This window comes from Polynucleobacter sp. UK-Kesae-W10 (assembly GCF_018881575.1).
Classification (GTDB): domain Bacteria; phylum Pseudomonadota; class Gammaproteobacteria; order Burkholderiales; family Burkholderiaceae; genus Polynucleobacter.
Window position 1 is genome coordinate 900,604 of record NZ_JACVQB010000001.1, and the last position, 115,343, is coordinate 1,015,946.

106 protein-coding genes, 1 tRNA gene and 1 pseudogene (2 of these 108 only partly in view) are annotated in these 115,343 nt (G+C 47.6%); 79 read left to right on the plus strand and 29 right to left on the minus strand.

Features of this window, described 5'->3' with window-relative positions:
* From dnaX to ICN24_RS04795, 13 genes and pseudogenes are all read left to right on the plus strand, one after another.
* A protein-coding gene (gene dnaX, locus ICN24_RS04735) for a DNA polymerase III subunit gamma/tau (protein ID WP_216221720.1) crosses the window boundary here: on the plus strand, positions 1 to 50 show its end. 1,636 nt of this gene lie to the left of the window's left edge; the window shows 50 of its 1,686 coding nt (coding positions 1,637-1,686); its start codon lies beyond the left edge, outside the window; it ends in the stop codon at positions 48 to 50.
* A gap of 45 nt (positions 51 to 95) precedes the next feature.
* Positions 96 to 419, plus strand: a complete 324-nt coding sequence (locus tag ICN24_RS04740; protein WP_216221721.1) for a YbaB/EbfC family nucleoid-associated protein — start codon at positions 96 to 98, stop codon at positions 417 to 419.
* Between the two features lie 29 nt (positions 420 to 448).
* Positions 449 to 1,063 carry a recombination mediator RecR gene (recR, locus tag ICN24_RS04745; protein WP_216221722.1) on the plus strand — a complete coding sequence of 205 codons (615 nt, stop codon included), beginning with the start codon at positions 449 to 451 and terminating at the stop codon, positions 1,061 to 1,063.
* A gap of 212 nt (positions 1,064 to 1,275) precedes the next feature.
* On the plus strand, positions 1,276 to 2,679 hold the full coding sequence (locus tag ICN24_RS04750; RefSeq protein ID WP_216221723.1) for a carbohydrate porin: 1,404 nt from the start codon (positions 1,276 to 1,278) through the stop codon (positions 2,677 to 2,679).
* A gap of 185 nt (positions 2,680 to 2,864) precedes the next feature.
* Positions 2,865 to 4,382: a TolC family protein gene (locus ICN24_RS04755; RefSeq protein ID WP_216221724.1), complete on the plus strand. Its 1,518-nt coding sequence runs from the start codon at positions 2,865 to 2,867 to the stop codon at positions 4,380 to 4,382.
* 9 nt (positions 4,383 to 4,391) lie between these two features.
* Positions 4,392 to 5,651, plus strand: coding sequence for an efflux RND transporter periplasmic adaptor subunit (locus ICN24_RS04760; protein ID WP_216221725.1), 1,260 nt, complete (start codon positions 4,392 to 4,394; stop codon positions 5,649 to 5,651).
* Positions 5,652 to 8,729 (plus strand): efflux RND transporter permease subunit, encoded by a 3,078-nt coding sequence (locus ICN24_RS04765; RefSeq protein ID WP_216221726.1) that lies wholly within the window; start codon positions 5,652 to 5,654, stop codon positions 8,727 to 8,729. It abuts the gene before it with no gap.
* Between the two features lie 2 nt (positions 8,730 to 8,731).
* Positions 8,732 to 9,517, plus strand: a complete 786-nt coding sequence (gene surE, locus ICN24_RS04770) for a 5'/3'-nucleotidase SurE (RefSeq protein ID WP_216221728.1) — start codon at positions 8,732 to 8,734, stop codon at positions 9,515 to 9,517.
* Positions 9,518 to 9,546: 29 nt separating this feature from the next.
* Positions 9,547 to 10,170, plus strand: a pseudogene (locus ICN24_RS04775) (protein-L-isoaspartate(D-aspartate) O-methyltransferase); the annotation flags it as partial.
* Positions 10,167 to 10,970, plus strand: a complete 804-nt coding sequence (locus ICN24_RS04780; protein WP_216221731.1) for a peptidoglycan DD-metalloendopeptidase family protein — start codon at positions 10,167 to 10,169, stop codon at positions 10,968 to 10,970. The pseudogene ICN24_RS04775 and the gene ICN24_RS04780, both read left to right, overlap by 4 nt.
* A gap of 22 nt (positions 10,971 to 10,992) precedes the next feature.
* Positions 10,993 to 11,814: a 3'-5' exonuclease gene (locus tag ICN24_RS04785; protein WP_216221733.1), complete on the plus strand. Its 822-nt coding sequence runs from the start codon at positions 10,993 to 10,995 to the stop codon at positions 11,812 to 11,814.
* Positions 11,807 to 13,237 (plus strand): 23S rRNA (uracil(1939)-C(5))-methyltransferase RlmD, encoded by a 1,431-nt coding sequence (gene rlmD, locus ICN24_RS04790; RefSeq protein ID WP_216222241.1) that lies wholly within the window; start codon positions 11,807 to 11,809, stop codon positions 13,235 to 13,237. The genes ICN24_RS04785 and rlmD overlap by 8 nt, the downstream gene beginning before the upstream one ends.
* Positions 13,238 to 13,301: 64 nt before the next feature.
* Complete coding sequence (locus ICN24_RS04795; protein WP_216221734.1) at positions 13,302 to 13,856, plus strand: outer membrane protein; 555 nt, start codon at positions 13,302 to 13,304, stop codon at positions 13,854 to 13,856.
* 359 nt (positions 13,857 to 14,215) lie between these two features.
* Here the strand turns inward: ICN24_RS04795 and ICN24_RS04800 are convergent, their stop codons facing one another.
* Positions 14,216 to 14,917, minus strand: a complete 702-nt coding sequence (locus ICN24_RS04800) for a Bax inhibitor-1 family protein (RefSeq protein WP_216221736.1) — start codon at positions 14,915 to 14,917, stop codon at positions 14,216 to 14,218.
* 279 nt (positions 14,918 to 15,196) lie between these two features.
* Between ICN24_RS04800 and ndk the strand changes: the two genes are divergently transcribed.
* The 15 genes from ndk (at position 15,197) to ICN24_RS04875 (ending at position 32,224) form a co-directional block, all read left to right on the plus strand.
* The gene (ndk, locus tag ICN24_RS04805) at positions 15,197 to 15,622 is read left to right on the plus strand and encodes a nucleoside-diphosphate kinase (protein WP_215297858.1); all 426 of its coding nucleotides are present in this window, start codon (positions 15,197 to 15,199) and stop codon (positions 15,620 to 15,622) included.
* Between the two features lie 31 nt (positions 15,623 to 15,653).
* Positions 15,654 to 16,874 (plus strand): 23S rRNA (adenine(2503)-C(2))-methyltransferase RlmN, encoded by a 1,221-nt coding sequence (gene rlmN, locus ICN24_RS04810; RefSeq protein WP_216221737.1) that lies wholly within the window; start codon positions 15,654 to 15,656, stop codon positions 16,872 to 16,874.
* A gap of 10 nt (positions 16,875 to 16,884) precedes the next feature.
* The gene (gene ispG, locus ICN24_RS04815) at positions 16,885 to 18,159 is read left to right on the plus strand and encodes a flavodoxin-dependent (E)-4-hydroxy-3-methylbut-2-enyl-diphosphate synthase (RefSeq protein WP_216221739.1); all 1,275 of its coding nucleotides are present in this window, start codon (positions 16,885 to 16,887) and stop codon (positions 18,157 to 18,159) included.
* Between the two features lie 23 nt (positions 18,160 to 18,182).
* The gene (gene hisS / locus ICN24_RS04820; protein WP_216221741.1) at positions 18,183 to 19,511 is read left to right on the plus strand and encodes a histidine--tRNA ligase; all 1,329 of its coding nucleotides are present in this window, start codon (positions 18,183 to 18,185) and stop codon (positions 19,509 to 19,511) included.
* Between the two features lie 47 nt (positions 19,512 to 19,558).
* Positions 19,559 to 20,218 (plus strand): tetratricopeptide repeat protein, encoded by a 660-nt coding sequence (locus tag ICN24_RS04825; protein ID WP_216221742.1) that lies wholly within the window; start codon positions 19,559 to 19,561, stop codon positions 20,216 to 20,218.
* Positions 20,218 to 21,372: an outer membrane protein assembly factor BamB gene (bamB, locus tag ICN24_RS04830; protein WP_216859913.1), complete on the plus strand. Its 1,155-nt coding sequence runs from the start codon at positions 20,218 to 20,220 to the stop codon at positions 21,370 to 21,372. The genes ICN24_RS04825 and bamB overlap by 1 nt, the downstream gene beginning before the upstream one ends.
* Entirely contained in the window at positions 21,369 to 22,733 is a 1,365-nt protein-coding gene (der, locus tag ICN24_RS04835) for a ribosome biogenesis GTPase Der (protein WP_216221746.1), read from the plus strand. The genes bamB and der overlap by 4 nt, the downstream gene beginning before the upstream one ends.
* Before the next feature lie 188 nt (positions 22,734 to 22,921).
* Positions 22,922 to 23,164 (plus strand): RNA chaperone Hfq, encoded by a 243-nt coding sequence (hfq, locus tag ICN24_RS04840; RefSeq protein ID WP_114638413.1) that lies wholly within the window; start codon positions 22,922 to 22,924, stop codon positions 23,162 to 23,164.
* Positions 23,157 to 24,398, plus strand: a complete 1,242-nt coding sequence (gene hflX / locus ICN24_RS04845) for a GTPase HflX (protein WP_255532592.1) — start codon at positions 23,157 to 23,159, stop codon at positions 24,396 to 24,398. Before hfq ends, hflX begins: the two co-directional genes overlap by 8 nt.
* Positions 24,388 to 25,917: an FtsH protease activity modulator HflK gene (hflK, locus tag ICN24_RS04850; RefSeq protein WP_216221748.1), complete on the plus strand. Its 1,530-nt coding sequence runs from the start codon at positions 24,388 to 24,390 to the stop codon at positions 25,915 to 25,917. Before hflX ends, hflK begins: the two co-directional genes overlap by 11 nt.
* On the plus strand, positions 25,917 to 26,786 hold the full coding sequence (gene hflC, locus ICN24_RS04855) for a protease modulator HflC (protein WP_216221749.1): 870 nt from the start codon (positions 25,917 to 25,919) through the stop codon (positions 26,784 to 26,786). The genes hflK and hflC overlap by 1 nt, the downstream gene beginning before the upstream one ends.
* Positions 26,787 to 26,806: 20 nt before the next feature.
* Positions 26,807 to 27,967, plus strand: a complete 1,161-nt coding sequence (locus tag ICN24_RS04860; protein ID WP_216221750.1) for an ATP phosphoribosyltransferase regulatory subunit — start codon at positions 26,807 to 26,809, stop codon at positions 27,965 to 27,967.
* Positions 27,968 to 28,026: 59 nt separating this feature from the next.
* The gene (locus tag ICN24_RS04865) at positions 28,027 to 29,367 is read left to right on the plus strand and encodes an adenylosuccinate synthase (RefSeq protein WP_216221751.1); all 1,341 of its coding nucleotides are present in this window, start codon (positions 28,027 to 28,029) and stop codon (positions 29,365 to 29,367) included.
* 77 nt (positions 29,368 to 29,444) lie between these two features.
* A complete protein-coding gene (locus ICN24_RS04870; protein ID WP_216221752.1) occupies positions 29,445 to 31,661 on the plus strand; it encodes a malate synthase G in 2,217 nt (738 codons plus the stop codon).
* A 68-nt stretch (positions 31,662 to 31,729) separates the two neighbouring features.
* Positions 31,730 to 32,224 (plus strand): hypothetical protein, encoded by a 495-nt coding sequence (locus ICN24_RS04875; protein WP_216221754.1) that lies wholly within the window; start codon positions 31,730 to 31,732, stop codon positions 32,222 to 32,224.
* On the opposite strand, the gene ICN24_RS04880 is transcribed toward ICN24_RS04875, so the two are convergent.
* Positions 32,211 to 32,735 (minus strand): hypothetical protein, encoded by a 525-nt coding sequence (locus ICN24_RS04880; RefSeq protein ID WP_216221756.1) that lies wholly within the window; start codon positions 32,733 to 32,735, stop codon positions 32,211 to 32,213. The genes ICN24_RS04875 and ICN24_RS04880 overlap by 14 nt on opposite strands.
* 70 nt (positions 32,736 to 32,805) lie before the next feature.
* Here ICN24_RS04880 and ICN24_RS04885 point away from each other — a divergent pair, with 70 nt between their 5' ends.
* Genes ICN24_RS04885 through ICN24_RS04895 form a run of 3 tightly spaced genes read left to right on the plus strand, consistent with a single transcriptional unit; the run spans position 32,806 to position 35,254 of the window.
* Entirely contained in the window at positions 32,806 to 34,038 is a 1,233-nt protein-coding gene (locus tag ICN24_RS04885; RefSeq protein WP_216221758.1) for an MFS transporter, read from the plus strand.
* 10 nt (positions 34,039 to 34,048) lie between these two features.
* Positions 34,049 to 34,732: a dienelactone hydrolase family protein gene (locus ICN24_RS04890; protein ID WP_216221760.1), complete on the plus strand. Its 684-nt coding sequence runs from the start codon at positions 34,049 to 34,051 to the stop codon at positions 34,730 to 34,732.
* A gap of 24 nt (positions 34,733 to 34,756) precedes the next feature.
* Complete coding sequence (locus tag ICN24_RS04895; RefSeq protein ID WP_216221762.1) at positions 34,757 to 35,254, plus strand: hypothetical protein; 498 nt, start codon at positions 34,757 to 34,759, stop codon at positions 35,252 to 35,254.
* Between the two features lie 11 nt (positions 35,255 to 35,265).
* Here ICN24_RS04895 and ICN24_RS04900 read toward each other — a convergent pair whose 3' ends face one another.
* Both ICN24_RS04900 and ICN24_RS04905 read right to left on the minus strand, forming a co-directional pair.
* Positions 35,266 to 36,579, minus strand: coding sequence for an APC family permease (locus ICN24_RS04900; RefSeq protein WP_216221764.1), 1,314 nt, complete (start codon positions 36,577 to 36,579; stop codon positions 35,266 to 35,268).
* Between the two features lie 68 nt (positions 36,580 to 36,647).
* A tRNA-Leu gene (locus tag ICN24_RS04905) sits at positions 36,648 to 36,734 on the minus strand.
* A gap of 158 nt (positions 36,735 to 36,892) precedes the next feature.
* Between ICN24_RS04905 and rnr the strand changes: the two genes are divergently transcribed.
* The 3 genes from rnr to ICN24_RS04920 are packed head-to-tail and all read left to right on the plus strand — an operon-like array spanning position 36,893 to position 40,290.
* Entirely contained in the window at positions 36,893 to 39,277 is a 2,385-nt protein-coding gene (gene rnr, locus ICN24_RS04910; protein ID WP_216221766.1) for a ribonuclease R, read from the plus strand.
* 35 nt (positions 39,278 to 39,312) lie between these two features.
* A complete protein-coding gene (gene rlmB, locus ICN24_RS04915; RefSeq protein ID WP_216221767.1) occupies positions 39,313 to 40,068 on the plus strand; it encodes a 23S rRNA (guanosine(2251)-2'-O)-methyltransferase RlmB in 756 nt (251 codons plus the stop codon).
* A gap of 36 nt (positions 40,069 to 40,104) precedes the next feature.
* Complete coding sequence (locus ICN24_RS04920) at positions 40,105 to 40,290, plus strand: DUF2892 domain-containing protein (RefSeq protein ID WP_216221769.1); 186 nt, start codon at positions 40,105 to 40,107, stop codon at positions 40,288 to 40,290.
* A gap of 51 nt (positions 40,291 to 40,341) precedes the next feature.
* On the opposite strand, the gene tal is transcribed toward ICN24_RS04920, so the two are convergent.
* Positions 40,342 to 41,319, minus strand: a complete 978-nt coding sequence (gene tal, locus ICN24_RS04925; protein WP_216221771.1) for a transaldolase — start codon at positions 41,317 to 41,319, stop codon at positions 40,342 to 40,344.
* 93 nt (positions 41,320 to 41,412) lie between these two features.
* Here tal and rpiA point away from each other — a divergent pair, with 93 nt between their 5' ends.
* Entirely contained in the window at positions 41,413 to 42,123 is a 711-nt protein-coding gene (gene rpiA, locus ICN24_RS04930; protein WP_216221772.1) for a ribose-5-phosphate isomerase RpiA, read from the plus strand.
* A gap of 267 nt (positions 42,124 to 42,390) precedes the next feature.
* Here rpiA and ICN24_RS04935 read toward each other — a convergent pair whose 3' ends face one another.
* Together ICN24_RS04935 and argA are read right to left on the minus strand one after the other, a co-directional pair.
* Positions 42,391 to 42,663 carry an oxidative damage protection protein gene (locus tag ICN24_RS04935; protein WP_216221774.1) on the minus strand — a complete coding sequence of 91 codons (273 nt, stop codon included), beginning with the start codon at positions 42,661 to 42,663 and terminating at the stop codon, positions 42,391 to 42,393.
* A 32-nt stretch (positions 42,664 to 42,695) separates the two neighbouring features.
* Entirely contained in the window at positions 42,696 to 44,060 is a 1,365-nt protein-coding gene (gene argA, locus ICN24_RS04940) for an amino-acid N-acetyltransferase (protein ID WP_216221775.1), read from the minus strand.
* 65 nt (positions 44,061 to 44,125) lie between these two features.
* On the opposite strand from argA, the gene hrpA reads away from it, so the two are divergent.
* The 11 genes from hrpA to ICN24_RS04995 all read left to right on the plus strand — a co-directional run bounded on the left by hrpA (position 44,126) and on the right by ICN24_RS04995 (position 58,428).
* The gene (hrpA, locus tag ICN24_RS04945) at positions 44,126 to 48,124 is read left to right on the plus strand and encodes an ATP-dependent RNA helicase HrpA (protein WP_216221777.1); all 3,999 of its coding nucleotides are present in this window, start codon (positions 44,126 to 44,128) and stop codon (positions 48,122 to 48,124) included.
* 58 nt (positions 48,125 to 48,182) lie between these two features.
* Positions 48,183 to 49,217, plus strand: a complete 1,035-nt coding sequence (locus tag ICN24_RS04950) for a cytochrome D1 domain-containing protein (protein WP_216221779.1) — start codon at positions 48,183 to 48,185, stop codon at positions 49,215 to 49,217.
* A gap of 4 nt (positions 49,218 to 49,221) precedes the next feature.
* The gene (locus ICN24_RS04955; RefSeq protein ID WP_216221781.1) at positions 49,222 to 50,010 is read left to right on the plus strand and encodes a polysaccharide deacetylase family protein; all 789 of its coding nucleotides are present in this window, start codon (positions 49,222 to 49,224) and stop codon (positions 50,008 to 50,010) included.
* Positions 50,011 to 50,013: 3 nt separating this feature from the next.
* A complete protein-coding gene (locus ICN24_RS04960) occupies positions 50,014 to 50,985 on the plus strand; it encodes a sterol desaturase family protein (protein ID WP_216221783.1) in 972 nt (323 codons plus the stop codon).
* 30 nt (positions 50,986 to 51,015) lie between these two features.
* Complete coding sequence (locus ICN24_RS04965) at positions 51,016 to 51,885, plus strand: EI24 domain-containing protein (protein WP_216221784.1); 870 nt, start codon at positions 51,016 to 51,018, stop codon at positions 51,883 to 51,885.
* On the plus strand, positions 51,878 to 52,741 hold the full coding sequence (locus tag ICN24_RS04970) for a molybdopterin-binding protein (RefSeq protein ID WP_255532567.1): 864 nt from the start codon (positions 51,878 to 51,880) through the stop codon (positions 52,739 to 52,741). The genes ICN24_RS04965 and ICN24_RS04970 overlap by 8 nt, the downstream gene beginning before the upstream one ends.
* A 206-nt stretch (positions 52,742 to 52,947) precedes the next feature.
* Positions 52,948 to 54,363, plus strand: a complete 1,416-nt coding sequence (glnA, locus tag ICN24_RS04975; RefSeq protein WP_216221786.1) for a type I glutamate--ammonia ligase — start codon at positions 52,948 to 52,950, stop codon at positions 54,361 to 54,363.
* A gap of 26 nt (positions 54,364 to 54,389) precedes the next feature.
* On the plus strand, positions 54,390 to 55,511 hold the full coding sequence (gene glnL / locus ICN24_RS04980) for a nitrogen regulation protein NR(II) (RefSeq protein WP_370623112.1): 1,122 nt from the start codon (positions 54,390 to 54,392) through the stop codon (positions 55,509 to 55,511).
* Positions 55,508 to 56,959: a nitrogen regulation protein NR(I) gene (gene ntrC / locus ICN24_RS04985; RefSeq protein ID WP_216221790.1), complete on the plus strand. Its 1,452-nt coding sequence runs from the start codon at positions 55,508 to 55,510 to the stop codon at positions 56,957 to 56,959. The genes glnL and ntrC overlap by 4 nt, the downstream gene beginning before the upstream one ends.
* Positions 56,952 to 57,800, plus strand: coding sequence for an exodeoxyribonuclease III (xth, locus tag ICN24_RS04990; protein WP_216221791.1), 849 nt, complete (start codon positions 56,952 to 56,954; stop codon positions 57,798 to 57,800). Before ntrC ends, xth begins: the two co-directional genes overlap by 8 nt.
* A 22-nt stretch (positions 57,801 to 57,822) precedes the next feature.
* Positions 57,823 to 58,428, plus strand: coding sequence for a glutathione S-transferase (locus ICN24_RS04995; RefSeq protein WP_255532568.1), 606 nt, complete (start codon positions 57,823 to 57,825; stop codon positions 58,426 to 58,428).
* A 23-nt stretch (positions 58,429 to 58,451) separates the two neighbouring features.
* Here the strand turns inward: ICN24_RS04995 and ICN24_RS05000 are convergent, their stop codons facing one another.
* The gene (locus tag ICN24_RS05000; RefSeq protein WP_216221795.1) at positions 58,452 to 58,784 is read right to left on the minus strand and encodes a hypothetical protein; all 333 of its coding nucleotides are present in this window, start codon (positions 58,782 to 58,784) and stop codon (positions 58,452 to 58,454) included.
* A gap of 158 nt (positions 58,785 to 58,942) precedes the next feature.
* On the opposite strand from ICN24_RS05000, the gene ICN24_RS05005 reads away from it, so the two are divergent.
* Together ICN24_RS05005 and ICN24_RS05010 are read left to right on the plus strand one after the other, a co-directional pair.
* On the plus strand, positions 58,943 to 59,194 hold the full coding sequence (locus ICN24_RS05005) for a hypothetical protein (RefSeq protein ID WP_216221797.1): 252 nt from the start codon (positions 58,943 to 58,945) through the stop codon (positions 59,192 to 59,194).
* Between the two features lie 5 nt (positions 59,195 to 59,199).
* Positions 59,200 to 61,029 carry an autotransporter outer membrane beta-barrel domain-containing protein gene (locus ICN24_RS05010; RefSeq protein ID WP_216221799.1) on the plus strand — a complete coding sequence of 610 codons (1,830 nt, stop codon included), beginning with the start codon at positions 59,200 to 59,202 and terminating at the stop codon, positions 61,027 to 61,029.
* Between the two features lie 80 nt (positions 61,030 to 61,109).
* On the opposite strand, the gene ICN24_RS05015 is transcribed toward ICN24_RS05010, so the two are convergent.
* From ICN24_RS05015 to ICN24_RS05030, 4 genes are read right to left on the minus strand one after another with little or no spacing between them, the layout of a single operon-like run.
* Positions 61,110 to 63,236: a M3 family metallopeptidase gene (locus ICN24_RS05015; protein ID WP_216221801.1), complete on the minus strand. Its 2,127-nt coding sequence runs from the start codon at positions 63,234 to 63,236 to the stop codon at positions 61,110 to 61,112.
* A gap of 18 nt (positions 63,237 to 63,254) precedes the next feature.
* On the minus strand, positions 63,255 to 64,109 hold the full coding sequence (gene folD / locus ICN24_RS05020) for a bifunctional methylenetetrahydrofolate dehydrogenase/methenyltetrahydrofolate cyclohydrolase FolD (RefSeq protein WP_216221803.1): 855 nt from the start codon (positions 64,107 to 64,109) through the stop codon (positions 63,255 to 63,257).
* A gap of 12 nt (positions 64,110 to 64,121) precedes the next feature.
* Complete coding sequence (locus ICN24_RS05025; protein ID WP_216221804.1) at positions 64,122 to 64,769, minus strand: response regulator transcription factor; 648 nt, start codon at positions 64,767 to 64,769, stop codon at positions 64,122 to 64,124.
* Between the two features lie 36 nt (positions 64,770 to 64,805).
* Positions 64,806 to 67,331: a PAS domain-containing sensor histidine kinase gene (locus ICN24_RS05030; protein WP_255532569.1), complete on the minus strand. Its 2,526-nt coding sequence runs from the start codon at positions 67,329 to 67,331 to the stop codon at positions 64,806 to 64,808.
* 228 nt (positions 67,332 to 67,559) lie between these two features.
* On the opposite strand from ICN24_RS05030, the gene aceE reads away from it, so the two are divergent.
* The 3 genes from aceE to lpdA are packed head-to-tail and all read left to right on the plus strand — an operon-like array spanning position 67,560 to position 73,663.
* Entirely contained in the window at positions 67,560 to 70,256 is a 2,697-nt protein-coding gene (gene aceE / locus ICN24_RS05035; RefSeq protein ID WP_216221806.1) for a pyruvate dehydrogenase (acetyl-transferring), homodimeric type, read from the plus strand.
* Between the two features lie 14 nt (positions 70,257 to 70,270).
* Positions 70,271 to 71,872 (plus strand): dihydrolipoyllysine-residue acetyltransferase, encoded by a 1,602-nt coding sequence (gene aceF / locus ICN24_RS05040; protein WP_216221807.1) that lies wholly within the window; start codon positions 70,271 to 70,273, stop codon positions 71,870 to 71,872.
* Between the two features lie 9 nt (positions 71,873 to 71,881).
* Positions 71,882 to 73,663: a dihydrolipoyl dehydrogenase gene (gene lpdA / locus ICN24_RS05045; RefSeq protein ID WP_216221808.1), complete on the plus strand. Its 1,782-nt coding sequence runs from the start codon at positions 71,882 to 71,884 to the stop codon at positions 73,661 to 73,663.
* A gap of 114 nt (positions 73,664 to 73,777) precedes the next feature.
* Here the strand turns inward: lpdA and ICN24_RS05050 are convergent, their stop codons facing one another.
* The gene (locus tag ICN24_RS05050; RefSeq protein WP_216221809.1) at positions 73,778 to 74,332 is read right to left on the minus strand and encodes a phasin family protein; all 555 of its coding nucleotides are present in this window, start codon (positions 74,330 to 74,332) and stop codon (positions 73,778 to 73,780) included.
* 156 nt (positions 74,333 to 74,488) lie between these two features.
* Here ICN24_RS05050 and ICN24_RS05055 point away from each other — a divergent pair, with 156 nt between their 5' ends.
* Together ICN24_RS05055 and ICN24_RS05060 are read left to right on the plus strand one after the other, a co-directional pair.
* A complete protein-coding gene (locus tag ICN24_RS05055) occupies positions 74,489 to 75,439 on the plus strand; it encodes a DMT family transporter (protein ID WP_255532570.1) in 951 nt (316 codons plus the stop codon).
* Between the two features lie 107 nt (positions 75,440 to 75,546).
* A complete protein-coding gene (locus ICN24_RS05060; RefSeq protein ID WP_216221810.1) occupies positions 75,547 to 76,548 on the plus strand; it encodes a serine hydrolase in 1,002 nt (333 codons plus the stop codon).
* Between the two features lie 13 nt (positions 76,549 to 76,561).
* On the opposite strand, the gene ICN24_RS05065 is transcribed toward ICN24_RS05060, so the two are convergent.
* The 13 genes from ICN24_RS05065 to ICN24_RS05125 form a co-directional block, all read right to left on the minus strand.
* The gene (locus ICN24_RS05065; RefSeq protein ID WP_216221811.1) at positions 76,562 to 77,386 is read right to left on the minus strand and encodes an IclR family transcriptional regulator; all 825 of its coding nucleotides are present in this window, start codon (positions 77,384 to 77,386) and stop codon (positions 76,562 to 76,564) included.
* A 114-nt stretch (positions 77,387 to 77,500) separates the two neighbouring features.
* On the minus strand, positions 77,501 to 78,529 hold the full coding sequence (locus tag ICN24_RS05070) for a quinone-dependent dihydroorotate dehydrogenase (RefSeq protein WP_216221812.1): 1,029 nt from the start codon (positions 78,527 to 78,529) through the stop codon (positions 77,501 to 77,503).
* Between the two features lie 9 nt (positions 78,530 to 78,538).
* On the minus strand, positions 78,539 to 79,285 hold the full coding sequence (locus ICN24_RS05075; RefSeq protein WP_216221813.1) for an arginyltransferase: 747 nt from the start codon (positions 79,283 to 79,285) through the stop codon (positions 78,539 to 78,541).
* Positions 79,282 to 80,019: a leucyl/phenylalanyl-tRNA--protein transferase gene (aat, locus tag ICN24_RS05080; RefSeq protein WP_216221814.1), complete on the minus strand. Its 738-nt coding sequence runs from the start codon at positions 80,017 to 80,019 to the stop codon at positions 79,282 to 79,284. Before aat ends, ICN24_RS05075 begins: the two co-directional genes overlap by 4 nt.
* Positions 80,020 to 80,028: 9 nt before the next feature.
* On the minus strand, positions 80,029 to 80,583 hold the full coding sequence (locus tag ICN24_RS05085; protein ID WP_216221815.1) for an NUDIX hydrolase: 555 nt from the start codon (positions 80,581 to 80,583) through the stop codon (positions 80,029 to 80,031).
* On the minus strand, positions 80,580 to 82,418 hold the full coding sequence (locus tag ICN24_RS05090) for a chorismate-binding protein (protein ID WP_216221816.1): 1,839 nt from the start codon (positions 82,416 to 82,418) through the stop codon (positions 80,580 to 80,582). Before ICN24_RS05090 ends, ICN24_RS05085 begins: the two co-directional genes overlap by 4 nt.
* A gap of 54 nt (positions 82,419 to 82,472) precedes the next feature.
* Positions 82,473 to 83,048 (minus strand): peptidylprolyl isomerase, encoded by a 576-nt coding sequence (locus tag ICN24_RS05095; RefSeq protein WP_216221818.1) that lies wholly within the window; start codon positions 83,046 to 83,048, stop codon positions 82,473 to 82,475.
* A gap of 74 nt (positions 83,049 to 83,122) precedes the next feature.
* A complete protein-coding gene (locus tag ICN24_RS05100) occupies positions 83,123 to 83,752 on the minus strand; it encodes a 2-hydroxychromene-2-carboxylate isomerase (protein ID WP_216221820.1) in 630 nt (209 codons plus the stop codon).
* Between the two features lie 5 nt (positions 83,753 to 83,757).
* A complete protein-coding gene (locus tag ICN24_RS05105; protein ID WP_216221822.1) occupies positions 83,758 to 85,071 on the minus strand; it encodes a replication-associated recombination protein A in 1,314 nt (437 codons plus the stop codon).
* A gap of 4 nt (positions 85,072 to 85,075) precedes the next feature.
* The gene (locus ICN24_RS05110) at positions 85,076 to 85,564 is read right to left on the minus strand and encodes a DUF3429 domain-containing protein (RefSeq protein ID WP_370623102.1); all 489 of its coding nucleotides are present in this window, start codon (positions 85,562 to 85,564) and stop codon (positions 85,076 to 85,078) included.
* Between the two features lie 33 nt (positions 85,565 to 85,597).
* Positions 85,598 to 86,452: a 3-hydroxybutyryl-CoA dehydrogenase gene (locus ICN24_RS05115; protein WP_216221823.1), complete on the minus strand. Its 855-nt coding sequence runs from the start codon at positions 86,450 to 86,452 to the stop codon at positions 85,598 to 85,600.
* Position 86,453: 1 nt separating this feature from the next.
* The gene (locus ICN24_RS05120) at positions 86,454 to 87,161 is read right to left on the minus strand and encodes a glutathione binding-like protein (RefSeq protein ID WP_216222247.1); all 708 of its coding nucleotides are present in this window, start codon (positions 87,159 to 87,161) and stop codon (positions 86,454 to 86,456) included.
* A gap of 39 nt (positions 87,162 to 87,200) precedes the next feature.
* Entirely contained in the window at positions 87,201 to 88,406 is a 1,206-nt protein-coding gene (locus ICN24_RS05125; RefSeq protein ID WP_216221824.1) for a pyridoxal phosphate-dependent aminotransferase, read from the minus strand.
* An 89-nt stretch (positions 88,407 to 88,495) separates the two neighbouring features.
* Here ICN24_RS05125 and yaaA point away from each other — a divergent pair, with 89 nt between their 5' ends.
* Positions 88,496 to 89,272, plus strand: coding sequence for a peroxide stress protein YaaA (gene yaaA / locus ICN24_RS05130; protein ID WP_216221825.1), 777 nt, complete (start codon positions 88,496 to 88,498; stop codon positions 89,270 to 89,272).
* Positions 89,272 to 90,483 carry a DUF2863 family protein gene (locus ICN24_RS05135; protein ID WP_216221826.1) on the plus strand — a complete coding sequence of 404 codons (1,212 nt, stop codon included), beginning with the start codon at positions 89,272 to 89,274 and terminating at the stop codon, positions 90,481 to 90,483. The genes yaaA and ICN24_RS05135 overlap by 1 nt, the downstream gene beginning before the upstream one ends.
* Positions 90,484 to 90,541: 58 nt before the next feature.
* On the opposite strand, the gene ICN24_RS05140 is transcribed toward ICN24_RS05135, so the two are convergent.
* Positions 90,542 to 90,916 (minus strand): hypothetical protein, encoded by a 375-nt coding sequence (locus tag ICN24_RS05140; protein WP_216221827.1) that lies wholly within the window; start codon positions 90,914 to 90,916, stop codon positions 90,542 to 90,544.
* 22 nt (positions 90,917 to 90,938) lie between these two features.
* A complete protein-coding gene (locus ICN24_RS05145) occupies positions 90,939 to 91,928 on the minus strand; it encodes a malate dehydrogenase (RefSeq protein WP_216221829.1) in 990 nt (329 codons plus the stop codon).
* Between the two features lie 152 nt (positions 91,929 to 92,080).
* Between ICN24_RS05145 and ICN24_RS05150 the strand changes: the two genes are divergently transcribed.
* The 24 genes from ICN24_RS05150 to ICN24_RS05265 all read left to right on the plus strand — a co-directional run bounded on the left by ICN24_RS05150 (position 92,081) and on the right by ICN24_RS05265 (position 114,565).
* A complete protein-coding gene (locus ICN24_RS05150) occupies positions 92,081 to 92,824 on the plus strand; it encodes a GntR family transcriptional regulator (RefSeq protein ID WP_370623103.1) in 744 nt (247 codons plus the stop codon).
* Positions 92,825 to 92,955: 131 nt separating this feature from the next.
* Positions 92,956 to 93,375 carry a succinate dehydrogenase, cytochrome b556 subunit gene (sdhC, locus tag ICN24_RS05155; RefSeq protein WP_216221832.1) on the plus strand — a complete coding sequence of 140 codons (420 nt, stop codon included), beginning with the start codon at positions 92,956 to 92,958 and terminating at the stop codon, positions 93,373 to 93,375.
* Positions 93,376 to 93,399: 24 nt separating this feature from the next.
* Positions 93,400 to 93,765: a succinate dehydrogenase, hydrophobic membrane anchor protein gene (gene sdhD / locus ICN24_RS05160; protein WP_071465564.1), complete on the plus strand. Its 366-nt coding sequence runs from the start codon at positions 93,400 to 93,402 to the stop codon at positions 93,763 to 93,765.
* A gap of 4 nt (positions 93,766 to 93,769) precedes the next feature.
* Complete coding sequence (sdhA, locus tag ICN24_RS05165) at positions 93,770 to 95,548, plus strand: succinate dehydrogenase flavoprotein subunit (protein ID WP_216221834.1); 1,779 nt, start codon at positions 93,770 to 93,772, stop codon at positions 95,546 to 95,548.
* A 16-nt stretch (positions 95,549 to 95,564) separates the two neighbouring features.
* Positions 95,565 to 96,269 (plus strand): succinate dehydrogenase iron-sulfur subunit, encoded by a 705-nt coding sequence (locus ICN24_RS05170; RefSeq protein WP_076023369.1) that lies wholly within the window; start codon positions 95,565 to 95,567, stop codon positions 96,267 to 96,269.
* Positions 96,266 to 96,535 (plus strand): succinate dehydrogenase assembly factor 2, encoded by a 270-nt coding sequence (locus ICN24_RS05175; RefSeq protein ID WP_216221836.1) that lies wholly within the window; start codon positions 96,266 to 96,268, stop codon positions 96,533 to 96,535. The genes ICN24_RS05170 and ICN24_RS05175 overlap by 4 nt, the downstream gene beginning before the upstream one ends.
* Before the next feature lie 88 nt (positions 96,536 to 96,623).
* A complete protein-coding gene (gene gltA, locus ICN24_RS05180; protein WP_216221837.1) occupies positions 96,624 to 97,937 on the plus strand; it encodes a citrate synthase in 1,314 nt (437 codons plus the stop codon).
* Positions 97,938 to 97,954: 17 nt separating this feature from the next.
* The gene (gene leuC, locus ICN24_RS05185) at positions 97,955 to 99,364 is read left to right on the plus strand and encodes a 3-isopropylmalate dehydratase large subunit (protein ID WP_216221839.1); all 1,410 of its coding nucleotides are present in this window, start codon (positions 97,955 to 97,957) and stop codon (positions 99,362 to 99,364) included.
* 11 nt (positions 99,365 to 99,375) lie between these two features.
* Positions 99,376 to 99,585 carry a hypothetical protein gene (locus ICN24_RS05190; RefSeq protein WP_216221841.1) on the plus strand — a complete coding sequence of 70 codons (210 nt, stop codon included), beginning with the start codon at positions 99,376 to 99,378 and terminating at the stop codon, positions 99,583 to 99,585.
* Between the two features lie 34 nt (positions 99,586 to 99,619).
* Positions 99,620 to 100,267: a 3-isopropylmalate dehydratase small subunit gene (leuD, locus tag ICN24_RS05195; RefSeq protein ID WP_216221842.1), complete on the plus strand. Its 648-nt coding sequence runs from the start codon at positions 99,620 to 99,622 to the stop codon at positions 100,265 to 100,267.
* Between the two features lie 23 nt (positions 100,268 to 100,290).
* On the plus strand, positions 100,291 to 101,361 hold the full coding sequence (leuB, locus tag ICN24_RS05200) for a 3-isopropylmalate dehydrogenase (RefSeq protein ID WP_216221843.1): 1,071 nt from the start codon (positions 100,291 to 100,293) through the stop codon (positions 101,359 to 101,361).
* A gap of 30 nt (positions 101,362 to 101,391) precedes the next feature.
* A complete protein-coding gene (asd, locus tag ICN24_RS05205; protein ID WP_216221846.1) occupies positions 101,392 to 102,549 on the plus strand; it encodes an aspartate-semialdehyde dehydrogenase in 1,158 nt (385 codons plus the stop codon).
* Between the two features lie 8 nt (positions 102,550 to 102,557).
* Entirely contained in the window at positions 102,558 to 103,931 is a 1,374-nt protein-coding gene (locus ICN24_RS05210; protein ID WP_216221848.1) for a FimV/HubP family polar landmark protein, read from the plus strand.
* Positions 103,932 to 103,940: 9 nt separating this feature from the next.
* A complete protein-coding gene (gene truA, locus ICN24_RS05215; protein WP_216221850.1) occupies positions 103,941 to 104,771 on the plus strand; it encodes a tRNA pseudouridine(38-40) synthase TruA in 831 nt (276 codons plus the stop codon).
* Between the two features lie 26 nt (positions 104,772 to 104,797).
* Entirely contained in the window at positions 104,798 to 105,475 is a 678-nt protein-coding gene (locus tag ICN24_RS05220; RefSeq protein WP_216221852.1) for a phosphoribosylanthranilate isomerase, read from the plus strand.
* A 30-nt stretch (positions 105,476 to 105,505) separates the two neighbouring features.
* Entirely contained in the window at positions 105,506 to 106,699 is a 1,194-nt protein-coding gene (gene trpB / locus ICN24_RS05225) for a tryptophan synthase subunit beta (RefSeq protein WP_216221854.1), read from the plus strand.
* A gap of 15 nt (positions 106,700 to 106,714) precedes the next feature.
* Positions 106,715 to 107,512 carry a tryptophan synthase subunit alpha gene (gene trpA, locus ICN24_RS05230; RefSeq protein ID WP_216221856.1) on the plus strand — a complete coding sequence of 266 codons (798 nt, stop codon included), beginning with the start codon at positions 106,715 to 106,717 and terminating at the stop codon, positions 107,510 to 107,512.
* Positions 107,513 to 107,517: 5 nt separating this feature from the next.
* Positions 107,518 to 108,405: an acetyl-CoA carboxylase, carboxyltransferase subunit beta gene (accD, locus tag ICN24_RS05235; protein WP_216221858.1), complete on the plus strand. Its 888-nt coding sequence runs from the start codon at positions 107,518 to 107,520 to the stop codon at positions 108,403 to 108,405.
* Positions 108,406 to 108,408: 3 nt separating this feature from the next.
* Positions 108,409 to 109,734: a bifunctional tetrahydrofolate synthase/dihydrofolate synthase gene (folC, locus tag ICN24_RS05240; RefSeq protein WP_216221860.1), complete on the plus strand. Its 1,326-nt coding sequence runs from the start codon at positions 108,409 to 108,411 to the stop codon at positions 109,732 to 109,734.
* Between the two features lie 3 nt (positions 109,735 to 109,737).
* A complete protein-coding gene (locus tag ICN24_RS05245) occupies positions 109,738 to 110,541 on the plus strand; it encodes an SPOR domain-containing protein (protein ID WP_216221862.1) in 804 nt (267 codons plus the stop codon).
* Positions 110,541 to 111,107, plus strand: coding sequence for a CvpA family protein (locus tag ICN24_RS05250; protein ID WP_216221864.1), 567 nt, complete (start codon positions 110,541 to 110,543; stop codon positions 111,105 to 111,107). Before ICN24_RS05245 ends, ICN24_RS05250 begins: the two co-directional genes overlap by 1 nt.
* A gap of 4 nt (positions 111,108 to 111,111) precedes the next feature.
* The gene (purF, locus tag ICN24_RS05255; RefSeq protein WP_216221867.1) at positions 111,112 to 112,650 is read left to right on the plus strand and encodes an amidophosphoribosyltransferase; all 1,539 of its coding nucleotides are present in this window, start codon (positions 111,112 to 111,114) and stop codon (positions 112,648 to 112,650) included.
* A gap of 60 nt (positions 112,651 to 112,710) precedes the next feature.
* Positions 112,711 to 113,919, plus strand: a complete 1,209-nt coding sequence (locus ICN24_RS05260; RefSeq protein WP_216221868.1) for an O-succinylhomoserine sulfhydrylase — start codon at positions 112,711 to 112,713, stop codon at positions 113,917 to 113,919.
* Positions 113,920 to 113,941: 22 nt separating this feature from the next.
* Positions 113,942 to 114,565 carry a bifunctional 2-polyprenyl-6-hydroxyphenol methylase/3-demethylubiquinol 3-O-methyltransferase UbiG gene (locus tag ICN24_RS05265; protein ID WP_216221869.1) on the plus strand — a complete coding sequence of 208 codons (624 nt, stop codon included), beginning with the start codon at positions 113,942 to 113,944 and terminating at the stop codon, positions 114,563 to 114,565.
* Here the strand turns inward: ICN24_RS05265 and ICN24_RS05270 are convergent.
* Positions 114,558 to 115,343, minus strand: the 3' portion of a protein-coding gene (locus ICN24_RS05270; RefSeq protein WP_216221870.1) for an ABC transporter ATP-binding protein. Its footprint extends 321 nt past the window's final position; only the last 786 of its 1,107 coding nucleotides appear in the window; its start codon lies off the right edge, out of view; the stop codon is at positions 114,558 to 114,560. The genes ICN24_RS05265 and ICN24_RS05270 overlap by 8 nt on opposite strands.

Here is a 115,343-nt window from a genome sequence, read left to right on the forward strand (position 1 = left end):
AAAAAGAGTTTGGGGCCAAAGTAGTTGGCGGCTCCGTGAAGCCTCTCTAATTGTATGCAAGTTAAATAGTTCTTCGTTATTAAGGAAAAGAAGCGATGATGAAAGGTGGACTTGCTGGCCTCATGAAACAGGCTCAGCAGATGCAAGAGAAAATGAAATTGGCGCAAGAGCAATTGGCTGCGCTAGAGGTTACAGGTCAAGCTGCTGGCGGCTTGGTGAAGGTAACCGTCTCTGGTAAATACGAACTCAAGCGCGTACAAATTGATCCAGGCGCGATGGATGATCGCGAGATGTTAGAAGACCTGATCGTGACTGCCTATACCGAAGCTTTTAAACAAGTGGAAGCAGCTAGCGGTCAATTGATGTCTGGCGCTACTGCTGGTATGCCAATGCCTCCGGGCTTCAAGCTGCCTTTCTGATTCCTATTCTTACCGAACCGCTGAACTAAATGGCACGTCACGAAGCCCCACAAGATGCGCTTGGTCGTTTGATCGAGGCGTTGCGTGTATTGCCTGGAGTGGGTCCGAAGTCTGCTCAGCGGATGGCATTCTATTTGTTGCAACATGATCGTAATGGCGCAGCGGTCTTGGCGCAGTCTTTGGGGGAGGCGGTAGAGACTGTTGGCCATTGCGTGCGCTGCAATACCTTTTCAGAAACACAGATTTGCAGCACCTGTTCTGATGATCGTCGCGATCCTTCCTTGCTCTGTATTGTGGAGACGCCAGCAGATCAAGTCATGGTTGAGCAAACCTTGAGCTTTAAAGGCAATTACTTTGTATTGATGGGCCGTATCTCACCACTCGATGGCATGGGCCCTAATGAGATTCACTTTGACCGTTTGCTGACTCGTATTGAGAGTCCCGATACTGGCGTACCTATTCGGGAGGTGGTACTAGCCACCAACTTCACCAGCGAAGGTGAGGCAACAGCCCACTATATTGGCGAGGTACTCAAAGCTAAAGGCATTAAGGTCACACGTATTGCGCGTGGTATTCCCGTTGGCGGTGAGCTGGAGTATGTCGATGCCGGCACGCTTGCACGCGCTTTAATGGATCGTCGCTAATTAACTTCAGTTGTTTTTGAGGTACAGGCACGTGTCGAATCAGCGTCCCTTTGTCATCCATGCGACATAAATACTAGGTAAATTGCTCTCTTTTGGGGATAATTTGGTCTACGCCACCCCCTAGGCTTCAATCCTAGGCTGTGAGTCGCTGAATTTTTCCATCAATCAGCTACCTTTTGCTATTAGCCAGGTAGCCCAATCAGAAATCGTGAATGACCCGCAAGCTTTTGCTCATTCTCCTGTTAAGTTTGTCCACTGCTTCTGCCTTTGCGCAGAGGGCAGGCTCGGGTGCCGACCAAATCGAGAGTTTTGCTGCTCCGATTGAAGGTCTGCCAACTGAGGGTGAGATCTTGGGTTTGCCAGTAAATATTCACGGTCAAACCACTTACATCAATCAGCGTTATAACAATTTCACTTCCTCTTATGCAGGTCAAAATAGTTTGAATGCACAGAGGTCGATGAGTTATACCTGGACTGGCACTTTATTTTTTGGTGCACGTCTTGCGCCCAATACCGATATTTATTTCAACCCAGAAGTAGTTTCTGGCGTGCCATTTTCTGGTTTAGTTGGTTTAGGCGGCTTTACTAACGGTGAAGCAACTAAAGCCGCAGGTGCGCAAGCTAAATTTTATTCTGCACGCGCCTTTGTGCGTCAGACCATCAATCAAGAAGGCGAAAAAGTTGTTCTTGAAAATGAAGCCAATCAAATTACTCAAACAGTGAGCAGTAATCGTGTAGTTGTTACTGCTGGTCAGTTTTCTACTTTGGATATTTTTGACGATAGCCGTTACGCAAAAGACCCTCGTATTCAGTTCATGAACTGGGGCAATATGACCTATCTGGCATATGACTATGCTGCCGATGCACGCGGCTACAGTACTGGCCTGGCGGGGGAGTGGTACCTGAGTAATTGGGTGCTAAGGGCTTCACGCATGCTAGCACCAAAGACGCCGAATGGCTTAGACCTTAATTGGCAAGTATTTAACGCTTACGGCGATCAGTTTGAGATAGAGCGCCAACATGCTATTGGCGACTTACCGGGTAAGGTGAGCATCTTGGCCTATCGCAACAAAATGATTTTGGCGCGTTTTCAGGATGCAACCAATTACGTGATTGCTAATAATGCTCAAGGAACGCAAGCTATCAATAATGTGCGTACGAACTATCAATACAAAACTGGTATTGGCATCAATGGTGAGCAGGCTTTGACTAAAGACCTTGGTATTTATGGCCGCGCCTTTACTTCAGATGGTCACACAGAAACCATGTCATTCACAGAAGCAGATAACTCTGTATCTGTTGGTATGAGTTTGAATGGCACTGGCTGGAAACGTGCGAGCGATACGATCGGTATTTCGATGATGCAAAACGGTTTATCAAGCTATCGCAAAAATTATTTGCAAAGTGGGGGCGTTTCGTATTTCATTGGTGACTATGCTGGTCCTGGCCAGGCAATTTCCTATCGTCCAGAGAGGATCGGGGAGGTCTATTACAACGCCATGGTCGTGAAGAATGTCCTTCTCGGAGTGAACTTTCAGCACATTAATAATCCGGCCTATAACTCAGCCCGCGGGCCAGTAAATATCGCCTCTTTTAGGATTCATGCTGAGTTTTAGGGCTTTGGCGCCCAGAGGCGACAATTATTATCTTTAGAATCAATGAGATAGCAATTGTCAATAATTCGACATTTACGTTTTCTACCCTATAATCCCTTAAACCCCCTGAAACGGGCGATCTATTGATCAAAACTGGCATCAGGGGCTATAAAAACAGCATTTCATTGATTTAGAGGCAGCCGCTTTTGTTCCTTCTCGGCATACGCAAAATTAGCGCAGTACTGACAGTCAAAAGAGTCGCTGTTGCTCTCTACGCCCCTTTATTTTCTGCTGTAGTGTTTGCTCAATCGTCTGATGTGCCACCAGCGAGCGTTACTGTTCAGGGTGGCGACGTCTCTTTATCTGCGCCGCCTTCCATTGGCGCACAACTCAGCTCTCAAGAAAAACCTTCCAAGGCGGCTGAATTATTTGCGCCGGTAACGAAGGCAAATACGCCAAAAAATTATGTGAAGAGTGCGCCATCTGGTCCGGTTGAAATGGATCTACGTCAACTATGGAGTGAGTTAAAGGCAAATAATCCGCAGCTGGCTTCTCTGCGTGAGTCATATTTATCTGCCAAAGCTACAGTGCCTCAGATTGCTGCTCCGGCAAACCCACAGGTTGGCTTAGTGTGGTCCGGTATGCCAGTGAATTCTCCTTTTGCTCTGGGTGGTGCTAATGCACCGTCGCAGCAATATCCAGGTGGAATCAGTAGTAATAACTCGGTATCGATTGCGCAACCCTTTCAGTTTCCCGGTAAGAAAAGTTTGGCAGCCGATATTGCCGATACCAATGCAGAGACATTGCTGGCACAAACAGAGTCTACGTATCTACAGTTAGGTGCACAGCTTTCTACGCTGTACTACAGTGCGCTGGCCTCGCAAAAGCAATTGCAAGTCTTAAAAGAGTCTGTCATTCGTTTGGAAATGATTAAGAACGTGGCAAAGGCGCGCTACTCGAATAATGCAGCGGCGTATGTGGAGTATCTCAATGCGCAGGTGGCTCAAAGCGCTGCCGAAGCTGATCAATTTAATTTAGAGCGTCAGTTAGAGGTTGCGATTAAAAATATCAACACTCTCGTAGGTCGCCACTCCAGAGAGAAGCTGATTTTGAAGGGTGATGTACGCCGCTCAATGAACTCTGTTCCGACATTGGTTGAGCTGGAGGATTATGCGGAGTCTAGTCACCCAAGCTTGAAGGGCTCTGCACTGCAGTTAGATGCTGCACGCAAGGGTGTCACTTTGGCCAAGAAAGCGTACTTACCAGATTTTCAGGTGATTGGCTCTTCATACACTCCACGTGGACCATTTTCTGCAAACAACGGCGCATTGTTTTATCAATTTGAATTAGATCTCATTATTCCTTTGTATTTCTTCACCAAGGAGAAATACGGAGTAGAGCAAGCGCAGCGCAATCAGGCTGCTGCCGAAGCGAGTGATATTTCTAACCGCCAACAAGTGGTCTTGGCGGTGAATTCTGCTTACGCCAGCTATCAGCAAGCCAAAACTGCAGCAACTTTCTTGAAAGATCGCCAAGTGCCACAAGCGGATGCGGCCTATAAAGTAGGCTTAGTTCAATACTCTAACAATGGTCAGGGCTTCAATGATTTATTAACTGCCCAAACGCAGTTACGTAACTTGGAGGTGCAATTGGCTTTGGCAGAAGCAAATCTCCTACAAGCTCAAGCAGTATTGTTGGTGACTGCTGGTAAAGAACCTTTCTAAGGAGTTGTTTTGAAGGACAAGTTAAAAACCATCCTACAGCGAGCTTCTGCAGAAGTTCAGAAGTTAAAAGAGAAGTTTGCTGCCCGTATTGCAGCCAATACGAACGAGATTCATCGCTCCTACTGGGCGCTTCCACCAGAGACGCGTGCACGTCTGCGCTTGGTTATTATTTGTGTATCTATTTTGATGCTCGGCATTGTGATTGGATTGTTTGTAAACGTAAATCGTCCAGTGAAGTTTGATAAAACTGCTAAAACTTTGACGATTGAAAATACCGGCGCAATGGAGTTGAAGTTACCTGGAGTTGAGCTCAATCCCAATATCTACATTTTCCAAGATGCAGTAGTGGTAACGGTTCCAGTGGACTTAAAGGTTCCTGGCCGCTTGGCATTTAATGCCGAAAAATCGAAGGTGCTCTCCGCAAGAGCCCCTGGTCGCGTAGAGCGGATCTATGCGTTTGATGGTGCACAAGTTGAAGTGGGATCCCCAATCATCGAGCTCTACAGTCCTGAGTTCTTGTCCGCACAACAAGAGTACTTACTGTCTTCCAAAACAGCCAAAGTGCTTGAGTCAAATAAAACCATGAGTGATTTGCTAGGTGATGCGCAAATTACTCAGCAAGCGGCCGCCAATCGTATGCGTAACTTGGGTGCCAGCGAGGGAGATATCAAGTCTTTGGAGAAAAATGGCAAAACCCAATACAACCTTATCATGCGCTCACCGCTACAAGGTGTCGTGGTAAAGCGTTCAGTAGATCCAGGCTCCATTGTGAATGCGGGTGATGTCTTGGCTACCTTGGCAAATCCCAAAGAGCTCTGGTTCTTGGGAAATGTTTTCGAGCAAGATATTCGGAAGATTCAAAAGGGGCAAACCATGGTCCTGCGTTCTGAGTCTTATCCAGATAAAGAATTCGTAGCGACAGCCAACTATATTGCCCCAACGATTGATCCTGAGACGCATGCCTTATTGATTCGTTGTGATGTGGAGAACCCAGAGGGACTCTTGCGTCCAGACATGTATGTCAGCGCACGCCTCAAAACTGGTGATGCTGAAGCGGTTGTCGTTCCGCAGTCTGCGATTGTGCGTGTACGTGAGATGCGTTATGTCATTATCAAAACCGGTAAAGATAGCTATCGTCGCTTTGCAGTGAAGGGCTATGACCTGGACGGCAAGCGTTTTGCAGTTACTGAAGGTTTAGAGCCTGGCATGAAGGTCTTAACGGATGGCGCGGTCTTGTTGAATGACCGTTTTGCCAAGCAGGAGGAATAATTGAGTTTCGTTACCTCCTTCATCCGGGGAGTCTTGGATAAGCGCGTGATCATTCTGATCACTGCCGCTTTGCTGTTGGTGCTTGGTGCATTTAGCTTAAAGCAATTACCGATTCAGCCATATCCTGGCGTTGCGCCTTTGACGATTCAGGCAATCTCTCAGTGGCCGGGTAGAAGTACAACGGAAGTTGAGCAGCAGGTAACCATCCCAGTAGAAAATGCGTTGGCTGGTATCCCAGGGGTCAAGGCATTTCGATCGGTATCACTCTTTGGCTTGTCAGTTGTCACACTGAAGTTCAATGACAATGCTGATCCTTTTAAGGTACGCCAAATCTTTATTACCAATTTAGGTAATGTCGCGTTTCCTCCAGGCGTTAACTCCAGCGTTAGCCCAGACTCCGATGCTACTGGTGAGATCTTGCGCTATCAGGTAACGTCTGATTATGCATCGCCAACCCGTCTGAAGACCTTACAAAACTACGAGATCTACAAAGAGCTAAAGCAGACTCCTGGTATTGCTGATGTTTCTTCTTTTGGCGGCAAGGTACGTCAATATCAAGTGATTGTGAGTCCCGAGAGTTTGCAGTCAAAGGGCGTGACGGTTCCTCAGTTAATTGATGCGCTCTCAAAAGCCAATGACAATACCGGCGGCGGAATTCTGCCGAGTGGTGAGCAGCAGTTCGTAGTGCGTGGTGTTGGCTTGCTCAAAAATATCGAAGACATTAAGCAGGTTGTAATCGCAGTGAATAAGGGTGTGCCAGTGCGTATTGGTGATGTCGCCAATGTGGTGATTGGTAATGCCCCACGCTTAGGCTTATTCCAGTTTGATAACAATCCAGACTCCGTTGAGGGGATTGTGTATTTGCGTCGTGGTGAGAACGCTTCTGAAGTCTTGGCACGTGTGCGCGAAAAGATCACCAATATCAATAACCATATTTTGCCCCCCGGCATTCAGGTGAAGCCTTTCTATGACCGCCAAGTATTGCTAGACATTACTGTGGGCACTGTGAAGCACACCATGTTCTTTGGTATCAGCATGGTCTTGGTCTTGTTGTATGTGTTCTTGGGTAATTTCCGCGCAGCTGCTGTGGTTGCCGCTGTCATTCCTTTGGCGCTGTGCTTTTCTTTCATCATGATGTACCTCTTTAATGTCCCGGCCAATTTGATTTCCTTGGGGGCAATTGACTTTGGGGTGATCGTAGATGCGGCAGTGATCATTACAGAAAACGTAATGCGTCACATGGAGGAGGGCGGTAAGCGCGTCAACCAAAGCATCATTTTGGCGACTAGCGAAGTGCAGCGAGCCATGGTCTACTCCACGAGCATCATTATCGTGGCTTACTCACCTTTATTTCTAATGGGTGGCGTTGAGGGGATCATCTTTAAGCCCATGGCGTTCACGATGGGCTTCGCACTGATTGCATCGATTGTGCTGAGTTTGACCTTCTTGCCGGCATCAATGTCATATGTATTTGGAGATAAGTTCCATCACGCACCTCCAAAATTTATTACTTGGATGTTAGAGCGGTATCGCCCCCTCTTGCGTAAATGGATGGATCACCCACGTCACGTGATTGCGATTTCGGTTTTCATCTTGGGCGTGACTTTATTGAGTGCCACCCGACTTGGAACAGCGTTTTTACCGACCTTAGAAGAAAACAATATTTGGTTGCGGGTGACTTTACCCAATACGGTTGATTTGGATTACTCCATTAGCGTTGCCAATCAGTTGCGTGAAACTTTCTTAAAGCAGCCTGAGTTAGAAAAAGTAGCCGTGCAGATTGGTCGTCCAGATGATGGCACCGATTCGACTGGAGTATTTAATCAAGAGTATGGTTTGTATCTCAAATCTCCTGAAGAGATGCCTAAGGGTACTAATAAGCAAATGTTAATTAGTCATTTACAGGCAGAGCTCGATAAGATTCCAGGAGTGAATTACAGCTTCTCACAATACATTCAAGATAACGTTAATGAGGCCTTATCAGGCGTGAAGGGTGAAAACTCCGTCAAGATCTTTGGTTCGGATTTAGAGGTGCTGGCACAAAAAGCCCATGAAGTAGTCACGCAGCTCAAAAAAGTACGCGGTATTGAGGATGAGAATACGCTCAAGGAGTTGGGCCAGCCTACGCTCAATATCCAAATTGATCGTGAGCGTGCAGCGCGCTATGGTGTCAATGTCAGCGATATTCAAACGGTTGTAGCCAATTCGATTGGTGGTGCTCCCGTATCGAATTTCTTAGAGGATGAAAAGACCTTTGGCATTGCGGTGCGTTTAAATGAAGCAAGCCGGAATGACATTCCTGACGTAGCTAACTTGCTGATTGATACCCCGAATGGTCAAAAAGTACCGCTTAGTATGGTAGCCAAAGTGCAATTAACGGATGGACCTTTCTTTATCTATCGTGAAGCTGGCAAGCGTTATATCGCGGTCATCTTTAGCGTACGCGGTCGCGATTTGGGTAGTGCAGTAGAGGATGCCAAGTACTTGGTAGAGAAGAATGTGGCACTGCCAACCAATTACACCATTGCGTGGGATGGTCAGTTTAATCAGATGAAGGCAGCCCAACAAAAGTTGATGGTCATTATTCCGTTAACCTTAGTGGCGATCTTCTTATTATTGGTCACTGCTCTCGGTAATTTCCGTGATGCAGTCATTGTGCTCATTAATGTGCCATTTGCAGCGATTGGTGGCATCATCGCCTTGCATCTAGGTGGTGAGACATTGAGTATTTCGGCGCTCTTTGGATTCTTATCGTTATTTGGTATTGCCATTCAGGATGGCGTGATTCTGATTTCCTATATCAATAAGACCGTAGCGGAAGAGCATGGCGCCATGAAAGACGCCATGGTAGACGGTGCCGCTTTGCGCGTTCGCCCTGTGCTGATGACGGCAATGCTAGCTGGCTTAGGTTTATTGCCTGCTGCTTTGTCTCATTCGATTGGCTCTGAAGCGCAGCGTCCATTGGCTTTGGTAATTGTTGGTGGGATGGTGACCACCACTGTTCTTACTTTATTAGTATTGCCGGTAATCTACGCTGCAATGAGAGCGCGCGGCAAACATAAACCGGGTCTCGTATAACTATGTCTAAGCAACCCCATATTTTGGTATCCAATGACGATGGCTATTTAGCTCCGGGATTGTTGGCCTTGGTCAATGCGGTACGTCCTTTGGGACGCATTACCGTCATTGCGCCAGAGCAAAACCATAGTGGTGCCTCGAACTCTTTGACGCTTTCAAGACCACTCTCGATTCATCGAGTAGCTGGTGGCGAGCGTGATGGCTTCTTCTTCATCAACGGCACGCCAACTGATTGCGTACACGTAGCCATGACCGGCTTCTTGGATGAAAAGCCAGATTTAGTCATCTCCGGTATTAATCAAGGCGAGAACATGGGGGAAGATGTGCTGTATTCAGGCACAGTCGCTGCTGCAGTAGAGGGTGTGATGTTTGGTGTACCTGGAATTGCTTTCTCGCAAATTGATCGCGGTTGGAATCGTATTGAAGATGCTGCTAAAGCGGCCCATGATGTTGTGGCACAAATGTTGGTTTCAGCATTAAGTCGCACCGATGGTACTGCTACGCTACTCAACGTGAACATTCCCAATCGTCCTTACGCGGATTTGTATCGCTGGCGTGTTACCCGTTTAGGCAATCGCCATCACTCTCAGCCTGTAGTGGTACAAGATAGTCCGCGTGGAGAAAAGATCTACTGGATCGGTGCTGCAGGTGATGTCAAAGAAGGTTCTGAAGGTACGGATTTTCATGCGGTAGCCGAAGGCTGCATCTCCATTACGCCGATGCAATTGGATTTAACGCATCATGCGCGTTTAGCTGCCATGCGCGCCAATGGTTGGGATCGCGGTTGAAAGCACCTACAGAGCGTTTTGCAGCCTATCGGCAGGCCCTAGCAGCAAAAGTCCATGCCGGGGGCGTCAAACACGGTAAAACTTTAGAAGCGATTGCGACAGTGCCACGCCATGCTTTTATGGATCCTGGTTTGCATGCACAAGCCTATGAAGATACTGCGCTTCCGATTGGCCATGAGCAAACGATTTCTAAACCATCGGTTGTTGCCCACATGATTGAGCTGCTACATAAGCCAAGACATAAGCTCGGTAAAGTGCTTGAAATTGGTACTGGTTGTGGTTACCAAGCGGCCGTTTTAAGTTTGCTTGCAGATGAGGTGTATTCCATTGAGCGTATTCGTCCTCTGCACGACATGGCGCGCTCTAAATTGCGACCTTTCCGGATTAATAATTTACGTTTGATTTATGGAGACGGTATTTTGGGGCTTCCCCAAGCAGCTCCATTTGATGGGATTATTTTGGCTGCTGCTGGTCTGGGCATCCCAGATGCGTTATTGGATCAATTGGCGATCGGCGGGCGTTTGGTTGCCCCAGTTGCCAAAAATGACAAAGAACAGCAATTGGTTGTAGTCGAGAGAATGAGCTCCCAGCGCTACCAAAGAACTGTGCTGGACGAGGTCTTTTTTGTCCCCTTACAATCAGGGGTAGTATGAGATTGACTATGACCATGATGAACTCCATGACCAATTTAACTAAAGGCTTTCTGATTGCACTCTTGTCCACTCTGGTGATGCTGACGGGGTGCTCTACGCCTCGCACCAAACCAGCGGGCGTGATCGATCGCTCTGGTGGCTCAAGTGCTGCTTATGAGCCTGCACCTCCAGGCTACTATCGCGTCAAGAAAGGCGATACTTTGGCACGCATTGCTTTAGATCATGGTCAAGCGCCACGAGATGTAGCGCAATGGAATAGTGCTGCCAATCCAAGCTTTAATCCAAACGTCATCGAAGTAGGTGATTTGATTTTGATTAAGCCACCTGCTGGCACCAAAGTTGCTAAGCCGGCGGAGAAAAAATTGACGCCTGCAAATCCAGTAACCGATAAAGCGGATGTCCCAGCGCCGGAGCCTACCAAAGCTGAGGTAGTTGCAGAACCGGGTATTCGTTTGTCATGGCCTGCAAAAGGCAAGGTGACTGGTGAATTTAATGAAACCAACAAAGGTATCGACATCGCCGGCAAAGTGGGTGAGCCAGTATTAGCTGCGTCTGATGGCAAAGTGGTTTACGCAGGCAATAGTTTGCGTGGCTATGGCAATCTCGTGATTGTGAAGCATGACAATACCTATCTCACGGCCTATGCACACAACAGTAAGCTCCTGGTAAAAGAGGGCGATTCTGTTCGTAAGGGTCAGAAAATTGCTGAGATGGGTGATACCGATGCTAATGCACCGAAACTCCATTTTGAATTGCGCGTAAACGGCAAACCAGTCAATCCAACGCCGTACCTGCAGTAATGTTGCTGGCTTAAGAAGCGCTATGGCCACTGTCCTGGTATTTGATATTGAAACCATTCCGGATGTAGCTGGATTGCGTCGATTGGAAGATTATCCAGACACGATGAGTGACTCAGAGGTTGCCGCTCAAGCCATGGCAGAGCGTGCCGCAAAAACTGGTAGCGAGTTTTTACCCTTGTATCTGCAAAAGATTGTGGCGATTTCTTGTGTGATCCGCCGCACTACTAAGGAAGGTGCACCCCAAATTAAAGTAGGCACACTGGGCACCCCACAAGATGATGAGAAGGTATTAATTCAGGCCTTCTTTGATCTCATTGAAAAATATACTCCGCAATTGGTGTCTTGGAATGGCAGTGGTTTTGATTTACCAGTGCTGCATTACCGCGCTCTCGCAAATCATATTCAGGCACCGCGGTATTGGGAGATGGGTGAGAGCCAGGAGGCTGATAGCCGTGAGTTCAAGTGGAATAACTACATTAGTCGATACCATATGCGTCATCTGGATATGATGGATCTCTTGGCGAAATTCAATGGCAGGGCAAACGCCCCTTTGGATGGTCTCGCTAAACTTTGTGGTTTTCCGGGCAAGATGGGTATGGATGGCAGTCAAGTTTGGCCTGCCTATCAAGATGGCAAGATTAATGACATTCGCCGCTATTGCGAAACCGATGTGGTCAATACCTATTTAATGTATTGCCGTTTTCAACTGCTGCGTGGCGGTTTTACAGCAGAGGAATACCAAGAAGAGATCGCCTTTGTAAAAGCCTACTTAGAAAAAGAGGCAAAGGAGCCGAATGGCGGTCAATGGCAAGAATATCTCCAAGGATTTGCGCCGGATGCGTAGAGGGGATAAGCCAGTCAATATTGAGGTTGAGCAGCCTATTGAAGTTGAATCTCTCGATCTCGATGCCCAGGGAATTGCCCGTTTAGCACCAAACGAAGAAGAGGCAGCGCAAGGTCAAAGTGGCAAGGTTATCTTTATCAAGGGAGCCTTACCGACCGAACGTGTGACCTATACGATCACGAGTGATAAGGCCCGCTTTAGTAAAGCCAAAGTCCGCGAGATCCTCAAGCCAGCTGTCTTTAGGGCAAACCCCCAATGTGCCGCCTTTGGTGTTTGTGGGGGTTGCACCATGCAGCACTTAGATATTCGTGCGCAGGTTGCCATGAAGCAGCGCGTACTCGAAGATGACTTACATCACATCGCCAAAGTGGCTCCAGAAGAAATTCTGCGCCCGATGGGTGGACCTACTTGGGAGTATCGTCATCGGGCACGTTTAAGTGCCGTTAATCGCTCGATTAAAAAGGGCACGGTACTGATTGGTTTTCATGAAGGTAAGAGTGGTTATGTCGCTGATATGTTGGCTTGCGAGATCTTGCCTAAACAGGTTTCCAATCTCTTGCCAGAAATGCGTAAATTGGTCATGGGCTTATCGATTGTGGACCGTATGCCGCAAATTGAGATTGCAGTAGGCGAGCCAGAAGATCCGCAATCAGACGACCCCAAGAAGACAAAACCGGTCATCGCCTTGGTCTTCCGGAATCTACAGCCTCTCACTAGCGCCGACGAGGATTTATTGCGAGCATTTGCTGATCAACATCAGGTGTGGATTTGGTTGCAGCCTAAAGGCATTGAAACGGTCGCGCCGTTTTATCCGCTCACAGGCAAGCTGTGTTATCGCTTGCCGGAATTCGAGATTGAAATGCCCTTTAAGCCTGCTGACTTTACGCAAGTCAATCACATGATGAACCGCGCTTTGGTGAGTAAGGCCGTTCGGATGCTAGAGCTTCAAGAGGCAGATCGAGTATTGGATTTATTTTGCGGCATTGGTAATTTCACATTACCGCTGGCCAGAAAAGCAAAACACGTTTTAGGGATTGAGGGTCTTGCAACCCTCACAGCCCGAGCTAAAGCTAATGCAGAACACAATGGCTTAGTGGATAAAGTCAGCTTTATGCAAAGTGATTTATTTGAAGTGACAACGGAGACGATTGCATCCTGGGGTAAAGCAGAACGCTGGTTAATGGATCCGCCTCGTGAAGGTGCGATGGAGATTTGCAAAGCGCTTGCAGATCTGCATATACAGAAGAGTGATTTATTGCCTCAGCGGATTGTCTACGTTTCTTGTAATCCCAAAACCCTCGCTCGGGATACTGAAATTCTGTGTCACCAAGCTGGCTACTCCCTCAAGGGGGCAGGAATCGTCAATATGTTCCCCCATACTTCCCACGTAGAGTCCATGGCGATTTTTGATAGGGCGCAGTGAGTGTGGCTCAGTAAGTTTGATATAGTGTTTTCAATAAATACATAAAAATATTCGGGGGCAGGTCATGAAAAAAATAGCAATTTTGTTGTGGACTCTTTCCATCCCCATGGCTTATGGCCAATCTCAAAATTTTGAAGGTTTTGGTTTAGCAATTGACTATTCCTTAAACTCCATTACGGATAAATCTACTCCGGGTGATACTGCAACAAGCAACAGTGGAATCCCAAGTATTACTGTTGATGTATATAAGGCTATCAATAACCAGTGGCTGGTCGGCGCCTATGGAACTTATGATCTGGCAACGACTGATACGGCGGGAAGCGATCCCGATGCGCAACATCCTATCGACGCCGGTGGAAAACTCGCCTATGCAGTCACAGATGACTTGCTGGGGTACATCAAACTTGGATGGTCATGGTCTAAATTTTCTTCACCGGGCTATTACCAGTGGATGAATGGCCCTAGTTATGGCATTGGTGCTGAATATCTACTTACCAAAAAGATTTTTACCAGGGTAGAGGTCTCTCAGCAAAACTATAAATCCGTGCAGTGGAATGACGGCAGTAGCGATAAGGTCAACATCAATTCGTATACCTTCTCGGTGGGTTATAGGTTCTAGCTTTCTTAAACAATCCAAATTAGCCCCATTCTTGCGCTAATTTGGTGCATATAGTGCGCCAAACATTACGAGTTGGTGCATTCCCTCCCTTACTAAGTCTTATATAAGAGTAGATTGGAATCGTGCAGCAGGGGTTTGCTGTTGATAGGTCCAATACAGGGAGAGCATCATGAAAGCCTCAGATAGTTTTGCAATCTTGTTGATTTTGATTGCACTGTCTTATGCGGTAAGCATGTTTGTAGCGAACTAAATACAAACAAGAGGGCAGGTAGTTTTAAAGGTAAAGAAAAAGGCGCCCGCAGGCGCCTGATGAAACAACACACTCAATTTATCGTGTATCTACTGTTTCTTGGACTGGCCTAGTCGCGATTGCCACCAACAATACCCAAGAGGGCCAGCAGATTGGTGAAGACGTTGTACACATCCAAATAGATCGCCAATGTAGCCATGATGTAGTTTGTCTCGCCGCCGTTGATCACACGCTGTACGTCAACCAAGATGAACGCGGAGAAAATGGCAATTGCCAGTACCATGACAGTCAACATCAAGGCCGGTAACTGGAGCCAGATGTTTGCCAGGGAGGCAACGATCAAGAGCAGTACGCCTACCATCAACCATTTTCCTAGGCCAGCAAAATCACTCTTGCTCACCGTGGCAATCGTTGCCATCACCGCAAAAATCGCCGCAGTACCACCAAAGGACAGCATGATGAGGGCTGCGCCGTTGCTATAGCTGTTCAGGGTGAAGCCCACGAGGCGGGACAGCATGATGCCCATGAAGAAGGTAAAGCCTAGCAAGAGCAAAACACCTACGCCGGTTTCCTTGTTCTTTTCAATTGCCCAGAAGAAGCCAAAAGCGACTGCCATGAACACAATGAAACCCAAGAAAGGGCTGCCAGAGAATAGGTCAAGACCCATTGCTACGCCAAGCCAAGCGCCAATGATGGTTGGAACCATCGAGAGTGCCAAGAGGGCATAGGTATTACGCAGTACGCGGTTGCGTACCTGGATCGTGCTAATTGAGCCGGTTTGGCCAAAGCCGTAAGAGTTCAGATCACTCATATTGACTCCTTCTTTTCAGGTTTATTTCAAGAGCCCATAAAGGGCTGTTGCTATTAAGTATAGACAAAAGGCCTCAATTTCAAGTGCATGGAGAAAAGACCTACAAATTCAGGGCTTATGCCTTGTAAATTCAAGGGCTTAGCCCTACACATATAGGGGTAAATACGGTCAAGCAATGTATAATTTGGGGGTCGTTGAGTGAGGGTAGGGTGTTTAGCCCTTTTGCGGTTTTGTCGCCTCGCTCAACAAATACCTTTGAAATCACTATTGGAGTCTTGAATGGCAATTGAACGCACCCTCTCTATTATCAAACCTGATGCTGTCGCTAAAAACGTCATCGGCAAAATTTATGACCGTTTTGAATCTGCTGGTTTGAAGATCGTTGCTTCCAGAATGGCGCATTTGTCACAAAACGAAGCCGAGCAGTTCTATGGCGTTCACAAAGATCGTCCTTTCTTCAAAGATTTGGTGAGCTTCATGATTTCTGGTCCAGTCATGATTCAAGTATTAGAAGGCGAAGGCGCTATTGCTAAGAATCGTGATTTGATGGGCGCTACTGATCCTAAGAAAGCAGAAAAAGGCACTATTCGTGCTGACTTTGCTGACAGCATTGATGCTAATGCTGTGCATGGTTCTGACGCTCCTGAAACAGCTGCCGTGGAAGTTGCATTCTTCTTCCCAGGCATGAATGTTTTCAATCGTTAATCAACAACCTATTTATTGATAAGTAGGCGCATTGACCTCCCCGCGCGTAAATCTCTTAGATTTTGACGCTGACCAAATGGCGGCGTATGTCGCGGGGTTGAATGAAAAGCCCTTCAGGGCAAAACAACTCATGCAGTGGATACACCAACGCGGTGTATCGGACATCAACGACATGAGTGACTTGGCGAAAAGCTTTAGAGCAACGTTGCTCGATAAGGCTCAAGTCCTCTCTCTCCCAGTCATTAAAGACGAACATGCTGCTGACGGCACACGCAAGTGGCTCTTAGACGTAGGCGCTGGTAATGCAGTGGAGTCTGTATTTATTCCAGAAGATGATCGCGGTACCTTGTGCATCTCGTCTCAGGCTGGTTGCGCAGTCAATTGCCGTTTTTGCTCTACCGGGCATCAAGGCTTTTCGCGTAACCTCACTTCCGGTGAAATCATCGGCCAATTGTGGTTTGCTGAACATCTCTTGCGCAATGATCCAGAGGCCGTGCGCAGAATTGAAAAATTTCCCACACCCGGCTGGGAACACACTGGGCGTGTGATTTCTAATGTGGTGATGATGGGCATGGGTGAGCCATTACTCAACTATGACAATGTGGTATCCGCATTACGACTGATGCTCGACGATCGCGCTTATGGTTTATCGCGTCGCCGTGTCACCGTCTCTACTTCAGGCGTGGTGCCGATGATTGATCGCTTGGCGCAAGATTGCCCAGTTGCTTTGGCGGTGTCATTACATGCGCCCAACGATGCATTGCGTGATCAGTTAGTGCCACTCAATCAAAAGTATCCCCTCCATGAATTGCTAGATGCGTGCGAGCGTTATCTACCATTTGCGCCAAGGGATTTTTTAACCTTTGAGTACTGCATGCTCGACGGTGTAAATGATTCTGATATTCAGGCGAAAGAATTGGTGCGCTTACTCAAGAACATTAAGTGCAAAATTAATCTCATTCCCTTTAATCCATTCCCGGAGTCTGGCCTGAAGCGGTCACCTGCTCAGAGAGTGCATGCTTTTGCCAGTATCTTGCTTGACGCTGGCATGGTAGCTACAGTTCGCAAGACCCGCGGTGATGATATTGCTGCTGCCTGTGGCCAATTGGCGGGTGATGTGGTTGACCGCACACGTGTGCGTGAGCGTGCTGTGCACAAAGCAGAGATTGAGATTGAAGAAGTTCAGTCTGATGACGATTTTGAAGTAAAGCAAAATGAGCGCCCCGTTGAGTGGCTTAAAAAGTTAAATTAATTAGATCCCTATGAGCTCTAATCAGTCACCCCTCCCAAAGCTACCTTTAGGCCCAGCGCCGAAGCGCGCTACTCGCCAAGCTAAGGTTGTTTGGCAGTCAAACATCATCACTGTCGGTGGTGATGCTCCGGTACGTGTGCAGTCCATGACCAATACCGATACGGCTGATGCAGTGGGTACCGCAATACAGGTGAAAGAATTAGCGCGTGCGGGTTCAGAGATGGTGCGTATTACCGTCAACACACCAGAGGCTGCAGCAGCAGTTCCTTATATTCGTGAGCAGTTAGACAAGATGGATGTTTTGGTGCCCTTGATTGGCGACTTCCATTACAACGGCCACACTTTATTAAATGATTACCCCGATTGCGCGAAGGCTCTATCGAAGTACCGCATCAATCCTGGCAATGTCGGTAAGGGCGCGAAGCGAGATCCTCAGTTTGCGCAGATGATTGAGGCAGCTTGCAAATATGACAAGCCTATTCGCATTGGAGTCAATTGGGGCAGCTTAGATCAAGATCTACTGGCATCCATCATGGATAGCAATGCTGCATTGGCGGTGCCTAAGACAGCGCAAGAGGTGATGATTGAGGCTTTAATTCAGTCAGCACTACAGTCTGCAGAAAAAGCGGTTGAGTTGGGAATGAATCCTGATCAAATTCTGCTTTCTTGCAAAGTCAGCAATGTGCAAGACTTGGTTGCGGTATATCGCGATCTTTCGCGTCGTTCTGACTATCCCTTGCATTTAGGTTTAACCGAAGCAGGCATGGGTAGCAAAGGAATTGTCTCTTCTACAGCGGCCATGGGTATTTTGTTGCAAGAGGGTATTGGCGACACGATTCGTGTTTCATTAACGCCAGATCCCGGTGCTCCGCGTGAAAATGAAGTGATTGTTGCCCAAGAAATTTTGCAGACCATGGGATTGCGTAACTTCACTCCTATGGTGATTGCCTGTCCCGGCTGTGGCAGAACAACTAGTACGACCTTCCAGGAGTTGGCTGCCAATATTCAATCGTACTTACGTCAGCAAATGCCGATTTGGAAGAAAACCCATCCAGGTGTTGAGAATATGAACGTGGCTGTGATGGGCTGCATTGTGAATGGTCCTGGCGAGAGTAAGCATGCCAATATTGGTATTTCATTGCCGGGAACGGGTGAAACACCAACGGCACCGGTATTTGTGGATGGCATTAAAGTGAAGACACTGCGTGGTGACAATATTGCCCAAGAGTTTCAGGTCATCGTAGACGACTATGTCAAACAGCACTATGCCACTAAGTCTGAATAAGTTTTATTAGAAGAACAATAAAGATGACCGATCAAAACAACACCGCAAAAGCTCAAAAAGCACAAAAAATTAATGGCGTGCGCGGCATGAATGATTTATTGCCGGCAGATGCAGCGCAATGGGCGCATCTCGAGCATGTACTGCGAGATTTAACGCGCGCTTATGGCTATGAGTTTTTAAGAACGCCCATCGTAGAGGCAACAGCGGTATTTCAACGCGGCATTGGTGAAGTAACGGATATTGTTGAAAAAGAAATGTATTCCTTTGAGGATCGCCTCAATGGTGAGCAGTTGACTTTGCGCCCAGAGGGTACGGCAGCACTCGTACGCTCCATCATTGAAAATAATTTATTGTATGAAGGCCCCAAGCGGCTTTGGTATACCGGGCCCATGTTTCGTCATGAGCGTCCACAGCGTGGACGCTATCGTCAGTTCCACCAGTTTGGTATTGAGGCACTGGGTTTTGCCGGTCCTGATATCGATGCCGAGATCATTCTCATGGGTCAACGCCTATGGGATGAGTTGGGTCTCAAGGGTGTGCGTCTCGAAATAAACTCGCTGGGTCAAGCTCCAGAGCGCGCTCAACATCGCGCCGCTTTAGTGACTTACTTTGAGAAAAACAAATCACAGTTAGATGAAGACTCTCAACGACGCCTGCTGAGCAATCCATTGCGTATTCTGGATTCCAAGAATCCGGAGATGCAGGCATTGATCGAAGGTGCGCCTAAGCTCTTAGATTTCTTGGGTGAAGAATCGCTGGCGCATTTCAATGCAGTACAAGCCTTACTCAAGGCAAACAATATTCCTTGCAAGATTAACCCGCGCTTAGTGCGTGGCTTGGATTACTACAACCTCACCGTATTTGAGTGGGTGACTGATGAGCTTGGCGCACAAGGCACGATTGCGGGCGGTGGTCGTTACGATCCACTGATCGAGCGTATGGGGGGTAAAGCGGCCCCAGCTTGTGGTTGGGCGATGGGCATGGAGCGGGTTCTGGAGCTGATGAAAGTCTCAGGCTCTTTGCCAGAAGCGCAAGCCCAATGCGATATTTTTGTATTACACCAAGGTGGCGAGACCTTAACTGCTGCCATGATCATTGCTGAGCGTCTTCGTAGTGCTGGTATCGATACCATTCTCTTTTGCCCTCCAGATGGGCAATCTGCCAGCTTTAAGTCGCAGATGAAGAAGGCTGATGCCAGTGGGGCGGCCTTTGCAGTCATTATTGGGCCAGATGAATTGGCTAAAAATGAGGCTGCGCTGAAGGACTTACGTGGTACCGGCGAGCAAAAGTCCGTGTCTTTAGATGGAGTACTAGAGGCGGCAATTGAAGCCCTGGTAGGCGCATCCGAATAGAATGGCTTATTCACAGATAGATTATTGATAAATTAGCTTGGAATGACATGCCTTTAGACCTCGAAGAACAAGAACAGTTAGACCAATTCAAAGCGTTTTGGCAAAAGTATCGCAACCTCATTACTGGCGTTGCTACAGCTGCTTTATTTGCCTATGCCGCCTACAGTGGGTATCAGTGGTGGCGTAATAGCCAAGCACTAGAGGCGTCTAAGTTATACGAAACGATGGTAAGCGCTATTGCTAAAGGTGACAAAGAGCAAACCTTGCGTGCAGCTGACGATTTGCAAAAGGATTTCGGTCGCACGCCCTATGCGCCCATGTCAAGTTTGATTGCCGCCAGAATTTCTGCTGATGCAGGTGATAGTGCTAAGGCCTTAGATTATTTGCGTTGGGCTGCTAAGAATGCCTCCAATGATGGTTATCTCGCTTTGGCAAAGATGCGCCTGGTTTCTCAATTGATTGAGCAGGGTACTGAGAAAGATTTTGCGGAAGCCGATCAAATTCTGAAAGATAAGCCAGTTGCTGGCTTTGAAGCTTTATGGCTTGAGCGTCGTGGAGATTGGTATTTAGCTCAGAAGAAAAATGCAGAAGCAAAAGCCAGTTATCAAGAGGCTTGGAAAAAATTAGATCAGGCAAAAGAGTTTCCTGAAGAGGCGCGTCGCCTCTTGAAGGTCAAATTAGATGCCGTTGGAGGAGTTGCTCAGTGATGGTTTTGATCAAGCCCGTCGTAAAGCGTATTGGTGCCGCCTTGGTGGTGGGCACCCTTGCCGCAGCTTTGCTTGCTTGTTCTGGTAACGCGCGGGTGCGTAAACCTGCTGAGTTAGTAGAGGTAAAAAATCAATTTGATTTGCAGCCTATTTGGTCAACGAGTATCGGCTCATCTGAAACCTTTAACTTTCATCCAGTCGTCGCTGGTGATGCAGTCTATGCTGCGTCTCATCGTGGCAATCTCGTCAAGGTGGATTTACAAACCGGTAACAAGGTTTGGGAAGCTTCTGTGCCTGAGCGGCTGACAGTAGGCCCTGGATCCGATGGTCGTACTACTGCAGTGGTGACCACTAAAGGCGCTGTCTATGCTTATGATGATTCTGGTAAACCGCTTTGGAATGTCAATGTCGGTAGTGAAGTTTTGAGTGAGCCGGTAGTGGCAGGTGGCATCGTCGTAGTGCGTACGCTAGATAATCGCTTTATTGGTTTGGATGCTCAAACTGGTGTGCGTAAGTGGATGTACCAACGTCAGCAGTCAGCTTTATCCCTACGGGTTGGTTATGGCATGCTGCCAATCAACAATGAAGTCATCGTGACGGGTTTTGCAGGCGGTCGCTTTGGGATGATTGCTATTGCGAATGGCGGCTTGATTTGGGAAACCCCTGTGTCCTTTCCAAAAGGCTTTTCTGAGATTGAGCGCTTAAACGATGTCACTGCAAAACCCAGCATGGAAGCCGACATTCTGTGCGCAGTGTCTTATCAAGGTCGCATTGGTTGTGGTCAAGCGCGTAACGGTAACTTATTGTGGTTTAAAGATTACTCGAGCTATACCGGCACAGCCCAAAGCTCAGATCTCGTTTTCTCGGCGAATGAAAAATCGTATGTCACTGCTTTTGCGACTAAAGATGGCACTCAGGTTTGGGAAAATACACAGCTAACCTTCCGGGATGTTGGTGAGCCACTTGCTGTCGGCAGAGTAGTGCTCATGGGTGATGCACAAGGTTATGTGCATGCATTTTCGCAGGCGAATGGTGAGCTGATTGCTCGTATGCGTCATGACAGTAGTCCAATCACAGCTGCCCCGATTGCGGTAGGTGGCCTCATCTTGATTCAATCTCAAGGTGGAAAATTAGCGGCGTACAGTCCAAAATGAACCCAGTCATCACTATTGTCGGTCGTCCCAATGTTGGGAAGTCCACGCTCTTTAATCGCTTAACGCGTTCCCGTGATGCTTTAGTGGCTGACTTTTCTGGTTTAACTAGAGATCGACACTACGGTAAAGGCCGCATTGGTGAGCGCGCATTTATTTGCGTGGATACCGGTGGTTTTGAGCCCGTGGCTAAAACCGGCATTGTGGCTGAGATGGCTAAGCAAACCAAACAAGCCGTAGCGGAATCGGACATTGTGATTTTCTTGGTCGATGGCCGCCTCGGTATGGCGCCGCAAGACCGCGTCATTGCCGATTTCTTGCACAAGACTGGTCGTCCAGTGATCTTGGCGGTTAATAAAACCGAAGGCATGCAAGCCGGTGTAGTCACTGCTGACTTCCACGAACTTGGATTAGGCGAGCCATTCCCGATTTCATCAGCACATGGCGATGGTGTGCGTGGTCTCATTGATGATGCGCTAGATTCACTCGGCATTGCCGAACCCGATGAAGATGAATTAGCCAACGATCCAAATCGCCCGATGAAGATTGCAGTGGTAGGCCGTCCAAACGTTGGCAAATCGACCCTCATCAATAAATTGATTGGTGAAGAGCGCGTTATTGCTTTTGATATGCCTGGAACCACTCGAGATGCGATTGAAGTGCCTTTTGAGCGCAATGGCAAGCCTTATGTTTTGGTGGATACTGCGGGCTTGCGCCGCCGTGGAAAAGTATTTGAAGCGATTGAGAAGTTTTCAGTTGTCAAAACCCTGCAAGCGATCGCTGATTGCAATGTGGTTATTTTGATGCTCGATGCGCAACAAGATATTTCTGAGCAAGATGCCCATATCGCTGGCTTTATTGTTGAAGCAGGCCGTGCATTAGTCGTTGCTGTGAATAAATGGGATGGAATTGATGCTTACGTGAAAGAGCGTGCGCGTTTAGAAATTGCTCAAAAGTTGCGTTTCTTGGACTTTGCAAACGTCCATCCGATCTCTGCAAAAAAAGGTACTGGCCTCAAAGAGCTCTTTAAAGATGTGGATGCAGCCTATGCGGCGGCGATGGCGAAGTTGCCTACGCCACGCTTAACCCGCATCTTGCAAGAAGCAGTAGAGCATCAACAGCCTAAACGGGTTGGTATGGGCCGTCCAAAATTACGTTATGCACACCAAGGGGGCATGAATCCGCCGATCGTGGTGATTCATGGCACTTCATTGAGTGGTGTGACTGATAGTTATAAGCGCTATCTAGAAGGCCGTTTTAGGGATGTCTTTAAGTTGCGCGGTACCCCATTGCGGATTCAGATGAATACCGCCAAAAACCCCTATGTGGATGCTGATAAGGGCAAAAAGGGTAAGAAACGGTAATTTTGCGATAAGCTTTTGCTCTTGGAGCGGGGAGGGCTTGATTTTTTTGCAAATCGGCCCAATATACCTAGTTCAGTAGTAGATGTAATTTGCAGTGTGTAATTTGCAGTGATGATTGATTAGTAAGAGATGAATTAAAAAAGCAAGACTCCCAAAAAAAAGCATATAAAAGATAAATAAGGAGCAGTATGAACAACAATAAAATCCAATTACTTCAGGATCCATTTCTGAACGCATTGCGCAAGGAACACATTCCCGTTTCAATCTATCTCGTCAATGGTATTAAGTTGCAGGGCAATATTGAATCCTTTGATCAATACGTTGTCCTCTTGCGTAATACCGTGACGCAAATGGTCTACAAACATGCAATCTCTACGATCGTTCCCGCTCGTGCGATTGACTTCCGCGTAGAAGAAGGCAACTCTGTATAAAACCGGAGTAGATGCGGCGCGCGCAGTCCTTGTTGGTGTAGATACAGGACGCGAAGATTTTGCAGACAGCATGGCTGAACTCAGCCTCCTGGCTGATAGTGCTGGATCCATACCTGCTGCTAGCGTTATTGCACGTAAGGGTAGAACTGATCCAGCGCTATTCATTGGGTCTGGCAAAGCCAATGAACTCAAGCGCGTCATGGAAGAGCATGATGCTGAGCTCGCGATCTTTAATCATCCCTTATCGCCTACACAGCAGCGTAATTTAGAGCGTCATATTGGCCGCCATGTGATGGATCGCACGGGCTTAATTTTGGATATTTTTAGTCAAAGAGCCCAAAGTCATATTGGTAAGACGCAAGTGGAGTTGGCGCAAGTGCGTTACCGCATGTCACGTTTGGTACGGGCATGGAGTCACCTGGAGCGTCAGCGCGGAGGTATTGGTGTGCGTGGTGGCCCGGGTGAAACTCAAATGGAGCTCGATCGCCGGATGTTGGCAACAAAAGCCAAGCGCCTGGAAAATGAATTAGAAAAACTGCAGCGTCAGCAGCGCACCCAAAGAAGGGCGCGCAACCGGAAGGATGTGTTCTCAGTTTCATTGGTGGGTTACACCAACGCGGGCAAATCCACCTTATTTAATGCCTTAACTAAGGCTGGCACCTATGCAGCCGACCAACTCTTTGCCACCCTCGATACCACCTCAAGAAAAGTCCATTTGGAGGGGGTGGGGTCGATTGTGGTCTCTGATACCGTTGGATTTATCCGGGAATTGCCGCACCAGCTGGTGGAGGCTTTTCGGGCTACCTTAGACGAAACTATACATGCAGACCTGATTTTGCATGTCATTGATGCCTGTAGCCCAGTCGCCAGAGAGCAAAAGGCTGAGGTAGAGGCGGTTTTGGAGGAAATCGGGGCAGATGACATCCCCCGCATCGAGGTCATGAATAAGATTGATTTAATGCCCCAAACCTTCACCCGCGGGGCTGTTTTGGAGCGGGATAATCAGGGCTATCCAAGCCAGATTTTCCTGTCCGCCCAAACGGGCTTAGGCCTTGATTTACTGAGGGCAACCTTGGCCGAATGCTCCCAAATGACTGATAAAATGAGGGCTGAACAAAACCGTGCCAAAACCCAGATGGCCCCGGACGAGTTTTTAGCCCCTTTACCCGAACGACCAGAATCATCCGAATTTAATCCGATCCCTAAGCGAAGCTATCTATCTAATGATGCGTAAATTTACAGGCCTGTTTTCGGTCAATGATCCAGGTTGGGGTAATAGCCACAACAATGGCTCGAAAGATGCCAAAGATGGGCAGGGAACTGAGCAAGCGCCAAAGGTGGATCCGGAGCAGGTTAATAAGCCGGGCGGTCAGCAAGCAAAGCCAGATGGGCCGCCAGATTTAGATGAATTGTGGCGCGATTTCAATGATCGTATTGCTGGAATTTTTGGCGGTAAGAAAAAGCCTGGTAGTAGTTTCAATCCCGGCGCAAACCCTAATTCAAATACTCCCCCCAATAAGCCCAATAGTGGCGATATTCCTCCGCCTTCACAACGCGGCGGTAATGGTGGTGGCATTGGCGGAAATTCTGCTGGACCCAATTTCAATTTCACCAATCCCTTTGGCTCCAAGAGCGGGCCATTAGCCGCGATTGCGATTGTTGCCTTTATTTGGATCTGCAGCGGATTTTTCATTATTCAAGAAGGTCAAGCAGGCGTAGTGCTGACCTTCGGTAAATATGACTACACCGCTAAGCCGGGTATCAACTGGCACTTGCCTTGGCCGATTCAATCGGCTGAGACAGTTAATGTTTCTGGGGTACGTTCAGTTGAGGTGGGTCGCCCAGTATTAATTAAGGCAACCAATCAAAAAGACTCTTCGATGTTGACCGAAGATGAAAACATTATTGATGTGCGCTTTGCAGTGCAGTACCGCCTAAAAGATCCCACCGATTATTTATTTAACAACCGCGATCCGGATGCGGCGGTAGTGCAAGCAGCAGAAACTGCAGTGCGAGAGATTGTGGCTCGCAGCAAGATGGATACCGTCTTGTATGAAGGTCGTGAAAAGATTGGCATTGATCTTGCTGCTTCGATTCAGAAGATTTTGGATAGCTATAAAACCGGTATCTATGTCACTAGCGTAACCGTACAAAATGTACAACCCCCCGAGCAAGTGCAGGCTGCATTTGATGATGCGGTAAAGGCGGGTCAGGACCAGGAGCGCCTCAAGAGCGAAGGTCAGGCATATGCGAATGACATTATTCCGCGCGCCAAAGGCACAGCTGCGCGTTTGATTCAAGAGGCTGAAGGCTACAAGGCGCGGGTTGTTGCTACTGCTGAGGGCGATGCTGGTCGCTTTAAACAAATCCTGGTGGAATACTCCAAAGCGCCTGGCGTAACACGGGATCGGATGTATATCGACACGATGCGTGAGATGTATAACAACGTCACGAAGATCTTGGTTGATACCACCAAGAGCAATAGTTTGCTGTACTTGCCTTTAGATAAGATTGTTGCGCAAGTCAGTGCAGAGAGCGCGCAGGCTGCAAGTGCCCAAGTCAATTCCGGCGGTACAACAACCCCAACGGGTTCGGTGACAGTAGGTGGCGCCACTGGTGCTACAGGTACTACCGCTCCAGCCTCAGCGAGTCCAGTAGCAAACCCAGTAAGTGCTCCTGCGCCAGCTAGTAATGGCGATCGTATAGTGGACAAGCGCGATGGTTTGCGTAGTCGTGATCGGGATTCGCGCTAATGAATGCAAATCGTTTAATTGCTGCGGGCATCGCCTTTATTGCACTCATCTATGTGCTTTCCTCGAGCATCTTTGTGGTGGATCAACGCAAATTTGCCGTGGTATTTTCATTCGGGCAAATTGTTCGAGTCATTGAAACCCCTGGTATTCAGGTGAAGTACCCAGGCCCTTTTGAAAGTGTTCGCTTTTTTGATCGCCGGATTTTGACGATTGATAATCCTGAGGCTGAGCGCTTTATTACTGCTGAAAAAAAGAATCTTCTGGTGGATTCTTATGTGAAGTGGCGCATTGTCGATCCCCGTAAATTCTTTATCAGCTTTAAAGGTGATGAGCGTTTGGCGCAGGATCGTTTGACGCAATTGGTTCGTTCCGCACTCAATGAAGAATTTACAAAACGTACAGTGCGGGAGTTAATCTCGGATCAGCGCGAAGAAGTGATGCAAGGGATTCGCAAAAAGGTTGCCGATGATGCTTCTGATATTGGCGTAGAGATCGTCGATGTTCGTCTGAAGCGAGTGGATTTGCTGGCTGAGATTAGTGATTCAGTCTATCGCCGTATGGAAGCCGAGCGTAAACGCGTGGCAAATGAATTGCGTTCCACTGGCGCTGCGGAGTCCGACAAGATTCGTGCCAATGCAGAGCGTCAACGCGATACCATTTTGGCTGAAGCGTATCGCGATGCTCAAAAAATTAAAGGGGCAGGGGATGCCAAGGCAACTGCTTTATATGCTGAAGCATTTGGGCGCGATCCTCAGTTTGCCCAGTTCTATCAGAGCCTTGAGGCCTACCGTAACTCTTTCAAAGATAAGAAGGATGTCATGGTGGTAGAGCCTAATGGCGAGTTCTTTAAGTTCCTGCATAAAAAATAAGAAAGCGATTAATCTACATCATGAATCGTTGGTTACTTCCTGAAGATATTGCAGATGTTTTGCCAGCCGAGGCTCGCAAGGTGGAGACATTGCGTCGCGCCATCTTGGATCTTTACCAATCCTATGGATATGAGCTAGTTGCTCCTCCTATTTTGGAGTTTTTGGATTCACTTCTCACTGGCACTGGCTCAGATCTCAATTTAGAGACCTTCAAATTGGTCGACCAATTATCGGGTCGTACTTTAGGCTTACGCGCGGACATTACGCCACAGGTAGCGCGAATTGATGCGCACTTATTAAATCGTGCCGGCGTTACTCGTCTCTGTTATGCGGGCTCTGTTGCCCATGCACGCACTCCAGTTGGCAGTGCTTCACGCGAACAATTGCAATTGGGCGCCGAGATTTACGGATCTGCGAACTGGGAAGCCGACTTTGAGGCTATCACCTTGTTGTTCAACACTTTAGAGATCGCAGGCCTGACAAAGGTGTATCTAGACCTCTCGCATGCCGGTATTTTGACAGGTGTTTTGGCTGAGCAAAAACTCAATACAGAAACGATCGAGGCTTTATATGGTCTTCTGCAAAGTAAAGATCGTCCCCGCTTGCGTCAGTGGGCAAGCTGTTTGCCAGCCAAAGTGGCTCAAGCACTGATTGCTTTGACCGAATTAAATGGCCCTTGTGCACAAGTGTTAGCCAAGGCTAAGCAAGTATTACCTCAGCACGCTGCAATTGATCAAGCCTTAGCAGACTTAGAGCGCGTGGTTTGTGCGGTGAACACCAATTGCGGCTTAGAACTCAGTATTGACCTGGCCGATTTGCGGGGCTACCAGTATCACAGCGGTGTGATGTTTGCTGCCTATGTTGATGGCTTAGCGCAACCGATTGCTCGGGGCGGCCGCTATGATCAGGTAGGGCAGGCATTTGGGCGTTCACGTCCTGCAACGGGCTTCTCCTTGGATTTGCTGACCCTAGCGAATTTGTCACCATCAAATACACGTAAGCTGGCTATTCTTGCGCCGTGGACGCAAGATGCTGCGCTGGATAAAGCAATTGCGGATTTACGGAGCCGTGGCGAAGTCGTTGTGCAAGTGCCCGCTGGTCAAGTGGTTGAGGCTGCTGAATATGTATGTGATCGAGAATTAGTCTTACAAGGCAATTCTTGGGAAGTAAAGAAGAAGTAAAGCATTAGTAGCAAAGCGATTAGTTAACTTATTTTGTCATTATCTTTTTGGATTTCAATATGTCTTCAAAGCAGCAAACTCAAGGTCGTAACGTCGTAGTCATTGGCACCCAGTGGGGTGATGAGGGCAAAGGCAAGGTAGTAGATTGGTTGACCGATCATGCCCAAGCAGTCGTGCGCTTTCAGGGTGGTCACAACGCGGGACATACCCTCATTATTGGCGATAAGAAAACGATTCTGCGTTTGATTCCATCGGGAATCATGCATAAAGATGTTATTTGTTACATTGGTAATGGCGTGGTCTTGTCACCCGAAGCTCTTTTTAAGGAGATTGGCGAGTTAGAGTCTGCCGGCTTAGATGTTCAATCCCGCCTAAAGATTTCTGAAGCGACGACCTTGATATTGCCTTATCACGTTGCGATTGACCATGCTCGCGAGAAGAGGCGTGGCGAGGCGAAGATCGGAACAACTGGTCGTGGCATCGGACCGGCATACGAAGATAAAGTGGCACGTCGTGCCTTACGCGTTCAAGATTTGTTCTACCCTGAAAAATTTGCTGCGCAATTGCATGAAAACTTGGAATATCACAATTTCATGCTCACCAATTACTACGGAGCCGAGCCAGTGAGTTACGAGAAGACGCTTGCTGAGGCAATGTCTTATGCAGAGCGCCTCAAGCCGATGGTAGTGGACGTTTCAAGTGCGCTGTATGCGGCTGAGCAAGCTGGCCAAAATCTCTTGTTTGAAGGTGCTCAAGGTACTTTGCTTGATATCGATCACGGTACCTATCCTTACGTCACTTCCAGTAACTGCGTAGCAGGTAATGCTGCTGCTGGATCTGGTGTTGGTCCAGATTCACTCCAATATATTTTGGGTATTACTAAAGCCTATTGCACTCGCGTTGGTGCTGGCCCATTTCCAAGTGAGTTGTACGATCATGACAATCCTGCAAGGCAAGATCCAATTGGTGTTCGCCTGGCAGAAGTTGGTAAAGAGTTTGGTTCTGTTACGGGTCGTCCACGGCGTACTGGCTGGTTAGATGCAGCTGCGCTCAAGCGTTCGATTCAGATCAATGGCTTGACTGGCTTATGCATTACTAAGCTCGATGTACTCGATGGCTTGGAAACTATTCGCTTGTGTGTAGGCTACACCCTGGACGGCAAGAAATTAGATGTGCTGCCACGTGGCGCGGAATCGGTTGCTCGCTGTGAGCCGATTTATGAAGATTTTCCAGGCTGGAAGGGCACTACCTTTGGTATTCGTGAATGGGCAAAATTGCCCGTGGAAGCCCAAAATTTCCTACGCCGAATCGAAGCAGTGGCTGGTAAACCGATTGCAATGGTCTCTACAGGCCCAGAGCGTGATGAAACCATCCTTCTCCAGCATCCTTTCCAGGATTGATGGAAAATATTTGATTCAGTAAAGAAGTAAACAACCTACTAACCCGATTATTAACTTTTGCATAAGAAATTAACATCATGACTGCGCGCACAACCTGCAATAGCCTTCAAGTAGCAACCCCTCTGTACAGTTTTATCGAAGACAAAGTGCTTCCTGGAACTGGCATTAAGAGCGCTGACTTTTGGAAGGGTTTTGATGAGATCGTTAAAGACTTAACCCCAAAGAATGAAGCCTTATTAGCAAAGCGTGATCGCATTCAGGTGGATTTAGACAAATGGCATCAAGCCAATCCCGGCCCCATCAAAGATATGCCCGCATATCGCAAATTCTTAAAAGAGATTGCTTACTTAGATGAAGTGCCAGGGAAAGTAGTTGGCACTACTCAAAACGTTGATGATGAATTGGCTCTGCAAGCAGGCCCTCAGTTAGTGGTGCCCGTGCTCAATGCGCGCTATGCATTGAATGCAGCTAATGCCCGCTGGGGTTCTTTATATGATGCCCTCTACGGCACGGATGTTCTCTCTGAGGAAGATGGAGCAACAAAGGCAGGTGGCTATAACCCCATTCGTGGCGCCAAGGTTGTGGCTTATGCACGCAATTTCTTGGACCAAGCTGCTCCGCTGGCTAAAGGCTCACACCGTGATTCCGTGGCTTACACAGTAGATGGCAACAAGTTATCCGTAAAGCTTAAGGATGGTAGCACCACAGGGCTAGCTGATGAAAAGCAATTCGTAGGCTATCAAGGTGATGCAGCGGCTCCTAGCTCTGTGCTCTTGCGTAATAACGGCGTGCATATTGATATTGAGATCAACAAGACCAAAACCATTGGCGCCAGCGATCCTGCTGGCATTAACGATGTCATTCTTGAGGCAGCGCTATCTACGATTTTGGACTTGGAAGACTCCATTGCTGCAGTAGATGGCGATGACAAAGTCCTCGCCTATGAAAACTGGCTAGGCATCCTCAAGGGCACTTTGGTTGAGGAAGTGAAGAAGGGTGATAAGACGATTACTCGTGCGCTGAATCCAGATCGTAAATACAAAGCTGGTATTGGTGCAGTCAATGCTAAAGACGGTGTCGTGACTTTGCATGGTCGCTCACTCTTGTTCCTCCGTAACGTTGGCCACTTGATGACAAATCCAGCCATCATTACCGGTGAGGGTAAAGAAATCTACGAAGGCATCTTGGATGCAGTGGTTACCGTATTGATTGCCTTATATGACATCAACCGCTCTGCAACTCAGGCGATTGGCAATACACGCAAGGGTTCTGTTTACATCGTTAAACCAAAAATGCACAGCCCAGAAGAGGTCGCCTTCGCCGCTGAATTATTTGGCCGCGTAGAGAAGCTATTGGGCTTGCCAGCAGATACCGTTAAATTAGGCATCATGGATGAAGAGCGCCGCATGAGTGCCAACATCAAGGCGGCGATTGCTGCTGCAGGCGCGCGCGTTGCCTTTATTAATACTGGCTTCCTTGATCGCACTGGCGATGAAATGCATACCTCGATGTATGCTGGCCCAATGATCCGTAAGGGTGATATGAAAACCAGCAAGTGGTTGTCAGCCTATGAGCGCCGTAACGTATTTGCAGGCCTGGATTGTGGCTTGCGTGGTCGCGCTCAAATCGGCAAAGGAATGTGGGCCATGCCCGACATGATGAAGGCCATGGTTGAGCAAAAGATCGTGCATCCTAAGGCGGGTGCCAATACTGCTTGGGTTCCTTCTCCAACAGCGGCTACTTTGCACGCACTTCACTATCATCAAGTGAACGTTGCAGAGCTGCAAAAAGAGATGGAAAAGCTCGATACTGCCGCTGAAGCAGAAGCGCTAATTAACGACTTGTTAACGATTCCGGTCGCCGAAAAGCCAAACTGGTCTAAAGAAGAAATTCAGCAAGAATTGGATAACAACTGCCAGGGTATCTTGGGTTATGTAGTTCGCTGGATTGACCAGGGCGTTGGTTGCTCTAAGGTTCCTGATATTCATAACGTGGGTTTGATGGAAGACCGCGCTACTTTGCGTATCTCTAGTCAGCATATCGCTAACTGGTTGTTGCACGGCATCGTGACTGCTGATCAGGTGAACGAGACCTTACAGCGCATGGCTAAGGTGGTTGATGGTCAAAATGCTGGCGATCCTTTGTATAAGCCGATGATGCCGAACTACAAAGACTCTTATGCCTATAAAGCAGCAAGCGATTTGATCTTCAAGGGTCTTGAGCAGCCTAATGGCTATACCGAGCCACTCTTGCATGCATGGCGCTTAGAGGTAAAGAAGGCTAATGCGAAGTAATCGAATCTAAGTATTGAATCAAAATGGATTTGTCGAAAGACAAGTCCATTTTTTTATTCGACCCCTATATGTTCGGATTTCTAAATATTTTTTCTCGCTCGGAAGCTCAATTTCCATTTCAGCATAACGATGGCGGAAGATCGGCTGCTGGCTTTAAGGGTGGAGCAGGCGATTGTGTGGTGAGATCGATTGCAATCGCCGCCAACCTTCCTTATTTTCAGGTGTACGAAGATTTGCGTGATGCGAATGCGCGTTACGCACAAGAGCGTGACAATAAACTATCTCGCCTCTTGAATCAGCGTGGCTCATCGCCTCGTAACGGCAATCATCGGAATGTCTTTCATGATTACATTCTGGCGCAAGGCTTTGAGTGGGTGCCGACAATGAAGGTAGGCGCCGGCTGCCAGGTCCACCTCAGACCCGATGAATTGCCCAATGGCACACTGATTGTGAAGGTTTCCAAGCACCTGACTGCAGTTATTGATGGGGTTATGCATGATACCCATGACCCCTCTCGGGGAGGCAGTCGCTGTGTATACGGTTACTACATCAAGAGTCGCTAAGTTCCTTGCGGCCGTATTTGAGATTCCAAGCTGCTTTATAAGTGTTGGTCATGCCAATCATGACTGATGTTGTCCAGGCCAAAGAAAATAAACCCGTAAACGCTATAAAGAAGGCAAGACTTTTCCAGCCCGTAGGCAGTAGGTCGGAAACAAAGCCAACAGTGGTGTAGCAACTGCCTGCAAACAATAGGGCTTGTACAGCATCATCCATTAAACCTAAACCCAGTATGAAAAAACACCAGATAATGATTTCGCAGATATGCACTAATGCGATAAAGAAGAATGAGGCGTAAAAGTGCATGAAGACACGGTTGTACTGACCTAGGTCAAGATTTGATTGAGTCCTACCCTCAAAGCGCATGATGATGTGATTAATCAGGCTGCCGTGAAAAACCAGAATGATGATGAGACCTAGAACTCCAAAGAAAATATCGGTAATCAATGGGATAAATGGAATCCCCAATACCGTTGAATTGGCTAGCGGAGTTGGTAGATTGGGAAGAATGGACATGGGCGGTAGCCTGCAAATATTGGTATCAAGGGGGATAATGTCATATTGACTATTTCCTGTAAAGCAGACCTTGAGCCAGCCCCAAAACCTATTTCAATCCAATAAACAAGAACGCTTTTTTCTCCTGGCATTAGCAGGTATTCAGTTCACGCATATCTTGGATTTCATGATCATGATGCCTTTAGGGCCTCAGTTCATTGCTGCGCTCTCGATTAATACCCATCAGTTCGGTTTATTGCTGTCCTCTTATACCTTTGCTGCAGCTATTGCCGGGGTATTTGCCACCTATTACATTGATCGATTTGAGCGCAGGCAATTGCTCTTGCGCCTGTATATTTGTTTCATCATTGCTACGATTGCCTGCGGATTTGCTCCCAACTACCACATGCTTTTTATTGCGAGAGCCTGTGCTGGCGCCTTCGGTGGAATTTTGGGTTCCTTGGTACAAACAATTGTTGCAGACTCCATTCCTTTTGAGAGAAGAGGCAAGGCCCTGGGCACCGTGATGGCAGCATTTTCCGTATCGACAGTTGCCGGTGTGCCCCTTAGCTTGTTTTTGGCGAACCACATTAGTTTCTTAGGATGGCGTGCTCCGTTTATGTTTATTGGCTTGATCTCAGTGCTGATTCTTTTCATCGGGTATCGCAATATTCCGAAGATCTCGGGCCACTTACATCATGTGCAAGAGGGAAGTCGCTTTAAGCAAATCTACGATGTGTTTATTGCCCATCGCCATTTACGCGCATTTTTATTCATTGGCCTGGTGATGGTGACAGGTTTCTCGGTGATTCCCTACATCGCCCTCTATCTCACGGCCAATGTAGGCGTAGCGAATTCTTATATCTCATTGATTTATCTCTGCGGAGGTATTGCCACGCTCATGAGTTCACGCTTCATTGGTCATATGGCCGATAAGTTTGGCAAGGTGAAGGTGTTTCGGGTCCTAGCTATTATTAGTCTGGCGCCCATCCTGATCACTACGAATTTAGGCCCTGTACCCATTTGGATTGTGTTGGTCAATCAGACGGCATTCTTTATTCTGATCTCTGGCCGCATGATTCCAACGATGGCAATTGTCAGCCAAATGGTTGAGCCCAAAATCCGAGGAACGTTTATGAGTTTGGTTGGGTCAGTTCAGATGCTAGCCTCTGGAATTGCATCCGTATTAGCGGGATTGGTTGTGACCATTGCGGTAGATGGCCAAATGGAGCATTACAACTTGGTTGGATATGGAGCAACCGTGTGTGGTTTGCTTACATTCTGGCTGGTAGGATATATTCATTCCGATACAAAAAAAGCATAAGGAGTTATTCATGATCGAATACCAAAGACCTGATGGTCAATCTGTTAAAGGATATTTAGCGGAGCCTGCAAATGCGGAGCATGCCCCTGGTGTAGTGGTGATTCAGGAGTGGTGGGGCTTGGATGAGGAGGTGAAGGCTGTTGCCGATCGTTTAGCGCAGGCTGGTTATCGCGCCTTAGTTCCCGATCTCTATCGTGGCAAGCTGGCTTTGGAAGCGAAAGAAGCAGAACACTTAATGGGCGATCTCAATTTTGGTGATGCTGCTGGCCAAGACATTCGCGGTGCAGTTCAATACTTAAAATCTACTGGCAGCAAAAAAGTGGCTGTCACCGGATTTTGTATGGGTGGTGCATTAACAGTGCTTTCTGCATGCCATGTTCCTGAATTAGACGCCACGGTAGTTTGGTACGGCTATCCTCCTTTGGAATACGTTGACGCTGCAGCAATGACTAAGCCCATGTTAGCGCACTGGGCTACTCAAGATGACTTCTTTGCCATCTCAGGGGTAGATCAACTTGAGGAGAAGCTCAAAGCGGCAGGAGTCAACTACGACTTTCAGCGCTACGATGCCAAACATGCCTTTGCTAACCCTAAATCGGATTCACGCGGCTTACCACCGCTCCAGTACAACGCAGCAGCAGCAACATTGGCATGGGATAGAACGCTGGAGTTCCTCAAAAAGAATTTAGCCTAACTGACTAATAAAAGTGAATTTGCAATGCACCTTTTTTCTGAAAATCTCGCAGTAGAAATTTCGACTTATTACCGCAATCTCGTCTTAGGACATGGTGTGACACCAAAAGTATTTACTTTGGTCAATGTCGATGGCGATCAATATCTATTTTTCATTGACGACTTGCAAATGGAAAGGGCAGACGAGGACCAATTCTTAGCCTATATCGTGCATCAACATGATGCCGTAGCCTATGCACGTGGCACATTGGTGATTGTGGATCAGAGCCAGCAATTTATCGAGTTTGCTGTTGTTGATAAAGATGATGAGCAGGCAATTGTGTGCTCTGCCCAGCTGACCCGTGATTTGGAAGATAAGCCAATTGGCTTAACTGAATTCGAAAAGACGCTCGTCAAACGAAACTCGATTGTCTTTGGTCATCTTTACGATCCAGTAAAGCTCTCAGAAGAAAAGACGGAGGACTTTGAAAGCCTTTGGGAAGAAATGAAGCCCAAGATTCTCCATCGCATGATGGGTCTGTGAGGTTTTAGCTCTTATGGCTTAGATTCGAACTTCGTTCTCAGAAAATTTCGGGAAATAGCCTCTAAGCTAAACGAGCCAATCAGGGCTGCAAGTAAGGCGATCGCGCTCCCTGGCGCCGTCTGAACGACGTTGATAAACAGGGTCGCGAATAAACCCAGATTGACGATGATGGCCGCCCAGAGGGGCCACAGCTTTGCTCCGGTTTGTTTGCGAACCTTGATATGGCCAAGGGTAATAGCCGCATAAACCAGCAGAAAAGCTAAGCTCGCCATTTTTCCGACAACATCGAGTGGAAAAGCTAAAACCAAGGCAATTACGATTAATGCTGAAATACTTAAGGAGCGTGCTTGTGTTTTGAGAACAGCATCTCCGAGCATCTCGGAGATTGAGCTCTTGGCAGCCATATCTGCTGCGATATTAGAGGCAGCAAAAATGGTGGCATTGAGGGCAGCTGCGCAGGCTAGCAGCGCACAAGAGGCGATGACAATGAATCCGAGTTTGCCAGCAACGATCTGTGCGGCATCAGCAAGCACATGTCCACTAAATTGCAACATTTGTGATGGCGTCAGCAAGAGTTCAGTTGCAACACTCACCAGTACATAAGCAATGGTTACCAAAACCAAGGCTGAGAACATTGCCATAGGTAATTCTTTTTGGGGTTCTTGCATGGCATTCGAGGAATTGGTAACTACGCCAAATCCTTGGTAGTTGATATAGAGAATGCCTGTGGCAATCGCAATGCCGTTAATGGACCAACCAGACATCTCAAACTGACTGATATTCGCTGTATGGATACCGCCCGCAGAAAAGAGTAGCAGAGCAATCGTGACAAAACCAATCGCTATTGTTTCAGCGCGACCAACAATATCGGTACCCAGTAAATTGATTCCGGCACAGAGGATCACGATCACCGCACTAACGAGTTTGACTTCATTGGGGGAGAGCGCTGATCCCATCAGCGTATTGGCATATTCTGCAAAGCCGGCTGCATACAAAGCGGCTGCAATCAGATAGGCAATGTATTGAAAGATATTAAGACCTCCTGAAATAACGCCAGGTCCAAAACTCATGACAGTAAAAGTGGCTGCCCCACCACTGCTAGGGAAGGTTGCTCCAAGCTTGGCATAGGAGTAGACCGAGAAGGAGGCCGCAAAAGCACCCAGTAAAAATGCCAAAGGAACATGGGTACCAGCATGAATACTGGCAGTTCCTAGTAATGAAAAGAGGCCGGCCCCCATCATCCCGCCAATGCCTAAGGCAGTGGCTGAAAAGAGGCTAATTTTCTGTGCCTGTTTGCCTGATTTCTTGAGTAGGACTGAATTCACTGGGCTTTCTCGAAATGGCTAGCTTGTAATTGGATGATATGACCCCATATAAGGTCTAGTGAGGTGTTTGGTGCCCAGGAAGGGACTCGAACCCCCACAACCTTACGATCGCCAGCACCTGAAGCTGGTGCGTCTACCAATTTCGCCACCTGGGCATGCCTCTATTATAGGGGGATGGGCGTTTTTAGGCTTTTTTTCACCCCATTTTGGCTTTTTCCCTTCAGACTTGGTGGTTTGATACAGTAGCCTTATTCATAACAAAAATAGATATCAGTAGATATATAGATAGGGCATGTATTGCCGAAGGAATTAAATGCGTAAAGCAAAAGACTTGATGCCCCGTGAGGCCGACCGTTTAGGTACGGTTCAAGGGCATCGAGATGGATTTGGGTTTGTCATTCCCGATGATGGTGGTGAAGATATTTTTCTCTCCGAGAGAGAAATGTCCCGCGTCATGCATGGCGATAGAGTCAATGTCAGAGTATTAGGAACCGATCGACGTGGTCGCCCAGAAGGGCAGATCGTTGAGGTGGTGCTGCATGCCAACAAAGTAGTGATCGGCCGACTATTGAATGAGAACGGCGTGTTAATTGTTGCGCCTGAAGATAAGCGTATTGGTCATGACATTCTGATTCCGCCGAAGGGGCAAGGACAGGCTAAATTAGGCCAAGTAGTGAGTGTTGAAATTATTGATTACCCAGATAGCTATCGCCAGGCCGTAGGGCGTGTTGTAGAGGTTTTAGGTGAGATCGATGACCCGGGTATGGAAATCGAGATTGCAGTACGCAAGTACGGCGTGCCCCATGAGTTTTCAGCGGCAGCGATGAAGGAGGCTGCAGCACTGCCCGATACCGTGCAGCAGTCAGATCTCGAGGGTCGAGTCGATCTGCGTGATGTTCCTCTGGTCACCATTGATGGTGCGGATGCGCGTGACTTTGATGATGCCGTTTATTGTGAGCCGGTCATGTACGGCAAGACAAAGGCGTGGCGCCTAATTGTGGCAATCGCTGACGTTTCGCATTACGTCAAACCGGGTCATCCATTGGATGACGAAGGTTTACTGCGTGCTACATCTGTCTACTTCCCCAGACGCGTCATCCCCATGTTGCCGGAGAAGATCTCCAACGGACTTTGCTCGCTCAATCCTAATGTAGATCGCCTTTGTATGGTGTGCGACTCTGTGGTCGACAACAACGGTGTAGTGCTGGCCTATCAGTTCTATCCCGCGGTAATGCATTCTGCGCAACGCTTTACCTATGACACGGTTTGGGAGATTCTCTCTAATAGTAAGGGCCCTGAAGCAGCACGATTTGCTCAGTTTCGCCCTTTGTTGACCAATCTGTATTCACTCTTCAAAATATTGCTATCTGCTCGTGAGAAGCGTGGTGCGATTGAGTTTGAAACAACTGAGACACAAATCATTAGCAATGAACTCGGTAAGATTTTGCGCATTGAGCCGCGCCTTCGCAATGATGCTCACCGCTTAATTGAAGAGTGTATGTTGACAGCCAACGTTTGCGCTGCTGACTTTATTGAAAAGAATAAGCATCTCAGTCTGTATCGCGTGCACGGCGAGCCTTCCGAAGAGAAACTAGTTACCTTGCGTCAAGTATTACGAACATCAGGCCTATCTCTTGGTGGTGGTGAAAAACCAAAACCACGTGATTTTGCTAAGTTGATGCGTGAAATTAAAGATCGCCCGGATGCCAATATGTTGCAGTCCGTTGTTTTACGCTCTATGCAGCAAGCAATGTACCAACCGGATAACGAAGGCCACTTTGGTTTAGCGTATCCAGCGTATTCTCATTTCACCAGTCCGATTCGTCGCTATCCAGACTTATTGACCCATCGTGTCATTAAATCCATTCTGGAAAAGAAACCTTACGTTCCTGTTCTACCTCCTAAAGTACCGCTAAATCTCACATTGCCTCGTAAGGGTAAAGGTAGAGAAAATGCGGTCAATGCCAAGAAATCCCAAAGCGATGCTAAAGCGGGTGCAGCTAAAGGAACACGTGTTCCTAAGGGTGCTAATGCTGCTTTGCCTATTTGGGGTCAATTGGGCGTTCACTGCTCCTCGAATGAGCGGCGTGCAGATGAAGCCTCGCGTGATGTCGAGGCATGGCTCAAGTGCTATTACATGCGAGATCATCTTGGTCAAGAGTATGCGGGTACTGTTACCGGCGTAGCAAACTTTGGTCTCTTTATTCAGCTAGAGAACCTGTTTGTTGAAGGTATGGTTCACGTCACTGAACTGGGTGGTGATTACTTCCAGTACGATGAAGCTCGCCAAGAATTGCGTGGCGAGCGAACCGGTATTCGCTATCGTTTAGGTGACCGCCTGCATGTCTTAGTCAGTCGTGTAGATTTGGATGCGCGCAAAATTGAATTTAGCCTAGTGAAAAGTTCTGGTGCCGAAGGTGCTGGCTCCTCCAGTCGTCGTCAGTTGTTGTTAGCTGCTGATACCGGTAGGCCCAATAAAAAGGCTGCTCCCAATAAGAGTAGGCCAGCTCATAAAGCGCCTCAAAAGCCCAGCGGAATCAATGTCAATGCTGCAAAGTCTGCCGGCGCCTTGGGTGCTACACAATCTAAGAGCAAAGCTAGTCGTAAGAATGGCAAGGCCAGCAAGCCTAATAGATCTGTTGGAAAACCTGCGGGTAGTAAACCACCAGTTCGCAATACCAAAGCACGCCGCAAGTAATAATCTATTCAGAATAAGTCAGAACAAATACCAAGATGAAACAAATATTAGTTGGATTTCATGCGGTTCAAGCGCGCTTGCGCGTTGATCCCGATAGCCTCAAGTCGGTCTACTTTGATCCAAGTCGTCGTGATCGCCGTATGGGTGACTTTCTAAAACAAGCGGAAGAGATTTTGGGTGAGCGTTTGCACGCTGCTGATGCGGAGCGCTTACAAAAATTGACAGGTCATGATCGTCACCAAGGTGTAGTGGCTTTGGCCGAAAAAATGACTATTGCACGGACGATTACCGAGGTGATTGAAGACGTTGAAGGTGCAAAAGAAAAGCCTTTATTTCTCATATTGGATGGTGTAACGGATCCCCATAACTTCGGTGCTTGTTTGCGGGTGGCTGATGGTGCAGGTGTAGATGCGGTAGTCATTCCAAAGGACCGTTCAGCTTCCATTAATGCTACGGTCAGTAAAGTTTCTAGCGGCGCTTCTGAGGTAATACCGGTGATTACGGTGACCAATCTGGTTCGCAGCATGAAAGAAATGCAGGAAGCAGGCGTATGGATTATCGGCACGGATGATGAGGCTGAAAAATCTATTTATGACATCGACCTGACAGGCTCAATCGCGATTGTCATGGGGGCAGAAGGTGAGGGCATGCGTCGCTTGACTAAAGAAACCTGTGATGAGCTTGTACGTATTCCAATGCAAGGCGTGGTCTCCAGTTTGAATGTTTCTGTTGCCAGCGGCGTATGCCTGTATGAGGCATTAAGACAGCGGCTTGCTAAAACTAAAAAATAAGCCTAAGCTGAAACAAGTAACAATAAAGGGGCTCATATGAAATGCAATATTGGACACACGGATCGCGTACTACGCATGACTGTTGGTGTAACACTGATGGGTCTGGCGGGTTTTGGTATTACCGGGCCTTGGGCATGGATCGGAATCATCCCTCTGGCAACAGGCATGTTTGGTAATTGTCCGGCTTATACCTTGCTAGGCATCAATACAGCCAAGAAGTAAGCAATAAACGAAGTGCTCACATGTAAAGCCATGGTAAACGCTATGGCTTTTTTATTTTCCCAATAGAGTCTCAAGCTTTTCTGTATCAATGCAGAAATTTCGAATACCTTCAGCCAGTTTTTCAGTGGCCATCGCATCATTGTTCAGTTGCAATCTAAAGCTTGGTTCATCTAATTTCAGCGGGATAATATTTTCAGCACTCAAAGCGGCTTGTGCATTGGCTGTATCCAGTTTTTTAGTTACAGCCGTAAAGCCTGTACTTAATTCACTCAGGAGTTCTGGGCTAATGGTCAGCAGATCGCAACCAGCCAGCTCTAGAATTTGCGTGGTATTGCGAAAGCTTGCGCCCATGATTTCAGTGGGAATGCCAAAGTGTTTGTAATAGTGAAAAATGCGTTTTACTGAAGTTACACCAGGATCATTTGCTCCGCCGTGAGTTGCATCGCTCCAATTGGACCCTAACTTCACTTTGTACCAATCAGTAATGCGGCCTACAAAAGGCGAAATCAGCTTTGCGTTAGCAGCGCCACAAGCAGCTGCTTGCACAAGCGAGAAGAGTAGAGTCATATTGCAATGAATGCCATCTGACTCCAATTCTTTGGCAGCCGCAATGCCTTCCCAGGTGGCAGCCAGCTTGATTAAGATCCGTTTGCGATCAACACCATGCGACTCATACAAAGCGATTAAGTGTTTTGCTTTGGCAACGGTGGCCTTGGTGTCGAAGGAGAGGCGGGCGTCTACTTCGGTAGACACTCGACCAGGAACAATCTTCAAGATTTCCATGCCAAATGCGACCAAGATGTAGTCAACCAGTTCAGTTGGATTTAAACCTGGGTGAGCAGCTTTAACGGCATTGACCAATGACTGATAATTGGGCTGCTGGGCAGCCTTCAGAATCAGCGAGGGATTGGTAGTTGCGTCCTGTGGCTGAAACTCTTGCATGCGCTCAAAATCGCCTGTGTCGGCTACTACCGTAGTGAGTTTCTTGAGTTGCTCAAGTTGGCTTGGGGCTAAGGTAGTGCTATTCATAAGGGTGTAAGGGGATCTCAAAGGATGGTTTCTTGAATATCATATGATAGATGTATTCATTAATCCGCTCCAGTAAAGGCCGTTAGCAAACCCATGAATCAGGATCAACTCAAACAGATGGTAGGTGAGGCAGCCCGCGATGAGGTCTTAAAGCTGCCTGCTGGGCAAATCTTGGGCGTAGGCACCGGCTCCACTGCGAATTGCTTTATTGATGCGCTTGCCCCCTACAAGAGTCATTTTGCTGGAACGGTCTCAAGCTCAAATGCCACTACTGAGCGTTTGTTAAAGCATGGCTTCAAAGTGCTGGATCCAAATGATGTTCAAGGCTTGCCAGCCTACGTGGATGGCGCAGATGAGATTGATCCTGCTGGACACATGATTAAAGGCGGCGGCGGCGCATTGACTCGCGAAAAGATTATTGCCTCGATGGCAAAGCAATTTATTTGCATTTGTGATTCTTCAAAACAGGTGCCTGTATTGGGTAACTTTGCGCTCCCTGTAGAAATCATTCCACTGGCTAAAGGTGTGGTGAGTAGGGAACTTGAGAAATTGGGTGGTAAGGTTTCTCTTCGTTTGGCTAAGAACACTCGCGCCGATCTCCATCAAACTCCGAGTGAGCCTTTTGTAACCGATAATGGCGGGTGGATTTTGGATATTGCTGGCTTGCAAATTGCCAATCCCCTGCAGATGGAGGCGCAAATCAACCAAATTGCGGGCGTCATCACGGTAGGCTTGTTCGCGAAAGAAAAGGCGAATATCTTGTTGGTCAGCAATGCCTCTGGCGTTGAGCGCCTTGCTCTCTAATTACTGAAAGATAATAAAAAACCCGACGGGGTATGCCCATCGGGTTGTTTGCCATGGTATGCATGGCGCAGGCACTCGGAAGGTATTTCGTTCCTTAGCCTATAAGCGCATAGATGCGCTTATTTTTACTGGCTTTCGCCAATGTGGCGGGGCACTATTACTGCCTCACCACGATTACATCCTATGCCTGTGTTTTTAGTGTGTCAACAATAAAAACTGCTTTTATGGAACTATTTTTATGCTGTATTGCAATACAGCGATAACGCTTTACTCTGCTGGGGGTACGTAGCCTTGGGCCATATCTGCCCCGCCTTCAAAGAAGTATTTCTCAACCTGCTTTAAAAGGTATTGGCGTGCGCGTGGATCAGCCATGTTCAGGCGGTTTTCATTAATCAACATGGTTTGTTGCTTTAACCAAGCAGCCCAAGCTTCTTTGGAAACTTGATTCCAAATCTTTTTGCCCAATTCGCCAGGAAGTGGGGCGAAATCCATGCCTTCGGCTTCCTTATTGAGTTTGATGCATTGAACCATGCGTACCATCTGTAATGCCTTTCTTGTTTAGTGCTTATTGCTTATAGATCTTTAGTTAAAACCATGGACTTACGGTCCCAGTTATAAATTTGCTTTCTTTCTTCCGGCAAATCCTCCACCGATGCTCGCTTAAAGCCACGTTTGAGGAACCAGTGCTCAGTTCTTGTAGTGAGAACAAATAATTTTTTGATGCCCTCTTGTTTGGCTCTCATTTCAATGCGCTTGAGAAGGCGTTCACCGTCACCGGACCCTTGAACATCTGGATCTACAGCAAGGCAGGCCAACTCACCCACACCGTTAGGGAAGGGAAATAGGGCTGCGCAACCGAAGAGAACACGATCATGCTCAATGACTGAGAAGCGCTGAATATCACGTTCAATCACATCCTGTCCGCGAGCAGCCAGAATACCTTCTTCTTCGAGTGGCATGGTAAGTTGCAAGATACCGCCAACGTCATCTTGATTGGCTTCACGCAAGTTCTCAATATCGGAAGAGGCTAGCATCATGCCGATGCCATCATGGGTAAAGAGCTCTTCCAGGAGTGCGCCATCTTGATTGCAGGGCAGGAAGTGCACACGACTGACGCCTGCACGAATTGCTCTGCTGGAGATATTGAGCAAACTCTTCATACCCACATCCAGATCTTTGTTTTGGCCTACATATTCTTGTAGCTGTGGCAATGAGAGTTCGGTAATGAAGTCGCCTTCAGCATCTTTCAAGCCACCATAAGGGCTCAAGAAAATCAGCTTATCCGCTTTTAGTGCGGCAGCAGTCGAAGCCGCAACATCTTCATAGGCCAAATTAAAAGCTTGGCCGGTTGGTGAGAAGCCAAGTGGTGAGAGCAGAACAATCTTATTGCTATCAAGTGAGAGCTTAATCGATGTGGAATCCACTTTACGAACTAAGCCGGTATGGATGTAGTCGACACCTTCTACAACGCCTACTGGCATCGCAGTAATGAAGTTGCCAGAAATCACGGAGATACGAGACCCCGCCATGGGCGTGTTTGGTAAGCCGCGGCTAAATGCTGCCTCGATATCTAAACGCAATTCACCGGCCGCCTCTTTGACGCACTCTAAGGCTGCAGCATCAGTAATTCGATAGCTGTGCATAGCGCTCTTGCCAAACTTACTCTTAATCTTGCGCAGCATCAGCTGCTCTTCAATCTGCGGACGAATGCCGTGAACGAGGACGATGCGCATCCCCATGGCATGCAACATTGCAATATCCTCAATCAGGTTCTCAAGACCGATTTCTTGGACGAGTTCGCCAGCAAAGGCGATCACAAAGGTCTTTTCTCGAAAACTATGAATATAAGGCGCAACGTCGCGCAACCAGCCCACAAAAGGGAAGTTAGAGGTAGATTCTTCAGCGCTTGGCGCCTGGTTTGGTGCATTTGTCGGCATAGTGAGAAAATTATAGGGTGCAAGAGCCTATAAACCAACAAAAACCCACAGCAATCTCTTCGTCTGTGCCTGCTTCCAACAATGGGCGCAGGCTTGAAATCCGCTTTCCGGAAGAATTGCCGGTCTCAGGTCAGCGTCAACTCATCAAGGATGCGCTCCAGAGCCATCAGGTTGTCATCGTCTGTGGTGAGACGGGCTCAGGCAAGACCACGCAGCTGCCAAAGATTTGCCTGGATCTTGGCAGAGGCACGATCAATGGCGGCAAGCTCATTGGCCATACCCAACCGCGCAGGATTGCAGCTACTGCAACCGCCAAGCGTATAGCGCAGGAGCTGGGGTCGCCAATTGGGCAAGATGTGGGTTATCAAGTCCGCTTTGCTGATAAGACCAGTAACACCGCCTCGATCAAGTTAATGACGGATGGCATCTTGTTGGCTGAGACCCAGCGTGACCCCCACTTGAAGGCCTACGACACACTCATCATTGATGAGGCGCATGAACGCAGTCTGAACATCGATTTCTTATTGGGATACCTACGACAGTTGCTTCCCAAGAGGCCTGATCTCAAACTCATCATTACCTCTGCCACGATTGACGCACAGCGTTTTGCTGAGCACTTTGCACTCAAAGGCAAAGTAGCGCCCGTGATAGAGGTGAGTGGTAGGTTGTTTCCGGTAGAGCAGCGTTACTCGCCTCTAGAGCCGGACACCAAGCCTGATGGCAAAAAGGAATCGAAGACTGCTAAAGAAATTCCGGACGCGGTTGCAGAAGAAATTGCTAAGGTGTGGCGGGAGGGAAGTAGTGGTGCAGGGGATGTCTTGGTATTTTTGCCGGGCGAGCGCGAGATTCGGGATTGCGCCGAGGCGCTTCGCAAAGACCATGTCTTGCAGCAACGCTTTCATCCGGAGGTACTGAGTTTATTTGCTCGTCAATCTGTAGCCGAACAAGAGAGGGTCTTCTCTCCTGGTAATGGTCGCCGCATTATTTTGACCACCAACGTGGCCGAGACCTCTTTAACGGTGCCTAATATTCGCTATGTCATCGATAGTGGCTTAGCTCGAGTCAAACGCTATTCTTATCGCAATAAAGTGGAGCAGTTACAGATTGAGCCCATATCGCAAGCAGCGGCCAATCAAAGGGCGGGTCGTTGCGGCCGCGTCTCGGATGGTATTTGTGTGCGCCTCTACAGTGAGCAAGACTTTCAAAGCCGCCCCAAATTTACTGATCCTGAAATTCTGCGCAGTTCATTGGCAGCTGTCTTGCTGCGCATGAGCGCTTTACGCTTATCTAAAATTCAGCATTTCCCATTTATTGATAAACCGCTGGGAAGGGCTATTGCGGATGGAGTGCAGTTACTCGATGAGCTAGGAGCCATTGAGTTTGATGATGCGGGCTCTGCTGACGGTAAAGATCTCAATAACAGCTTTAAGCTCACACAGATTGGTAAGCAGTTGGCAGCACTCCCGCTTGATCCTCGAATCGGCAGGATGTTATTGGCAGCCAAAGAGCAAAATGCGTTGAAAGAAGTCACCATCATCGCTTGCGCTCTAGCCACTCAGGACCCACGCGAACGCCCTATAGATCAGGGGGCAGCTGCAGACCAAGCGCATTTGCAATTTGCAGACGAGCGCTCTGAGTTTCTCAGTTTTGTGAAGCTTTGGAATTGGTACCAAGATGCCCTTCAGCATAAACATAGCAATCGACAACTAGAAACTTTGTGCCGCAGCAAGTTTTTATCCCCTCGTCGTTTGCGTGAGTGGCGGGATGTCTATGGACAGCTTCACACCATGCTTGGCGAGAAAGGCTGGAAGGAGAATGCCTTACCAGCTACCTATGAGCAAGTCCACGTTTCATTGCTCACTGGTTTATTGGGATACGTTGCTAAAAAAGAAGAGGATGAAAAATCTCAGGATCGCAATAGTAAAACTGGTGGTTACGTAGGCGCCAGAGGAATACGCCCCTTTATTTGGCCCGGCTCAACGATCGGCAAGAAGGCAGGTGCTTGGATTTTGGCGGGGGAGCTTCAAGAAACCAGCCGCATGTATGCCCGCACGATTGCCAAAATTGAGCCGCAATGGGTAGAACGCGTAGCCGCCCATCGACTCATCAAATCCTTAAGTGATCCATTTTGGGATAACCGCCAGGGGGAGGTCTTAGCCTTTGAGCGTGGCACTTTATATGGTTTACCGATTTATCACGGTCGTCGGGTGCGCTATGAGCCGCATAACCCAGAGGAAGCGCGTGAGTTGTTTATCCGTCAGGCCTTGGTTCAAGAAGAAATGTTTGGGCGCATGGATACTCCTGCACTTTCGCGCGAGACCGAGGCCGATGCTAAGAAAAAATATCCTGGACTCTTTCATTTCTTTTGGCATAACCGACGGCTCATTAAAGAAATTGAAGCCTTAGAACACCGCTCTCGGCGTCCCGATGTATTGGTCGACGATGAATTGCTCTTTGCTTTTTATGACGCTCGTATTCCCAAGGGAATATGTAATCGAGAAGGTCTTCAGTCGCAGCTGAAACAAAACCCTGAGATGGATGCGCAATTACGTTTAGAAAAGGCCGACCTCATGCGTCATGAGGCTGCTGGCATCACGGTAGATCGATATCCCAAAGTGATGAAGGTAGGTGGGGCGGAATTGAGTCTGACCTATCACTTTGAGCCAGGTAGCCCCAAGGACGGAGTCACCTTGGTAGTTCCATTGGCGCAATTAAATCAAGTCGATGGTCGCCGCTGCGAATGGCTTGTGCCGGGAATGTGTGAAGAAAAGATTTTGCTGCTCCTTAAAACCTTGCCCCAAAAGTTGCGACGTCACTGCGTGCCATTACCGGATTACGCCAAATCGTATTTGGAGCGAAAGCTTGAAGCAAAGCAATTTGGTGTCGGTGATTTTATGGATAGCTTGATTGAAGATATCCGCCAAGAGCGTGGACTGGAAATTAAGCGCACTGACTTTAGGCCCGAAGCTTTGCCTTTGCATTCCTCTATGAACTTTCGCCTGATAGATGAGCATGGTCGACAGCTAGAGGTCGAGCGCAATTTAGTGCGCCTACGATCTGAATATGGCCAGACTGCACGTTCAGCTTTCCAAGTGGTTGCCCAGGAGGTGGCGCAGACCGAGTTGGGTATTGAGCCCACCAAGACTGCGCCCACCAATGTCAAGGCAGAGGGCGGTGATCAAGCCCGTAAGGTTGAGCAGGGCGGCTATCGTGCCTGGGAGTTTGGCGAGTTGCCTGAAACTCTAGAAATTCAAAAAGGTAATAAAACACTATTTGGCTATCCTGCTTTAATTGATCGCGGAGACTATTGCGATCTGGAAGTATTTGATGATTTAGTGGAAGCGCGCAAACAGCATGTGCTGGGATTGCGACGGTTATTTGCCCTGGGCAATAAAGACACCATTAAGGCATTACAAAAACAATTGCCAGGCCTAAGAGAATTGGGATTGCTATTTATCAATGTGGGCTCTGTCGACAATCTGATTGAGCAAATTCTCAATCTGTCGATTGAGCGGGCTTTTATGACTGAGCCATTACCCAATACCGCAGAGCAATTTTCAGAAAGAATGCAGGCCGGTAAGCCACGATTGGCATTAATTGCACAAGAAGTGGCGCGACATGCCCTAAGCGCACTCCAGGCCTATGCAGATTTGCAGAAGAAATTGGCCCAAGCCAAAGCAGCTTCACCTAGTGCGTATGCGGATATCCAATCTCAAGTTCAGGGATTGATCTTTCCTAAATTTGTGGCAGAGATTCCATATGCTCAGTTAGTGCATTTACCACGCTATCTTAAGGCAGTGGCAATGCGGATCGACAAGATGCGATCCAACCCTGCCCGGGATGCGCAATGTCAAAAAGATTGGGAATCGGTTGCAAGACCATGGCAAAAACGGATGCAGGGTGCCAAGGGATCTGCTGCTTATGCGATGGCAGATGACCAGGCGTTGACGGATTTTCGCTGGCAACTGGAAGAGCTCAGGGTCGCTTTGTATGCTCAGGAGCTTAAAACCCCGACTCCAATGTCCTTGAAGCGCCTGGAAAAAGTTTTGGCTAGTTTGCGCTAGGTCAAATCCACCCTGATTTAAGGGTATTTCGCCTATTTGCATTGCTTACAATGTGGGTATGTATACAAATACCCAGTTCAGCAGTTTTCGCCTCTTCGCCATATCTGCTGTTTTAGCGCTACTCAGTTTCCCCCATTTGGCAATTTCTCAAACAGCAAGTGCGCCAGCTGTTGCCCTATCAAACCAACCAAAGTTGGCCGTGATTCTGAATTCGGGCTCCGCTTCGGTGAGTTTGATTGACATGACTACGCACCAAGTCACTAAAACGATTCCAGTTGGTAAAGAGCCGCATCACCTCATGATGACGCCAGATCAGAAAACCTTGCTGATTGCCAATGCCGCTGGCAATGATGTGGTCCTCATGAATCCAGTTAGCGGTGAAATCACTGGTAAGGTGCCTAACATCATCGATCCATATCAGATTGGCTACTCACCGAATCACAAATGGTTTGTTGCTAATGGCAATCGCTTAGATCGTGTCGATATTTACGCAGCCAATGGCGCTGATCTGAAGTTGGCTAAAACTGTTAAGTTAGCAAAAACACCAAGTCATATTGCATTTACTTCCGATAGCAAAATTGCGTTCATTACTTTGCAGGACTCTAGTGAGCTCGCAGCAATTGATTTAGAAACACAAAATGTGCTTTGGGTGATGCCCACTGGAAAAGTACCCGCCGGTTTATGGATGACCCCGGGCGATCAATACTTATTAGTTGGTATTACGGGTGAGGACAATGTCCAGGTCATCGATTGGAAGAATCGCAAAGAAGTGAAGCGGATCTTTACAGGGAAGGGCGCACACAACTTCCGCCCGCTTGGGGATAAGAAGCATGTATTCGTGAGTAATCGCATCGCTTCCACCATTAGCTTGATTAATATGCAGACTTTAGAAAAAGTGGCCGACATTACCGGCTTGCCTTCAGGTCCAGATGATATGGAAATCACGCCAGATGGCAAAACGATGTGGGTGACATTTCGTTTTGCTAAAAAGGTGGGGGTGATTGATATTCCTTCCATGAAATTAGTGGAAGTCATTCCAGTGGGTAAATCTCCTCATGGCGTTTTCTTTTACCCAAGGGCATCTTGGGAATAAGCGCATGAATAGCAAGCATCTCATTTGCTTTACAGCCGCGCTGATGCTCGGCTGTTTTTCATTTGGCAGTCAGGCTCAAACTGCCAGCTGCAATAAAACGGTGTATTTGACGTTTGATACTGGCAATATGTCGGTGGCTCATAAAGTGGATGAGATCCTCAGGCGCCAGTCCGTCAAGGCCACCTTTTTTCTAGCGAATGAAAAAACCTATCGTGGTGACTATGCCTTAGAAGATTCTTGGAAGCCGTTTTGGCAGCAACTGGCTAAAGAGGGCCATCACTTTGGTAGTCATACCTATGATCATGATTACTTTGTGAAGGATGGACCCAAAGGCCAAGTCTTTGAAAAGCCCCAATTTGGTCCTAAAGCAGGGGAGACCATTTTGTATAACGAAGCGGCGATGTGCAAACAGATTCGCAGGGTAGATCAGCGCTTTCAGGAGATGACAAACCAAGCCTTGCAAAAGATATGGCGTGCTCCGGGGGGTAAAACTTCACCCACCTTGATTCGGATCGGTGATATGTGCGGTTATCAGCACATCGGCTGGGCGCCAGCAGGATTTTTAGGGGATGAACTCAATTCAGATAAGCATCCAAATAGCGTGCTACTGGATCAAGCGAGTCGCAATATCAAGGATGGCGACATTACGATGGCGCATCTGGGTATTTGGTCCAGAAAGGATCCTTGGGCGCCTGCAGTCTTGGAGCAGCTCATTATCAATTTAAAGCAGCGCGGCTTCTGCTTTGGGGTATTGCCCAGCGGCAGCCAAAATTCTGCAGATCAGTCAAAATAAAGCATGGATTTCGCCCAGATCACTTCTGCTACAGCCGCCGCATACGGTAGCGCTCAAGAGTGGCTCTTCTCCAATATCGTTGGGCCGGTTCTCTACCAGCTCGATTTGATGTCTTGGGCTGAAGACGCATTTGATGGGGTGGATTGGTTTTTATTTGGTTGTATCCAAATATTTTTAATTGTGGTGGTACTGCGTACTTGGGAGCGCTTTAATCCAGCCGAAATGCAAGAGCATTTCTCAAAAGCCAGCAGGGCAGATGTGTTCTATACCTTGTTTCATCGTCTGGGTATTTTTCATGGGCTGATTTTTATTGCATTGTCAGGATTCTTTTTTGAAATCGACTCTGTCTTGCATGACTTTCGTTTTGATCGCTTCAATGTCGAAAACTGGTGGCCCGGTATCACTTCGATTCCAGTAGTGAGTTTTTTCCTGTATCTCGTCTTATTGGATTTTGTCGATTACTGGTATCACCGGGCATCCCACGCTTTTAACTGGTGGTGGCAATTGCATGCTTTGCATCATAGCCAAACCGTGATGACCGCATGGTCAGATAACCGCAATCATCTTTTGGATGATGTGATGCGTGCCTGCGTGATGGCATTTTTTGCATTGTTGTTTGGCGTATCGCCAGGTCAATTTATTGCCTTAGTCGCTTTGAGTCAATTTATTCAAAGCTGGCAGCATGCCAATATCAAAGTCCATTTAGGTCCTGCTCGATATCTTTTGATATCTCCTTTGTATCATCGTATGCACCATGCAGTAGGGTATGGCCATGAAGCTCAAGGTAAGCCCGGCGTATTGGGCGGCTGTAATTTTGGCATCTTATTTCCCTGGTGGGACATGGCATTTCAGACCGCTATTTTCCCCAAGGCGGTCTATCCAACAGGCGTGAGGGATTTGAACGTTTCGCAAAATGTCATTACCCAGCAATGGCAGGGTTTAAAGCACGCATTCAAAGAGTTGTTACCAAAGTAACCATGCCATTAGGCATGCAATAGGAGTGTTATGGTCGGTTTACCGCAAATGTTTAGATCGTTTGGACTCGCCTTGGTGGGGACCATGCATCCTCGGATGTTGTGGCTCAGTTTGCGCCCATTTCTGATCGTCTCCATCTTATGGGGTTGCCTCATATGGTTGACTTGGACTCCAGCACTCGAAGCATTGAGTGTTTTTCTAACGACCTCCGTGTTCACTAGCTGGATTCAAGAGGGCTTGATTTGGGCTGGCTTTGAAAATGCGCGAGCATGGATAGCGCCACTCTTTTTTGTCATGCTGATTATTCCCTTAATCACGATTAGCTTGCTTGTACTCGTTGCCTTTTCAACGGTACCTGCCATTGTGAACATAGTGGCTAGGCAGGCGGCTTATCAGCACTTAGAGCGCAGGCGAGGTGGCAGCTTTATCGGCAGCTTAATCTACACCTTATGGTCTGCTCTCATCTGTTTGGCGCTGGTCATGCTTACGTTGCCAGTGTGGTGGGTACCCCCGCTGGTTGCTGTATTGCCGCCATTGCTATGGGGCTGGTTAACGATGCGCTTAATGTCTTATGACGTCCTGGCGAAACATGCCAGTGCGCAAGAGCGCGATCTCTTATTGGCGCAATATCGTTGGCCATTGCTCACTATGGGAATCATTTCTGGAATGCTTGGAGCTGTGCCAACATTCTTCTGGGCAACTTCAGCATTGGCTTTGGTTTTATTTCCCATCGTCAGTTTTGTTGCTCTGTGGGTTTACTCTCTCATCTTTGTATTTGCAGCATTATGGTTTAGTCATTTTTTATTGGATGCACTCAAAACACTCAGACAAGAAGAGTTAGATAAATCACTCACAGTCGAAACACGCGTTATTGATCCGGAGCTTCCCTATCATGGTTGATGCAGTCAAAAAAGTAGTAATCGATGAACCGGCGCAAGAGAGCAGGGCTGCACGACGCTTTGGCTTGATCGTCATTGGCGATGAAATCCTCTCGGGGCGCCGTCAAGATAAACACATGAGTAAGTTAATTGAGCTGCTCAATGAGCGCGGTTTAAGTCTGTCCTGGGCAAAGTATGTTGCTGACGATCCAGAGCAAATTACGGCGACCTTAAAAGAAAGTTTTGCCAGCGGAGATGTGGTGTTTAGTACTGGCGGTATTGGCGCAACCCCGGATGATCACACACGTCAATGTGCGGCACTCGCATTAGGTACTAAAGCAGAATTGCATCCTACTGCGCAAGAGTTGATAGCAGGGCGCATTCAGTCCATGGCGGAGGGAGATCCAATCAAGGCGGATTTAAATACTCCAGAGAATCAGCATCGCTTCAAGATGGGTGAGTTCCCGATTGGAAGCGACATCATTCCCAATCCCTACAACCAGATTCCTGGATTTCGGATTCGCGAGCACCATTTTGTTCCCGGCTTTCCGGTAATGGCTGCGCCGATGATGGCGTGGTGCCTGGATACCCACTACCAGGAGCTCTTTCATCAGGAAAACTGGGCTGAGCAAAGTTTCATCGTGCCTAAGGGGATTGAATCGACTTTGACGCCCTTGATGGAGCGTATAGAGGCTAATTTCCCTGGGGTGAAGGTCTTTAGTCTGCCCTCCGTTGGTGACGCTAGCAAAGGCGGTGTTTATGCTCAAAGACACATTGAATTGGGCATCAAAGGGAACGCCAACCTGCTGGAAAGCGCCTGGATTGCCCTAAGAGCGGGCACCCAGGAGCTTGGTTACGAAATTCACGATATCGCCTAATCCTATATTGCACTAAAAAGGTGCAATATAGGTATTTTTTGGTAGAAAGCAGGGGAATCGGGCACTTAAACAGTGCAATAATGGCTATTCCCCGATGTTTGCTTCAGTAAATTACATACATCCGTTAGGCATGTTTGATGCCTGGAATGAACAAGGGTGTATGCCTTAAGTTTGAATTCCGAGTTTAGTTAATAGAGGAGATTTGCATGACGAAGACCGTCGCTGATGTGATGAAGTTAGTTAAAGAGAAAGAATGTACTTTCGTTGATTTCCGCTTTGTAGATACAAAGGGTAAAGAGCAGCACACAACAGTACCTATTTCTGCATTTGACGAAGACAAGTTTGAGAGCGGTCATGCATTTGACGGCTCTTCTATTGCTGGTTGGAAGGGTATTGAAGCTTCTGACATGTTGCTCAAACCAGATCCAACAGCTGCTTACATTGATCCATTCTATGAAGAGCCAACATTGGTGTTGACTTGTGATGTGATCGAGCCAGCAGATGGCAAAGGTTATGACCGCGATCCACGCTCTATTGCAAAACGTGCTGAAGCATATTTGAAGAGCACCGGTCTTGGTGACGCTGCTTACTTTGGCCCAGAGCCAGAGTTCTTTGTATTTGACGGCGTTCGCTGGGGTGCTGATATGCAGGGTTGCTTCGTGAAGATTGATTCCGAAGAGGCTCCATGGTCATCAGGCGCTGAAATCGAAGGCGGCAATACTGGCCACCGTCCAGGTAAAAAGGGCGGTTACTTCCCAGTAGCTCCTGTAGATACTTTCCAAGATATGCGTTCTGAAATGTGCTTGATTCTCGAATCATTGGGCATTCCAGTTGAAGTTCACCACCATGAAGTTGCTGGTCAAGGCCAAAACGAATTGGGTACCAAGTTCAGCACATTAGTACAGCGTGCTGACTGGACTATCTGGCAGAAGTATGTCATTCAAAACGTAGCGCACGCTTATGGCAAGACAGCCACTTTCATGCCTAAGCCAGTAGTTGGTGATAACGGTTCTGGTATGCACGTTCACCAATCCGTTTGGAAGAACGGCGAGAACTTGTTTGCTGGTAACGGCTACGCAGGTTTGTCAGAGTTCGCATTGTTCTACATTGGCGGCATCATTAAGCACGCTAAAGCATTGAACGCGATTACCAACCCAGGTACAAACTCATACAAGCGTTTGGTTCCAGGCTTTGAGGCTCCAGTGAAGTTGGCCTACTCAGCACGTAACCGTTCTGCTTCTATCCGTATTCCACACGTTTCAAATCCTAAGGGTCGTCGTATCGAAACTCGCTTCCCAGATCCATTGGCAAACCCATACTTGGCATTCTCTGCCTTGTTGATGGCTGGTTTGGATGGTGTTCAGAACAAGATTCATCCTGGCGATGCTGCGGATAAGAACTTGTATGACTTACCACCAGAAGAAGATGCAAAGATCCCAACCGTTTGCGCAAGCTTGGAAGAGGCATTGGATGCATTGAAGAAAGATCACGAGTTCTTGACTCGCGGTGGTGTATTCACTGAATCCATGATTGATGCATATATCAATTTGAAGATGGAAGATGTCACACGTTTCCGTATGACAACTCATCCAATCGAATTTGATATGTACTACTCCCTGTAAGCGAAGGAGAGAACTTGAGCGCAGGTTTGTTGCGCAATTCGTTCAAGGGAGCAGCTTCGGCTGCTCCTTTTTTTCCGACATTGCTCGATCAGATGCCCAATGCCATCGTGGTTTTTGAGGCTGAGAACCAACAATTGGTTTATGTGAATCCCGCTGCGGAGTCAGCGTTAGATCTTTCACGTAAGTCACTTGAGGGTCAATCTGTGCACGATTTATTTGGGGACAACGAAGCGCTCAATTCTATGATTAGCGAAGTGAAGCTGGGTCATGTCATGGCGCAGCGCCAAGAAATGGTCCTACATTCATTGCCCGGCAGTATTCATCAAGATTCCATTCCGGCCCACGTAGTAGTGGCCTCCTTGGAGGATCCTGCTTTGATTATGATGGAGTGGTTTCCGATTGATCAGCAGCTTCGTAGTGAGCGTGATGAGCGCGTCACACAACAAGTAGAGGCTAATAAGCAGTTGATGCGCAATCTTGCGCACGAGATCAAGAACCCGTTGGGCGGCATTCGTGGAGCTGCTCAATTACTGGAGTTTGAATTACCTGAGAAAGGTTTGCGTGAATATACGCAAGTCATTATTAAGGAATCTGATCGTCTGCAGACTCTCGTCGATCGACTCTTAGCTCCACATCGCAAGGCTCATGTGATTGAAGCCTTTAATGTGCATGAAGCCTTAGAACGTGTGCGCAGTTTGGTGTTAGCTGAGTTTCCCAAAGGGTTACGCATTATTCGCAACTATGACACTAGCTTGCCTGATGTATTAGGGGATCGCGAACAATTGATTCAGGCGGTCCTCAACATTGTGCATAACGCAGCTCAAGCACTTTCAGAAGAAATTGCTCAGGGCATTGCGCAGATTGAATTGAAAACTCGGGTTGCCCGATCCGTCACCATCGCTAAGCATCGCTATAAGTTAGCCATGGATTTGCATGTGATCGATAACGGCCCTGGTATTCCAAAGGAAATTATTGAGCGCATCTTCTTTCCGCTAGTTTCTGGGCGCGAAGGGGGTAGTGGCTTGGGTCTGACCCTAGCGCAAACCTTTGTTCAACAGCATCAGGGCTTTATTGCATGCGATAGCCGCCCTGGCCGCACCGATTTTCATATACAAATTCCATACCGCACGCAGGAGAAAACATCATGAAACCAATTTGGATCGTCGACGATGACCAATCGATTCGTTGGGTCTTGGAAAAGGCATTAGCGCGGGAGAATATTCCGCACAAGAGCTTCTCCAATCCAAACGACGTGCTCAATGCATTGGAAAAAGATACGCCTCAGGTATTAATCTCGGATATTCGTATGCCCCGTGGTAATGGTTTGGATTTATTGCAGCAAGTTAAAGCGAGTCATCCGAATTTACCAGTCATTATCATGACTGCGTATTCTGATTTGGATTCAGCGGTTTCTTCTTTTCAAGGCGGCGCATTTGAATACCTCACCAAACCTTTTGATGTGGAAAAGGCAGTTGAGTTAATTCATCGCGCAGTTGAGCAGGGTATTCGTAGTGAGTCAGGCGCGAAAGAATTAACCGGTTGGCGTCAAGAGGCCACCGAGATTATTGGTCAGGCACCTGCTATGCAGGAAATTTTCCGTGCCATTGGTCGTTTGGCTCAGTCACATGCCACTGTACTGATTACCGGCGAATCCGGTACAGGTAAAGAGTTGGTTGCGCATGCTTTGCATAAGCACAGCCCACGTGCTAAGGGTCCTTTTGTTTCATTAAGCACCTCAGCAGTACCAAAAGATTTGTTGGAATCAGAGCTGTTTGGTCATGAGCGTGGTGCCTTTCCTGGTGCCCAAACATTGCGTCGTGGACGTTTTGAACAAGCCGATGGCGGAACCTTATTTTTAGGCGAAGTAGGTGATTTGCCATTTGACTTGCAAACTCGCCTATTGCGCGTTCTGACTGATGGCCATTTCTATCGCATCGGCGGGCAAGATCCGATTAAGGCGAATGTCCGCATTATTGCCTCAACTCATCAAAACTTAGAACAGCGCGTTGCCGCTGGCTTGTTCCGCGAAGATTTATTGCATCGTTTGAATGTGATTCGTTTACGCATGCCATCTTTGCGCGAGCGCAGTGAAGATATTGCAATGTTGGCAAGGCACTTTATGCTCTCTTGCGCGAAATCCTTGGGGGTAGAGCCAAAGAAACTCTCCGATGAAGTGCTTAAAGAGATTAGCGCCATGCCTTTTCCAGGTAACGTGCGCCAGCTAGAGAACTTGTGCCACTGGTTAACCGTCATGACGCCAGCAAGCATTATTGGGGTATCTGATTTACCTACAGACATCTTGGCCGAAGCAGGAGAACAGTCGGTAGTGTTGCAAGGCGAGTCAGCGCCTGTAAATCCGGCGTTGGCTAAAGTGGCTGCTGGTGATTGGGAGAGTGGTCTTGGCCGTTTGGCAGTCAAAATGCTGCAAGACGGTGATCAGAATGTCTTTGATGCACTATCCTCTCGTTTTGAGAAGGCGGTATTGCAGGCTGCACTTGAAGTGACTCGCGGACGACGCGTAGAGGCAGCTCAGCGCTTAGGTATTGGGCGTAATACGATTACAAGAAAATTGCAGGAACTGGGGATAGATGACTGATTCAATTCGAATTGCGGCGTGGAATGTGAATTCCTTAAAAGTTCGCCTTCCACACGTACTTCGTTGGCTGCAGGATCAAGAAAAAAAGCAACAACCCATTGATGGCTTGTGCTTGCAAGAGCTTAAGCTGACCGATGATAAGTATCCCCATCAAGAGTTGGAGGCAGCAGGCTACCTAAGCCTTGCCGCTGGCCAAAAGACCTACAACGGCGTGGCGATAATTGTGCGCAAAGCTGCGTTAGCCTCTATCGCCTCAGATGTCGCTACCAGCTTTCTCAAGCCGGTTCGAAATATTCCGCAATTTGAAGATGAGCAGCAGCGTATTCTAGCTGCCACTATTCCATTTGCTGGCATGCAGCCAATCCGATTGGTCTCTGCCTACTTCCCGAATGGACAATCGCCTGATAGCGATAAGTTTGTTTATAAACTGGGTTGGTTAAAAGCCCTCCAAACTTGGTTATCAGAAGAACTTGCACAAACTCAACGTCTAGCGCTTCTTGGAGACTTTAATATTGCTCCGGCTGATGAGGATGTCCACGATCCTAAGGCTTGGGAAGGTCAGAACTTGGTTTCACTACCAGAAAGAAACGCTTTTCAAGAATTGCTAAACCTTGGAATGCACGATTCCTTTAGGATGTTTGAGCAAGCACCTAAGACTTATAGTTGGTGGGATTACCGCATGATGGGCTTTAGAAGAAATGCGGGTATGCGCATCGATCACATCCTATTAAGCGAAGCCCTCAAAGCGCAATGCAGCGCTAGTGTGGTAGATAAAGAGCCAAGAACTTGGGAGCAGCCCTCAGACCATGCCCCGGTGATTGCTACCATTAAAAAATCCTAAGCGGTTCACCCACGCATCCATGATGCCTATTTTGTATTCGTATCGAAGATGTCCTTATGCCATGAGAGCGCGGATGGCTTTGAAGTATGCGGGCATTCAAATTGAGCATCGAGAAATTGAGCTCAGAAATAAACCACGCTCAATGCTCCAAGCATCTCCCAAAGGAACTGTTCCTGTATTGCTCGTTGAAGGTAAGGTCATTGATCAAAGTCTCAACATCATGCACTGGGCCCTTCAGCAATCGGATCCCGATGGATGGAAGGGCGTCGACGAACTGCTTGCTCAAGATTGGATTGAGAAAAATGATGGCCCATTTAAAAGGCTATTAGACCAATACAAATACCCTAATCGCCATCCTGATTTGAACCCCAATGAGGTATTGCAGAGTGCCATACATCTGATGTTAGAGCCCATGGAGCTAACATTACAGACCCACCCTTTTTTAATGGGTGCCAAGCAGACCTGGGTAGACATTGCTATCTTTCCGTTTATTCGGCAGTTCTCAATGGTCAAGCCGGAGCGTTTTCAAGAGCTAGCTCTGCCTGCGCTTCGGGCGTGGCTCCAGCTACATCTTGAATCCGATTTATTTCAGGCGGTGATGGAAAAACATCCAACTTGGTTGGATTGATTCAATGGATAAGGCAAGAGTGATCAATTGCATTGCCGATATTTTTGCTTCTTAGCATCAATAAGGTAGTCAACAAATACCAACAGAGGGTCAAACTGCTTTTCCCCCAGAATTGCAAATTGAAATCCTTTTGGCGCTACTTGATTTGACCCAAACCAGGAATAGGCCGTCATCAAGCGTGAGGTCTTTCCGTTAATGGTTAAATCGACATCCGAGGCGGTACCATTGTTATCGGGATTAACGAGTCGGTATTCAATATTCGTCTTACCGTTGCAATAGACCACCCCCTCTGCCTTCTCCATGGCACTGGCAAACAAGGGGATGCACAAAAGTAGGGCGGTAATAGCTCTCAACATATAAAATACCAATAATTTCAATAATAATCTTCTGTATGAATTTTAAGCGACTAATCCTGTCATGTTTTGCAATATTTAGTATTAGCTCTTGCACTACCTATCGCTATGAGTACATAGCCCCTCCAACGGAGTCGGGTAAAACTTGTGCAACTCAATGCATGACCACAAAGCAGGTTTGTTATAACGCAATGGGACAACAGGCGCAGAATAATGCTAATGCATGCCATCAGCAAAATAATTTTAGCTATCAAGCCTGCGTGAACCGTGCGCAAAGTCATGATGATGTCAAAAAATGTAACCCCAATCCTCAGTATTGCCCAACCAATCCAAATTACTGGCAGTGCGATGAATCTTATAGACAGTGTTTCGCTACTTGTGGCGGCACTGTGAATGTATACAAAAACGAGTAGAGCGAATGAAACTTAAAAATAAAATACTGTTAGTAATTCAAGGATTTTTAATTGCTTTATTGGTTGGCTACGCAAATATAAGTACAGCGGCACCATGTACCCCAGACAGTACCAGCCCATCTAGCGACTGCTCGGATTTATTAATAAATTCAAATGCAGGTGTATTGGTAAATAATTACACTATTAGTGCAACTGGAACCTTTGCGGTAAGAGATACTGCGGGCGGCACTTTTTCGCTATTTACCAATAACGGAACAATCAACTCAGGAACGACGGCTGCAGTTGCGATTGGTACTGCTGTAGGAAATTTTGTGAATAACGGCACGATTCGCAACGGCTTGCCCTCTGCTCCTGTTGGCTCAGGTGGCATCGCTGTTGGCTCAGGCGGATCCATTGTCACCTTGACTAATACAGGATCAATAACACCAACCTCTGGCAATGGAGTTCAGAATCTCGCTGGCGGCTCTATTGATTCAATCATTAATTCAGGAGTAATTGGATCTGGCTCAACTTTTGGTGTAGCAAACGCAGGCACAATCGGCACCATCACCAATACTGGAAGAATTAGTGGTGCAGTAGAAGGTATTCAGAATGGTGGAACCATTGGAGTTATAAACAATTCAAATGGCTCCCTTTTTTATAATGGAAGACTTCCCAGTTCATATAACGTAATCATTAATAGCCCATCTGACTATGGACAAATTCGCCTTCAGACAGGCTCTGGAGCGATGAATTTTGGAATATATGCAGGCTCAACGGTTGCAAAAGGAACTTATGCATCCGTATTGATGTCTAACTTTACATCGACAAATCTCAATAATCTAAGCGGTAATTACAATGGCTTCACGTATAAATTGATTCAAAATTTAAGCAATTGGGATCTTGTGGTTACCGGTGCTTCTACGGCCGATACCCAACAATCCCTTGCCAATACTGCGAAAGTCTTGCAGGGCACGTACACTATCCAAAATGCGGCTCTGGTCAATAGCTTTACCTATGACTGTAATGAGTTTGGCGCTAATAACGTTTGCGTGAGTGCGGGTGGCCGCAATACTGCTGTATCTGCAGCTAACGGATTAAACAACACAAGCGCATTACTGATTGCAGCTTATCGTCCGCATCCTAATTATCGTGTTGGTGCATATGTAGACCAAAATCTTTCGGTGAATAATGCCGGAAGCACTGTTAATCTTGGCAATAACACACCATTAATTGGCTTGTTTGCCGCCTGGAATGAGCGTTTAGATGGCACAGGTGCCGAAGTTAAGGCCTCTACTGCCTACGGTCAAAAGAACACAACCATTACCAGACAAGTGGTAGGTTCCTCGGAAGCTGGCTCTGGCTCATCTCAGTTAAATAGTCAAGGCATCCAATTGGTCGGAAAGTACGGCTTTGGTGTAGTGAAGGACGTTATTGTTTCGCCATACGCAGGCATTCGTTATACCCAGAATAATATGGGTGGATACACAGAAGGGGCATCTAGCTCTGTAACCGCTCCATTAACCTATAGTGCTTTGAATACAAACGCTACAACTGCTTTAGCTGGTGTAGGGGCTTCCTATCAATTTATTCCTCAAGCGCTTGTATTTGCTAGTGCTGGTGTAGAAACTGATACCAATACTTCAAATGGCACTTACTCCGCCACTGGAATAGCTGGCTTAGCCCCAGTGAACTTTAATGCGAATCTAGTAAAAACTCGTGCAACAGCGATGCTTGGTGCAGCCTATGATGTAGTAAAAAATCAGCGACTAGCAATCACTGGAATTTATAGGCAAGAGCCATACCAAGCAATGCAAACTACTACTGTGATGGCAACTTATACGATAGGTCTATAAGGATATAAATTGCTTAAAAAGCCCGCATTCTTGCGGGCTTTTTTATCTTTGATGGGTTATTAAAAAGCACCATCACACTCTTAGGCTAACCCACCATGCCGCAGCAATGCATCAATGCTGGGCTCTCTTCCGCGGAATGCTTTGAAGGATTGAGCAGCAGGGCGACTACCACCCACTTCTAGAATCTCAGTGCGGTATCGCGCGCCAGTTTTTGGATCTAATACTGAGCCAGTCAGTTTTGCAGCTTCCTCAAAAGCAGAATAAGCATCTGCAGAGAGTACTTCCGCCCATTTATAGCTGTAATAGCCTGCGGCATAGCCGCCTGCGAAGATATGACTGAAGGTATTAATCCAGCGAGAAATCTCAGGCTGCGGAATGATGGCATAGGCTTTGGCGATCTCCCTCGTGAGCTCTAGGACAGCTTGGCCTTTGGCATCCTTCGCATCAAAATGAGAGTGCAGGCGCCAATCAGTCAGCGACATCACAATTTGCCGCAGGGTCATCAATCCATTCTGAAAGTTCTTGGCAGCCAGAATTTTTTCAAATAACTTACGTGGCAATGGTTTACCGGTATCGACATGCGCAGTCATTTTTTCTAAGACTTCCCACTCCCAGCAGAAGTTTTCCATAAACTGACTTGGTAATTCAACAGCATCCCATTCAACTCCATTGATGCCTGATACTCCCAGCGCGCCAACTTGCGTCAAGAGGTGATGCAAGCCATGACCACTTTCATGGAAAAGGGTAATGACATCATCGTGGGTGATGGTAGGCTGGCGCAATACGCCATCGACCTTGACCGGTGGAGCAAAGTTACAAACAAGGTACGCAACTGGCACCTGAATTTCTCCGCTAGCAAGCTCTCTGCGGCCGCGAGCATCGTCCATCCATGCGCCACCCCGTTTACTAGGGCGCGCATAAGGATCTAAATAAAAATAAGCAACAGTTTTGCCTGTAACATCCTTTACAGCGAACGATTGCACATCGGCATGCCAGCTTGGCAAGTCTGCTGCCTCAATCTTGACTCCAAATAGCGTTTGAATTACCCCGAATAGGCCATCGAGCACCTTGGGTAAAGGGAAGTATTGTTTAAGTTCATTTTCAGAAAATGCATAGCGTACTTGCTTGAGTCTTTCAGCAGCAAAGGCGGTGTCCCAAGGTTCAACGCCATCCATTAATCCAAGCTCTGTTTTAGCAAAGGCGCAAAGTTCATCCCAATCTCTTTGGGCGAAGGGTTTGGCCTTCTCTGCAAAATTAGTCAAGAAGAGATCTACTTCATCGACGGTGTTGGCCATCTTTGGCGCAAGGCTTAGGGCGGCGTAGTTAGCAAAGCCCAGCATACGCGCCTCTTCATCACGCAAACGCAATTGATCGAGCATGTTTTGGGTGTTATCCCAGGCGATATTGCCTTGTGCATATTGCGGTGCTAGCTCAGATGCGCGGGTGACATAAGCTTCATACATGAGGCGGCGCAGAGTACGATTTTCTGAGTACTGCATCACTGGGTAATAGGACGGGAAGTGCAGGGTAAAAGCCCAGCCGGTCAGGCCTTTTTGCTGCGCTGTATCAGCCGCTGCCGCTTTGACATCGTCTGGCAGGCCTACGAGATCGACCTCATTGGTGATGAGATGCACAAAACCATCGGTTGCATCCAGTACGTGATCAGAGAAGGATTTACCAAGCATAGCCTGCTCATCTTGGATTTGAGAAAAGCGCGCTTTATCGGTATCGCTTAATTCTGCGCCACCCAATCTAAAGTCACGCAAAGAATTCTCAATCACTTTTTTCTGTGCAGTATTGAGTGTAGAAAATTCTGGGCTGTTTTTGAGCAACTTAAATTGTTGGTAGAGCGCCAGGTTTTGACCGAGGCTAGAAAAAAATGCGGTAACCTCAGGCAGCATTTCACCATAGGCGCTTCTGAGCTCAGGCGTATCAGCAACGCCATTGAGATGGGAGATGACGCTCCAAGATCTACCGAGGGATTCAGTAGCGTCCTCTAGTGGCTCTACTAAGGTATTCCAGTTAGCTGGAGTTTGAGGATCAGTAGCAACATCTACAGCGTGTTGTGCATGCTTTAACAAAAACGCTATTGCAGGTTTGATGTGTTCGGGCCGTACGTCTGAGTAAGCGGCAATCCCTCGACCAAAGGTCAGTAGAGGATTGTTTTGTAAATCGAGGGGTAAGGTATTGCAGAGGGATGTAGTCATCCCTCTAGCTTAATGGATCTAGTGCTTGGCTGCTTTTTCAGCAGCTTCCAAAGTATTCATGAGCAGCATCGTGATGGTCATTGGACCAACCCCACCAGGGACCGGGGTAATCCAGCTGGCGACATACTTGGCGGTATCGAAATCTACATCCCCGCAGAGCTTGCCATCAGGCAGGCGGTTGATGCCTACATCAATCACCACAGCACCATTTTTGACCATGTCCCCAGAAACCATCTTTGGTTTACCGGTAGCCACAACCAGGATATCGGCATCTTTGGTGTGGTGCGCTAGATCACGGGTTTTGCTATTGCAAATCGTGACGGTAGCGCCCGCTTGCAACAGCAGCATAGCCATTGGCTTGCCAACGATATTGGAGGCGCCAACAATCACTGCACGAGCGCCACGAATAGGATAGTCAATGCTTTCTAAAATCTTCATGCAGCCATAAGGGGTGCAAGGTTTAAATTCGGGCTGACCTACCATGAGTGCACCTGCATTGGCTACGTGAAAGCCATCCACGTCTTTCTCAGGAGCAATCGCTTCCAGTACACGTTCAGAGGCAATGTGCTCTGGCAAAGGCAGTTGAACCAAAATACCATGAATAGCTGGGTCAGCATTCAAGGTAGCAATGCGAGCCAATAATTCTTCTTCGCCCAATTCTGCAGAATAGCGCTCCAAGACAGAATGAAAGCCCACGTCTTCACAGGCCTTCACTTTATTACGAACATAGACCTGGCTAGCAGGGTTGTCACCCACCACAATGACCGCTAAACCAGGTCTTACACCTTTAGCGGTAACAATGGCGCCACGGGCTGCAATTTCAGCGCGTAGTTTTTTGGAGAGAGCGTTTCCATCAAGTAATTGAGCGGGCATTACAGGGAGCAATTAATTAGGTTGTGGGTCAGATAAGGCAAGGCGGAGGAGGTCGGCAACGGTGTTGACGTTGAGCTTTTCCATGATGTTGGCGCGATGCGCCTCAACTGTCTTAATGGAGATACCTAAGTCATCAGCGATTTGCTTATTCAAGCGCCCAGCCACAATGCGCTCGAGCACTTGGCGCTCACGACCGGTTAACTTGCTCAGCAAGCTTTGGGTAATTTTTCTTTGACTTGCTTGTGAGTAATCTACTCGTGCTTTGGCAAGCATGCGATCGACTAAACCGCACAATTCATTTTCTTTAAACGGCTTCTCAATGAAATCGACAGCACCGCGTTTCATCGTGGAGACAGCCATCGAGACATCGCCGTGACCCGTAATAAAAGCAACTGGCATTGGCAGGTTTTCACTAATGAGGCGCTCTTGTAATTCCAGGCCAGACATGCCGGGCATACGCACATCGAGAATAGCGCAGGAGATAGTAGATTTATCTGTGCTTTGGAGTGATTGTAAAAAACGTTCAGCACTTGCGTGACAGCGCACTACATAACCATTACTTTCTAAAAGCCAGGTGAGCGAATCACGCACTGCTTCATCATCATCGACTACGTAGACAACTTCGGCCTGGTTTGGTTTGGTGTTAGCGCTTAAATTCATATCGGGTCTCGCAAGGTGATTCAATAAGTACGGCTATTAAACGGCCCCTTTAGTTTCCGGGGATTCCAAGGGTAGAAGTATTGTAAAGGTGCAGCCAACCAGCTTGGTATGTTCTGCATCCATCGTATTGGTTGCCCACAGGCGCCCATGATGGGATTCGATGATCGAGCGGCAAATATTCAATCCCATGCCCATACCATCACTTTTGGTACTAAAAAACGGCTCAAACATGCGCTGAGACACGGATTCGGCAATTCCAGCTCCGCCATCGGACACTTGAATGCGCAGCATGGCAGGGAAAATGCTGGTATCTAAATCAGCGCTAATCTTGACTGGGGGTGCAGACCAGCGTGAGGATAGGGGGTAGGCTTCTCGAGTACTATCTAACCCATTCTTTAATAAATTCACCAGCACTTGTAGGATTAGGACGGGATCCAGATCTACATTTGGGAGATTGTCGGCAATATTGGAAGCGATCGATAGGCGATGGCGGTGGGCTTCAATCTCTACCAGACCCACAGCGTCACTAATGATCTCGCTAATGGCAGAAGATTTTCTTTGAGGCTCGCTACGTTTTACAAAACCCCGAATGCGTTGAATGATCGTGCCAGCGCGATGGGCTTGGTCTGATGCTTTTTCGAGTGCCGGCAAAATCTCTTTAGTAAGCGCGGGATCTAAGTTTCCCTCCAAGCGTTTGGCAACACCCATGCAGTAGTTAGAGATGGCCGATAGGGGTTGGTTTAATTCATGCGCTAGTGAAGAAGCCATTTCACCCATCGTGGTTAAACGGCTCGTAAATTGCATGCGCTCTTCTTGTTGGCGCGCTACATCATCCGCCTCTTTACGCATAGTGATATCGGTTGCAATCAGGAGCTGTGCAAGGTGTCCATCTACCCATGGAATAAAGCGGCGGCGTACTTCGTACCATTTATTGCTGCCATCATCCAATTGAATCTCTTCAGACTCAGACTCTTGATATAGGAAAGAGGTCGGAATACCATCGCGCACATAATCCTGCAGATCTTGTGCAATCGTATGTAAGGTATCAATTTTGTTTTCTTGATGCGCTAACTGGAAATGCCCTTTGGAGTCATTCCCAAAATTTTCGCGATAAAAGCGATTGGCGAACAGAAGTTCATCTGTCTCTAGGGATACAACTGATACTGCTGCATCTAGCCCTTCTAAAACGGTGGTGAAGCGCTCTTGTGAGGCCGCTAACTCTTCACGAATTTTCTTTGGCTCGGAGATATCAATTAAGGAAGTGACCCAGCCGGTCTGCTTACCTTTTTCATTGATGAGCGGTGCAATAAAGGTACGCGTCTGAATCAGGGTGCCATCTTTTCTCAAAATGGCGCCTTCAATCCCTTTTTTCATGCTGCTGCTGACCTCTGATTTTAAGGCGCGATTCATCTTATCTACCAATTCATCACGGCGGCTATCTGGCCAGAAAGGGAAGGGTGGCGTAAGACCCATCAGCTCTTTAGCGGTCCAGCCAGTCATCTCGCAGAATGCACGGTTCACATAAGTAATTCGTTTTTGCATATCGTGTGCACGGATTCCCACCGGGGTAGAGTTTTCCATGGCATTACGAAAGTTTGTTTCAGTCCGCAAGTTTGCTTCTGCTTCCTGCCGCACTTGCATCTGCTTTAAGACTGACCACAGACTCCAGATAACGAAGGCGCATAAACCTAATACCACCCCAATGAGCATCCTGAAGGTGAGGTTAGTTGGTGGCGGATATGTGTCAATACGTAAAGTCAAATTTGGACTCAGTACGCCAATATCTAAACTGGTTTGATTGCTAAATGCTCGTTTGGGCGTATCGCGGTCTGATGAGATGGACAGCACGCGATCATTGTCGGTAAGTAAGGTAAAGCGGTAATGTGCCTTGAGCTCGCCTGGAATCACATCCAAGATCCCTTGTGTCGTATACAGGGCGGCCAAAAAGCCAATTACTTCACCGCCAACAATATTTGGGGCAACTTGCCAGAAAATCGTTTTCCGCTCTTTGGCCAGCGGCTCTTCATTGGGAAGATTGAGCGTGATGAATTCACTGAAGGCCGCGCGACCAGTGATACGGCTCAGTTCAATGGCACTCAAAAGACCTGCGTTTGCAGCTTGATCATTTTGGGTTTTACTAATCCAGTCTGTTTTGGCATTGGCGGGAGGCACTGTCCATAGACGCTGATTTTTATCGCTAATCCAAATGACTTTAACGATTTCATGGTTATTAATTACTAGATCATCGGCTTGATCACGCGCCATCAGCATGAGCTTACTATCGTCAGGACTTGCAGCAATTTCCCGATTGATCGTATTTAACGTATCTTGATTGTTGGCAAATCTCAGTTGAATGCGTTGCTTCGCGAATGAGAGCTCTCTATAGAGAGCGGATTCTTGCTGCCCCTTTTCTTGCAAGTGCAGGGTCCCCAAAATAATGCCCATGACCAAGGTAAAGAGAACAATGGCCAATAAAGGGGTGTAAACGAGCCGAAATCCGCGAATTTTGCGGAGCCATTTGAAGGGCTTGATGAGCAAGCTGGGTAAAGCCGTCGATTTCATAGGAATATGGCCCATTTTGCCTTATTGCTGCACATCAATTCGTTTTTTACCGGCCAGCTCGGCATTCTATTTGCACCGCAATAAAATACCACATTATGAGAAATATTATCATTATGTGGAAAATTCCTTGTTTACACCCATATACCTTCCTAGAATGTTGCCTATAGAGTGAGTAATAAATGTTCTAGTACATGTAGTAACTAATGAAGCAATCAATGGAGACAAGTTATGGCTGCAGTTCCAGATCAGGTTTTGGGAAAACAAAATGCACAGGACGCAGATCCTGGTGAAACGCAAGAGTGGTTACAGGCCCTCGATGGTGTTATTCGCAACGAAGGTCCGCAGCGAGCTGCCTACCTCATTGATCAGCAAATTTCACACGCACGTGTCAATGGTGTTGATCAGCCCTTTCATGCTGAAACACCCTACATCAATACGATTCCAGTAGAAAATCAAGCGCGCTTGCCTGGCGATCAAAATGTAGAACACCGTATTCGTTCATACACTCGTTGGAATGCGATGGCCATGGTGTTGCGTGCCAACAAAGACACCAACGTTGGTGGCCATATTTCTTCCTTTCAATCTGCGGCTACTCTGTATGACGTAGGCTTTAATCATTTTTGGCATGCTCCATCTCCTGAGCATGGCGGCGATCTGATTTTTGTACAAGGTCACTCAGCACCTGGCGTATATGCCCGCGCTTATATGTTAGGCCGCTTGGCAGATGAACAGCTAGATAACTTCCGCCAAGAGGTTGGCGGCAAAGGTATCTCATCTTATCCACATCCTTGGTTGATGCCCGATTTCTGGCAATTCCCAACAGTCTCCATGGGTCTTGGCCCAATCATGGCGATTTATCAAGCTCGCTTCATGAAGTACTTAAGAGACCGCGGCTTCATTCAAGAGCAAGGTCGTAAGGTTTGGGCCTTCTTGGGCGACGGTGAAACCGATGAGCCTGAATCCTTGGGTGCGATTGGTATGGCCGGTCGCGAGAAGTTGGATAACTTGATCTTTGTAATTAACTGTAACTTGCAACGTCTTGATGGTCCTGTGCGTGGTAACGGCAAGATTATTCAAGAGCTCGAGAGTGAGTTCCGTGGCGCAGGTTGGAACGTGATTAAAGTGGTTTGGGGTGGTCAGTGGGATGCCCTGTTTGCTCGCGATAAGAAGGGCATCTTGATGCAACGTCTTGGCGAGATTGTTGACGGCCAATACCAGACTATGAAGGCAAAGAATGGTGCTTATGTCCGTGAGACCGTCTTTAACACTCCAGAATTAAAAGCACTGGTAAGCGATTGGAGTGACGAAGAAATTTGGCAACTCAATCGTGGTGGTCATGATCCCCATAAGGTATATGCAGCATTCCATGCGGCGGTGAACCATAAAGATCAGCCAACAGTCATTTTGGCGCACACGATTAAAGGGTATGGCATGGGCGGCTCTGGTGAGGCGATGAATATTGCACACCAAGCCAAGAAAATGAATGCGGATGACGTGCGTCGTTTCCGTGATCGCTTTGAGATCCCTGTAAAAGATGAGCAGCTAGATGAGATGCCTTTGGTGAAGTTTGCTGAGGGTAGTCCTGAGTTGGAATACATGAAGGCGCGTCGTAATGAGTTAGGTGGTTACTTGCCACAGCGTCGTATGAAAGCCGAAAGTTTGCCTGTTCCTGCTTTAGACGCGTTTGCACCATTGCTAGAAGCTACTACAGAGGGTCGTGAGATTTCAACCACAATGGCTTTTGTACGCATGTTGAATACAGTGGTACGCGACAAAGTATTAGGTAAGCGCGTTGTGCCGATCGTTCCGGATGAGTCTCGCACTTTTGGTATGGAGGGTATGTTCCGCCAGTTAGGTATTTGGAATCAATTGGGTCAGCTCTACACACCAGAAGATCATGATCAACTGATGTTCTATAAAGAGGACAAAACGGGTCAGATTTTGCAAGAGGGTATTAATGAAGCAGGCGGCATGTGTGATTGGATTGCTGCAGCAACATCCTACTCAACCCATGGCGTACCGATGTTGCCGTTCTATATTTTCTACTCCATGTTTGGTTTCCAGCGTATTGGTGACTTAGCATGGGCAGCAGGGGATATGCGTAGCCGCGGTTTCTTGCTTGGCGGTACTGCCGGTAGAACGACCTTAAATGGCGAGGGCTTGCAACATGAAGATGGTCATAGCCATCTGTGGAGTGCGGCAGTTCCAAACTGCATTAGCTACGACCCAACTTTTGCATTTGAGTTAGCAGTTGTCATTCAAGACGGTATGCGTCGCATGTTGGAAGTGCAAGAAGACGTCTACTACTACGTCACATTGATGAATGAGAACTATGCACATCCAGCAATGCCTAAAGGTGCCGAAAAGGACATCATTAAGGGCATGTATAAGCTCAAGTCAGTAGGTGATGACAAAGCTAAGCTGCGCGTTCAACTCTTAGGTTCTGGCACGATCTTCCGTGAAGTTATTGAGGCTGCTGAAATGCTCCATAAAGATTGGGGTATTGCATCAGATTTGTGGGGTTGCCCAAGCTTTACTGAGTTGGGTCGTGACTGGAATGCAGTCCATCGCGCCAATTTACTCAATCCTACTGCTGCGCCAACACTGTCTCATGTAGAGAAATGCTTAAAAGATACTAGTGGCCCGATTGTTGCTGCTACTGACTACGTGCGTTTATTTGCTGAACAGATTCGTCCGGCTATCCAGCATATGGGTCGTCGTTACGAAGTATTGGGTACCGATGGTTTTGGTCGTTCCGATACCCGCGAAAAATTACGTGACTTCTTTGAGGTAGATCGTCGCTGGGTAGTAGTAACAGCCTTGAGATCTTTGGTGGATGCAGGTCAACTGGATCGTCAAAAGTTGGCTGAAGCTATTCAGAAGTACGGTATCGACGCCACTAAACCAAACCCAATGACGGTTTAATACGAGAGCTATTCATGAGTCAAATAATCGAAATTAAAGTTCCGGACATTGGTGATTACAAAGATGTTCCTGTGATTGAAGTTCTGGTGAAGCCAGGTGATCAAGTGGAGAAAGAGCAGTCTATTGTTGTGCTTGAGTCCGATAAGGCAACGATGGATGTTCCTTCATCTCACTCTGGTGTGGTGAAAGAGGTCAAAGTTAAAGTTGGAGACAATCTTTCCGAGGGATCGGTGGTGATCACGCTGGAAGAGGGCGCAGCTACTGCAGCCGCTCCTGTTGCTAGCACTCCTACTGCTTCAGTACCAGCACCGGCTGCTACAGGTGGTGCGGCAATTGAAGTTAAAGTTCCGGACATTGGCGATTACAAAGATGTGCCTGTCATTGAAGTTCTGGTGAAGGCAGGCGACAAGGTTGAGAAAGAGCAATCGATTGTGGTGCTCGAATCCGACAAGGCGACGATGGATGTTCCTTCATCTCACTCCGGTGTGGTGAAAGAAGTTAAAGTCAAAGTTGGGGATAACCTTTCCGAGGGATCGGTGGTCGTCATTTTGGAAGCTGGCGCGGCATCATCGGCTTCCGCATCCGCTCCAGCGGTAAGTGCTCCAGCAGCACCAGCAGCCAAAGCAGTAGAGCCTCCTATTCCAAGAGCACCTGCGCCTCCTCCTATTAGTAATACGCCTGCACCAGTCGATACTGCCGTAAGTCATGCTAGCCCTTCAGTGCGTAAGTTCGCACGCGAGCTGGGCGTTACTATCGGGCAAGTCAAAGGTTCTGGTCCAAAAGGCCGCATTACGCAAGAAGACGTGCAAGCTTTTGTAAAAGCGGCAATGAGCGGTGGTGCGGGTAGTCCTGCAGCTGTATCTAGTGGCGGTAGCTTGGGCGGCCTCAATCTTATTCCTTGGCCAAAAGTCGATTTCACAAAATTTGGTGAGATTGAGCGTCAGCCATTAAACCGCATTAAGAAATTGACTGCTGCAAACTTGGGTCGCAACTGGGTCATGATCCCAGCAGTGACTTATCACGAAGATGCAGACATTACTGATTTAGAAGCATTCCGCGTTCTCACAAACAAAGAGAATGAGAAGAAGGGCGTCAAGATCACAATGCTAGCCTTCTTAATGAAAGCTGCAGTGGCCGCATTGAAGAAATATCCTGAGTTCAATAGCTCCTTAGATGGCGATGATTTGATCTTGAAGAAGTACTTCAATATTGGATTTGCTGCAGATACCCCAACTGGTTTGGTGGTACCGGTGATTAAAGATGCCGATAAAAAAGGAATCTTTGAGCTCGCAAAAGAAACATCTGAATTGGCAGCCCTTGCACGTGATGGCAAGTTAAAGCCAGATCAAATGCAGGGCGCCAGTTTCACTATCTCTTCCTTGGGTGGCATCGGTGGAACGTACTTCTCTCCGATTGTGAATGCTCCTGAGGTCGCAATTCTTGGCGTGAGTAAGGCGGCAATGAAGCCGGTTTGGGATGGCAAGCAGTTTGTACCACGCCTCATCTGCCCATTGTCTCTCTCTGCGGATCATCGCGTCATTGATGGTGCTTTGGCTACACGCTTTAATGTGTATATCGCTCAACTCTTAGCCGACTTCCGTCGCGCCAGTCTGTAAGGAGGATATATGGCTAAGCAAAATATCCTCGTTCCTGATATTGGCGACTACTCTAATGTGCCAGTGATTGAGGTATTGATCAAAGTAGGTGATGTTGTTAAAAAAGAGCAGCCTTTATTGGTGCTGGAGTCTGATAAAGCAACCATGGAAGTGCCTGCAGATGCTGCCGGTACGGTTACTAGTATTGCGGTAAAGCTCGGCGACAAAGTGAGCAAGGGTTCTGTGATTGCAGAAATTGAAGCCAGTGCTGGCGCAAGCTCTACACCTGCACCTAAAGCTCCCGCTCCCGCCGCAGCTCCTGCGCCAGCTGCTCTTGCCCCCGCTCCTAAAGCAGGGCAATACGGTGGCAAAGTGGATCATGAGTGTGAAGTATTGGTGCTCGGTGCTGGCCCTGGTGGCTATAGTGCCGCCTTCAGAAGTGCGGATTTGGGTATGAATACGGTTTTAGTAGAGCGTTACCCAACTTTGGGTGGCGTTTGTCTAAACGTAGGTTGCATCCCATCCAAGGCTTTGTTGCACACAACATCTGTGATGGATGAAGTCAAAACGATGGCCAAACATGGCATTACCTTTGGCGCGCCGAAGATTGAAATTGATCAACTGCGCGGCTACAAAGAATCTGTGATCGCAAAGCTAACTGGTGGATTGGCTGGAATGGCTAAGGCACGTAAAGTCAAAGTGGTGCGTGGCCTTGGGAAGTTTCTGGATGCAAACCATATTGAAGTAGAGCTAACCAACGGTACGGGCCAAGACCTTACGGGTCAAAAAGAAGTGGTGCGTTTTCAGAAGGCCATCATTGCTGCAGGTAGTCAGCCAGTGAAGTTACCATTTTTGCCGGAAGATCCGCGCATTGTTGATAGCACTGGCGCTTTATTGCTCAAGAGCATTCCCAAAAGAATGTTGGTGATTGGTGGCGGCATCATTGGTCTAGAAATGGCTACTGTCTACAGCACTCTTGGCTCACGCATTGATATTGCTGAGATGATGGATGGTTTGATGGCTGGTGCCGACCGTGATTTAGAAAAGGTCTGGGAGAAATTTAACGCCGGACGTTTTGAAAAGATCATGCTCAAAACCCGCGCCGCTAAGGCTGAAGCAAAGCCTGATGGCATAGTCGTGAGCTTTGAAGGTGAAAATGCACCTGCTGAGCCACAAACTTACGATCTGGTGTTAGTTGCAGTAGGGCGCACACCCAATGGCAAGAAGATTGATGCCGACAAAGCAGGTGTTCAAGTAGATGAGCGTGGCTTTATCCCGGTGGATAAGCAAATGCGTACCAATGTCCCAAACATTTTTGCTATTGGCGATTTGGTTGGCCAACCCATGTTGGCTCATAAAGCAGTACATGAAGGTCATGTGGCAGCCGAAGCAGCTGCAGGTGAGAAGTCCTATTTTGATGCCAAGCAAATTCCTTCTGTTGCCTATACCGATCCAGAAGTAGCTTGGGCTGGCTTAACAGAAGAGCAGTGTAAGGCACAAGGCATTGCCTATGAAAAAGGATTATTCCCGTGGGCCGCTAGTGGACGTGCGATTGCCAATGGTCGTGACGAGGGATTCACCAAGCTCATTTTTGATGCGAATACCCATCGCATTATTGGTGGCGGTATTGTAGGTACGCATGCCGGTGACTTGATTGGTGAAGTATGTCTTGCGATTGAGATGGGGGCTGATGCGGTAGATATCGGTAAAACAATTCATCCACATCCAACCTTAGCTGAATCAGTAGGCTTGGCGGCGGAAGCAGCCCACGGCCATTGCACTGACTTGCCACCAGTGAAGAAGAAGTCGTAGGTGTGTAGGTCTTCGCTAGACCTCCCAGCATGAAAAAAGCCCCGATATTCGGGGCTTTTTCTTAGATCAATCCTGCGAGTACTGCGTTGATCGCAGTACAACACGACGCAGTACTTATTTTTTCTTGCTTGCTTTACTTGCTGCGCTAGCAGATTTTGTAACCGCTTCTGTTGCAGTATTGATATTGGTTTGTGCCACCTCGACAGCATGCTTCACTGCTTTTTGGCTAGTCTCGTAAACATTATTTGCTGACGCAATCGCTTGTTTGAGAGCTTGTACTGCTACATCAGAACCGGCTGGAGCATTCTTGGTCCACTCTTCAACCAAGGCATTCATTTTCTTCTGTCCTGCCTGAAATTCTTTTTCAGCAGATTTATTAAAGCTGTCTTGCGTCTCATGCGCTAACTCGTAGAGATGACGGCTATAAGAAATAATTTTTTCAGCGATCGGCTGTACGGTTTCTGCTTGATGGGCGAGAAGCTGTTGAATATCTTTGACTTCCAATGCTTTCTTGGCGTTATTTACGCTGTCACTTAAGCTCTGTTTTGCAATGGCAAGATTGAGCTCAACCAATTTCTCAATACTTTGCAGTGCTTGGTTGGTGAGGCCACTCAAGGTCTCTAAATTGGCTTTTTGTGCTGCAGCGATTTGTTCTGGCGTTAAATTCATTTCTATCCCTTTCTGTGGGTGTACTGCCTTGTTCAACTATGAGCCTGTCAATCCTTGAGGTCAACTGCTAATTTAGGTCCCATTATAGGACCCCATGATTGCTATGCATGATGGCAGCAGGGTTTGAAGGGGTAGAAGGGTGATGTGTAGGCGGAGATGCAAAAAAGCCTAAAATCGATGTTTCCATTTAAAAAACTGCATATTTTCAGTAATTTATCCATGAAGCTAGGTCTAGACGACGTTATTGCACCTGTATTTGTGCTGATTTGGAGCACCGGCTTTGTGATTGCGCGTTTGGCAATGCCTTATGTTGAGCCAGCAACCTTTTTGTTTTGGCGCTTTGCGGGCGTCATTGCTGCCATGGCTGCCTTAAGCCTTATTTGGCGTATCAGCTGGCCAAGTTGGTCTCAAATGAAACATATTGCAGTCGCAGGCATCCTGTTGCAGTTTGGTTATTTGCTGGGTGTTTGGTGTGCGGTGCGCTTGGGGATGACCGCAGGGTTGGTGGCCATCATTGTTGGTTTGCAGCCAATATTAACCGCGTGGTTTGCAGCTTGGATTTCTGAAAAGGTTTCACCACGTCAGTGGATAGGCTTATGTTTTGGTTTTGCAGGCGTTGCATTAGTGGTGGCGGAAAAAATTGGATTTGCACATATCCCACTCGTGAGCTATGTGTTGGCATTCATTGCGCTTTTATCGATCACCTTCGGCACTCTGTATCAAAAGAAGTACTGTCCAGTATTTGATTTACGTGCGGGCTCTTCGATTCAGTTTGGCGTATCGGCAGTCCTGTGTTTTTTCTGTATGTACTTTTTTGAATCCGGCGTCATGGTTTGGAATGGTTCCGTGATTGGCGCTCTACTGTGGGCGATCTTCCCGTTGTCCATTGGCTCCATCAGCCTTTTATTTATGATGATTCGTAAAGGCGCCGCCACAAAGGTGACCAGTCTGCTGTATTTGACGCCGCCAACGACGGCATTGATGGCCTGGCTACTATTTGACGAGCCTTTTACGTTCATGATGGCTTTGGGACTCTGTTTGACAATGACGGGGGTGGTGTTGGTGAACGCCCGTCAGACCAATACCGTGGCCACGATCGCGGAATAGGGTGTATTTAGTGGGATGGATTACCCAAGATGGGGCGAATAAATCGGTTTTCGCTTGGGAAATTAATTATCATTCCGTATGTTAAAAGTTTTGGAAGGTATTTTGGGATGCGTTTGAATCGTTTTGGGCTGATGGTCTTTGTTTTTGCTTTTGTCTGGGGTGCAATGAATATTGCGCCAGCAACTGCCGCCAGCAAAGATAAAGACAAACCCAAAAGCACTAAAGTTGTCGTCAAATCTCCTAAAAAGCCTAGAACTGTTCGCGTTACCGTCACCCGCTCCAATGCACCAGAAGTTGCCGCGCCACCATCTTTAGCAACAGCGCTTGGCTTGCGTGGCCAACATGATGATCTCAGCTTAAAGTCCAGTGTAGCAATGGTAGTGAATCAAGACACCAAAGAGGTGTACTTTGAAAAAAATCCCTCAGTCAGCCTGCCTATTGCTTCGATTACTAAACTCATGACTGCGATGGTAGTGTTGGACTCCAAATTGCCATTGAATGAAACCATTGTGATTAATGAAGAGGATGCGCATATTTATAAGCGCTCCCGTTTGGCTGGTGGGACCGTCTTAACGCGAGACGAAGCCTTGCACTTAGCATTGATGTCATCAGAGAACCGCGCCGCGTATACTCTTGGCCGAAATTACCCTGGTGGCGTACCCGCCTTTGTGGATGCCATGAACCGCAAAGCCAAAGAGCTCAACATGGATCATTCTCATTTTGCAGATCCAACTGGTTTGCTTAGTGAGAACGTGGCTTCAGCTGAAGATCTCACACGCATGCTTAACGCTGCGTATCAGTACAAATTAATACGAGAGTATTCCACTTGGCCAGATTTAACGATGGTCATTGCTAAGCGCCCACAAAAATTCTTGAACACAAATCGCTTAGTGCGTTCTGGTGATATGGATATCGGTCTGCAGAAAACAGGTTTTATTAATGCGGCAGGTAAGTGCTTAGTCATGCAAGCCCGCGTGAACAACACGCCTCTCTTGTTGGTCTTCCTAGATTCAGTTGGAACCCAGTCTCGTTTTGCTGATGCCGTCCGCGTGCGAGATTGGTATGAGCGGATGCCTTCTGGGGCACAACCCATTCGTCGCTTGATGTAAGGGTGGGGCTGAGTTAGGCTGAACTGCCTGGCTCAGTGGTCTTGGGTTTGTAGCCCATGCCTTTAGAAATCTGCAAAGCAGTCTCTTGGAGTGAGCGCAGCCAATCTGCCTGAATACGATCGGTTGGTGCGCTCAGTGATAAGCCGGCCACTAGCTTGCCGGTGTCATCCAAAATAGCAGCAGCTATACAACTCACGCCCAGCTCTAATTCTTCATCATCACGGGCATTGCCTACTCTGCGCACGTGATTCAATTCAGATTCTAATTTCGCTAAATCGGTAATACTATTGCGCGTATGGCCCGACAGTCCAGTACGGGTGACATAGGCACGAACTTGATTTGCATCATCGCTCGCCAAGAAGAGCTTGCCAACAGAGGTTAAATGTAAAGGGGCGCGTCCACCAATCGCCCGTACGACTTGCATGCCAGAGCGTTCGCTGTAAGCGCGATCCACATACACAATTTCATCACCTTGCCGCACAGACAGATTAACGGTCTCACCAGTCAGTTTGTGTAGGGTGCGCATCGGCACTTGGGCTGCTTCGCGAACAGATAGTCTGGCTTTGACTAAGTTGCCTAGCTCCAGGAGTTTGAGTCCGAGCCGATAGGTGCCACCATCCCCGCGCTCGACCAATCGGCAGGCAACCATGTCGTTGAGAATGCGATGTGCAGTAGAAGGGTGTAGGCCAGTCTCTTCGGCGAGATTTTTGAGGCTGCAGGATTCTTCATGCAAGGCAAGCGCATCAAGCAAATTCATCATGCGCTCAACGACCTGGATAGCAGTTTTCGCTACTTCTCCAGTGCTTTTAGAGGTTTTGATAGTTTTGCCAGTATTCATGCTGCTTATTGTAGCGATTTCATGCCCCATTGCATATTATGAAATCACATTTTATAAAAATACCTCATCAGCCCTGGTTGGGGCGCAAATCAGGGTAAATCAGCTCAATAGGGTCTAGCGGAGCGCTTTAGCGCATTCATTGACCAAGTCAGGGCCGCGATAGATTAAACCGCTATAGAGCTGCACAAGGCTTGCGCCAGCCACAATCTTTTCCCGGGCATCAGCTCCACTCAGAATGCCTCCAACACCAATGATGGGGAGGGTATTGCCAAGCCTGGCCTTGAGGGCCTTGATGACAATATTGGAGGCAATACGAACAGGGGCGCCTGATAAGCCACCCATTTCTTCTCCATGCTCTAGGCCTTGAACAGCCTCTCGGGAGATGGTGGTGTTGGTGGCAATGACTGCATCAATACCAAACTCCATCAGAAGATCGGCGATGAGATTGACATCAGAGGACTCTAGGTCTGGGGCTATTTTCAAAAAGAGCGGTTTACGTATACCATGGTGATCACTTAAACGTTTTCTGGCTTCGTCTAAATCCACCAACAAAGAGCGCAGCATTTCTTCTCCCTGTAGGGCGCGCAGATTTTGTGTGTTGGGCGAGGAGATGTTGACGGTGATGTAGGAAGCAATTTCATAGACGGCATCCATCGCTAGGACGTAGTCTTTTGCTGCATCCTCGATTGGGGTCGCAGCATTCTTGCCAATATTTAATCCCAATACACCGCCGTTTTGCCAAAATGTGGAGCGGCGAGCGCGGGCAACACAGGCCTCAACGCCATCATTATTAAATCCCATGCGATTAATAATGGCTTGCGCTTGGGGCAGGCGAAACATGCGGGGTTTGGGATTGCCAGGCTGAGGGCGTGGGGTAACAGTACCAATTTCTAAAAAACCAAAACCGAGTGCAGCCAGTGCATCGATATGTTTACCGTCTTTATCGAGTCCAGCAGCTAAGCCCACTGGGTTTGCAAACGTAATGCCGCATAAGGTGTGAGGATCGGCAACCGGTTTGCTAACGAATTTATCTAGCAGCCCCCAACGCTGTGCACGATCTAAATTTGACAGGGTGAGATTGTGGGCTTGCTCGGGGTCAAGGCAAAACAGCCAGGGGCGAAGAAGAGAATAGCGATCGATCATAGCCAGATATTATGAACCAGTCAGTGCCTGCCAATGATCGTCGATTAACCCTTCCATGGGCTGATACTTGATCTTATAAGACATCTTTTCGCTCTCGCGGATGTAGTAGCCTAGATAGAGGTAGGGTAAGTGCAGTACTTTGGCTTGTTCAATTTGCCACAGAATGCTATAGCTTCCAAAGCTTGCTGAAGGGTCGCTCGCATCATAAAAGGTATAGACCGAGGAGATGCCTTGGTCAAGGATGTCGATCATGCTAACCATGCGTAAGCGGCCAGGGTGCGTATCCTGCGCACCATCCCGAAACTCCACGATGCGGGAGTTCACGCGACTTTGCAGCAGAAATTGCATGTACTGATCTTGATCGTCGCTATCCATGTCACCACCAGAGTGGCGATCGTTTTGATAGCGTTGATATAGCTGATAGTGCTCTTCTTGATAGCCGAGGTTTAAAACAAAGGCTTCTAGATTGCTATGTTTTTTCCAGGCGCGTCGCTGGCTACGTGTGGGAATAAATTGATTCACGAGAATGCGTGTCGCTATACAGGCTTTGCATTCATCACAGTAGGGGCGGTAGGTATATAAACCGCTCCGACGAAATCCGGCATTTAATAATTCACTATAGATATCAGCATTGATTAAATGCGATGGTGTGGCCACTTGCGAGCGTGCGGTTTTATTTGGCAGATAGCTACAGGCATAAGGCGCAGTTGCATAAAACTGAAGTGCGGTTAAGGGAAGCTCTTTAAGCCGGGTCATAGCCAGTGGGTCAAAATATGTTTATCGAAATTCCAAGGTTTCTCTATATTAGTTTGATTTAGAGAGATTTGCAGCTGCTCTAGGAAGCTTTGCCTGCCAATTGGTGCAGCCCCTAAAGAGTGGAGGTGTGCGGTTTCTTGTTGGCAATCAATCATGCTGACATGATTGCGGCTGCACCAGGCACTTAAGGCGGCCAAGGCAATCTTGGAAGCGTTTGGTTTGCGGCTAAACATCGATTCCCCAAACACCATTCCCCCTAAAGCAACGCAATAGAGTCCACCAATCAATTGTCCGTTTTCGATGACAGCAATGCTATGAGCATGTCCCTGCTCATGAATCGCAGTATAAGCATCCATGATTTCATGGGTGATCCAGGTGCCATCTTGGTCTTTTCGAGTGCTAGTTGCACAAGCGCGAATCACCTGAGGAAAATCGATATCCACTTGAATTTGGGAATGTGCATCCCGACAAAAAAGACGAATATTTTTTCGCAGAGATTCACTGCATTTGAAATTTTCAGGCTTCAGTGTCATGCGGGGGTCAGGTGACCACCACAAAACAGGCTGCTTATCGGAATACCAGGGAAAGATGCCGAGGCGATACGCCTTTACAAGTTGCCCAGGATAAATGCGCTCGCTAACGGCAATAAGTCCTGGCACGTTGGGATCTGGATCGACTTCAGACAAGGGGTTTGGAAAAAGGTCCTGCGGCCCCAACCAAGGAATTTGACTCATCTTGCGAAATTAAATTCTCTCTGAGGGCAGTACGTCACGGCTGCGCACGTGAAACTCGCCATTGAGGACACCAGCTGCGCGATCTGCAAAAAACCACTCCAGAGTTTGCTTGACGGTAGGAAAGGCTAGCTCGTTCCAGGGTATTTCAGATTCATGAAAGAGTGCTACCTCTAAACTCTCTTCTCCTGCAGCAAAGGTAGGAGTAGGCATCTTGGCCAAATAAAACAGGTGCACTTGTTCTGCATGTGGAACATTGAGCAAGGAGTAGAGTGGTCCAATCTCTACATGCGCACCGGCTTCTTCTAGCGTTTCTCTAGCCGCACCGTGACTAGTGCTTTCACCAAGCTCCATAAAGCCGGCGGGCAGAGTCCAGAAGCCATGACGCGGCTCAATGGCGCGACGACACAGTAATACTTGTTCGCCATACACCGGAATGCTGCCAACTACATTGCGGGGGTTTTGATAATGAATAGCTCCGCAGGATTCGCAGACATAGCGCAGACGCGAATCATCTGTTGGAATTTTTAGTGTTAGGGTTGTGGCACAGTTAGAGCAATACTTCATGCGGTCTTTCTGAAAAAGGCTTTCATCGCTCCACGGAGAGCATTGCTAAGCATAATCTCTTGTGCGTTGGTGACATCGGAAATAGTCAGGTTGGCTTCGCGGGCATTCATCTGGGGGTCAGCTAGCAAAGCAGCCCGCATCACCCCAGGAAGAAGTCCGGCTGAAAGCGGTGGCGTCAGCCATTCCGAGCTTCCTTTTGGCAAAATAAAAATACTCGTTCTGCCACCTTCAGTCACAAACCCTTGTTCATTGGTAAAGAGGGCGTCAAAGCCGCCCCGTTCTGTTGCTGTTTGCCAGGCGAGATCATAAATACTGCGTGTAGTAACTTTGTGCCGCAATAGCGGATCGCCAGAATGCATGGTGCAATTCATAGGCAAAATATCTTTTGCCCAAAAGATTTCCACGGGTTCATGGACTGCATGAAGTGCACCGGTGCTGGTTGTCAATTCACCGCTTGGAGATAAATCTAAACGCAAACGATAATCAGCATTTGCATCAAGGGTGCTGCACGCAGCTAGAACGCAGCTCAATGCTGAACTAGGATCAAATGGAATTCTCAATGCCGTAGCAGAGGAGGCCATGCGATGGAGATGTTGTTCCACCCGCTGGGGTAGACCCATATGAATTGCGATCGTTTCAAACAAGCCGGTTGCGCTCGGTAGATCTATTAAAAATGCAGATTTAATTTGACACTCTTCCCATTCTTCAGAGGCATTCGAGTCAATCGTAATACCAGCACCAATGCCTAAGGTAAAGAAACTCTCACTGGTATGGAGATCTTCTTCGATCTCAACCGTTCTAATGGGAACGCTCAGCGCAAAGTCCCCATCGGGGTCTAGCCACCCCAAGGCGCCGCAATAATAGCCACGATTCATGGGCTCTAGCTCCTGAATAATTTCCATGCTGCGTTTTTTGGGAGCGCCGGTGACTGAGCCACACGGAAATATGGCGTTCAAAATCTCTTCGAGTCCGACCTTGGGCTTAATCTTTCCTTGAACCGTGGAAGTCATCTGTAATACATCACCATGTCTTGCTACAGAAAATAGGCTAGGGACGGTTACAGAATTCGGTAAAGAGATGCGGCTTAAATCATTGCGCAGTAAATCCACAATCATGACATTTTCAGCTTGATTCTTGGGATCGTCAGATAGTGCGCTGGCTGATTGCGCCAAGGCACTTGCTGTGCCTTTCATGGGCATCGCTGTAAGAAGATCGCCATGGCGTTCTATAAACAGTTCAGGTGATTGCGAGAGTAGATAGCGTGATTGGTGTGCAATGAAGGCGCCATATCTGCCGGGCTGCCGATTTCGTAAGCGGGCATAGAGTGCTAAGGGCGCACCATAGGTCTGGCCACAGATCCGATAGGTGTGATTAATTTGGTAGGTATCGCCAGCGCGAATATATTCTGCAATTGCCTCGAGATCTCGCGTAAATTGCGCTGCAGTTATAGACTCCTCAAGATCCAGTACGCCTGCATCACGGTGCGGGGGTTCCAGTTTCTCTAGTTCTTGCGCGATCAAAGCGTCAACTTCGGCTTTGGATAAGCGCTTGAAATCTTGAAAGGACCATGCCTCAATAAGTGGATGATGGTGTTTGCCTTCTAAAGGCCGCTGACTTAAGTGATGAATGGATCTACCAAGTTCGTAGGCAAAAGCAGATACAAGGTATTGGCCATCACCAAGCGCCTCGGCAATTTCTGCTAAACAGCGCGAGATTTCTTGTCGATCTTGGTTTGCATCGCCGCTCGGTAACAAGCACCAATAGCGTATGGGATTTTCATAGAGGCGACTGCTAGGATTGGCCGCAGTGCTTTGCGCATCATCGAGCAAAATCATTGCGGCTTATCCCAAGCTATTGAATCGTCTCGTTGCACTCAGGCGTCTAGGGGCTTATTTGAGAATCGTAGCAGATTCAATGGTGACAGTCTTGGTCGGAACATCCGCCATTCTGCCCATACGTGGAGCTGGAGCAACCATCGTTGGGACCTTGCGAATCGCATCAATCGTTTGTGTTCCAGAGATTACTTTGCCAAACACGGTATAGCCATTACCCATAGCATTGGGGTAATCGAGTGCTTGGTTATTATTCACATTAATAAAAAACTGTGAAGTCGCAGAATCAGGATCGGAAGTGCGCGCCATCGCGATGGTGTAGACATTGTTTTTCAGACCATTTTGCGCCTCTGAAACGATAGGCCCATCTGTTGGTTTTTGCACAAGATCCGGTGTAAAGCCGCCACCCTGGATCATGAAGCCATCAATGACGCGATGAAAAATAGTCCCGTTATAAAAACCACTTTTTACATAATTTAAAAAGTTTGCCGTTGTCTTAGGCGCCCTTACATCATCAAGCTCCACCACAAAATTGCCCATGGTAGTTTTAAATTCGACTTTTGGCCCAGCAAAAGCGATTTCGCATGCGAAACAGCTAGCAATGAGGATGAGGCTGGCGATGAGCTTACGCATAAAGACTCCTGTAGTACAGATTGTTAGAGGTGACTCATTGTATTGCTCAATCAGGCATGTGTGCAGCAGAGGGGCTAGGGTATTAAGCCATTTGGAACCTTGGCTGCGTAGGCGTATGAGGACTCATCAAACATCCCAGGCCTTGCCAGGTAGTCTATAACCCAGTCTATCGTATCTACACCCCAGAAGCAGTGCTCATGAACAACGAGCGCAGGCACACCAAAGGCACCTTGTGATTTTGCTAAATTGGTATTGGCAATGAGCTGCGCCTTGACGTTCACATCATCGGGTTTAGCGGTATCAGCGGGTAAGTTAAGGTAGCTACAAAATTCTGACCAGGATAAGTTGGGGTCTTTCCCTTCTAGCCAAATGTAATCAAAAGCGCGCTCAACCATAGACCAGTCCGCATTCATCTGAACTAGTAGACGTTGTGGCGCAACCGTCATAAAGGGATGGTGCTCCGGAAAACGAAACGGGATCCCTAGTTTTTCTGCTTGCCACACACAAAATTGATAGGTATGAGGACGTTTTGCAGCGATCTCACCTGGACCTTTGTTCTCAGTGGCTCGCAATAGGCCGCCCAATAAAATGGGTACAGGGCTGATATCTAATGTTGCCTCTAAGCGTTTTCTTTGCTTGATATACAAATAGGCAAATGGAGAAACAATGTCAAAGTAAAAAGTGGCCGGCAGCTTTGCACTCATGATGATTACTTTTGGCGATGCTCGTCATCGAGCTTGCGTAAAAAGGCCATTTTTTCTTTGATCTGGCCCTCTAAACCACGCTCCACTGGCTCATACCAGTGAGGTTTGACCATCCCCTCGGGCAAGTACGATTCGCCGGCAGCGTAGCCATGCGGTTCGTCATGCGCATAGCGATATTCTTTGCCATGACCCAACTCCTTCATGAGTTTAGTGGGCGCATTTCGTAAGTGATTGGGTACGGGTTTCGATTGATCGTTGGCAACATAGGCGCGAGCAGCATTAAATGCCTTGTAGCTTGCATTGCTCTTGGATGCGACCGCTAAATAGACCACCGCTTGACCTAACGCGAGCTCCCCTTCAGGTGAGCCCAGTCTTTCAAAGGTGAGTGCGGCATCATTGGCAAGCTGCATTGCGCGAGGATCGGCAAGGCCAATGTCTTCCCAGGCCATGCGAATAATGCGGCGCGCAAGATAGCGTGGATCGGCGCCGCCGTCTAGCATGCGGCAAAACCAGTACAAAGCAGCATCGGGATCTGAGCCTCGCACAGACTTGTGTAATGCCGAGATCTGATCGTAAAACTGATCCCCGCCTTTATCAAAGCGACGGGCTTGAACTGTTAAGGCATTTTCAATAAATGCTTGATCAACGGTTTGCACCTCTGCGCCTGGGGTGAGGACGGCATTACGAACTTGTTCTACTAAATTGAGTAAGCGACGTGCATCACCATCAGCGTTATTAATCAAAACATCTATTGCCGCAGGTTCAAATTGCACATTGGGCATGGTGTATTGCTGTGCGCGATCAAATAACTGTTTGAGTTCTGCAGCAGTCAGCGATTTGAGAACATAAACCTGTGCACGGGAGAGTAGCGCAGAGTTCACTTCAAAAGAAGGGTTCTCCGTGGTAGCTCCAATGAACGTAAATAAACCAGACTCCACATGTGGCAAGAGGGCATCTTGCTGGCTCTTATTAAAGCGATGAATTTCATCGACAAACAAAATAGTTTGTTTGCCATATTGAGCCATATTTTGCTCTGCTTGTTCTATTGACTCTCGAATCTCTTTCACGCCCGCCAGCACGGCTGAGATCGCGATGAACTCACGATCAAAGGCTTTAGCAGAGAGGCGTGCCAGGGTAGTCTTGCCAACGCCAGGAGGTCCCCACAAAATCATCGAGTGGGGTTTGCCAGAGGCAAAGGCTAAATTGAGGGGTTTACCAGCTGCCAATAAATGCGTCTGCCCAATCACTTCATCAATGGTTTTGGGGCGAAGCGCCTCCGCTAGTGGTGGCGGTGGAGTGCTATCAAAGAGACCGCTCATTGCATCATGCTTGAATAAAGAGAATGACTACCGCCGCCCAAGTAAGACAAGCTGCAGCAACATAAGTCAGGCGATTACGCATCGCCATAAATGCGACACGCGCAGTCTCATCAGAGAAATAGTATTGGTAAGTATTTTGATCAATGTTGCGCTGAATGATTAAGGTCGATGCCAAAATCAATAATCCCACCGGGATATAGATATGAAGAGCCACCCAAGCAACGAGCGCAGGGATCACACCCCAAATCCATGCATTGCGGTCAACCCAGCGATCCCCACTAGGCGCTTTACCCAATGTATGCAAACTGGCGCCCCAGTGCAGCGCCCCCATAAAGGAGGTGATGACTGCCCCATAGCCTGCTAGCGATTCAGCGCTTAGATAATTTAAAGGGGTAGGCGCTAGCTGCACCATCAATGCAAGGCCAATAAATGGAATGAGTCCTGCATATCCAAGTTTGAGTACCAAAGGTGGGATAGGGTTAGTGGTATTCACGAGCGCTTTATTAGTTAAGGTTAAATGAATGGATTATTTATCGTAGGTATAAACACCGCGGCCAGTTTTGCGTCCAAGATAACCAGCGGCAACCATTTCACGTAGCAGTGGGCAAGGACGGTATTTTGAATCGCTGAAGTTTTCAAAATAGACTTCCATGACTGCTAAGCAAGTATCTAAGCCAATTAAATCAGCTAGAGCCAATGGGCCAATAGGTTGGTTACAACCTAGCTTCATACCGGCATCAATGTCTTCAGGGCTTGCTAAACCTTCTGAGAGCACGAAGAATGCTTCGTTAATCATCGGTAGCAAGATGCGGTTGACGACAAAGCCCGGGGAGTTTTTAACGGTGATGGGTTCTTTGCCTACCCGTTTGGCCATCTCAATGATGGCGGCGTGAGTTGCATCACTTGTTTGTAGGCCGCGAATGACTTCAACCAAGGCCATTAAGGGTGGCGGGTTAAAAAAGTGCATGCCAATAAAGCGACTGGGATTGGAGTCTAGTGCTGCCAGCTTGGTAATGGACAGTGAGGAGGTGTTGGTGGCAATGATGGTCTCTTTATCCACAATCTCATCTACTTGTTTGAGAATCTTTTCTTTAATGGCTTGATTTTCAGTAGCAGCCTCAATTACTAGACCTAGGCCCTTGAAGTCAGCATAGGATGTACTTCCTTTGATGCGCTTGAGTGCCGCTTCTTTACCTTGGGCAGTTAAGGTTTCTTTTTTAACAAGACGATCAAGGCTTTTGCTGATTTGATCCAGTCCGCGCTGCACGGCTGCATCATTGATATCCACCATCACCACATCTAAGCCAGCAACAGCGCACACTTGTGCAATACCGTTGCCCATGGTGCCTGCACCAATCACGCCAACTGATTCAATCTTCATCTTATTTCCTTCTTTGGTACTGGGTTGATCCAAATAACTGCTCTCTAGCTTTATCGTCATGCAATGGTTTGCGTAATGCGGTTAGCACTTCGCAGCCACGAATTACTGCAGGGCGCTTACCAACCAATTCAAACCAACGCTTGAAATGAGGGTAGTCGTTCATCTCAATTCCTTGATTCTTCCAATTCCGAGTCCATGGATAAATCGCCATGTCAGCAATGGAGTAGGTTTTGCCTGCAATATAAAGATTATCTTTCAGTTGGGCATCGAGCACCCCGTAGAGGCGCTTCGCTTCATTGGTGTAGCGGTTGATCGCATACTCAATTTTCTCGGGGGCATAGAGGCGAAAGTGATGGTTTTGCCCAAGCATGGGGCCTAAGCCACCCATTTGGAACATCAACCACTGCAAAACTTCATATTTTGCGCGGGTAGTCTTGGGTAAAAACTTGCCAGTTTTGGCGGCCAGGTAAAGCAAGATAGCACCAGATTCAAAGACATGGATAGGTTTGCCATCTGGACCATTGGGATCAGTAATAGCCGGAATCTTATTGTTTGGGCTAATCCTCAGAAACTCTGGCTTAAATTGATCGCCTGCACCAATATCAATTGGATGGGCCAACCAATCTTTTCCTAATCGATAGCCACATTCTTCGAGCATGATGTGAACTTTGTGACCATTGGGGGTAGGCCAACTATAAACATCAATGATGTCTTTATTCTTTTTCGATGCCATGATTTTTCTGAGTTCCTATAGAGACTGTAAGCGTTGTAATGCGGTAGATAAAGTTTGCTCTTGTTTAGCAAAGCAAAAGCGAATGACTCCAGATTCAGTTGCTTGTTCATAAAACGCGGAGACCGGAATGGCAGCAACGCCGATTTCAGTGGTGAGCCATTTGCAAAAATCAGCCTCATTGAGTTTCGCTTCTGGAATGCCTAATGCGGTGTAATCCACGCATTGAAAATAGGTTCCAGGCGTTGGCAACAATTTGAACTGAGTTTTGCTTAGACCATTCCTAAAAAAATCCCGCTTGGCTTGATAAAAGGCGGGTAGATTTAAATAGTGCGAGGCATCGGATAGGTAAGAAGCCAGCCCATACTGCACAGGTGTATTCACAGTAAATACATTGAACTGATGTACCTTACGAAACTCTGCCGTCAGCGAGGCAGGGGCCGCAACATAGCCAATTTTCCAGCCGGTGACATGATAGGTTTTACCAAAGCTAGATATTACGAAGCTTCTGGCGGCTAGCTCAGGGTGGGAGGCGACGCTATGGTGCGTGGCGCCGTCATAAACCATATGCTCGTAGACCTCATCACTAAGGATCAAGGTGGAAGTATTTCTGACTAATTGCGCCAAGCGATCTAGGTCTGATTTCTGCCACACCATACCAGTGGGATTGTGCGGCGTATTGAAGATGAGTAGACGTGTTTTGGCGTGCACCGCTTTAGCTAATGCATCCCATGGAATATTGTAGGAGGTAACTTGACCTTCTTCATTACGTACCGCATTCAAAGAAACGGCAATTACCTTGCCACCAGCCAATTCAATCGAGGGCCTGTAACTATCGTAAGCCGGTTCAATAATCACAACTTCATCGCCAGGGCTTACGCAAGACAAAATGGTTGTCAAAATACCTTGGGTGCCACCAGCGGTAATCGTGATCTCTGATTCAGGATCGTAGTGATGACCGTATAAATGTTTCATTTTCTCTGCGATGCCATTGCGCAGATTGGCAATACCAATCATGGGAGGGTATTGATTGTGGTCCGCTAACATGGCCTCATTCACTTGTGTAATGAGATTGCGATCGCAAGCGAAGTCTGGAAAGCCTTGACCCAAATTAATCGCTTGATGTTTATTAGCAAGTGCGGACATCACGGTAAAAACCGTCGTGCCAACATGCGGTAGACGACTTGGAAAAGTCGGGGTAGCGAAGGTTTCAGGTGAACTCATAAAAAAGGGCTAAAGGTCTCTAAAAGGCCTTTTAGGCAGATCATTCGGGTAGTCGCTAGAATGGTAAAAATACATAAACAAATTGTGCCATGCTGATCGTACTTTCTCCTGCTAAATCCTTGGATTACAAGACTCCCGTGAAGGTCAAGGAGCCCACTTTGCCTGAGTTTGTCTCAGAGTCAGCCAAGTTGATCACGGATCTTAAAAAGCTTGCCCCTCAGGATGTTGCTAAGTTGATGGGTTTATCTGATCAGTTGGCGGTTCTAAACGTAGGCCGCTATCGCGACTGGTCTAAAAAGTTCACTGAAGAAAACAGCAAACCCGCTATTTATGCTTTTGATGGGGATGTCTACGATGGTTTTGATGTCAAAACCTTAAATGCAAAGGCTGTGAGCTTTGCGCAAGACCACATTCGTATCTTGTCAGGCCTGTATGGTGCTTTAAGGCCCCTCGATTTAATGCAGGCCTATCGCCTAGAGATGGGTACCGCCTTCAAGAATGCCCGCGGTAAAGATCTTTATGCGTTTTGGGGTAGCAGGGTGACGCAGTCTTTGAAAAAGGTGCTGGATCAGCAAAAAAAGCCTTTCCTGCTGAACTTGGCCTCCGAGGAGTATTTCAAGGTACTACAGGCAAAAGACTTGGGTTGCCCGGTGATTTCTCCTGTTTTTCAGGATGCCAAGGATGGTAAATACAAAATTATCTCTTTTTATGCCAAGCGCGCACGGGGTCTGATGGCGCGGTATGTCGTTGAAAATCGTCTTACCAATCCCGATGACTTAAAGGGGTTTAATTTAGATGGATATCGATACTATGCGGCAGAATCGAAGCCCGATAAACCCCTCTTTAGGCGAGCAGAGAAAAAATAATGGCTGTACATCGCACTAAATCATCACAACGCAGTTCACCGGAGGTCGAGAAGCTGGTGGCCGATGCGATTTCTTTGGCAGCCTCGGGAAGTCAGATTGAGGACCGGTTTTGGGAAGAGCGCTTGAATATCCGCTTAATGCGTTTATTAAAAAGCCAAAATCAAAACGTAATCGATGCGGCGTTGGATCAAACCTTTCGCATTAACACGGTTGCGTTTGAGGTCTTGGCGGATACCGCAGAAACACTGGCAGAATCACTCAAGATAGAGCATGAAGGTCAAGCCTGGGATGTGTTGCTCATTGCCATGCCGATCGTTGCGCATACCCGTTATCAAATCCCTTCAGGTCCTTTGCCAGCGGGTATGATTGAATCCACAGCTGCCGCCTTACAAAGCGCTATTGCAGCTACTGATACGCGCCTTGCAATTGTTCCTTGGCTCTACAGCATTGATCAAATGCCGCACTCCCATTGTCAAACCCGTGTTTTGACCGAAGCTTTGGCTACAGCTGCTATTTCTACGGCAGATGTGAAGCTGGAGTTGCGCGATATGTCCGAGACAATTGCAGTATTGGCTGATCCTCGATTCATCATTGCCGCTTTAAGTGCGCCGAGTGGCTCTCCGATTTTTAAGTGGCAGGAAGAATCACCCGCTCGCCAAGAGCGTGGAGTGAGTTTGATTGGTTGGCAAAATGCAATGCAAGAACCGATTGCTACTTTATTACCAGGTTGTGAATTTGAGCTGCTTTTGCCAGAAGCTTATTTCACGAACTGTCGTTTGGCTGATAAGCATGTACGCCCTTTAAGTATTCGTGCAGCTGTGAATTTTCTTGAGAGTACGCTGGGTATATTGCCTGCGGGACTATCTTGTGTCGTTGGTGCTTTTGGGGAAGAGCAGGCTGATGAGTACCGCATCTCATTTAGTGCCAAAGGCTCGAGTGAGGTGATGTATGGGGTTATTTGGCCACTATACGATCGCGAAAGTGTTTCCAGTGATGCACTCAATGATTTATCTGACGACGAAAGCCCAATCAAAAAGATCTGTGATGCTTTGCATGATGCTGGCGTTGAGGATGTATTCCGTCATGCGATGCTCTTTGATCCAGAGTTATGTGATGATTGTGGCGCACCTTTATTCCCGGACCGCTCAGGGGAGGCGGTGCATGCAGAGATGCCTGAAGACACGCCAACTCAGCAACCTTTATTTCACTGAGCAGAACATAAAAAAAGCCGAGAAATTCTCGGCTTTTTTGTTGCAACATGTTCAGAAATTAGTTCTGCACAAACGGCTCCGCACCAGCAAAAAGGTGAGGTAATTTACCGGCTTTCATTTCTGCTGTTTGGCAGAAATCAGCAAGTCTTACCCCAGCTTTGATGTTAAAGAGCATCGCTTTGTTACCCAGCACAACGAGGTCGTGACCGCTGTTCATGTTTTTGTAACGCAAGCTACCAGGCAAGGAAGTCTGGCGATCTAAATCATAGGTTCTAGATTCCCAAGTTAAGCGAACTTTCTCGGTAGTGCCAGAGGTCTTGAACTGTTTACTATCGCTGCAGGTCCAAGTAAATACTTCTTCATCCGCACTTGCGCTTGTAACGCCTGATAGGCATGCAAGTGCAAGAGAGATAGTGAGAAGGGTTTTCTTCATGTGCAATTTTTCCTTGAGGGGATTAAGGGAGCAAATGCTTTACGCCAGCTTGCTCTTCGAGCAATTCATTCAAGGTGTGAGTCATGCGCTCGCGAGAGAACTCGTCGATCTCCAAACCTTCAACCATTTTGTACTCGCCGTTTTCGCAAACTACTGGGAAGCCATAGATAACTTCTGCAGGGATGCCGTATTCGCCTTTAGAAGGAATACCCATGGTGACCCATTTGCCATTCGTTCCAAGAACCCAATCATGAATGTGATCGATAGCTGCGTTCGCTGCTGAAGCTGCTGAAGACAGGCCGCGCGCATCAATGATCGCTGCACCACGCTTACCAACGGTTGGAATAAATACATCTTTGTTCCACGCTGCATCATTGATTTCATCTTTCACAGACTTGCCATCAACGGTAGCAAAGCGATAGTCAGGATACATAGTTGGGCTGTGGTTACCCCAAACAACCAACTTCTCGATACCAGCAACGGGTTTGTTTAACTTAGTAGCCAATTGTGAGAGCGCGCGATTGTGGTCAAGACGTAACATCGCTGTAAAGTTTTTCGCAGGAATATCTGGTGCGGACTTCATGGCGATGTAAGCATTGGTATTTGCTGGGTTACCAACTACCAATACCTTGACTGTCTTCTTAGCAACCGCATTCAATGCTTTACCTTGAGCAGTGAAGATTTGTGCATTTGCGGAGAGCAAGTCTTTGCGTTCCATGCCAGGACCACGTGGACGTGCGCCGACCAAAAGGGCAACATCGATGTCTTTAAATGCGGTCAATGGGTCAGAGTGTGCTGTAACACCAGCCAACAATGGGAATGCACAGTCTTCGAGTTCCATGATCACGCCGCCGAGTGCTTTTTGAGCTTTTTCGTCCGGAATTTCAAGCAATTGCAAGATAACGGGCTGATCTTTGCCCAAAAGGTCGCCATTGGCGATACGGAAAAGAAGGGAATATCCGATTTGACCGGCTGCACCGGTTACGGCGACACGCATTGGGGCTTTTGCCATTGCTGATAACTCCAGAGGAAGGTTAGTAGGTTAAATAAAGAAAACTTTTCTATTATCCATTCAAGTGTATGGACTTTCGCTTTACACTGTCAATGATGTCTTATATAAGACTAGAATTACCCTGAATTTTATCGAATTGATTTCTTGATGGAGTGAATTTGTCAGAAGTGAACTTGCCTATTGCCTCATTTAGCCCTCTGTATGAACAGATTAAGGCGATGATTTTGGCTAGCCTGCAGGCCTCAGAATGGCTTCCGGGAGAGGCTATTCCCAGTGAAATGGAGTTGGCAGCACGTTATGCGGTGAGTCAGGGCACGGTTCGCAAGGCGATTGACGAGCTTGCATCCCAAAATCTATTGGTCCGCCGGCAGGGTAAAGGCACTTTTGTGGCAACCCATCAAGAAGATGACTGGCAGTACCGTTTTTTACGCCTAGCCCCCGATTCCGGGGAGAAATTTCATCTGACCACCCAATTTTTAAGCTGCGAAAAGACCAAGGCTAAGGCCTACGTCGCTGATTTGCTTAAATTAAAGGCAGGTGACCCCATTATTCACATTGACCGCGTTCAGAGCTTTGCGGGCAAACCCATTGTTTATGAAGAGATTTTTCTGCCGGGAGTGCGTTTTAAAGGCTTAGACTTAGAGGCCTTACATGCCTGGCACGGTCCGGTATATGCCTTCTACGAGAGCCAGTACGCGACGCACATGGTGAGGGCAGAAGAAAAGATTAAGGCTGTTGCTGCTGATGAGGTCTTGGCCAAGCATTTGCATTTAGCCCTAGGTGCGCCATTGCTCTCAGTAGAGCGGGTGGCATTTACCTACGGGAATAAACCAGTAGAAATTCGTCACGCAAGGTATGACACTACTGAACAGCACTACGAAAACAAGTTGAACTGATTTATCCGTTAAAACCCCTATTTAACCCTTATAAACACGTAAAAATCCCCACCACCCCTAAGGTTTCCAATAGAATATGTTGCGACACAACAAAGTCATACTGAACCTCCACCTAACGATAGAGATTGCCCATGGTTGATGCACAGCAAAACGTAAAAAAAGATAGACCGGTTTATCGAAACATTGGTCTTGCCCAGTTGGTGAAATACCGCCTTCCTTGGGCCGGTAAAGTTTCCATTCTTCACCGTATTAGTGGGGCAGTATTGTTCCTCTTGTTACCTTTCATTTTGTATCTCTTTGATCAGAGTCTTGCCTCTGAGTTGAGCTACCAACAGTTTCAGGCTTTCACTGGCAATGTATTGGTCAAGATTATTTGTCTTGGTTTGATCTGGTGTTTCTTACACCACTTCTGTGCTGGTATCCGCTACCTCTTGCTTGATTTAGAAATCGGCGTAGAAAAGTCAGAGTCCAATCGTTCAGCCATCGTTGTATTGGTTGTTGGAATCGCCCTGACTGCAGTAGTGGGTCTTAAATTATTCGGCTTGTACTAAGCGCTTCACACTTAAGGAAATTTCATGCCTATTTATCAAATTGGACCAAAGCGCTTAGTAGTAGGCGCTCATTACGGCCTCAAAGAGTGGATCATTCAGCGTATTACCGCGATTGTGATGGTGGTATTTACCGTTGTTCTGTTGGTTGACTACTGCATCACTGGTAGCGCTACCTACGAGGGCTGGTCTGGCCTCTTTAGCAACCAGTTGATGAAGCTCTTGACCTTATTGGCCTTGTTTAGCCTGTTCTATCACGCCTGGATTGGCGTGCGTGACATCTGGATGGATTACATCAAGCCCGTCAGTATTCGTTTAACACTGCAAGTGTTGACTGTTCTGTATCTCGTAGCCTGTGCGGCCTATGCCGTACAAATTTTGTGGAAAGTGTAATTCGATGACTGCAATTCAAAAATCATTGCCACGCCGCCGTTTTGATGCGGTGATTGTTGGTGCGGGTGGTTCAGGTATGCGCGCTTCGTTGCAATTAGCGGAAGCTGGCTTGAACGTTGCTGTATTAACTAAAGTATTCCCAACACGTTCACACACAGTTGCTGCGCAGGGTGGTATCGGCGCCTCATTGGGCAATATGAGTGAAGACAATTGGCACTATCACTTTTACGACACCATCAAAGGATCTGACTGGTTAGGTGACCAGGACGTGATCGAATTTATGTGTCGTGAAGCTCCAAAAGTAGTTTATGAGTTAGAGCACTTTGGTATGCCGTTTGACCGCAACCCAGATGGCACGATTTATCAGCGTCCATTCGGTGGTCACACTGCAAACTATGGTGAAAAGCCAGTACAACGTGCTTGTGCTGCAGCTGACCGTACCGGTCACGCAATGTTGCACACACTGTATCAACGTAACGTGCGTGCGAAAACCAACTTCTTCGTGGAGTGGTTGGCGCTGGACTTGATTCGTGATGATGAGGGCGATGTAGTTGGTGTGACTGCCCTTGAAATGGAAACTGGCCAGGTTTACATCTTGGAAGCCAAGATTGTGATGTTAGCTACTGGTGGTGCAGGCCGTATTTGGGATGCATCTACTAACGCATTTATTAATACCGGCGACGGCATGGGCTTAGCTGCTCGTGCAGGCATTCCATTAGAAGATATGGAGTTCTGGCAATTCCACCCAACTGGCGTAGCTGGTGCGGGCGTATTGTTGACAGAAGGTTGCCGTGGTGAAGGCGGTATTCTGCGTAATAAAGATGGTGAGCGTTTCATGGAACGTTATGCACCAACATTAAAAGATTTGGCTCCACGCGATTTCGTATCACGCTCTATGGACCAAGAAATTAAAGAAGGGCGCGGTTGTGGTCCTAATGGTGACTATGTGGTGCTTGATTTGACCCACATTGGCGCCGACACCATCATGAAGCGCTTGCCTTCTGTCTATGAGATTGGTATTAACTTTGCAAACGTTGACGTTACCAAAGAGCCAATTCCAGTAGTGCCAACGATTCACTATCAGATGGGCGGTATTCCAACCAACATCAATGGTCAAGTTGTGGTGCCAGGTAATGGCAAGCACAACGAAGTGATCAATGGCTTGTACGCTATCGGTGAGTGCTCATGCGTTTCTGTACACGGTGCAAACCGCCTCGGTACAAACTCGTTGCTCGATCTCTTGGTATTTGGTCGTGCAGCAGGCAACCACATTGTTGGCTTGAATTTGAAGAATCGTGAATTTAAGAAATTACCTGCCAATGCTGGCCAACAAACCTTAGAGCGCATTGCCAAGTTGGATAACTCCACTTCTGGTGAGTACGCGCAAGACGTTGCAAATGACATTCGTAAAACGATGCAGAAATACGCTGGCGTATTCCGCAATCAAGAGTTGATGGACGAAGGTGTTCGTCAAATGGCGAAATTGACTGAGCGTGCGAAGAATCTCTGGGTTAAAGACAAGTCTGAAATTTTCAATACAGCACGTATTGAAGCTTTGGAAGTGGCTAACTTGGTTGAGACTGCAAATGCAACCATGATTTCTGCGGCAGCTCGTAAAGAAAGTCGCGGTGCTCACTCTCATGATGATCACCCACATCGTGATGATGACAACTGGATGAAGCACACGCTTTGGTACAGCGAAGGTAATCGCTTGGACTACAAGCCAGTCCAATTGAAGCCATTAACTGTTGATTCAGTTCCTCCAAAAGAACGTACTTTCTAAGCAAGAGAGATAGAAGATGAGTGATATCCGTATATTCGAAATTTACCGCTACGATCCAGATGTCGATGCAGCTCCACGCATGCAGCGCTATGAGTTAGAACTCACTGGTGAGCGTATGTTGTTGGACGCGTTGATTTCTTTGAAGAAGCAGGACGAAACCATTTCTTACCGTCGCTCATGCCGTGAAGGCGTGTGCGGTTCAGACGCGATGAACATCAACGGTAAAAACGGTTTGGCCTGTTTGACCAATATGTTGACTTTGCCTAAGGTCATCACATTGCGCCCATTGCCTGGCTTGCCAGTTGTGCGTGATTTGATTGTCGACATGACATTGTTCTTCAAACAGTATTTGTCTATCAAGCCTTACTTGGTAAATGACAATCCACCACCAGAAAAAGAGCGTTTACAAAGCCCTGAAGAGCGTGAAGAGTTGAACGGTCTTTATGAGTGCATCTTGTGCGCCTCTTGCTCAACTTCTTGCCCATCTTTCTGGTGGAACCCAGATAAGTTCGTGGGACCTGCTGGTTTGTTGCAAGCCTATCGCTTTATTGCTGATAGCCGTGATGAAGAAACCGCGCAGCGCTTGGATAACTTAGAGGATCCATACCGCTTGTTCCGTTGCCACACCATCATGAATTGCGTGGATGTATGTCCTAAGCATTTGAATCCGACCAAGGCAATTGGAAAGATCAAGGAGTTGATGGTTCGCAGGGCAGTATGACCCTCGGAAACGCAGAGTTATATCGTTTAAAGAGTGATGCTCGCAGGGGCTTACTAGAGAACGATTTAATTCTGCAACGTTTCTTTGAGCGTTACGGCACTCAACTAAGCGTGGAAGATGGAAAAGTATTGAGCCAGTTGCTTGCGCTTGACGATAACGATTTAATGGATTTGTTAATCGGTCGGAAAGACGAAGTGGCTGGTCATGAAAAGGAGATGCAGTCTGACTCCTTTAAAGCGGTTTTACAAAAGCTGAGAGAGAAGTAAGTAAAAATCAGCCTTTTGGTGCAGTGGTTGCGTAAGCGTGTGATCGAATAGTGTATTAATCATAATTTTGAATGACTAAGGATTAGAAATGATTGAATCGGACATCAAAGCAAAACTCTCGTTTTCGGATGGCACCCCAGATATTGATCTGCCAATTTACAAAGGGACAGTAGGTCCAGATGTAATCGACATTCGTAAGCTCTATGGCCAGACGGGTAAGTTCACTTACGATTCAGGTTTCCTTTCTACTGCGTCATGCAATAGCAAAATCACTTATATCGATGGCGATAAGGGCGAGCTCCTCTATCGTGGCTATCCGATTGAAGATTTGGCCGCGAACTGTGACTTCTTAGAAGTTTGCTACCTCTTGATCAACGGTGAGTTGCCAAATGCTACTCAGAAGAAAGAGTTTGATGAAATGGTGATGCACCACACCATGGTTCATGAGCAGATGCAATTCTTCTTGCGTGGCTTCCGTCGCGATGCGCATCCAATGGCCGTGTTAACTGGTTTAGTAGGCGGCATGGCTGCTTTCTATCACGATCAAATTAACTATAGCGATCCTAAAGCGCGTGAAGTCGCTCAAATTCGCTTGATTGCAAAGATGCCTACCTTGGTTGCAATGGCTTATAAGTATTCTGTTGGCCAGCCATTTATCTACCCAGATAATTCTTTGTCCTACACTGCTAACTTTATGCGCATGATGTTTGCAACACCATGTGAAGAGTACAAGGTCAATCCAGTATTGGTTCGTGCTTTAGATCGCATCTTCATCTTGCATGCTGACCATGAGCAAAACGCTTCGACATCTACTGTGCGTTTGTGCGGTTCTTCAGGCACAAACCCATTTGCAGCAATCTCTGCTGGTATTGCTTGCCTCTGGGGCCCAGCGCACGGCGGTGCAAACGAAGCTTGCTTGCAGATGCTCAATGAGATTCAAGCTCAAGGTGGCGTTGATAAGATTCATGAGTTCATTGCCCAAGTAAAAGATAAGAACTCTAGCGTTCGCTTGATGGGCTTTGGCCACCGTGTTTATAAAAACTTTGACCCACGCGCTAAATTGATGCGTGAGACATGCTACGAAGTGTTAAATGAGCTTGGTCTGCAAGATGATCCATTGTTCAAATTGGCAATGACACTTGAGAAGATTGCATTGGAAGATGATTACTTCGTCAGTCGTAAACTCTATCCAAACGTTGACTTCTACTCAGGTATCGTTCAGCGCGCACTTGGCATTCCAACAGAAATGTTTACTTGTATTTTTGCTTTGGCAAGAACAGTAGGCTGGATTGCTCAGTGGGAAGAAATGATTACTGATCCTGAATACAAGATTGGTCGTCCGCGTCAGTTGTATGTTGGTGAAACTTCACGCAAGGTTCCTAACATTACCGTTCGTAAATAAGGGTTTTAAGGTCACTCATGTCTCGTACGCTTTATGACAAATTGTGGGATGACCACGTTGTTTACTCTGAAGAGGATGGCACAGCCACGATCTATATTGACCGTCAGTTGTTGCATGAGGTCACAAGCCCTCAAGCATTTGAAGGTTTAAATATCGCTGGCCGTCCTGTTTGGCGCATCTCCGCCAATCTGGCCGTCTCTGATCACAACGTTCCAACGACTGATCGCTCCCAGGGTATTGCTGATCCAATATCAAAGTTGCAAGTCGATACCTTGGATCAAAACTGTGATGCCTTTGGTATTACGCAATACAAAATGAACGATACCCGCCAAGGGATTGTTCACGTCATTGGGCCAGAGCAGGGTGCAACCTTGCCAGGTATGACCGTTGTTTGTGGTGACTCTCACACTAGTACGCATGGCGCTTTTGGCGCTTTGGCGTTTGGTATTGGCACCTCCGAGGTAGAGCACGTGCTCGCCACCCAAACTTTGCTCATGAAAAAGAGCAAGAATATGTTGGTGCGCGTAGACGGACGTTTGCAGCCAGGTTCCACTGCCAAAGATATTGTCTTGGCGGTGATCGGCAAGATTGGCACAGCGGGTGGTACGGGATATACCATTGAGTTTGCAGGCGAAGCGATTCGCAATTTGTCGATGGAAGGTCGTATGACCATCTGTAATATGGCTATTGAGGCGGGTGCGCGCTCTGGCTTAGTTGCAGTAGATGAAACCACAATTGAATACATCCAAGGCCGTCCATATGCTCCAAAGGGCCCAGCGCTCTTGCAGGCATTGCAGTACTGGAGAACCTTGCATTCAGATGCCGATGCTCAGTTTGATGCGGTAGTGGAATTACGTGCTGAAGAGATTGCTCCACAAGTGACTTGGGGTACCTCTCCTGAAATGGTTCTGGCGATCAGCGATCGCGTTCCTGATCCAGAAAAAGAGCGTGACCCCAATAAACGCGCAGCAATTGAGCGCGCATTGGAATACATGAATCTCAATCCAAATACACCATTGAGTAGCATTGCGGTTGATAAAGTATTCATTGGCTCTTGCACCAATAGTCGTATTGAAGATATGCGTGCTGCCGCCAAAGTGGTTGATCGTTTGGGCAAGAAAGTTGCCTCCAATGTGAAATTAGCGCTAGTAGTTCCTGGTTCAGGCTTAGTAAAAGCCCAGGCAGAGCGCGAAGGTCTGGATCGCATCTTTAAAGCTGCCGGTTTTGAATGGCGTGAGCCAGGTTGCTCGATGTGTTTAGCAATGAATGCTGATCGCTTAGAGCCAGGCGAGCGTTGCGCTTCTACATCCAATCGTAATTTTGAGGGTCGTCAGGGTAATGGCGGCCGTACTCACTTAGTAAGTCCCGCAATGGCTGCCGCTGCTGCCATTGAAGGTCACTTTGTTGATGTTCGCAAGATCTCTTAAGGGTAAGTAAGATGAAATTTTCTTCAGTATCTTTAATTGCTAAATTAACCATCGTTGGGATTGCCGGTTTGCTGATTGCGGCTTGCAGTAGCACTATGGAAGGCATGGGAAAAGATTTGCAAACCATGGGTAATGCCATGGGTGGATCTGGTGCAAACTCGACACAACAAAATCAATCACAAACTAAGGGTAAGGATGTTGTGGTTACCCCAGTGAAGTAAATAACACAGTACATTTAGAGTCAAAGTCAGAATCATGGAAAAATTTACGGTATACAAAGGTTTAGTTGCTCCGCTTAATCGCGAGAACGTAGATACCGACGCCATTATTCCGAAGCAATTTTTAAAGTCGATCAAAAAGACTGGTTTTGGCCAGAATTTATTTGATGAGTGGCGCTATTTGGATCATGGCGAGCCTGGACAAGATTGCAGCACACGCCCATTAAATCCTGACTTCGTACTCAATCAAGCACGCTATCAAGGTGCCGGCATTTTGTTGGCCCGTAAGAACTTTGGATGCGGCAGCTCCCGTGAACATGCTCCTTGGGCGCTGGATCAATTTGGCTTCCGGGCGGTCATTGCCCCGAGTTTTGCCGATATTTTTTACAATAATTGCTTCAAAAACGGTGTTTTACCTATCGTTTTGACTGAAATCCAGGTTGATCATTTGTTTAATGAAACCAACGCATTTAATGGTTACCAGTTAACAATTGACCTCGAAGCCCAGCAGGTCATTGCCCCAGATGGCACTGCTTATAGCTTTGAAGTGGCCCCTTTTAGAAAGTATTGCCTCCTCAATGGCCTAGACGATATTGGCCTAACCCTGCGCCATGCAGATAAAATTAAGGCTTACGAAGCTGAGCGCATTCTCAAGATGCCTTGGCTTGCGACTCAATTGCCGTAATTTTGTTGATTTAAAGGCCTTTCATGAAAATTGCAGTTCTCCCGGGCGATGGGATCGGCCCGGAAATCGTTGCTCAAGCCGTGCGCGTACTCCAGGCGCTGGGCCCTAAGTTTGACCTAGAAGAAGCTCCGGTTGGAGGCGCTGCTTATGATGTCGCAGGTCATCCATTGCCACCGGCAACGCTAGAGTTGGCTAAAAAAGCCGATGCGATTTTATTTGGCGCGGTAGGGGATTGGAAATACGACACCTTGGCGCGCGAACTACGTCCTGAGCAAGCCATTTTAGGTTTGCGTAAGCACTTAGAGCTATTTGCAAACTTCAGACCTGCAATCTGCTATCCAGAATTAACTGCTGCTTCTAGTTTGAAGCCAGAAATTATTGGTGGCTTAGATATTTTGATTGTGCGTGAACTGAATGGCGACATCTATTTTGGTCAGCCTCGCGGAATTCGTACTTCAGAGTTGCCATTATTCAAGGGGGCACGTGAAGGTTTCGATACGATGCATTACAGCGAGCCAGAGGTAGAGCGAATTGGCCGTGTTGCGTTTGAAGCTGCACGCAAGCGTGGCAAAAAAGTCTGCAGCGTAGATAAAGCCAACGTCTTAGAAACTTCGCAGCTTTGGCGCGAAGTGATGATTCGTGTATCCCAAGAGTATCCGGATGTTGAGTTATCCCATATGTATGTAGATAACGCGGCAATGCAGCTAGTTAAAGCGCCTAAAGCATTTGATGTGGTTGTGACAGGCAACTTATTTGGCGACATCCTATCTGATGAAGCGGCGATGTTGACGGGCTCTATTGGCATGCTGCCATCTGCTTCTTTAGATAAGAACAACAAGGGCTTGTATGAACCAAGCCATGGTTCTGCACCGGATATTGCGGGTAAAGGCATTGCTAACCCATTAGCGACTATTTTGTCAGCAGCAATGATGTTGCGTTATTCCTTGGGAATGCCTGCAGAGGCGGACCGTATTGAAAATGCAGTACAGAAAGTATTGGCACAAGGGTTGCGCACAGCCGATATCTACACTGAAGGCACAAAAAAGGTCTCCACCGTAGAAATGGGTGATGCAGTCGTTGCGGCACTTTCTTAATTCATCACACTCACTAGATAGTTGATCATCATGGCAAATACAAAAACACCTTTGGTAGGTTTAGTTGGCTGGCGCGGTATGGTTGGCAGCGTTCTGATGGAGCGCATGCTGGCTGAGAAAGATTTTGATCTAATCGAGCCAGTATTTTTTAGTACTAGCCAAGCTGGTGGCGAAGTGCCCTTACTCAATGGAAAAAAAGTCACTAAGAGTGAAAGCACATTGCAAGATGCTAATGACATCAAGGCATTGTCACGTTGCGACATTATCTTGACTTGCCAGGGTGGTGACTACACCAATGATATTTTCCCTAAGCTGCGTGCTGCAGGTTGGAGTGGTCACTGGATCGATGCCGCAAGTGCCTTGCGCATGAAAGATGATGCTGTGTTGGTACTGGACCCAGTCAATCGTGCTGTGATTGATAAGGCCTTGGCAGCTGGTGGCAAGAATTGGATTGGCGCTAACTGCACCGTGAGCTTGATGATGATGGCGATGGGCGGTTTGGTGAAGGCGGATATGGTCGAATGGATTAGCGCGATGACCTATCAGGCAGCTTCTGGTGCTGGCGCCCAAAATATGCGTGAATTACTCCTGCAAATGGGTTCATTGCGTGACAGCGTAGCAACTGAGTTGGCTGATCCTTCTTCATGGATCTTAGATATCGATCGTAAAGTAACTGAAACATTGCGTTCGGCAGATTTTCCGAAGAAGAATTTCCGCAATACCGCCTTGGCTGGTAGCTTAATTCCTTGGATTGATGTGCCAGTTGAGAATGGCCAGACTAAAGAGGAGTGGAAGGGCGGCGCAGAGTTTAATAAGATTCTCGGTCGTCCAGCATTTCGCACTCCAGGAAGCATTCCGATTGATGGTTTGTGTGTTCGCGTAGGTGCGATGCGTTGTCATTCACAGGGCCTTACTGTGAAGTTGAAAAAAGATATTCCGCTCAAGGAGATCGAAACGATTTTGGCTAATGACAACCAATGGGTAAAAGTTGTGCCGAATGATCGCGAGACTACCGAGCGTGATTTATCACCTGCGGCTGTGAGCGGAACATTGACTGTACCTATTGGACGCTTGCATAAGCTGGCGATGGGTCCTGACTATCTTGGCGCCTTTACCGTAGGCGATCAATTGTTATGGGGTGCTGCCGAGCCATTGCGTCGCATGCTCCGTATCTTGCTCGAAAACTAATCGTTTTAATGTCACGCGGCGCTCAACTTCACTTCGTCAAAGCACTTTGCTGCATTTGGCTAGGTTGGGCTTGCTCAGCTTGGGCGCTGACTTTGGGTTCACCCCAGTTGCAGTCACGTCCTGGTGAGCCGCTGCGGGTAGAGATTCCGATTCGGATTGCACCTGAAGAGCAGAGTGCACTAGAGTCCTTAAAGGTCACCTTACCAGTCAAGGGTGCCTATGAGCGCGCTGGAGCCTCACAAAAAATCATCGATCTCAATCCTCAGGCGATGGTCTACCGCAATCGCCAAGAACAGTTGATGGTCTTGGTAGAGACGGTCAATGCTGTACCGATGACTGAAGATCCATTCTTAGATGTCTTAGTCAATCTCACCTGGTCTAGCGGCAGCATTACTAAAACCTTTACCTTGCTTGTTGGCGATACACAAAAGGTCGTGGTGAAGCCTGGCCAGACTTTATCGGAAATTGCCGCGTTGATGGCACCTCAGTTAGATGGTGCAACCATAGATCAAACCATCATGGCTTTGTATAAGGCAAATCCAGATGCATTTGCGAGCGGCAGTATTAATCGCCTTGCCGCTGGTGCAGAGCTCAATAAACCAAGTCAAGCGCTCTTGCGATCGATTAGCCCAGCTGAGGCCAATCAGTTTGTTGCTCAAGCAAATGAGCAGTGGCTCTCAGAGCAAGGTGAAAAAGCGGGTGCTACAGCAGGAAAAGCAGGCAATACCAAAACCTCTGAAGTAGCTGCAAAAGACCGCTTGAAGATTGGGTCTAGTGCAGAAGGTAACGAGCAAGAACGCCAGTACGCAGAGAATCTAGTGGCCCAAGAAAAAGAACTAGACCAAGCCAAAGCGCGTGTTGCAGAGCTAGAAAAGAATATCGCTGATCTCCAGCGCTTGCTAGAAAAATCAAAAGAGAAGAAAGCCATTGATAACAACTTTGGCTTAGGTGGATTTGGTCCCGCCATCTTGGCTATTGGCTTAATTGCCTTAACAGGTCTCTTGCTTTGGGCTTTAGCTCGCAATGCACGTCGCTCAGAGGCGCCTAGCTTTGCAGTCCCAACCAAGACTGCTCATCGCGAAGCTCCTGCAACTCCATTCGAGATGCCCGAGCGAGCAAAAGCGCTGTTTGCGGGGATTGATTTAGATTTATCTAAGCCAGTGCAGACTCCGCCTCCTGCGCCTAATAAATCTGAATCAAATCCTCTAGCTGATACCCTGCGCGTAAAGTTAAATTTAGCCCGTGCATACATCACGATCGAGGATTTTTCGGCTGCTAAAAAATCACTTGAAGAAGTGCTGCGGGTGAGTAACTCGGTAGATCCGGCTATCACGATCGAAGCTCAGGGCTTGCTAGCTGAGCTCTCCCATCGTCAGGCGTAAAGGCGGGAAATGCGAATAGCGCTCGGTCTTCAATACGACGGCAGTGCTTATTCTGGGTGGCAAACTCAGGTAAATCACAACACTATTCAGGATGAACTTGAAAAAGCGATCTCGGCTTTTGTTGGTGAGCAGGCCTATGCACAATGTCCAATTCATACCATTACCGCAGGCAGAACGGATGCGGGTGTTCATGCATTGGGTCAAGTTGTTCACTTTGATACCAATGTAGAGCGTGAACCATTTTCTTGGGTGCGGGGCGTGAATTCTTTTTTACCGCCATCCATAGTGATTAATTGGGCTAAGGAAGTGCCTGAGGAATTTAGTGCACGCTTCTCCGCATTTGAGCGTACTTATATTTATGCATTGCAGGTGGGCCCATGCCGTTCTCCAATGGCGCATGCTCGTGCCGGCTATCTAATGTTGCCGCCCAATCAAGCGCTCGATATTGAGGCGATGAAGATCGCATCCCGATGTTTAATTGGTGAAAATGATTTCAGCTCATTTAGATCATCAGAGTGTCAAAGCAAAACTCCTGTAAAAACCATCTACTCCATTGACTTGATTGGTGGGCATCCTTGGATGTATTTCCGGATTCGGGGAAATGCTTTTTTACATCACATGATTCGTAATCTCGTTGGCTGTTTTTTGCAGATAGGTCAGGGCAGACAACAGCCAGAGTGGATGGCGGAAGTTTTGGCTGCCAAAAATCGACAAATTGCTGCTCCAACCTTTATGCCCGATGGTCTCTATTTGGCTAAGATTGCCTATCCAGAGGAATTCGCTATCCCAGCCCCTTGGCTTGAGAACTCTTGGTTGCCCAACGGGGTGATTGGTAAATAGGCCTCAGGAGGCCTTATCATTCATTTATGGGCTTACTCACATACTCTCCGGGGCGTACCCGGGTCAAAATTTGCGGCTTAAAGACTGCAGCAGATGTGGATGCCGCTGTTGCGGCAGGGGTAGATGCGGTCGGTTTCGTCTTCTATCCGCCTAGTGTTCGGGCTGTCAGTCCCAATATCGCTGCTCAGTTGATTGCTCGTCTTCCTGCCGGCGTTGATGCCGTTGGATTGCTGGTAAATGCCACAGATGCGGAGTTTGCGGCGATTCGGGCGGCTGCTTCGATCACTTTATGGCAGTTTCATGGCGACGAGACCCCAGAACGCTGTGCTGAACTAGCCCAGGGCGAGCCCTGGATGAAGGCGGCCCGTGTCGGCGCTCAGTTCGCATTTGACGATTTTTCCCTACAATACAAGGATGCAGACGCTTTTCTGCTCGATGCCCTAGTTGAGGGTTACGGCGGTGGAGGCGTTCCTTTTGATTGGCAAGGAATTCCACAGACATGGGTAAGCGAAAACGCGCCTCGGGTCGTTTTGAGTGGTGGATTGAACACGCACAACGTGGGCGAGGCGATTGCACGCCTGCATCCTTGCGCGGTTGACGTCTCGAGTGGCGTAGAAAGCAGTAGGGGTGTTAAGGATCCTGCGCTCATGGCCCAATTTGTTCAGGCAGTGCGCGCCGCAGATGCGACATCATCATCCCAATAATTTGCTGTAGATAAATCAAAAGAGGTAGCTATGTACGACAAGCCAGATGCACGAGGACACTTCGGTCCATACGGCGGCGTGTTTGTTTCTGAGACATTGATGTATGCATTAGATGAGCTCAAAGAAGCGTATGCAAAATATCAACACGATCCAGAATTTATTGAAGAGTTTCACTACGAGTTAAAACATTTCGTAGGACGCCCATCTCCGGTTTACCACGCTAAGCGCTGGAGTGAAATGCTGGGTGGTGCGCAGATCTACCTGAAGCGTGAAGATTTAAACCACACTGGCGCACATAAGATCAACAACGTGATTGGTCAAGCAATGCTGGCTAAGCGCATGGGTAAGCCACGCATCATTGCAGAAACCGGGGCAGGGCAGCACGGCGTTGCCACAGCGACGATCTGCGCACGTTTTGGCTTAGATTGCACGGTCTATCAGGGCTCTGTAGACGTGGCCCGTCAAGCGCAAAACGTATTTCGGATGAAGTTGCTTGGCGCTAAGGTGGTACCAGTTGAATCCGGTACCAAAACCTTAAAAGATGCGCTCAATGAAGCCATGCGTGATTGGGTAACTAACGTGGATAACACGTTCTACATTATTGGTACGGTTGCGGGTCCCCATCCTTACCCAATGATGGTGCGCGATTTCCAAAGCGTCATCGGTGAAGAGTGCAAAGTGCAGATGCCAGAAATGACTGGTCGTCAACCAGACTTTGTTTTAGCTTGCGTTGGTGGCGGCTCTAATGCAATGGGAATTTTCTATCCCTATATTGATTTTCCAGAAGTTAAATTGGTTGGTGTTGAAGCAGCCGGCCATGGCCTAGGAAGTGGTTTGCATTCAGCCGCACTCTGTGTTGGTAAGCCAGGCGTCTTGCACGGCAATCGTACCTACTTATTGCAAGATGAGAATGGTCAGATTTCTGAAACCCATTCTGTTTCTGCTGGCATGGACTATCCCGGTGTTGGGCCAGAGCATGCCTGGTTAAAAGATTCTGGTCGCGCAGACTATGTGGCCATAACTGATGAAGAGGCGCTGCAAGCTTTCCACGACTGCTGCCGTATTGAAGGCATCATTCCTGCGCTCGAGTCTTCCCATGCGATTGCTTATGCTTGCAAGCTGGCAAAGACCTTGCCAAAAGATAAGACCATCTTGGTGAACCTCTCTGGCCGTGGCGATAAGGACATGCATACCGTTGCTCAAGCAACTGGATCTGAAGGTTAGAAATTAGAAACGTTTATGTCAAAAATTACCGCACTTTTTAAAGAACTAAAGGCTACTGGCAAAAAAGGGCTTATCCCTTTTATTACTGCTGGTGATCCTGATCCAAAACTCACGGTTGAACTCATGCATGCATTAGTGCGTGGTGGTTCGAGTGTGATTGAGTTAGGTGTGCCATTTTCAGATCCAATGGCCGATGGCCCTGTTATTCAAAGATCCTCAGAACGCGCATTGACTCAAGGCGTTACTTTGCATTCTTGTTTGGAAATGGTGAAAGAATTTCGTAAGCAAGATACAGCTACTCCAGTGGTCTTGATGGGTTATGCAAACCCGGTTGAGCAAATGGGTGCAGAACGTTTTGCAAGCGAAGCAAAAGCAGCTGGCGTAGATGGTGTACTCGTAGTGGATTACCCGCCTGAAGAGTGTGTGGATTTTGCAGCGCGGATGCGAGCTGCCGATATTGATCCGATTTTCTTATTGGCCCCAACTTCATCGCATGATCGTATTAAGGAGGCAGCCAAAATAGCTTCTGGTTATATCTACTACGTCTCGATGCGTGGCGTTACCGGGGCTTCACACCTCAATACTCAGGATGTGGCCAGCATCATCCCCAAAATCCGCGAGGAAACCGACATTCCAATCGCCGTAGGCTTCGGAATTAGCGATGCTGCCAGTGCCAAGGCGGTATCGGCCAGCGCAGATGCTGTCGTGATTGGTAGCCGTATTATTCGCCTTTTAGAGGATGCGCCCCCAGGGCAGGCAGTACAATCACTGGAAACCTTCATTCGTGAGATACGCGACGCATTGGATAGTTAAAACTAATGAGCTGGATAGATAAATTACTCCCTCCCCAAATTCAACATACTGATCCTGCTAATCGCAAATCGGTACCAGAAGGATTGTGGGTTAAGTGCCCCAGTTGCGAAACTGTTCTCTACAGCACCGATATCGAAGCAAACCTCTCTGTTTGTCCTAAATGTAGTCACCACATGCGCATCGGCGCACGTCAGCGATTAGATAATTTGCTAGATCCCAAAGGTCGCTTTGAAATTGGTGCTGATATCTATCCAACCGATCCACTTAAATTCAAAGACTCCAAAAAATATCCAGATCGCATTAAAGAAGCCAACGATGCTTCTGGCGAGTCTGAAGCCCTCATTGTGATGGGCGGAAAAATCGAATCAATTCCCGTGATTGCAGCCTGCTTTGAGTTTCAATACATGGGTGGTTCAATGGGCTCCGTAGTGGGTGAGCGTTTTGCCCGTGGTGTGCAAGCGGCTATTGAAAAGAAATGTGCTTTTATTTGTGTGACTGCTACTGGTGGCGCGCGTATGCAAGAGAGCTTGCTGTCTTTGTTTCAGATGGCAAAGACCAACTCTATGCTGACCTTGTTAGCTAAGAAGGGCTTGCCCTATATCAGCGTTCTGACCGATCCCACTATGGGCGGTATCTCTGCTAGTTTTGCCTTTATGGGTGATGTCGTGATGGCAGAGCCAAAGGCTTTGATTGGTTTTGCTGGCCCACGAGTGATTGAGCAAACTGTGCGCGAAAAATTGCCCGAAGGATTTCAGCGTTCTGAGTTCTTGATGCAAAAGGGCGGTATCGACATGATTGTGGATCGCCGACAAATGCGTGGCGAGATTGCGCGTTTATTGGCATTGCTGCAAAAACTGCCTGAGCCTGCAATCGCTGGCAGTGCAGCAGTTTAAGCGTTGAGCACCGCTCACCAAGCCCCCATTCTTTTTCCTAGCCTCGAGGCTTGGCTTAGCCACCTCGAAACTGCCCATCCCGTTGGTATTGATATGGGGCTAGAGCGTATCAATCGTGTGAAAGCGGCATTAGATCTCCATTTTGATTGTCCCGTCATTACGGTTGCTGGCACGAATGGCAAGGGATCGACCTGTGCCTATTTAGAGGCCATCCTGCTGGCCTCTGGTTATCGAGTAGGTTGTCATACCTCTCCACATCTTCTGACTTTTAATGAGCGTGCTCGTGTCAATGGCGAAGAGGTGAAAGATGCTCTCTTGTTAGAGCATTTTGCAGCAGTAGAAAAAGCACGAGTGAGTTTGGTGGATGCTCCTACGCTGACCTATTTTGAGTTCACCACTTTAGCAATCATGCATTTGTTTGCTAAAGCCAATTTGGATGTGGTGATCTTAGAAGTTGGTATGGGTGGCCGTTTAGATGCTGTCAATATCATTGATGCAGACTGCGCGATTGTGACGAGCATCGATATTGATCATGCAGATTTTTTAGGTGGTACGCGTGAGGCAATCGGCTTAGAAAAAGCGGGTATCTTTCGCCCGGGGCAGATTGCAGTCTGTGGTGATCCTGTGCCCCCACAAACACTGATCGACTACGCAGAAAAACTCAATTGCGATCTTTGGCTGCAAGGTCGCGACTACAACTTCCAGGGTGATAAGCAACAGTGGGGCTGGGCAGGGCGTAATAAGCGTTTTAGTGGGCTCGGTTATCCAGCGCTGCGGGGTGCCAATCAGATTCTGAATGCTTCTGCGGTGATAGCAGCGCTCATGGCTCTGCATCAGCGCCTACCAGTGAGCGCGCAGGACATTCGTAATGGCTTTGCCTTGGTTGAGCTCCCAGGGCGTTTTCAGGTGCTCCCGGGGCAGCCCACCATCGTGCTGGATGTGGCTCACAACCCCCATGCTGCTGCTACCCTAGCCCAGGGCTTAGATAAGATGGGCTACCACCCCTATACCTATGCCATTTTTGGGGCAATGGCTGATAAGGATATTGAAGGGGTAATTAAGCCCCTCCTGAGCATCGTCGACTTTTGGTTCTGTACAGATTTGCCTACCCCTCGGGCAGCCTCTGCCAAGGCCTTGGCTCAGAAGCTAGAGGCGCTGGGCGTAAAGCCTAAAAATGGGGCTGACGGGGGCATTGATATCTTCGAAAATCCTGCTGCAGCGTATCAAAAAGCGCTATCTCAGGCTGGAGAGGGTGATAGAATTGTGACCTTCGGATCCTTCTATACCGTTGCAGGCGTAATGGCTTATCGAAACAACCAGGCGCATTGATCCATGATTCGTTTACCAAGCTTTTTTAAGCGAAAAACACAGGCTGATGACCTTGAATTAGGTTCAGTAGGGGGTCGTCGTACCACCAAAAAACCCGCCCCACGAAGCTTTCAACGTGCCGCTGAGGCAGAAGAGTTAGCTCTCACCGAAGACCCGGAACAGCAAAGAGCGCGCCATCGCTTGATTGGCGCCGCAGTCTTGGTATTAATAGCGGTAATTGGCTTGCCCCGCATCTTAGATAGCAAGCCAAAATCCGCGCCAAATGATATTGCTGTGAACATTGTGACCAGTCTACCCATTCCAGGGGCTGAACCCAAACCCGAAATAAAGGCTGAGGAAAAGCCTAAAGCAGAAGCCCCAGTAGAAGCTCCAAAAGCTGTGCCTGCTCCTGAAGTGAAAGCAGAGACAAAGACAGAGTCCAAGCCGGAAACGAAGCCAGCAAGTCCTGCGCCTAGTAAGGCCTCAGGTTTAGGTTTGGCCGCAGGAGAAGAGGTTGTAGCGGCCTCTAGCGCAAAACCAGCAGCTGATGATGCTGCTAAGAGCGCCAGTGCCAATAATGCTGCTTCAAATAAGTACTACATTTTGCTGGGTGCTTACGCATCTGAAGACAATGTTAAAGGAGCAGTGACCAAGCTAAAAGGTCAAAAGATTCCTTACTCTGTTTTAAATAAGACGGGTAATGATGGTGCCAAATTATCGGTAGTGCGCGCAGGCCCATTTGCCGACAAAGATGCTGCCCAAGCAGCTGAAAAGAAAATTAAAGCGATGAGTCTTCCCACAAAACTTGTCGTCATTGGTAAGCAGTAATGGAATATTTATCCACCTTAAAGCTAACATCGGTGGATTACTTCACCCTAGTTGTGCTCTTGGTTTCTGCATTGGTGGGCATCTCACGCGGATTGTTTAAAGAAGTTCTTGCCCTAGTCTCATGGTTTGTGGCTGCGTGGGTTGCTTATCACTACAGCAACTATCTTGCGACCGAATGGCTTTCCACTTTCCATCTCGATGAGCTACTAACGCTTGGCCTTAGCTTCTTAATTCTATTTATTCTGACGCTCATTATTTGCGGCTTGTTTGGTGGTGTGGTGCAGAAAATTATTTTGTCCGCAGGCTTGAGTTTGACCGATCGCTTTTTAGGATTGGTTTTTGGTTTAGCACGCGGCGGCTTGATTGTGGTGGTGCTGGCTACCTTGGCGGCTTTAACACCAATTCCACAGAGCATGGCATGGAAAAATGCGATTACCAGACCAGCCATTGATATGGCTACTGGATTGATTAAAGGTTGGCTGCCAGCTGACTGGGCAAAGCAGTTGAGTGATGCAATGCCTAAAGTTACCCCTACCATTACTCCTAAATTAACAATAGGAATCTAGAGATATGTGCGGCGTCGTCGGAACCGTTTCCCACTCCCCAGTAAATCAACTTCTCTATGATGCCTTGTTGCTCTTGCAACATCGCGGTCAGGATGCAGCCGGTATTGCTACGATGAACGGAAACTCGTTCACCATGCATAAAGCCAACGGTTTAGTGCGAGATGTATTTCGTACACGCAATATGCGCAGCCTGGTTGGTAATGCAGGCATTGGCCAAGTGCGATATCCAACAGCAGGATCGGCTAGTAGCGAAGAAGAAGCGCAACCATTTTATGTAAGTGCACCTTACGGCATCATTTTGGCTCACAACGGAAACTTGACCAATGCGCCTAGCTTGCGTGTGGAGATGGCTTACCGTGATCGTCGCCATATCAATACCAGCTCTGATACTGAAGTTTTATTAAACGTATTGGCTGATGAGTTACAAAAAGAAACCAATAGCGCTGCCCTAGATGAGGGTGCGATGTTTAATGCGGTCACTGGTGTCACGAGTCGCGTTAAAGGCTCTTATGCAGTAGTTTCTTTGATTGCAGGCTATGGTCTTTTGGCCTTCCGTGATCCATTCGGTATTCGTCCTTTATGTATCGGTCGTATTGATACCGCACAAGGTCCCGAGTGGATGGTCGCTTCCGAGTCCGTGGCGCTTGAAGGCCTTGGTTTTACTTTTGTACGTGATGTCAATCCAGGCGAGGCCATTTACATTGATTTGGATGGTAACTTCTACGCCCGCCAATGTGTGCCCAATGCCGTATTAACACCCTGTATTTTTGAATATGTCTACATGGCAAGACCAGACTCCACCATTGATGGAGTGACTGTGTATAACGTGCGTATGCGCATGGGTGACTACCTCGCTGAGAAGATTCGCAAAGAGACCAATGTCGATGAGATTGATGTGGTCATGCCTATTCCGGATTCGAGCCGTCCTGCTGCAATGCAAGTTGCTAAAAATCTGGGCGTTGATTATCGCGAAGGCTTCTTTAAAAATCGTTACATTGGTCGCACCTTCATCATGCCTGGACAGGCTGTGCGCAAGAAGTCTGTGCGTCAGAAGCTCAATGCCATGCGCATTGAATTTAAGGATAAGACAGTCTTGATCGTAGATGACTCGATTGTGCGTGGCACGACTTCGTTTGAGATTGTGCAAATGGCCCGTGAATCTGGTGCTAAGAAAGTCATCTTTGCATCTGCAGCGCCTCCAGTTCGTTTCCCGAATGTCTATGGTATCGATATGCCAACGCGTAGTGAGTTGGTGGCTTATGGTCGCACCGATGAAGAAATCAATAAGATGATTGGTGCAGATCAGTTGATCTATCAAAGCGTAGAAGATATGAAGCAGGCAGTCAGGGATATCAACCCCAATATTCAAAACTTTGAAGCCTCTTGCTTTGATGGTAATTACATCACCGGCGACATCAATGAATCCTATTTGGATGCTCTAGAGGCGCAACGCAATTCCTCGGCGGCCAAGGCGGATCGTCAACGGGATTCCAGCGACTTTGCGCGCTCTCAGCTTCATCTGCACTTGGCTACTGAAGACTAAAAAGCGACAACAAATTGCCTCCTAGGAGGCAATTTGGCAATTCAGTGTCAAAATAGCAGCATGAAGAGCAAAACTATCCGCAAAAAACCTGATTTTTCAAAACTGGCGCTTGAGACCCTAGCGGTGCGCGCTGGCACTCGTCGTACTGCTGAATACCAAGAGCATTCCGAAGCCATGTTCCTAACTTCAAGTTTCTGCTTTGATAGTGCAGAGTTGGCTGCAGATGGCTTTGCTCATGCAGATCAAGGCTTTATCTATTCCCGCTTTACTAATCCTACAGTGAGTATGTTTCAAGATCGCTTAGCTGCATTAGAAGGTGGTGAAGCATGTATTGCAACTGCGTCTGGCATGTCTGCGATTCTCACGATGGCAATGGCACATCTTCAAGCAGGTGATCATGTTGTGTGTTCACGCTCTGTATTTGGCGCAACGATCCAGTTGTTTACAAATATTTTGGGCCGCTTTGGAATTACTACTACCTATGTCGATTTGGCTGATACCAAGTCTTGGCAGGCAGCTGTCCAGCCCAACACCAAGCTGTTTTATTTGGAGACCCCATCCAATCCTTTAACCGAAATTGCAGATATCAAGGCTATCTCGAAGATTGCCAAAAAAGCGGGCGCCTTATTTGCAGTTGATAACTGCTTTTGTACTCCAGCCCTTCAAAAGCCGTTGGCTTTGGGTGCTGACGTAGTGATACATTCAGCAACGAAGTATTTGGATGGTCAAGGCAGGGTAGTCGGTGGCGCAATTGTTGGCAATAAAGATTTTGTAATGGGTAAGGTATTCCCATACGTTCGTACTGCCGGACCGACACTGTCTGCTTTTAATGCCTGGGTTTTCCTCAAAGGCCTTGAGACGCTAGAGCTACGCATGAAGCAACAGAGTCAGAATGCTTTAGCTCTTGCGCAGTGGCTAGAGAAGCAGCCTGGCGTTGAGCGTGTTTACCATCCCGGCCTGAAATCGCATCCTCAGCATGCATTGGCAATGCGCCAACAAAAAGAGGGTGGTGCGATTTTGTCTTTCGCATTAAAAGGTGGTAAGAAGGCTGCATTCAAGCTGATTAATCAAACCAAGCTGTGCTCCATTACTGCAAACTTGGGCGATACTCGCACAACGATTACGCATCCAGCTACAACTACCCATTGCCGCGTAACCCCAGAAGCTCGTAAAGCCGCAGGGATTACTGATGGATTGGTGCGTATTGCGGTTGGCTTGGAAAACATTAATGACCTAAAGGGTGATCTCATTGGCGGACTCAAAAAATAACCAGGTGCACCTAGATAAATCTATGGGTTTTGCAGAAGCTACTCAATTCTGGAATGAGCGCTTCGATAAAGAAGAGTTCATTTTTGGTAAAGAGCCGAATGAGTATCTAGTGGAAAAGGCCCATCAGCATTTAAAACCCAATCAAAAAGTGCTTTGCATTGCTGATGGAGAAGGTCGTAATGGCGTTTGGCTTGCTAAGCAAGGCATGCGAGTAGTTGGATTTGATGCTTCTGATATTGCGCTTACCAAAGCAAGGCAGTTCGCTAAAGAAAATCAAGTAGAAGTCGAATACTCCTTCTCCGATACCGATAGCTTTGGGTGGCATGCAAATACTTACGATGCAGTCATCGGAATCTTTATTCAGTTTGCTGATTCAGCCATGCGCGCTAGAATCTTCCAGCAGGCATATAGAGCGACAAAACCTGGCGGTCTCATCATATTGCAAGGTTACACACCTAAGCAATTGGAATACAAAACTGGTGGCCCATCCTTAATTGAACATCTCTATACAGAAGAACTTATTCGTGACCTAGCTAAAGAGTTCGAAATACTAGAGCTTGTCAGTTATGAAAAAGAATTATCTGAAGGCCCAAGACATACAGGTATGTCTGCTATCTTGGGTTTAGTCGCCCAAAAGCCTAATTAGTAAAGCGCCTTGGGTCGTTGATGGGGCGCAATGGCATGATGTGTATTTGGCTGGCGTCCATTTCTACGTAACTTCTACTGCCAAGCTCTAAAGATAGACGCTTTACCTCAGCAGCTGAGGCTTCCCAAATAATCGTATGAGATCCTTCGGTTGTTCGTAATTGAATCACGGCAATCTGGCCAAGAGCGCTTATCTGGTCAACCATTACCTCAATTGATTGCGCCGTGGCCTGCGCATGAAGGCTTAGGCCTTCGGCAGGAATCACCCAGGCAACAGGAGTATTGGGAGGGATCTTGCCTTTATCGATGACATCAAAAACCTGAGTACTACCATTCCAGCTCAATTTGCCAGCGCTAAAGACGCCCTCAAACATATTGTTAATGCCAACTAATTCGGCAACTCGCGAGTTTCTGGGTCTTTCAAATAACACTTGTGGTGCAGCCGTTTGTAGTCCAACACCCTGGTCAATGACAGTAATGCGATCGGCTAATAAATCCGCCTCCCTTAAATCATGTGTCACTAAAAGGATAGGAATGTTCAAATCTTTTCGAAGATTGGCTAGTGTCTTATAGAGGCTCTGACGAGTAGGCGCATCAATGGCAGAGAAGGGCTCATCCAGCAATAATATTTTTGGGGATCTTGCTAATGCCCTGGCAAGTGCAACCCGTTGCTGCTGACCGCCAGAGAGTTGATTGGGCATTCGGTTAGCTAGCTCACCAATTCCCATACGATCAAGCCATTGCTGCGCTAATACTCTTCGTTCGGCAAGGCTGTTGAT

Excerpts from the sequence above, each read along its gene's own strand:
- ICN24_RS04740 (WP_216221721.1), top strand. The coding sequence starts at position 96 with ATGATGAAAGGTGGACTTGCTGGCCTCATGAAACAGGCTCAGCAGATG.
- recR (WP_216221722.1), top strand. The coding sequence starts at position 449 with ATGGCACGTCACGAAGCCCCACAAGATGCGCTTGGTCGTTTGATCGAG.
- ICN24_RS04750 (WP_216221723.1), top strand. The coding sequence starts at position 1,276 with ATGACCCGCAAGCTTTTGCTCATTCTCCTGTTAAGTTTGTCCACTGCT.
- surE (WP_216221728.1), top strand. The coding sequence starts at position 8,732 with ATGTCTAAGCAACCCCATATTTTGGTATCCAATGACGATGGCTATTTA.
- ICN24_RS04780 (WP_216221731.1), top strand. The coding sequence starts at position 10,167 with ATGAGATTGACTATGACCATGATGAACTCCATGACCAATTTAACTAAA.
- ICN24_RS04785 (WP_216221733.1), top strand. The coding sequence starts at position 10,993 with ATGGCCACTGTCCTGGTATTTGATATTGAAACCATTCCGGATGTAGCT.
- rlmD (WP_216222241.1), top strand. The coding sequence starts at position 11,807 with ATGCGTAGAGGGGATAAGCCAGTCAATATTGAGGTTGAGCAGCCTATT.
- ICN24_RS04795 (WP_216221734.1), top strand. The coding sequence starts at position 13,302 with ATGAAAAAAATAGCAATTTTGTTGTGGACTCTTTCCATCCCCATGGCT.
- ICN24_RS04800 (WP_216221736.1), bottom strand. The coding sequence starts at position 14,917 with ATGAGTGATCTGAACTCTTACGGCTTTGGCCAAACCGGCTCAATTAGC.
- ndk (WP_215297858.1), top strand. The coding sequence starts at position 15,197 with ATGGCAATTGAACGCACCCTCTCTATTATCAAACCTGATGCTGTCGCT.
- ispG (WP_216221739.1), top strand. The coding sequence starts at position 16,885 with ATGAGCTCTAATCAGTCACCCCTCCCAAAGCTACCTTTAGGCCCAGCG.
- hisS (WP_216221741.1), top strand. The coding sequence starts at position 18,183 with ATGACCGATCAAAACAACACCGCAAAAGCTCAAAAAGCACAAAAAATT.
- ICN24_RS04825 (WP_216221742.1), top strand. The coding sequence starts at position 19,559 with ATGCCTTTAGACCTCGAAGAACAAGAACAGTTAGACCAATTCAAAGCG.
- bamB (WP_216859913.1), top strand. The coding sequence starts at position 20,218 with ATGGTTTTGATCAAGCCCGTCGTAAAGCGTATTGGTGCCGCCTTGGTG.
- der (WP_216221746.1), top strand. The coding sequence starts at position 21,369 with ATGAACCCAGTCATCACTATTGTCGGTCGTCCCAATGTTGGGAAGTCC.
- hfq (WP_114638413.1), top strand. The coding sequence starts at position 22,922 with ATGAACAACAATAAAATCCAATTACTTCAGGATCCATTTCTGAACGCA.
- hflK (WP_216221748.1), top strand. The coding sequence starts at position 24,388 with ATGATGCGTAAATTTACAGGCCTGTTTTCGGTCAATGATCCAGGTTGG.
- hflC (WP_216221749.1), top strand. The coding sequence starts at position 25,917 with ATGAATGCAAATCGTTTAATTGCTGCGGGCATCGCCTTTATTGCACTC.
- ICN24_RS04860 (WP_216221750.1), top strand. The coding sequence starts at position 26,807 with ATGAATCGTTGGTTACTTCCTGAAGATATTGCAGATGTTTTGCCAGCC.
- ICN24_RS04865 (WP_216221751.1), top strand. The coding sequence starts at position 28,027 with ATGTCTTCAAAGCAGCAAACTCAAGGTCGTAACGTCGTAGTCATTGGC.
- ICN24_RS04870 (WP_216221752.1), top strand. The coding sequence starts at position 29,445 with ATGACTGCGCGCACAACCTGCAATAGCCTTCAAGTAGCAACCCCTCTG.
- ICN24_RS04875 (WP_216221754.1), top strand. The coding sequence starts at position 31,730 with ATGTTCGGATTTCTAAATATTTTTTCTCGCTCGGAAGCTCAATTTCCA.
- ICN24_RS04880 (WP_216221756.1), bottom strand. The coding sequence starts at position 32,735 with ATGTCCATTCTTCCCAATCTACCAACTCCGCTAGCCAATTCAACGGTA.
- ICN24_RS04890 (WP_216221760.1), top strand. The coding sequence starts at position 34,049 with ATGATCGAATACCAAAGACCTGATGGTCAATCTGTTAAAGGATATTTA.
- ICN24_RS04895 (WP_216221762.1), top strand. The coding sequence starts at position 34,757 with ATGCACCTTTTTTCTGAAAATCTCGCAGTAGAAATTTCGACTTATTAC.
- rnr (WP_216221766.1), top strand. The coding sequence starts at position 36,893 with ATGCGTAAAGCAAAAGACTTGATGCCCCGTGAGGCCGACCGTTTAGGT.
- rlmB (WP_216221767.1), top strand. The coding sequence starts at position 39,313 with ATGAAACAAATATTAGTTGGATTTCATGCGGTTCAAGCGCGCTTGCGC.
- ICN24_RS04920 (WP_216221769.1), top strand. The coding sequence starts at position 40,105 with ATGAAATGCAATATTGGACACACGGATCGCGTACTACGCATGACTGTT.
- tal (WP_216221771.1), bottom strand. The coding sequence starts at position 41,319 with ATGAATAGCACTACCTTAGCCCCAAGCCAACTTGAGCAACTCAAGAAA.
- rpiA (WP_216221772.1), top strand. The coding sequence starts at position 41,413 with ATGAATCAGGATCAACTCAAACAGATGGTAGGTGAGGCAGCCCGCGAT.
- ICN24_RS04935 (WP_216221774.1), bottom strand. The coding sequence starts at position 42,663 with ATGGTACGCATGGTTCAATGCATCAAACTCAATAAGGAAGCCGAAGGC.
- argA (WP_216221775.1), bottom strand. The coding sequence starts at position 44,060 with ATGCCGACAAATGCACCAAACCAGGCGCCAAGCGCTGAAGAATCTACC.
- ICN24_RS04950 (WP_216221779.1), top strand. The coding sequence starts at position 48,183 with ATGTATACAAATACCCAGTTCAGCAGTTTTCGCCTCTTCGCCATATCT.
- ICN24_RS04955 (WP_216221781.1), top strand. The coding sequence starts at position 49,222 with ATGAATAGCAAGCATCTCATTTGCTTTACAGCCGCGCTGATGCTCGGC.
- ICN24_RS04960 (WP_216221783.1), top strand. The coding sequence starts at position 50,014 with ATGGATTTCGCCCAGATCACTTCTGCTACAGCCGCCGCATACGGTAGC.
- ICN24_RS04965 (WP_216221784.1), top strand. The coding sequence starts at position 51,016 with ATGGTCGGTTTACCGCAAATGTTTAGATCGTTTGGACTCGCCTTGGTG.
- ICN24_RS04970 (WP_255532567.1), top strand. The coding sequence starts at position 51,878 with ATGGTTGATGCAGTCAAAAAAGTAGTAATCGATGAACCGGCGCAAGAG.
- glnA (WP_216221786.1), top strand. The coding sequence starts at position 52,948 with ATGACGAAGACCGTCGCTGATGTGATGAAGTTAGTTAAAGAGAAAGAA.
- ntrC (WP_216221790.1), top strand. The coding sequence starts at position 55,508 with ATGAAACCAATTTGGATCGTCGACGATGACCAATCGATTCGTTGGGTC.
- xth (WP_216221791.1), top strand. The coding sequence starts at position 56,952 with ATGACTGATTCAATTCGAATTGCGGCGTGGAATGTGAATTCCTTAAAA.
- ICN24_RS04995 (WP_255532568.1), top strand. The coding sequence starts at position 57,823 with ATGCCTATTTTGTATTCGTATCGAAGATGTCCTTATGCCATGAGAGCG.
- ICN24_RS05000 (WP_216221795.1), bottom strand. The coding sequence starts at position 58,784 with ATGTTGAGAGCTATTACCGCCCTACTTTTGTGCATCCCCTTGTTTGCC.
- ICN24_RS05005 (WP_216221797.1), top strand. The coding sequence starts at position 58,943 with ATGACCACAAAGCAGGTTTGTTATAACGCAATGGGACAACAGGCGCAG.
- ICN24_RS05010 (WP_216221799.1), top strand. The coding sequence starts at position 59,200 with ATGAAACTTAAAAATAAAATACTGTTAGTAATTCAAGGATTTTTAATT.
- ICN24_RS05015 (WP_216221801.1), bottom strand. The coding sequence starts at position 63,236 with ATGACTACATCCCTCTGCAATACCTTACCCCTCGATTTACAAAACAAT.
- folD (WP_216221803.1), bottom strand. The coding sequence starts at position 64,109 with ATGCCCGCTCAATTACTTGATGGAAACGCTCTCTCCAAAAAACTACGC.
- ICN24_RS05025 (WP_216221804.1), bottom strand. The coding sequence starts at position 64,769 with ATGAATTTAAGCGCTAACACCAAACCAAACCAGGCCGAAGTTGTCTAC.
- ICN24_RS05030 (WP_255532569.1), bottom strand. The coding sequence starts at position 67,331 with ATGAAATCGACGGCTTTACCCAGCTTGCTCATCAAGCCCTTCAAATGG.
- aceE (WP_216221806.1), top strand. The coding sequence starts at position 67,560 with ATGGCTGCAGTTCCAGATCAGGTTTTGGGAAAACAAAATGCACAGGAC.
- aceF (WP_216221807.1), top strand. The coding sequence starts at position 70,271 with ATGAGTCAAATAATCGAAATTAAAGTTCCGGACATTGGTGATTACAAA.
- lpdA (WP_216221808.1), top strand. The coding sequence starts at position 71,882 with ATGGCTAAGCAAAATATCCTCGTTCCTGATATTGGCGACTACTCTAAT.
- ICN24_RS05050 (WP_216221809.1), bottom strand. The coding sequence starts at position 74,332 with ATGAATTTAACGCCAGAACAAATCGCTGCAGCACAAAAAGCCAATTTA.
- ICN24_RS05055 (WP_255532570.1), top strand. The coding sequence starts at position 74,489 with ATGCAAAAAAGCCTAAAATCGATGTTTCCATTTAAAAAACTGCATATT.
- ICN24_RS05060 (WP_216221810.1), top strand. The coding sequence starts at position 75,547 with ATGCGTTTGAATCGTTTTGGGCTGATGGTCTTTGTTTTTGCTTTTGTC.
- ICN24_RS05065 (WP_216221811.1), bottom strand. The coding sequence starts at position 77,386 with ATGAATACTGGCAAAACTATCAAAACCTCTAAAAGCACTGGAGAAGTA.
- ICN24_RS05070 (WP_216221812.1), bottom strand. The coding sequence starts at position 78,529 with ATGATCGATCGCTATTCTCTTCTTCGCCCCTGGCTGTTTTGCCTTGAC.
- ICN24_RS05075 (WP_216221813.1), bottom strand. The coding sequence starts at position 79,285 with ATGACCCGGCTTAAAGAGCTTCCCTTAACCGCACTTCAGTTTTATGCA.
- aat (WP_216221814.1), bottom strand. The coding sequence starts at position 80,019 with ATGAGTCAAATTCCTTGGTTGGGGCCGCAGGACCTTTTTCCAAACCCC.
- ICN24_RS05085 (WP_216221815.1), bottom strand. The coding sequence starts at position 80,583 with ATGAAGTATTGCTCTAACTGTGCCACAACCCTAACACTAAAAATTCCA.
- ICN24_RS05090 (WP_216221816.1), bottom strand. The coding sequence starts at position 82,418 with ATGATTTTGCTCGATGATGCGCAAAGCACTGCGGCCAATCCTAGCAGT.
- ICN24_RS05095 (WP_216221818.1), bottom strand. The coding sequence starts at position 83,048 with ATGCGTAAGCTCATCGCCAGCCTCATCCTCATTGCTAGCTGTTTCGCA.
- ICN24_RS05100 (WP_216221820.1), bottom strand. The coding sequence starts at position 83,752 with ATGAGTGCAAAGCTGCCGGCCACTTTTTACTTTGACATTGTTTCTCCA.
- ICN24_RS05105 (WP_216221822.1), bottom strand. The coding sequence starts at position 85,071 with ATGAGCGGTCTCTTTGATAGCACTCCACCGCCACCACTAGCGGAGGCG.
- ICN24_RS05115 (WP_216221823.1), bottom strand. The coding sequence starts at position 86,452 with ATGAAGATTGAATCAGTTGGCGTGATTGGTGCAGGCACCATGGGCAAC.
- ICN24_RS05125 (WP_216221824.1), bottom strand. The coding sequence starts at position 88,406 with ATGAGTTCACCTGAAACCTTCGCTACCCCGACTTTTCCAAGTCGTCTA.
- yaaA (WP_216221825.1), top strand. The coding sequence starts at position 88,496 with ATGCTGATCGTACTTTCTCCTGCTAAATCCTTGGATTACAAGACTCCC.
- ICN24_RS05135 (WP_216221826.1), top strand. The coding sequence starts at position 89,272 with ATGGCTGTACATCGCACTAAATCATCACAACGCAGTTCACCGGAGGTC.
- ICN24_RS05140 (WP_216221827.1), bottom strand. The coding sequence starts at position 90,916 with ATGAAGAAAACCCTTCTCACTATCTCTCTTGCACTTGCATGCCTATCA.
- ICN24_RS05145 (WP_216221829.1), bottom strand. The coding sequence starts at position 91,928 with ATGGCAAAAGCCCCAATGCGTGTCGCCGTAACCGGTGCAGCCGGTCAA.
- sdhC (WP_216221832.1), top strand. The coding sequence starts at position 92,956 with ATGGTTGATGCACAGCAAAACGTAAAAAAAGATAGACCGGTTTATCGA.
- sdhD (WP_071465564.1), top strand. The coding sequence starts at position 93,400 with ATGCCTATTTATCAAATTGGACCAAAGCGCTTAGTAGTAGGCGCTCAT.
- sdhA (WP_216221834.1), top strand. The coding sequence starts at position 93,770 with ATGACTGCAATTCAAAAATCATTGCCACGCCGCCGTTTTGATGCGGTG.
- ICN24_RS05170 (WP_076023369.1), top strand. The coding sequence starts at position 95,565 with ATGAGTGATATCCGTATATTCGAAATTTACCGCTACGATCCAGATGTC.
- ICN24_RS05175 (WP_216221836.1), top strand. The coding sequence starts at position 96,266 with ATGACCCTCGGAAACGCAGAGTTATATCGTTTAAAGAGTGATGCTCGC.
- gltA (WP_216221837.1), top strand. The coding sequence starts at position 96,624 with ATGATTGAATCGGACATCAAAGCAAAACTCTCGTTTTCGGATGGCACC.
- leuC (WP_216221839.1), top strand. The coding sequence starts at position 97,955 with ATGTCTCGTACGCTTTATGACAAATTGTGGGATGACCACGTTGTTTAC.
- ICN24_RS05190 (WP_216221841.1), top strand. The coding sequence starts at position 99,376 with ATGAAATTTTCTTCAGTATCTTTAATTGCTAAATTAACCATCGTTGGG.
- leuD (WP_216221842.1), top strand. The coding sequence starts at position 99,620 with ATGGAAAAATTTACGGTATACAAAGGTTTAGTTGCTCCGCTTAATCGC.
- leuB (WP_216221843.1), top strand. The coding sequence starts at position 100,291 with ATGAAAATTGCAGTTCTCCCGGGCGATGGGATCGGCCCGGAAATCGTT.
- asd (WP_216221846.1), top strand. The coding sequence starts at position 101,392 with ATGGCAAATACAAAAACACCTTTGGTAGGTTTAGTTGGCTGGCGCGGT.
- ICN24_RS05210 (WP_216221848.1), top strand. The coding sequence starts at position 102,558 with ATGTCACGCGGCGCTCAACTTCACTTCGTCAAAGCACTTTGCTGCATT.
- truA (WP_216221850.1), top strand. The coding sequence starts at position 103,941 with ATGCGAATAGCGCTCGGTCTTCAATACGACGGCAGTGCTTATTCTGGG.
- ICN24_RS05220 (WP_216221852.1), top strand. The coding sequence starts at position 104,798 with ATGGGCTTACTCACATACTCTCCGGGGCGTACCCGGGTCAAAATTTGC.
- trpB (WP_216221854.1), top strand. The coding sequence starts at position 105,506 with ATGTACGACAAGCCAGATGCACGAGGACACTTCGGTCCATACGGCGGC.
- trpA (WP_216221856.1), top strand. The coding sequence starts at position 106,715 with ATGTCAAAAATTACCGCACTTTTTAAAGAACTAAAGGCTACTGGCAAA.
- accD (WP_216221858.1), top strand. The coding sequence starts at position 107,518 with ATGAGCTGGATAGATAAATTACTCCCTCCCCAAATTCAACATACTGAT.
- ICN24_RS05245 (WP_216221862.1), top strand. The coding sequence starts at position 109,738 with ATGATTCGTTTACCAAGCTTTTTTAAGCGAAAAACACAGGCTGATGAC.
- ICN24_RS05250 (WP_216221864.1), top strand. The coding sequence starts at position 110,541 with ATGGAATATTTATCCACCTTAAAGCTAACATCGGTGGATTACTTCACC.
- purF (WP_216221867.1), top strand. The coding sequence starts at position 111,112 with ATGTGCGGCGTCGTCGGAACCGTTTCCCACTCCCCAGTAAATCAACTT.
- ICN24_RS05260 (WP_216221868.1), top strand. The coding sequence starts at position 112,711 with ATGAAGAGCAAAACTATCCGCAAAAAACCTGATTTTTCAAAACTGGCG.
- ICN24_RS05265 (WP_216221869.1), top strand. The coding sequence starts at position 113,942 with ATGGGTTTTGCAGAAGCTACTCAATTCTGGAATGAGCGCTTCGATAAA.